The organism is Fusobacterium sp. JB019 (assembly GCA_030673965.1).
Classification (GTDB): Bacteria; Fusobacteriota; Fusobacteriia; order Fusobacteriales; family Fusobacteriaceae; genus Fusobacterium_B.
The window spans coordinates 1-115343 of sequence record JAUTCN010000004.1 but is presented as its reverse complement, the minus strand read 5'-3'; the positions used below and the strand labels follow the sequence as shown (position 1 = coordinate 115343).

At 27.1% G+C, this 115343-nt stretch carries 111 protein-coding genes and 1 riboswitch (1 of these 112 running past the window's edge); of the genes, 70 read left to right on the top strand and 41 right to left on the bottom strand.

Annotation, left to right across the window (positions count from 1 at the left end):
- The 6 genes from Q7K47_04115 to Q7K47_04090 all read right to left on the bottom strand — a co-directional run.
- Nucleotides 1-542 carry the 5' portion of a thiazole synthase gene (locus Q7K47_04115; protein ID MDP0506397.1) on the bottom strand. 235 nt of this gene lie to the left of the window's left edge, so only the first 542 of its 777 coding nucleotides appear in the window; it begins with the start codon at nt 540-542; the stop codon falls past the left edge of the window.
- Between the two features lie 55 nt (nt 543-597).
- On the bottom strand, nt 598-810 hold the full coding sequence (thiS, locus tag Q7K47_04110; protein ID MDP0506396.1) for a sulfur carrier protein ThiS: 213 nt from the start codon (nt 808-810) through the stop codon (nt 598-600).
- 137 nt (nt 811-947) lie between these two features.
- Nucleotides 948-1050, bottom strand: a riboswitch (TPP riboswitch).
- Between the two features lie 88 nt (nt 1051-1138).
- On the bottom strand, nt 1139-2491 hold the full coding sequence (locus Q7K47_04105) for an outer membrane protein transport protein (GenBank protein MDP0506395.1): 1353 nt from the start codon (nt 2489-2491) through the stop codon (nt 1139-1141).
- A gap of 20 nt (nt 2492-2511) precedes the next feature.
- On the bottom strand, nt 2512-3102 hold the full coding sequence (locus Q7K47_04100) for a TetR/AcrR family transcriptional regulator (protein MDP0506394.1): 591 nt from the start codon (nt 3100-3102) through the stop codon (nt 2512-2514).
- A 166-nt stretch (nt 3103-3268) separates the two neighbouring features.
- Nucleotides 3269-4837, bottom strand: a complete 1569-nt coding sequence (locus Q7K47_04095) for a glycine betaine ABC transporter substrate-binding protein (GenBank protein ID MDP0506393.1) — start codon at nt 4835-4837, stop codon at nt 3269-3271.
- A 1-nt stretch (nt 4838) separates the two neighbouring features.
- Nucleotides 4839-5975, bottom strand: coding sequence for an ABC transporter ATP-binding protein (locus tag Q7K47_04090; protein ID MDP0506392.1), 1137 nt, complete (start codon nt 5973-5975; stop codon nt 4839-4841).
- Nucleotides 5976-6259: 284 nt separating this feature from the next.
- Here Q7K47_04090 and hrcA point away from each other — a divergent pair, with 284 nt between their 5' ends.
- The 21 genes from hrcA to Q7K47_03985 all read left to right on the top strand — a co-directional run bounded on the left by hrcA (nt 6260) and on the right by Q7K47_03985 (nt 26125).
- Entirely contained in the window at nt 6260-7309 is a 1050-nt protein-coding gene (gene hrcA, locus Q7K47_04085) for a heat-inducible transcriptional repressor HrcA (GenBank protein MDP0506391.1), read from the top strand.
- Nucleotides 7296-7892, top strand: coding sequence for a nucleotide exchange factor GrpE (gene grpE / locus Q7K47_04080; GenBank protein MDP0506390.1), 597 nt, complete (start codon nt 7296-7298; stop codon nt 7890-7892). Before hrcA ends, grpE begins: the two co-directional genes overlap by 14 nt.
- A gap of 49 nt (nt 7893-7941) precedes the next feature.
- Entirely contained in the window at nt 7942-9762 is a 1821-nt protein-coding gene (gene dnaK, locus Q7K47_04075; GenBank protein MDP0506389.1) for a molecular chaperone DnaK, read from the top strand.
- Between the two features lie 79 nt (nt 9763-9841).
- Nucleotides 9842-10711, top strand: coding sequence for an aldose 1-epimerase family protein (locus Q7K47_04070; GenBank protein MDP0506388.1), 870 nt, complete (start codon nt 9842-9844; stop codon nt 10709-10711).
- A 20-nt stretch (nt 10712-10731) separates the two neighbouring features.
- Complete coding sequence (gene dnaJ / locus Q7K47_04065) at nt 10732-11877, top strand: molecular chaperone DnaJ (protein MDP0506387.1); 1146 nt, start codon at nt 10732-10734, stop codon at nt 11875-11877.
- A 70-nt stretch (nt 11878-11947) separates the two neighbouring features.
- Nucleotides 11948-12217, top strand: coding sequence for a preprotein translocase subunit YajC (yajC, locus tag Q7K47_04060; GenBank protein ID MDP0506386.1), 270 nt, complete (start codon nt 11948-11950; stop codon nt 12215-12217).
- Nucleotides 12218-12301: 84 nt separating this feature from the next.
- Nucleotides 12302-13321: an N-acetylmuramoyl-L-alanine amidase gene (locus Q7K47_04055; protein MDP0506385.1), complete on the top strand. Its 1020-nt coding sequence runs from the start codon at nt 12302-12304 to the stop codon at nt 13319-13321.
- 9 nt (nt 13322-13330) lie between these two features.
- On the top strand, nt 13331-13918 hold the full coding sequence (locus tag Q7K47_04050) for a GerMN domain-containing protein (protein MDP0506384.1): 588 nt from the start codon (nt 13331-13333) through the stop codon (nt 13916-13918).
- A gap of 47 nt (nt 13919-13965) precedes the next feature.
- Nucleotides 13966-14523, top strand: a complete 558-nt coding sequence (gene yqeK, locus Q7K47_04045; GenBank protein MDP0506383.1) for a bis(5'-nucleosyl)-tetraphosphatase (symmetrical) YqeK — start codon at nt 13966-13968, stop codon at nt 14521-14523.
- Nucleotide 14524: 1 nt separating this feature from the next.
- On the top strand, nt 14525-16657 hold the full coding sequence (gene rnr / locus Q7K47_04040) for a ribonuclease R (GenBank protein MDP0506382.1): 2133 nt from the start codon (nt 14525-14527) through the stop codon (nt 16655-16657).
- Nucleotides 16641-17084 (top strand): SsrA-binding protein SmpB, encoded by a 444-nt coding sequence (smpB, locus tag Q7K47_04035; protein ID MDP0506381.1) that lies wholly within the window; start codon nt 16641-16643, stop codon nt 17082-17084. The genes rnr and smpB overlap by 17 nt, the downstream gene beginning before the upstream one ends.
- Nucleotides 17085-17086: 2 nt before the next feature.
- Nucleotides 17087-17791, top strand: a complete 705-nt coding sequence (locus Q7K47_04030) for a pseudouridine synthase (GenBank protein MDP0506380.1) — start codon at nt 17087-17089, stop codon at nt 17789-17791.
- 198 nt (nt 17792-17989) lie between these two features.
- On the top strand, nt 17990-18862 hold the full coding sequence (locus Q7K47_04025) for a MerR family transcriptional regulator (protein MDP0506379.1): 873 nt from the start codon (nt 17990-17992) through the stop codon (nt 18860-18862).
- Nucleotides 18863-18941: 79 nt separating this feature from the next.
- Nucleotides 18942-19802 carry a hypothetical protein gene (locus tag Q7K47_04020; GenBank protein ID MDP0506378.1) on the top strand — a complete coding sequence of 287 codons (861 nt, stop codon included), beginning with the start codon at nt 18942-18944 and terminating at the stop codon, nt 19800-19802.
- 151 nt (nt 19803-19953) lie between these two features.
- A complete protein-coding gene (gene bioD, locus Q7K47_04015) occupies nt 19954-20646 on the top strand; it encodes a dethiobiotin synthase (protein ID MDP0506377.1) in 693 nt (230 codons plus the stop codon).
- Nucleotides 20639-22003, top strand: coding sequence for an adenosylmethionine--8-amino-7-oxononanoate transaminase (bioA, locus tag Q7K47_04010; protein MDP0506376.1), 1365 nt, complete (start codon nt 20639-20641; stop codon nt 22001-22003). Before bioD ends, bioA begins: the two co-directional genes overlap by 8 nt.
- A 32-nt stretch (nt 22004-22035) precedes the next feature.
- The gene (locus tag Q7K47_04005; GenBank protein ID MDP0506375.1) at nt 22036-23160 is read left to right on the top strand and encodes an aminotransferase class I/II-fold pyridoxal phosphate-dependent enzyme; all 1125 of its coding nucleotides are present in this window, start codon (nt 22036-22038) and stop codon (nt 23158-23160) included.
- Nucleotides 23138-23725 (top strand): DUF452 family protein, encoded by a 588-nt coding sequence (locus Q7K47_04000; GenBank protein MDP0506374.1) that lies wholly within the window; start codon nt 23138-23140, stop codon nt 23723-23725. The genes Q7K47_04005 and Q7K47_04000 overlap by 23 nt, the downstream gene beginning before the upstream one ends.
- A 1-nt stretch (nt 23726) precedes the next feature.
- Nucleotides 23727-24395: a methyltransferase domain-containing protein gene (locus tag Q7K47_03995; GenBank protein ID MDP0506373.1), complete on the top strand. Its 669-nt coding sequence runs from the start codon at nt 23727-23729 to the stop codon at nt 24393-24395.
- A gap of 70 nt (nt 24396-24465) precedes the next feature.
- Complete coding sequence (locus Q7K47_03990) at nt 24466-25629, top strand: homoserine dehydrogenase (GenBank protein ID MDP0506372.1); 1164 nt, start codon at nt 24466-24468, stop codon at nt 25627-25629.
- Nucleotides 25630-25726: 97 nt separating this feature from the next.
- Nucleotides 25727-26125, top strand: a complete 399-nt coding sequence (locus tag Q7K47_03985) for a universal stress protein (GenBank protein ID MDP0506371.1) — start codon at nt 25727-25729, stop codon at nt 26123-26125.
- A 28-nt stretch (nt 26126-26153) separates the two neighbouring features.
- Here the strand turns inward: Q7K47_03985 and Q7K47_03980 are convergent, their stop codons facing one another.
- The 3 genes from Q7K47_03980 to Q7K47_03970 form a co-directional block, all read right to left on the bottom strand.
- Nucleotides 26154-26555, bottom strand: a complete 402-nt coding sequence (locus Q7K47_03980; protein ID MDP0506370.1) for a hypothetical protein — start codon at nt 26553-26555, stop codon at nt 26154-26156.
- A 31-nt stretch (nt 26556-26586) separates the two neighbouring features.
- The gene (locus Q7K47_03975) at nt 26587-27243 is read right to left on the bottom strand and encodes a hypothetical protein (GenBank protein ID MDP0506369.1); all 657 of its coding nucleotides are present in this window, start codon (nt 27241-27243) and stop codon (nt 26587-26589) included.
- 67 nt (nt 27244-27310) lie between these two features.
- Nucleotides 27311-27820 (bottom strand): chorismate mutase, encoded by a 510-nt coding sequence (locus Q7K47_03970; protein MDP0506368.1) that lies wholly within the window; start codon nt 27818-27820, stop codon nt 27311-27313.
- A gap of 130 nt (nt 27821-27950) precedes the next feature.
- Between Q7K47_03970 and accD the strand changes: the two genes are divergently transcribed.
- Genes accD through pfkA form a run of 3 tightly spaced genes read left to right on the top strand, consistent with a single transcriptional unit; the run spans nt 27951 to nt 30783 of the window.
- A complete protein-coding gene (gene accD, locus Q7K47_03965; GenBank protein ID MDP0506367.1) occupies nt 27951-28829 on the top strand; it encodes an acetyl-CoA carboxylase, carboxyltransferase subunit beta in 879 nt (292 codons plus the stop codon).
- A gap of 16 nt (nt 28830-28845) precedes the next feature.
- Entirely contained in the window at nt 28846-29790 is a 945-nt protein-coding gene (locus Q7K47_03960) for an acetyl-CoA carboxylase carboxyltransferase subunit alpha (protein ID MDP0506366.1), read from the top strand.
- 27 nt (nt 29791-29817) lie between these two features.
- Complete coding sequence (pfkA, locus tag Q7K47_03955; protein ID MDP0506365.1) at nt 29818-30783, top strand: 6-phosphofructokinase; 966 nt, start codon at nt 29818-29820, stop codon at nt 30781-30783.
- Between the two features lie 219 nt (nt 30784-31002).
- On the opposite strand, the gene gltS is transcribed toward pfkA, so the two are convergent.
- Nucleotides 31003-32202: a sodium/glutamate symporter gene (gene gltS, locus Q7K47_03950; protein MDP0506364.1), complete on the bottom strand. Its 1200-nt coding sequence runs from the start codon at nt 32200-32202 to the stop codon at nt 31003-31005.
- 417 nt (nt 32203-32619) lie between these two features.
- On the opposite strand from gltS, the gene Q7K47_03945 reads away from it, so the two are divergent.
- The 10 genes from Q7K47_03945 (at nt 32620) to Q7K47_03900 (ending at nt 42478) form a co-directional block, all read left to right on the top strand.
- Nucleotides 32620-33375, top strand: coding sequence for an IclR family transcriptional regulator (locus tag Q7K47_03945; GenBank protein ID MDP0506363.1), 756 nt, complete (start codon nt 32620-32622; stop codon nt 33373-33375).
- 207 nt (nt 33376-33582) lie between these two features.
- Nucleotides 33583-33864, top strand: coding sequence for an OadG family protein (locus Q7K47_03940; GenBank protein MDP0506362.1), 282 nt, complete (start codon nt 33583-33585; stop codon nt 33862-33864).
- 55 nt (nt 33865-33919) lie between these two features.
- Complete coding sequence (locus Q7K47_03935; GenBank protein MDP0506361.1) at nt 33920-34336, top strand: biotin/lipoyl-containing protein; 417 nt, start codon at nt 33920-33922, stop codon at nt 34334-34336.
- Between the two features lie 13 nt (nt 34337-34349).
- Entirely contained in the window at nt 34350-35489 is a 1140-nt protein-coding gene (locus Q7K47_03930; GenBank protein MDP0506360.1) for a sodium ion-translocating decarboxylase subunit beta, read from the top strand.
- A 120-nt stretch (nt 35490-35609) separates the two neighbouring features.
- Nucleotides 35610-36566: a glutaconate CoA-transferase subunit A gene (gene gctA, locus Q7K47_03925; protein ID MDP0506359.1), complete on the top strand. Its 957-nt coding sequence runs from the start codon at nt 35610-35612 to the stop codon at nt 36564-36566.
- 3 nt (nt 36567-36569) lie between these two features.
- Nucleotides 36570-37370 carry a glutaconate CoA-transferase subunit B gene (gene gctB / locus Q7K47_03920; GenBank protein ID MDP0506358.1) on the top strand — a complete coding sequence of 267 codons (801 nt, stop codon included), beginning with the start codon at nt 36570-36572 and terminating at the stop codon, nt 37368-37370.
- Nucleotides 37371-37413: 43 nt separating this feature from the next.
- On the top strand, nt 37414-39171 hold the full coding sequence (locus Q7K47_03915; protein ID MDP0506357.1) for a carboxyl transferase domain-containing protein: 1758 nt from the start codon (nt 37414-37416) through the stop codon (nt 39169-39171).
- 132 nt (nt 39172-39303) lie between these two features.
- Nucleotides 39304-40104: a (R)-2-hydroxyglutaryl-CoA dehydratase activase HgdC gene (gene hgdC / locus Q7K47_03910; protein ID MDP0506356.1), complete on the top strand. Its 801-nt coding sequence runs from the start codon at nt 39304-39306 to the stop codon at nt 40102-40104.
- Nucleotides 40101-41348 (top strand): 2-hydroxyacyl-CoA dehydratase, encoded by a 1248-nt coding sequence (locus Q7K47_03905; protein MDP0506355.1) that lies wholly within the window; start codon nt 40101-40103, stop codon nt 41346-41348. Before hgdC ends, Q7K47_03905 begins: the two co-directional genes overlap by 4 nt.
- On the top strand, nt 41348-42478 hold the full coding sequence (locus Q7K47_03900) for a 2-hydroxyacyl-CoA dehydratase (GenBank protein ID MDP0506354.1): 1131 nt from the start codon (nt 41348-41350) through the stop codon (nt 42476-42478). The genes Q7K47_03905 and Q7K47_03900 overlap by 1 nt, the downstream gene beginning before the upstream one ends.
- Before the next feature lie 51 nt (nt 42479-42529).
- Here Q7K47_03900 and Q7K47_03895 read toward each other — a convergent pair whose 3' ends face one another.
- On the bottom strand, nt 42530-43423 hold the full coding sequence (locus Q7K47_03895) for a fumarylacetoacetate hydrolase family protein (protein ID MDP0506353.1): 894 nt from the start codon (nt 43421-43423) through the stop codon (nt 42530-42532).
- 110 nt (nt 43424-43533) lie between these two features.
- Here Q7K47_03895 and Q7K47_03890 point away from each other — a divergent pair, with 110 nt between their 5' ends.
- Nucleotides 43534-44373: a WYL domain-containing protein gene (locus Q7K47_03890; GenBank protein ID MDP0506352.1), complete on the top strand. Its 840-nt coding sequence runs from the start codon at nt 43534-43536 to the stop codon at nt 44371-44373.
- A gap of 52 nt (nt 44374-44425) precedes the next feature.
- Here the strand turns inward: Q7K47_03890 and Q7K47_03885 are convergent, their stop codons facing one another.
- The 3 genes from Q7K47_03885 to Q7K47_03875 all read right to left on the bottom strand — a co-directional run bounded on the left by Q7K47_03885 (nt 44426) and on the right by Q7K47_03875 (nt 48590).
- A complete protein-coding gene (locus Q7K47_03885) occupies nt 44426-45349 on the bottom strand; it encodes a sirohydrochlorin cobaltochelatase (GenBank protein ID MDP0506351.1) in 924 nt (307 codons plus the stop codon).
- Between the two features lie 18 nt (nt 45350-45367).
- Nucleotides 45368-46354 carry a hypothetical protein gene (locus Q7K47_03880; GenBank protein ID MDP0506350.1) on the bottom strand — a complete coding sequence of 329 codons (987 nt, stop codon included), beginning with the start codon at nt 46352-46354 and terminating at the stop codon, nt 45368-45370.
- A gap of 82 nt (nt 46355-46436) precedes the next feature.
- The gene (locus Q7K47_03875; protein ID MDP0506349.1) at nt 46437-48590 is read right to left on the bottom strand and encodes a heavy metal translocating P-type ATPase; all 2154 of its coding nucleotides are present in this window, start codon (nt 48588-48590) and stop codon (nt 46437-46439) included.
- 141 nt (nt 48591-48731) lie between these two features.
- On the opposite strand from Q7K47_03875, the gene hydE reads away from it, so the two are divergent.
- The 4 genes from hydE (at nt 48732) to Q7K47_03855 (ending at nt 52646) form a co-directional block, all read left to right on the top strand.
- A complete protein-coding gene (gene hydE, locus Q7K47_03870) occupies nt 48732-49835 on the top strand; it encodes a [FeFe] hydrogenase H-cluster radical SAM maturase HydE (GenBank protein ID MDP0506348.1) in 1104 nt (367 codons plus the stop codon).
- 114 nt (nt 49836-49949) lie between these two features.
- Nucleotides 49950-51446 (top strand): alanine/glycine:cation symporter family protein, encoded by a 1497-nt coding sequence (locus tag Q7K47_03865; protein MDP0506347.1) that lies wholly within the window; start codon nt 49950-49952, stop codon nt 51444-51446.
- Nucleotides 51447-51546: 100 nt separating this feature from the next.
- On the top strand, nt 51547-52086 hold the full coding sequence (locus Q7K47_03860; protein MDP0506346.1) for a chromate transporter: 540 nt from the start codon (nt 51547-51549) through the stop codon (nt 52084-52086).
- Nucleotides 52083-52646, top strand: a complete 564-nt coding sequence (locus tag Q7K47_03855) for a chromate transporter (GenBank protein MDP0506345.1) — start codon at nt 52083-52085, stop codon at nt 52644-52646. Before Q7K47_03860 ends, Q7K47_03855 begins: the two co-directional genes overlap by 4 nt.
- 27 nt (nt 52647-52673) lie before the next feature.
- Here Q7K47_03855 and Q7K47_03850 read toward each other — a convergent pair whose 3' ends face one another.
- Entirely contained in the window at nt 52674-53078 is a 405-nt protein-coding gene (locus tag Q7K47_03850) for a C-GCAxxG-C-C family (seleno)protein (GenBank protein ID MDP0506344.1), read from the bottom strand.
- Nucleotides 53079-53217: 139 nt separating this feature from the next.
- Here Q7K47_03850 and Q7K47_03845 point away from each other — a divergent pair, with 139 nt between their 5' ends.
- Complete coding sequence (locus tag Q7K47_03845; GenBank protein MDP0506343.1) at nt 53218-53613, top strand: (deoxy)nucleoside triphosphate pyrophosphohydrolase; 396 nt, start codon at nt 53218-53220, stop codon at nt 53611-53613.
- Nucleotides 53614-53626: 13 nt separating this feature from the next.
- On the opposite strand, the gene Q7K47_03840 is transcribed toward Q7K47_03845, so the two are convergent.
- The 4 genes from Q7K47_03840 to Q7K47_03825 all read right to left on the bottom strand — a co-directional run bounded on the left by Q7K47_03840 (nt 53627) and on the right by Q7K47_03825 (nt 58535).
- Nucleotides 53627-54568: a hypothetical protein gene (locus Q7K47_03840; protein ID MDP0506342.1), complete on the bottom strand. Its 942-nt coding sequence runs from the start codon at nt 54566-54568 to the stop codon at nt 53627-53629.
- A 20-nt stretch (nt 54569-54588) separates the two neighbouring features.
- Nucleotides 54589-55161: a YdcF family protein gene (locus Q7K47_03835; protein MDP0506341.1), complete on the bottom strand. Its 573-nt coding sequence runs from the start codon at nt 55159-55161 to the stop codon at nt 54589-54591.
- 200 nt (nt 55162-55361) lie between these two features.
- Entirely contained in the window at nt 55362-55868 is a 507-nt protein-coding gene (locus Q7K47_03830; protein ID MDP0506340.1) for an HAD-IIIA family hydrolase, read from the bottom strand.
- Between the two features lie 312 nt (nt 55869-56180).
- Nucleotides 56181-58535 carry an aminotransferase class I/II-fold pyridoxal phosphate-dependent enzyme gene (locus Q7K47_03825; GenBank protein MDP0506339.1) on the bottom strand — a complete coding sequence of 785 codons (2355 nt, stop codon included), beginning with the start codon at nt 58533-58535 and terminating at the stop codon, nt 56181-56183.
- Between the two features lie 176 nt (nt 58536-58711).
- Between Q7K47_03825 and Q7K47_03820 the strand changes: the two genes are divergently transcribed.
- From Q7K47_03820 to era, 23 genes are all read left to right on the top strand, one after another.
- A complete protein-coding gene (locus tag Q7K47_03820; GenBank protein MDP0506338.1) occupies nt 58712-59317 on the top strand; it encodes a DJ-1/PfpI family protein in 606 nt (201 codons plus the stop codon).
- A gap of 66 nt (nt 59318-59383) precedes the next feature.
- Nucleotides 59384-59863 carry a peptidylprolyl isomerase gene (locus tag Q7K47_03815; GenBank protein ID MDP0506337.1) on the top strand — a complete coding sequence of 160 codons (480 nt, stop codon included), beginning with the start codon at nt 59384-59386 and terminating at the stop codon, nt 59861-59863.
- Nucleotides 59864-59899: 36 nt separating this feature from the next.
- Entirely contained in the window at nt 59900-60328 is a 429-nt protein-coding gene (gene rpiB, locus Q7K47_03810; GenBank protein MDP0506336.1) for a ribose 5-phosphate isomerase B, read from the top strand.
- Between the two features lie 25 nt (nt 60329-60353).
- Entirely contained in the window at nt 60354-60695 is a 342-nt protein-coding gene (locus Q7K47_03805) for a histidine triad nucleotide-binding protein (protein ID MDP0506335.1), read from the top strand.
- A gap of 316 nt (nt 60696-61011) precedes the next feature.
- Nucleotides 61012-62484 (top strand): Na+/H+ antiporter NhaC, encoded by a 1473-nt coding sequence (nhaC, locus tag Q7K47_03800; GenBank protein ID MDP0506334.1) that lies wholly within the window; start codon nt 61012-61014, stop codon nt 62482-62484.
- Nucleotides 62485-62607: 123 nt separating this feature from the next.
- Complete coding sequence (locus tag Q7K47_03795) at nt 62608-65334, top strand: DEAD/DEAH box helicase (GenBank protein MDP0506333.1); 2727 nt, start codon at nt 62608-62610, stop codon at nt 65332-65334.
- A gap of 15 nt (nt 65335-65349) precedes the next feature.
- A complete protein-coding gene (locus tag Q7K47_03790; GenBank protein ID MDP0506332.1) occupies nt 65350-67110 on the top strand; it encodes a hypothetical protein in 1761 nt (586 codons plus the stop codon).
- A 35-nt stretch (nt 67111-67145) separates the two neighbouring features.
- Nucleotides 67146-70559 (top strand): DNA polymerase III subunit alpha, encoded by a 3414-nt coding sequence (locus Q7K47_03785; protein MDP0506331.1) that lies wholly within the window; start codon nt 67146-67148, stop codon nt 70557-70559.
- A 70-nt stretch (nt 70560-70629) separates the two neighbouring features.
- Nucleotides 70630-71034, top strand: a complete 405-nt coding sequence (locus Q7K47_03780; GenBank protein ID MDP0506330.1) for a biotin/lipoyl-containing protein — start codon at nt 70630-70632, stop codon at nt 71032-71034.
- A gap of 37 nt (nt 71035-71071) precedes the next feature.
- The gene (gene accC, locus Q7K47_03775; protein ID MDP0506329.1) at nt 71072-72412 is read left to right on the top strand and encodes an acetyl-CoA carboxylase biotin carboxylase subunit; all 1341 of its coding nucleotides are present in this window, start codon (nt 71072-71074) and stop codon (nt 72410-72412) included.
- A gap of 40 nt (nt 72413-72452) precedes the next feature.
- Complete coding sequence (locus Q7K47_03770) at nt 72453-72818, top strand: Asp23/Gls24 family envelope stress response protein (GenBank protein ID MDP0506328.1); 366 nt, start codon at nt 72453-72455, stop codon at nt 72816-72818.
- Nucleotides 72819-72836: 18 nt separating this feature from the next.
- Nucleotides 72837-73343, top strand: a complete 507-nt coding sequence (gene amaP / locus Q7K47_03765; protein MDP0506327.1) for an alkaline shock response membrane anchor protein AmaP — start codon at nt 72837-72839, stop codon at nt 73341-73343.
- A gap of 17 nt (nt 73344-73360) precedes the next feature.
- The gene (locus Q7K47_03760; GenBank protein ID MDP0506326.1) at nt 73361-73570 is read left to right on the top strand and encodes a DUF2273 domain-containing protein; all 210 of its coding nucleotides are present in this window, start codon (nt 73361-73363) and stop codon (nt 73568-73570) included.
- An 11-nt stretch (nt 73571-73581) separates the two neighbouring features.
- Nucleotides 73582-73977 carry a transcription antitermination factor NusB gene (gene nusB, locus Q7K47_03755; GenBank protein ID MDP0506325.1) on the top strand — a complete coding sequence of 132 codons (396 nt, stop codon included), beginning with the start codon at nt 73582-73584 and terminating at the stop codon, nt 73975-73977.
- A gap of 136 nt (nt 73978-74113) precedes the next feature.
- Nucleotides 74114-74728 carry a hypothetical protein gene (locus tag Q7K47_03750; protein MDP0506324.1) on the top strand — a complete coding sequence of 205 codons (615 nt, stop codon included), beginning with the start codon at nt 74114-74116 and terminating at the stop codon, nt 74726-74728.
- A gap of 32 nt (nt 74729-74760) precedes the next feature.
- Nucleotides 74761-75576 (top strand): transketolase, encoded by an 816-nt coding sequence (locus tag Q7K47_03745; protein MDP0506323.1) that lies wholly within the window; start codon nt 74761-74763, stop codon nt 75574-75576.
- A gap of 11 nt (nt 75577-75587) precedes the next feature.
- A complete protein-coding gene (locus Q7K47_03740) occupies nt 75588-76514 on the top strand; it encodes a transketolase family protein (GenBank protein ID MDP0506322.1) in 927 nt (308 codons plus the stop codon).
- 71 nt (nt 76515-76585) lie between these two features.
- Nucleotides 76586-77410, top strand: coding sequence for a permease-like cell division protein FtsX (locus tag Q7K47_03735; GenBank protein MDP0506321.1), 825 nt, complete (start codon nt 76586-76588; stop codon nt 77408-77410).
- On the top strand, nt 77407-78504 hold the full coding sequence (locus Q7K47_03730; protein MDP0506320.1) for a peptidoglycan DD-metalloendopeptidase family protein: 1098 nt from the start codon (nt 77407-77409) through the stop codon (nt 78502-78504). Before Q7K47_03735 ends, Q7K47_03730 begins: the two co-directional genes overlap by 4 nt.
- Nucleotides 78505-78513: 9 nt before the next feature.
- Nucleotides 78514-79320 carry an NAD(+)/NADH kinase gene (locus tag Q7K47_03725; protein ID MDP0506319.1) on the top strand — a complete coding sequence of 269 codons (807 nt, stop codon included), beginning with the start codon at nt 78514-78516 and terminating at the stop codon, nt 79318-79320.
- Nucleotides 79314-80972: a DNA repair protein RecN gene (gene recN / locus Q7K47_03720; GenBank protein MDP0506318.1), complete on the top strand. Its 1659-nt coding sequence runs from the start codon at nt 79314-79316 to the stop codon at nt 80970-80972. The genes Q7K47_03725 and recN overlap by 7 nt, the downstream gene beginning before the upstream one ends.
- A gap of 8 nt (nt 80973-80980) precedes the next feature.
- On the top strand, nt 80981-81784 hold the full coding sequence (locus Q7K47_03715) for a tyrosine-type recombinase/integrase (GenBank protein ID MDP0506317.1): 804 nt from the start codon (nt 80981-80983) through the stop codon (nt 81782-81784).
- On the top strand, nt 81784-82677 hold the full coding sequence (gene era, locus Q7K47_03710; protein MDP0506316.1) for a GTPase Era: 894 nt from the start codon (nt 81784-81786) through the stop codon (nt 82675-82677). Before Q7K47_03715 ends, era begins: the two co-directional genes overlap by 1 nt.
- Nucleotides 82678-82883: 206 nt before the next feature.
- Here era and Q7K47_03705 read toward each other — a convergent pair whose 3' ends face one another.
- The 9 genes from Q7K47_03705 to hpt form a co-directional block, all read right to left on the bottom strand.
- A complete protein-coding gene (locus Q7K47_03705) occupies nt 82884-83798 on the bottom strand; it encodes a DMT family transporter (GenBank protein ID MDP0506315.1) in 915 nt (304 codons plus the stop codon).
- 11 nt (nt 83799-83809) lie between these two features.
- Nucleotides 83810-88147 (bottom strand): PolC-type DNA polymerase III, encoded by a 4338-nt coding sequence (locus Q7K47_03700; protein ID MDP0506314.1) that lies wholly within the window; start codon nt 88145-88147, stop codon nt 83810-83812.
- Between the two features lie 20 nt (nt 88148-88167).
- Nucleotides 88168-88731: an RNA methyltransferase gene (locus Q7K47_03695; GenBank protein MDP0506313.1), complete on the bottom strand. Its 564-nt coding sequence runs from the start codon at nt 88729-88731 to the stop codon at nt 88168-88170.
- A gap of 18 nt (nt 88732-88749) precedes the next feature.
- Nucleotides 88750-89475: a tRNA (guanosine(37)-N1)-methyltransferase TrmD gene (gene trmD / locus Q7K47_03690; protein MDP0506312.1), complete on the bottom strand. Its 726-nt coding sequence runs from the start codon at nt 89473-89475 to the stop codon at nt 88750-88752.
- 22 nt (nt 89476-89497) lie between these two features.
- Entirely contained in the window at nt 89498-90016 is a 519-nt protein-coding gene (gene rimM, locus Q7K47_03685; GenBank protein MDP0506311.1) for a ribosome maturation factor RimM, read from the bottom strand.
- A gap of 8 nt (nt 90017-90024) precedes the next feature.
- Nucleotides 90025-90264: a KH domain-containing protein gene (locus tag Q7K47_03680; protein ID MDP0506310.1), complete on the bottom strand. Its 240-nt coding sequence runs from the start codon at nt 90262-90264 to the stop codon at nt 90025-90027.
- A gap of 20 nt (nt 90265-90284) precedes the next feature.
- The gene (locus Q7K47_03675) at nt 90285-90524 is read right to left on the bottom strand and encodes a DUF4911 domain-containing protein (GenBank protein MDP0506309.1); all 240 of its coding nucleotides are present in this window, start codon (nt 90522-90524) and stop codon (nt 90285-90287) included.
- Between the two features lie 79 nt (nt 90525-90603).
- Entirely contained in the window at nt 90604-91398 is a 795-nt protein-coding gene (gene rsmA, locus Q7K47_03670) for a 16S rRNA (adenine(1518)-N(6)/adenine(1519)-N(6))-dimethyltransferase RsmA (protein MDP0506308.1), read from the bottom strand.
- Nucleotides 91399-91406: 8 nt separating this feature from the next.
- Entirely contained in the window at nt 91407-91934 is a 528-nt protein-coding gene (gene hpt, locus Q7K47_03665) for a hypoxanthine phosphoribosyltransferase (protein MDP0506307.1), read from the bottom strand.
- A gap of 169 nt (nt 91935-92103) precedes the next feature.
- Here hpt and Q7K47_03660 point away from each other — a divergent pair, with 169 nt between their 5' ends.
- From Q7K47_03660 to Q7K47_03640, 5 genes are read left to right on the top strand one after another with little or no spacing between them, the layout of a single operon-like run.
- On the top strand, nt 92104-92808 hold the full coding sequence (locus Q7K47_03660; GenBank protein ID MDP0506306.1) for a PASTA domain-containing protein: 705 nt from the start codon (nt 92104-92106) through the stop codon (nt 92806-92808).
- Between the two features lie 4 nt (nt 92809-92812).
- Complete coding sequence (gene rsgA / locus Q7K47_03655; GenBank protein MDP0506305.1) at nt 92813-93715, top strand: ribosome small subunit-dependent GTPase A; 903 nt, start codon at nt 92813-92815, stop codon at nt 93713-93715.
- Entirely contained in the window at nt 93699-94343 is a 645-nt protein-coding gene (rpe, locus tag Q7K47_03650; GenBank protein ID MDP0506304.1) for a ribulose-phosphate 3-epimerase, read from the top strand. Before rsgA ends, rpe begins: the two co-directional genes overlap by 17 nt.
- A gap of 1 nt (nt 94344) precedes the next feature.
- Nucleotides 94345-95019: a MarR family winged helix-turn-helix transcriptional regulator gene (locus Q7K47_03645; protein ID MDP0506303.1), complete on the top strand. Its 675-nt coding sequence runs from the start codon at nt 94345-94347 to the stop codon at nt 95017-95019.
- The gene (locus Q7K47_03640) at nt 95019-96638 is read left to right on the top strand and encodes an NFACT family protein (protein ID MDP0506302.1); all 1620 of its coding nucleotides are present in this window, start codon (nt 95019-95021) and stop codon (nt 96636-96638) included. Before Q7K47_03645 ends, Q7K47_03640 begins: the two co-directional genes overlap by 1 nt.
- A gap of 31 nt (nt 96639-96669) precedes the next feature.
- Here Q7K47_03640 and Q7K47_03635 read toward each other — a convergent pair whose 3' ends face one another.
- Nucleotides 96670-97860 (bottom strand): MFS transporter, encoded by a 1191-nt coding sequence (locus Q7K47_03635; protein MDP0506301.1) that lies wholly within the window; start codon nt 97858-97860, stop codon nt 96670-96672.
- Between the two features lie 142 nt (nt 97861-98002).
- On the opposite strand from Q7K47_03635, the gene fabG reads away from it, so the two are divergent.
- Complete coding sequence (gene fabG / locus Q7K47_03630) at nt 98003-98728, top strand: 3-oxoacyl-[acyl-carrier-protein] reductase (protein ID MDP0506300.1); 726 nt, start codon at nt 98003-98005, stop codon at nt 98726-98728.
- 39 nt (nt 98729-98767) lie between these two features.
- Here the strand turns inward: fabG and Q7K47_03625 are convergent, their stop codons facing one another.
- From Q7K47_03625 to hflX, 8 genes are all read right to left on the bottom strand, one after another.
- On the bottom strand, nt 98768-99670 hold the full coding sequence (locus Q7K47_03625) for a LysR family transcriptional regulator (protein ID MDP0506299.1): 903 nt from the start codon (nt 99668-99670) through the stop codon (nt 98768-98770).
- Nucleotides 99671-99876: 206 nt separating this feature from the next.
- Nucleotides 99877-100500: an orotate phosphoribosyltransferase gene (pyrE, locus tag Q7K47_03620; protein MDP0506298.1), complete on the bottom strand. Its 624-nt coding sequence runs from the start codon at nt 100498-100500 to the stop codon at nt 99877-99879.
- A 1-nt stretch (nt 100501) separates the two neighbouring features.
- Nucleotides 100502-101707: a dihydroorotase family protein gene (locus Q7K47_03615; protein MDP0506297.1), complete on the bottom strand. Its 1206-nt coding sequence runs from the start codon at nt 101705-101707 to the stop codon at nt 100502-100504.
- Nucleotides 101708-101724: 17 nt separating this feature from the next.
- Complete coding sequence (gene pyrF, locus Q7K47_03610) at nt 101725-102447, bottom strand: orotidine-5'-phosphate decarboxylase (GenBank protein MDP0506296.1); 723 nt, start codon at nt 102445-102447, stop codon at nt 101725-101727.
- Nucleotides 102448-102474: 27 nt separating this feature from the next.
- Complete coding sequence (locus tag Q7K47_03605; GenBank protein ID MDP0506295.1) at nt 102475-103395, bottom strand: dihydroorotate dehydrogenase; 921 nt, start codon at nt 103393-103395, stop codon at nt 102475-102477.
- Nucleotides 103396-103410: 15 nt separating this feature from the next.
- Nucleotides 103411-104178, bottom strand: coding sequence for a dihydroorotate dehydrogenase electron transfer subunit (locus Q7K47_03600; GenBank protein MDP0506294.1), 768 nt, complete (start codon nt 104176-104178; stop codon nt 103411-103413).
- Nucleotides 104179-104195: 17 nt separating this feature from the next.
- Complete coding sequence (pyrB, locus tag Q7K47_03595) at nt 104196-105263, bottom strand: aspartate carbamoyltransferase (protein ID MDP0506293.1); 1068 nt, start codon at nt 105261-105263, stop codon at nt 104196-104198.
- Between the two features lie 224 nt (nt 105264-105487).
- On the bottom strand, nt 105488-107281 hold the full coding sequence (hflX, locus tag Q7K47_03590) for a GTPase HflX (GenBank protein ID MDP0506292.1): 1794 nt from the start codon (nt 107279-107281) through the stop codon (nt 105488-105490).
- 158 nt (nt 107282-107439) lie between these two features.
- On the opposite strand from hflX, the gene Q7K47_03585 reads away from it, so the two are divergent.
- Entirely contained in the window at nt 107440-108615 is a 1176-nt protein-coding gene (locus Q7K47_03585) for a dicarboxylate/amino acid:cation symporter (GenBank protein MDP0506291.1), read from the top strand.
- 116 nt (nt 108616-108731) lie between these two features.
- Here Q7K47_03585 and Q7K47_03580 read toward each other — a convergent pair whose 3' ends face one another.
- From Q7K47_03580 to Q7K47_03565, 4 genes are all read right to left on the bottom strand, one after another.
- Nucleotides 108732-110360 carry a Na/Pi cotransporter family protein gene (locus Q7K47_03580; protein ID MDP0506290.1) on the bottom strand — a complete coding sequence of 543 codons (1629 nt, stop codon included), beginning with the start codon at nt 110358-110360 and terminating at the stop codon, nt 108732-108734.
- A gap of 150 nt (nt 110361-110510) precedes the next feature.
- Nucleotides 110511-111212 (bottom strand): Bax inhibitor-1/YccA family protein, encoded by a 702-nt coding sequence (locus Q7K47_03575; GenBank protein ID MDP0506289.1) that lies wholly within the window; start codon nt 111210-111212, stop codon nt 110511-110513.
- Between the two features lie 139 nt (nt 111213-111351).
- Nucleotides 111352-114558: a carbamoyl-phosphate synthase (glutamine-hydrolyzing) large subunit gene (gene carB, locus Q7K47_03570; protein MDP0506288.1), complete on the bottom strand. Its 3207-nt coding sequence runs from the start codon at nt 114556-114558 to the stop codon at nt 111352-111354.
- A gap of 59 nt (nt 114559-114617) precedes the next feature.
- The coding region (locus Q7K47_03565) for a carbamoyl phosphate synthase small subunit (protein ID MDP0506287.1) at nt 114618-115343 on the bottom strand (726 nt) is incomplete at its 5' end.

The window sequence follows — 115343 nt, the reverse complement described above, 5'->3', positions numbered from 1 at the left end:
ACAATAACAGGAAGTTTTTTATTGTCATTAATCATTTCTATTAAAGGTTTAGTTAAAAGTCCTTTGTTAGAACCAATTGGAGAACCAAGAGGCATAATAGCTGCAGCCCCAGCTTCTTCTAATTTTTTAGCAGTAATTAAATCTGGAACAATGTAAGGAAGAACAATAAATCCTTCTTCAGCTAATACTTTTGTAGCTTTAACAGTTTCTTCATTGTCAGGCATTAGATATTTCATATCGTTTATAATTTCAATTTTAATAAAATCTCCACATCCAGCTTCTCTAGCTATTCTAGCTATTTTTATAGCCTCTTCAGCATTTCTAGCTCCAGAAGTATTTGGAAGTAAAGTAACTTCTTTTGGAATATAGTTTAATATATTTTCCTTGGGATTAGAAAAGTTAACTCTTCTTAAAGCCATAGTAATAATATTAGATTTACTTGCTTTTAACATTGGAGCAATAAGATTTTTATCAGCAAATTTTCCTGTTCCAGTTAGAAGCCTATTTTCAAATTCATGTCCTTTTAAAATTAATTTATCCATTTATCTCTCCTTAAGTGTATAGTTTTATTTTTAAATTTATTAAAGCAAATGGTTATTACCCACCAGAAACAAAGGCAAGAACTTCGATGTCATCATTTTCTTTTATTATAGTTTTATGCCAATTATCTTTTTTTACAAGATCAGTATTAATTAAGATTACAGCACCAGATAAATTTATTTTTTTTTCTTCTGAAAGATTTTCTATAAAATTTTGTACAGAAATTTCTTTATCAAGTACTTCATTAGCCCCATTAAGTATAATATTCATAGTTTCCTCCTTAAAAAAGTTAATAAAAAAAGCTCTAACTTAATAGTTAGAGCTTAGCTTCTTATTTCTCGTAAAAAATTAACCATATGTATAACTTAATAGTCATATTTAAAATTTAAATATGCTCCTAAATAGGAGGGCTAATTCATTTACTTCCCTTCGCCAGCATTATCTGGTTCAAGTAATAAGAGTCGAGACCGAATCTCCTCTCAGCCGGTTAAGGCTCCCCTAGTAAGTTATTTTTATATTTAGTTGTTTTTTACATTGTGATTATACATCTATATTTTTTTTCTGTCAAGTGTAAGAGTTAAAAAATATTTGTATTAAATTAGAATTTAAATTCAGCAGATACCCCAATAGCTTGTACAGTTTTACTAAAAATTGTTCCAGTTCCTTTGTTTAAATAATCTGTATTTGCTTGAGCAGTTTTATAATCAACATATGAATATGTTAGAGTATAGGCTCTGTCTTCTCTAGGAGAATATTTGATTCCAACTCCATATAAATTAGCATCAAGAGCAAAGTCAGTATCCTTATAAGTATCTTCATTAGCTCCAGTATCTGTATATTGGTATCCAGCCATTAAAGTAACTTTCTCATTTAATTTATAATCGATTCCAGCAGAAACTTCATAACCATTATCATAATTATCATAAGCTCCATCTCTATTAGCTTCTTTTATAAAATAATAATTACCGCTTGCAAGTAAAGTAACTTTTTCATTTAAATCATAGGCTAGTCCAAGTGCCATAACAGCTGGTAAATTTCTTCTTTCCTTATCAGTCCATTCACTAATTACTTTTTCGTTTAATAAACTTTCTTTGATTCCTGAGGTGATAGGATCAGGATATATATCTGATTTTACAGTTAATCCATCTCTTCCTTTTTTTGATTTGAAATATAATTCAATTTCAGACTCATACTTAAATCCAATATTCAATTTATCAGTTGGTTTATAGTCAAATCCAATAACTCCTCCAACTCCATAAGCCTTTCTTTCTGCATCAAGTTGAACTTGAACATTTTGATTATTTTCAGAAGAACCATCTAATGATAAATCATAATTAGCAGTACAATCTAAATCTCTAGTAGCATATATTAATCTTATAGCTCCACCTATACTAAATTTAGGATTTATTTTTTGAGCCATACCAAAATTAGTATTAACATAGTAAGAAGATCCTATAGTTTGAGGGCTATCTAGGTATGTGACAGTAGAATTTGGGAAATTACCAAATGCTCCTTTTTTAGCAGCAAATTCAATAGCTTCTCCAATAACCTCAAAGGCAGTAAGTCCGCCATCGTATTTTAGAGCTCCTCCACCAGCTGCAACTCCTGCATGTATGAAATAAGATCTATCCCCATTTTTAGCAACGAATTGAATTGCAGGAACTAAAGCAGATGGATGATCACTTTCGTGAACTCCACAATTTTTAATAGTTGGATAACTAGTTTCCATTTTATATTTTTTAAACACTGTTTGTGAATTAATTTTAAAATAATTTCCATCTTCCATGAAAGCAGTACCAGCTGGATTATAAAAAGCAGCTGAAGTTCCTATCTTTCCTATCATAGAAGGATGTGCAAAGTATTCAGAATCTTGTTCGGCAAGATAGTCGATACTTCCAGCATAAGCACTTACAGATGCTAATACTGATAAAAGTAGTAATGATTTTTTCATAATAAATTTCTCCCCATATATTATTTAGTTTTTTTTATTGATTTATTAAAGCAAAGTGCTTCTTTTAAGATAACATTTCCATTTTCTTTAAGTTCATGTTCAATCATTTCATAGCTAGGATTATAAAATCCAGAGCAAATAAGACAAGCGAAACCGTGAACATACCACCAACCTTTTTTTAACATCCATTCAATTGTTTCATCTTCAAGAAAATTATAACTAGTACCTTCTTTAAAACCTTTAAATACAAGCTTTTTAAGATCTTCAACTAATTCATCTAAAAAATTTTTAGATAGATTTTCTCTCATGAAAATTGCTCTGAAAAGCGCTTTTTCTTCCTTTGCAAATAAACAAATTCCAATGCCAATATTTAAAAGACTTAAGTCGGTATAATTTGTAGCAACTTTATCAAAAAGTTTACTTCTTGCAACTTCTGATAGTTGATTTTTTAATACTGTCATAGATCCAAAATTAGAATAAATTGATATAGTGGAAGAATTTAGTTCTTTTGCAATATTTCTAGCAGTAACACTTTTCATTCCTTCAGTTATTAAAATGTTGTAGGCAACATTTAAAATTTTATCTTTTGAAAATTTTAAAGTTCGAGCCATAAAAACCTCCGTAATCATTTCATAACATCATTATGAAATAAAATTATATAATTTTTAGCAAACATATAAAAATTATACTTCATAAGGTCTTAAAAATCAATAAATAAATAATAAAAATATATAGGAATAAGATAACATCCTTTGAAAATAAAATAACAAAATTATTTTAATCTTTGAAATAATTATTTTCAATTAAGAAGTTTTTAGAGACTTCTTCAGGACTTTTATGTAATTCATTAACTTGATAATTTAAATCTGTCATGACTTTATCCGTTAAAGCTTGAGATAAATTTTTAAGAGCGTCTTTAATTTCAGGATATTTTTCATAAACATCAGCTCTTACTATTGGCATAGGATAATAAGGTGGGAAGAAATGTTTATCATCCTCTAAAGTAACTAAATTATATTTTTTAATTAAAGCATCAGTAGAAAAAGCATCAGTTACATCAATTTTATTATTTGCAATAGCAATATATTTAGGAGAATCTTCAAGAGCTCTTGTTTCTTTAACTTTAAAATCATATTTTTTCATAAGCCCAGGTAAACCATCTTCTCTACTTAAAAATTCAAAAGAAGTTCCAAAAATTAATTTATGAGCAACTTTAGAAAGGTCAGTAACTGTTTTTAAATTATATTTTTTAGCAGTTTCTTGAGTTACAGCCATAACGTAAGTATTATTGAAATTTATTTGAGGCAAAATTTCTATATTGTATTTTTCTTTATATTCTTTTTTACAAGTATTATATACTTTTTCAACATCACTGATAGGTTTATGATTTAAAACTTCAACAAAGGCAGTTCCACTGTATTCAACATACATGTCTATTTCTTTTGCATTTAAAGCAGAGAAACAAACTTGAGTTCCTCCAAGGCTAGTTCTTTTTATAACTGAAATATCGGTATTTTCTTCTATCATATCTCCAACTAAGTTACCTAAAAGAACTTGTTCAGTATAATCTTTTGAACCAATAATGATAGTTTTATCGTTAGTTTTATTTTTAGATAAATTTGTATAACCGAAAGAAAAAATAATTAATAAAAGTGAGAAAAATAAAATACCCTTTGCAATTAACCTATTTTTAGGTTTTTTATAAGTATTTGATTTTTGTAAGCTAATAGGAGTAACTAATTTTTCAACTAGTCCAGCAAGATAGTCCATAGTTAAAGCAAGTAAACAAGCAGGAATAGCCCCAGATAAGATTTGAAGATTATTAACAGTTCTAATTCCAGAAAAAACTAAAAATCCAAGTCCACCAGCACCAATAAATGCAGCAATAGTCATAAGCCCAACAGCAGTAACAGAAGAAATTCTAACTCCACCCATAATAACAGGAAGAGCTAATGGAATTTGAATTCTTGTTAAAATTTGAAATTTGGTAAGTCCAATTCCTTTAGCTGCTTCAATTGTTTGCGGGTTAATATTATCTATCCCAATATAAGTGTTTTTTATAATTGGAAGTAAAGAGTATAGAATAACAGCTACAATTGCAGGTAAACTACCAATTCCAAGAAAAGGAATCATAAAACCAAGTAGAGCCATACTCGGAATTGCTTGCATTACATTAGACGCTCCAAGTATAGGTTTACTTAGTTTTTTAACATAGGATACAAGAATTCCAAGAGGAACTCCTATTAATATAGCAAGTCCAACGGAAAGTAAAGTGAGTTCTAAATGTTCTATTAATAAAGATAAGATTTGCGAGTGATTTTCTATCATGTATGTTATTAAATTCATATTATTCTACCTCCATGTCTAAGTATTGTTGACTTAATGTAGTAACTAGGCTACTTTTTGTTAGCAATCCTTTTAATATAAAGTTTTCATTAACAACTGGAATAGTAGAAATACGGTTTTCATCTACGATTTTTAGAGTGTTGATTATATTTTCTTCAGGTGATAAAGTAATAAAATTAGTTTCCATAAGTCCTGGAATTTCAGAAATACGTTTTGTTTTATTTTCTTCTTTTCTAAGTTTATTAGCTGTAACTATTCCTTTTAATTTTCTAGTAGGTAAATCAATAATAAGGATTCTATCAATTTTACGAGATCTCATAACTTCTAAACAACCAATAATTTTAGAATCAATAGAGGCGATAACAGGTTGTTCTATCATAATATCTTTAACTTTAATAAATTCAGGAGAAGTCCAGATTCTATTTTTTCCAACAAAATTTTCAACATATGAATCTGCTGGATTTTTAAGAATATTCTCTGGTGTGTCATATTGTAAAATTTTTCCGCTTTTCATAATACAAATTCTATCAGATATTTTTATAGCTTCATCCATATCATGGGTTACGAAAACAATAGTCTTTTTTAATTTAGATTGTAATTCGATTAATTCGTCTTGTAGGTCTGATCTAGTAAGAGGGTCTAAGGCTGAAAAAGGTTCATCCATTAATATTATTTCAGGATCTGTGGCAAAAGCTCTAGCAACACCTATTCTTTGTTGCTGCCCACCACTTAATTCAGTAGGGTATCTGTTTAAAAATTTTGTAGGTTCAAGTCCAATCATGGACATTAAGTTAAGTGTGTTTTTTTCTAGTGTTTCAGGATTTACATTTTCGATTTTAGGAATGAGTTCGATATTTTCTTTAACAGTCATATGAGGGAAGAGCCCGGTTTGCTGGATAACATATCCAATATTTCTACGAAGTTGAATAACATTTTGTTTTTTAATGTTATTATCTTTAATGAATATGGTACCGCTTGAAGGTTCAATAAGCCGGTTTACCATTTTTAGGAGGGTGGTTTTACCACAACCACTTTCACCAATTATAGATACTAATTCTCCTTTATTTATTTTTAAATCAAGATTTTTAAGAACAGTGACGTTCTTAAAACGTTTGGATATACTTCTAAATTCAATCATACATATTCCTCCTTGTAAATAAAAAGTAGTGTATCATATATAAAATATATAATACATTATAACATTCTTTAGTAAAAAAATCAAAAAAAAAAATCTAGAGACTTTATTTTTCAAGGAAATATAAAGAAAAATGTATTGAAAAAATGAAAAAAAGTAAACATAAAAAAAATGAATCTGTTTTTATTAAAATAAGGAATAAATTGTTGACAAAAATATATAAATCTGATACTATTTTTATATGGTTAGCACTCCTTTGAGATGAGTGCTAATAGGAGGATGATGAAATGCTTAATGATAGAGAAAAGCTAGTATTAAATGCTATTATAGATTTTTATTTAAGATTTGGAGAGACAATAGGATCAAGAACTTTGGTAAAAAAATATAATATTGGATTATCTTCTGCTACTATTAGAAATGTTATGTCTGATTTAGAGGATAATGGATTTATAGTTAAGAAGCATTCCTCATCAGGAAGAATACCTACAGATTTAGGATATAAATATTATTTAGATGAACTTTTGAAAATAGAAAAGTTATCTAGAGAAGAAAAAGTAAAGATAAATAATGAGTATGAAAGAAAAGTAAATGCGGTGGATGTTATATTACAACAGACTTCATCTCTACTTTCTAAATTAACTAATTGTGCATCTGTGGTAATCGAACCAGTTCATAGAAAAGAAAATATAAAAAAAATCGAACTTGTGCATATAAATGATTTTCTAGTACTAGCAATAACAGTTACTGAAGATATGAATGTAAGTACTAAAAAAATTCAATTAGAACATCCTATATCAAAGGAAAAATTGGATATTATGTCTGAAAGACTTAATGAGCAAATAAAAAGAAGAATTATTAAAAGTTATGAAGTAGAAGAAGTTATTATAAAAAACTTTGAAGAATATGATAACTTAAAAGATGAGGTGTATAGAGATATAGAAGGAAAATTGTACTTAAACAATTCTCCTATTATATTTAAAGATAAAAATGTAAATGAAGTTATGGATGTTTTAGAAATGTTTAGTGAAGAAAAGGATGTTAAAAACTTTTTTGAAAATGTTCTAGCTACGAGGGATGAAACAGAAGGAAAAGTAAATGTAATTCTTGGGGATGAACTTCCTATAAAAGGATTAGAAGATTTTAGTTTTGTATATTCAACCTATAAAAAAGGTGGTTCCAAAGGGATTATAGGTGTCCTTGGTCCAAAAAGAATGCCTTATTCAAAAACTATGGGGATAATAGAATATATAAGCAATGAAGTTGAAAAAGTAATTAATAATGAAAAAAAATTATTAGATTTACATAAAAAAAAGGAGCTGACTAATGGCAAAAAATAAGAAGCAAGAAGAAGTAAAAGAAGAAATCCTTAATGAAGAAGAAACTTTAAAAAAAGAAGAAAATAAAGAAGAAAATAAAGAAGAAAATAAAAAAGAAAACAAGACATCAGTTGATACTGAAAGCTCTTTTGAAGAAGAAATAGGAAAATTAAAAGCAGAAGTAGAGGATTGGAAAGGATCTTATATGAGAAAGCAAGCAGATTTCCAAAACTTTACTAAAAGAAAAGAAAAAGAAATGGATGAACTTAGAAAATTTGCATCTGAAAAAATAATTGTTAAATTATTAGATGGAATAGATAATTTATCTAGAGCGGTAGAAACTTCAAAACAAACTTCAGATTTTGAAAGCCTTTCAAAAGGAGTAGAAATGACATTAAATCAGTTTAAAGAAGTTTTAAAAGCTGAAGGAGTAGAAGCTATAGAAACAGAGAATCAAGAATTTGATCCTCAAAAACATATGGCAGTTATGGTTGAAGAAAATGAAGAAGTAGAAAATAATCACATAATTATGGAACTTCAAAAAGGCTATGTTTTAAAAGGAAAGGTAGTAAGACCTTCAATGGTAAAAGTTTGTAAAAAATAAAAATTTAATTAATATTATTCATATGTAATATAAAACAAGGAGGAAACAAATGTCAAAAATAATTGGAATTGATTTAGGAACAACAAACTCTTGTGTAGCAATAATGGAGGGTGGTTCTGCAAGTATTATAACAAACGCTGAAGGAGTTAGAACAACACCGTCAGTAGTAAATATAAAGGAAAATGGAGAAATAGTGGTAGGAGAAATTGCTAAAAGACAAGCAATAACAAATCCTACTTCAACAATCGCTTCTATAAAAACTCATATGGGAGAAGATTATAAAGTAAATGTAAATTCAAAAGATTATACTCCTCAAGAAATTTCAGCAATGACTTTAAGAAAGTTAAAAAAAGATGCAGAAGCTTATTTAGGTGAAGAAGTAAAAGAAGCAGTTATAACAGTACCAGCTTATTTTACAGATTCTCAAAGACAAGCAACTAAAGATGCAGGATCAATTGCAGGTTTAGATGTTAAAAGAATTATAAATGAACCAACAGCAGCAGCACTTGCTTATGGATTAGATAAAAAAGGTGAAGAAAAAGTTCTAGTATTTGATTTAGGTGGAGGAACTTTCGATGTATCAGTACTTGAAATATCTGATGGAGTTATAGAAGTTTTATCTACTGCAGGAAACAATCATTTAGGTGGAGATAATTTTGATGAAAGAATAATGAACTGGTTAGCAGAAGAATTTAAAAAAGAGCAAGGAATTGACTTGTTAAATGATAAAATGGCATATCAAAGATTAAAAGATGCTGCAGAAAAAGCAAAAAAAGAATTATCTTCAATGATGGAAGCTCAAATTTCTTTACCATTTATCACAATGGACGCAACAGGACCTAAACATTTAGAAATGAAATTAACAAGAGCTAAATTTAATGATTTAACAAAAGATTTAGTAGAAGCTACTCAAGGACCAACTAGAACAGCTTTATCAGATGCTGGTCTTTCTCCTTCTGACATAAAAGAAGTATTATTAGTTGGAGGATCAACTAGAATGATCGCAGTTCAAGAATGGGTAGAATCATATTTTGGTAAAAAACCTAACAAAGGAATTAATCCAGATGAAGTTGTAGCAGCAGGAGCAGCTATTCAAGGTGGAGTATTAATGGGAGATGTTAAAGATGTATTACTTCTTGATGTAACTCCATTATCATTAGGAATTGAAACTTTAGGAGGAGTATGTACAAGAATTATTGAGAAAAATACAACTATTCCAGTTAAAAAATCTCAAGTTTTCTCAACAGCTGTAGACAATCAACCAGCAGTTACAATAAATGTACTACAAGGAGAAAGAGCAAAAGCAGCAGATAACCATAAATTAGGAGAATTTAATTTGGAAGGAATTCCAGCAGCACCAAGAGGAGTACCTCAAATTGAAGTAACATTTGATATAGATGCTAACGGAATTGTTCATGTATCTGCAAAGGATTTAGGAACTGGTAAAGAAAATACTATTACAATTTCAGGATCAACAAACTTATCATCAGAAGAAATAGATAGAATGAAAAAAGAGGCTGAATCTAATGAAGCAGAAGATAAGAAATTTAGAGAATTAATTGAAACTAGAAATAAAGCTGATATGTTAATTACTTCTACTGAAACAACTTTAAAAGAACATCCAGATAAAGCAACAGAAGAAGAGAAGAAAGCAATAGAAGAAGCGATGGAAGAACTTAAAAAAGTAAAAGATTCAGAAGATAAAAAGGCAATAGAAGAAGCAATGGATAAATTAGCAAAAGTATCACAAAAAATAGCTGAAGAAATCTATAAAGAAGCTCAAGCAAAACAACAAGCAGGAGCTCAACCAGGACAACAAGAAGCTAAAAAAGCAGATGATGATGTAGAGGATGCTGAAATAGTTGACTAATTGATATTGAAAAATATTTGTTGGGGATAGAGTTTTAGCTCTATTCCCAATTTATTGTATAAGTTTTTTGGAGAATGCTATGGAATATATTTTAGAAAATAAAGAACTAAGTATTAAAATAGAATCGTTTGGAGCAGAATTAGTAGGAATTAAAGATAGAACTAGTGAAAATGAATATATTTGGCAAAAAAATCCTAAATATTGGGGGAAATCATCTCCTGTATTATTTCCTTTTGTAGGATCTATTCGTGATGGGAAATATATACATGAGAATAAAGAGTATGAAATGAAAACTCGTCATGGATTTGCAAGGGATAATGAATTTGAAGTTTCTGATAAAGGAAAGGATTTTATAGAACTTGTTTTTAAATATTCAGAAAATACTTTAGAAATATATCCTTTTAAGTTTAAACTTTTTATAAAATACACTTTAAAAAATAGAAGTCTAGAAATTAATTATAGAATAAAGAATTTAGATGAAAAGGAAATGTATTTTTCCTTTGGAGCTCATCCAGCATTTAACATTAATTTAGATTCAAAAAATAAGTATGAAGATTATTATGTTGAGTTTGATAAGGATGAAATAGGAAATTCTAAAGTTTTAAAAGAGGGGTTTATAGTTCCAAATAAAGAAAAAGAAATATTTAAAGAAAAAAAACTAAACTTAAAGAAAGATATTTTTATAAATGATGCTTTAATTTTTAAGAATATTAAATCTAAATTGATTTATTTGAAAAATAAAAAAAATAAAGAAATTCTAAAATTTCAATTTAAAGATTTTGAATATTTAGCTTTTTGGGGAGTTCAAGGTGGTAATTTTATATGTTTTGAGCCCTGGGATGGAATAACTGATTATATAAATTCTTCAGGAAAATTAAAAGAAAAAATAGGAATAAGAAAAATAGAATCAAATAGAGAAAAGAAATATGATATAATGATAACAGTCTAAAATTTAATGGAGGAAAAAAAATGGAAAAAAAAGATTATTATGATCTTTTAGGAGTAGAAAAAACAGCTTCTGATTCAGAAATAAAAAAAGCATATAGAAAGCTTGCTATGAAATATCATCCAGATAAATTTAGTAATGCAAGTGAGAAAGAGAAAAAAGAAGCTGAAAATAAATTTAAAGAAATTAATGAAGCATATCAAGTTTTATCTGATTCAGATAAAAGATCAAAATATGATAGATTTGGTCATGCAGCCTTTGAAAATGGTGGAGGAGGAGCTGGCGGATTCGGTGGATTTGGCGGATTTGGTGGCGCAGAAGATATATTCTCTTCATTTTTTGGAGGAGGTTTTGGAGGTAGTTCAAGATCTAGAGGTCCAGAACCAGGAGATGATTTAAGAGTAGATGTCACAGTGACTCTAGAAGAAGTAGCTAAAGGTGGAGAAAAAGAAATAAAATATACAAGAATGGGAAATTGTTCTAAATGTAATGGAAGTGGAGCAGAACCAGGGACAAAAACTAAGACATGTCCAAAATGTCATGGTGCAGGTAGAATAGAACAAATTCAAAGAACAATGTTAGGAAACTTTAAGAATGTTGTTGAGTGTGATGAATGTCATGGAAAAGGGAAAATACCTGAGACTAAATGTTCTAAATGTAGAGGAACAGGAGTTGAAAGAGAGCAAATTAAGAAAAAAATAAAAATTCCTGTGGGAATTCATGATGGTCAAAGATTAAGAATGTCAGGAATGGGAGATGCTAGTTCAGAAGGTGGAGAAAATGGAGATTTATATATATTCTTCCATGTTAAAGAACATAAATTCTTTATAAGAGATGAAGAAGATATTATTTGCCAGGTTCCAATTACGTTTACAAAGGCAACATTAGGTGGAGAAATAGCAATTCCTACATTAGATGGAAAGAAAACTATAAAAATAGCAAAAGGAACTCAAAATGGAAAAGTGTTAAGATTAAGGGGTCAAGGAATTAATAATCCTAGAGCTTATTCTCCTGGAGATCTTTTAGTTAAAATAATAATAGAGGTTCCAACTAATTTAAATGCAGAACAAGAAAAATTACTAAAAGAATTTGATGATAGTTTAAAAGATAAAAATTATAAAATGAATAAGGGATTTTTAAATAAATTGAAAGATTTATTCATGAACTAAAGAATAATTGAAAAAAGGATATCTGTGTGCTATACTTAGAGTGTGAGACTAAAATTAGGAGGGACTATTAATGAATCAAATTTTTGCAAAATACGGAACTGTAATAATGATTGCAATATGGATAGCAATTATATATTTCTTTATGGTTATGCCAAATAAGAAGAAACAAAAGAAACAAAAAGCTATGATGGATGCGTTAAAAGACGGAGATGAAATTGTAACTATTGGAGGAATAAAAGGGACTATCACAAGAGTAGATGAATCTTTTGTTGTTGTAAAAATAGATAAAGGTACACATATGACTATTAGAAAGTCAGCTGTTGCAGTTGTACTAGACTAATTGATTATAATGCGAAACGGCAATTAGTAATAATTGTCGTTTTTTTTTACAGATTATTTTATAAATAAAAGGATAAGATAAAATATGAAAAAAAAATTTCTAAGCCTTATAATATTTTTTATAACTTTTACATTTAGTTTTTCAACAAGCATAAAAAATATAAGATTTAATAAATATCCTTCTCAAATTGTCTTTGATATGGATAAAGATTCACCTAATTATCATAGTGATTATGATGAATATAATCGACTATTATTTTTAGAAATAAAGAATAATAATTACAATAATTTTAGTTTAAACAATCCGTTATCTAAGTATATAGAAAGCATAAAACAAGTTAATTATAATAATTCTACAGGATTTTTTGTAAATTTAAAAAAAAATATATTCTATCGGGTGAGTACTAGAAAAAATCCTTACAGAGTAGTAGTAGATTTATCTAAAAGTAAAAGGAATAAGCAATATACAGTTGTTATAGATCCAGGACACGGAGGAAAAGATCCTGGGGCTGTAGGTAATGGATTAAGAGAAAAGGATTTAGTTCTTTCAATAGGAAAATATTTAAGAAAAGAGTTAAATAAGGATTTTAATGTTGTGATGACAAGAGATACAGATGAATTTATAACTTTACAAAATAGAAGTAAAATAGCTAATGGTCTTCAAGCTAATTTGTTTATAAGTTTACATATTAATTCATCAACTTCTACGAAGATGAATGGTATGGAAATATTTTATTTTTCAAAAAAATCATCTTCATATGCAAGAAAAATAGCTAAATTTGAAAATAGTTTTGCAGAAAAATATGGAGAAGATACAAAAAAAATAGTACAAATAGTGACAGATATTTCTTATAATAATAATAAAGCAGAATCTATGAAATTAGCTGAAAAATTAAATAATGATTTATCTAAAAGAATGAAAATGAAAAATAGAAAAATTCATGGAGCTAACTTCGCAGTACTTAGAGGAGTTAATTGTCCGGGAATATTAATAGAAACAGGATTCATAAGAAATAAGTCAGATAGCAGAAAATTAAAAAATAGGACAAATAGGAAAATAATAGCTAAAGAAATAGCAAAACATGTTAGAAAATATTTTTATTAGGAGAAAATAGTGGAAAAAAAATCACAGAATATAAATGAAGAAAAAGAAATAAAAACAGAAAAATTATTAAAAATGGATAACCTAAATAAATTTTTAGGAGTTATTTTTTTTATAACGTTAATCACAGGATATTTTTATTTTAATAGAGATTATACTCCTAAGAAGATACTAATAAGAAATAATGAAATAGAAAAAGAAAGAGAAAATAAGCTTTATATCTATTTTCCTGAAAATAATAACTTGTTAAATGAAGAAATAATTATTAAAGGACAATTAGATTCAAGTGAAATTATGGGAGAAACGATAAAGGAAATTGTTTTAAAGCTTAAATTATTAGAGAAAATACCACAGGTTAATTTACAAAAAGAAATTGGATATTTTTTAATAGAAAATAAATTATATTTAGATATTCCGGAAAAATTATTTGATGAAGTTAATTCTCCAAGGGAAGAATTGTTAATAATATATTCATTTGTTAATTCATTAACAAATATAGAAGGAATAGAAAAAGTTAGGTTTTTAATAGATAATGTAGATCAAGAGAAAGTTAAATATTCAAATTTAATGAAAGATTATACTTTTAAAAGAAATATTTAGTGTATAATAGGGGTGTATATACACCCTTATTTATTTAAGGAGAAAAAATGGAGATAGAGGACATCAGAAAAAGAGTAAAAAAGAAACTATCTGATAGAAGATACAGACACACTTTAGGTGTTGAAAAAATGGCAGTAATTTTGGCTCATAAAAATAATTATGATGAAAAAAAAGTTAGGATAGCAGCTCTTTTACATGATTATATGAAAGAAGAAAAAATAGAAAACTTGCAAAATATTTGTAAAGGAATAAAAGAAGTTGAAGGATATGAAGAATTAACAGAGATATTACATGGGTTTGCAGCAGGAGAAATTATAGGAGAAGAATTTAATATAGAAGACAAAGAAATAAAAGAAGCTATTAAATATCATACTATAGGAAGAGAAAAAATGTCGTTACTTGATAAAATAATTTATATTTCAGACGCTATAGAAGAGGGGAGAGATTACCCTGGAGTAGATAAAATTAGAGAAGAAGCAATGGAAAATATAGATAAAGGAATAATAGAGGAAGTTAAGAGAAAAATAGAGTTTTTGAAGGGAAAAGATGGCAAGATTCATCAAAACACCTTAAAGATGTTAAGGTTTTTAGAAAAAGGGAGATAATATGGACGTAGCAGTGGCTTTGAAGAAAATAAGAGAATATTTAGAAAATAATAAGAAATCAGTTGGAATTGATGAAATTTATAAAATTCTAAATTGGTCTTCTAAAATGAAAAAAAAGAATAGAGATATCCTAGATTCTTGGGTAGAATTAGGAGAATTAACAAGAAATAAAAGAGGTAAATATAACATTCCTGAAAATATAGGAATGATAAAAGGAGAATTATCTATTGTAAAAAATAGATTTGGGTTTGTAGATACAAAGACAGAAGGGATATTTATTCCAGGATCAAAATTTAATGGAGCATTAGATGGTGATACTGTTCTTGTGATGATAGCTGAATCTAAAAGAGAAAAAGGTAAAAAAGAGGGAGAGATATATAAAGTTTTAAAAAGAGCTAATGATACAGTTATTGGGATTTTAACTAAACAGAAAACTTTTGGTTTTGTTACTCCAACTCATTCTTTTGGAAAGGATATTTATATTCCAAAAAGATTTTTAAAAAAAGCAAAGGATGGGCAATTAGTACTTGTTAAGGTGGATTTCTTTGGAGATGCTAAAAGAAAACCAGAAGGAAAAATAATTGAAGAATTAGGAGATCCTTTAGACAGCAACGCAATGATTGAAGGACTTTTAAAAAGAGAAGGATTAGAAGAGAAATTTCCAAGAGAAGTTTTAAACGAGGCTAGAAAAGTAGCTGACAAGATTTCAAAAAAAGATTTAGAGGGTAGAGTTGATATTAGAGATTTATCTTTAATTACAATAGATGGGTCAGATGCTAAGGATTTAGATGATGCAGTTTATGTTGAAAAATATGATAATGGTGATTATAGATTGATTGTTAGTATAGCAGATGTAAGCTATTATGTAAAAGAAAATTCTGCTATGGATAAGGAAGCTTTTAAAAGAGGAAATTCAGTATATTTAGTGGATAGAGTTTTACCTATGCTGCCTAGGGAACTTTCAAATGGAATATGTTCTTTAAATCCTAATGAAGATAAATTAGTTTTTACATGTGATATGAGAATAGATTCTAGTGGAAAAGTTAAGGATGTTAAAACATATAAAGCAGTGATGGATTCTTCTTATAGAATGACTTATTCAGGTGTTAATAAAATATTTGCAGGGGAAATAGAAGAAACAGAAAAGTATAAAGATATAAAGGATATGCTTTTTAATATGTTGGAATTATCTAGAATAATCAGAGGGACAAAGCATAAGAGAGGAAGTATCGATTTTGATTTACCAGAAATCAAGGTTGTGTTAGATAATAAAGGAAAAGTTGATTATTTAGAAAGAAAAGATAGAGGAGAAGCTGAAAGAGTTATAGAAGATTTTATGATTACAGCTAATGAATCTGTTGCTGAAAAATTATTTTGGCTAGAAGTACCTAGTATTTATAGAATTCATGAAAAACCTGATTCAGAAAGAATTGAAAATTTAAATGAAGTTTTAGGAAAATTTGGTTATAAAATTTGGCTAAATTCAGAAGGGATACATCCTAAAAAATTTCAGTCTATTATAGAAGATTCTCAAGAAAAAGGAATAAGTATGATTGTTCATAAGATGATTTTAAGATCTTTAAAACAAGCTAGATATACAGAGGATAATATAGGGCATTTTGGATTAGCCTCAAGTTATTACACTCATTTTACATCTCCAATAAGAAGATATGCGGACTTAATGATTCATAGAATATTAGAAAAAAGTTTAGAGGGTTATCCAAGTAAAAAATATATAGATAAGATGGAGGGTGAACTTCCTAATATTTGTACATCTATTTCTAAATCAGAGAGAAGTGCCATGAAAGCTGAAGAAGAAAGCACAAAAATCAAAATTGTAGAATTTATGCTTGATAAAATAGGGGATGTTTTTAAAGGTACTATAGTAGGATTTAGCAATAGAAAAGTATTTATAGAAACGGAAGAATTAGTAGAATGTTTGTGGGATGTAACAAATTCATCTCATTATTATGAATTTAATGAAAAAGATTATCATATGTTAGATAGGGATAATGGAAATATGTATAATTTAGGAGATAAAATAGAGGTAATAGTAGCAAGAGTAGATATGGTAAATTTAGAAATAGAGGTATCTCCATATGTCGAAGGAGGAAAGTATGATATTAGCAAATAATAAGAAGGCTTTTTTTGATTATTTCATAGAAGATAGATTAGAAGTGGGCATAGAGCTTATTGGAAGCGAAGTGAAATCTATAAAGGCTGGAAAATTAAGTATAAAAGAATCTTTTGTTAGAATTATAAACGGAGAAATGTTTATTATGGGAATGTCTGTTGTTCCTTGGGAATTTGGAAGTATTTATAATCCTGAAGAAAGAAGGGTAAGAAAATTATTGCTTCATAAAAAAGAAATAAGAAAATTTAATGAAAAAGTAACTCAAAAGGGTTATACTATAGTTGCTTTGAATGTTCATTTATCTAAAGGATTGGTCAAGCTAGATATAGCTCTTGCAAGGGGTAAGAAAAATTATGATAAGAGAGAAAGTTTAGCTAAAAAAGATCAAAAAAGAGCATTGGAAAGAGCAATAAAGGAAAGGTATTAAATTTGAAAGAAATAAAAGATACTAAAAGATTAGAAAAATATTTAGTGGAGTGCGGCATAGGAACAAGAAGAGAAATTAAAGATTATGTGCATAATGGAAAGATAAAAGTAAATAATGAATTAATCTTAGATGAAAGAATACATATAAAAGAAGAAATTGATATAGTTACTTTTAATGATGAAAAATTAAATAAAAAAAAGTTAAAATATTATATGTTAAATAAAGTTTCTGGATATATTACGGCCATGAAAGACAGTAATGGTAAAAAAACAGTGAAAGATTTATTGCCTAAAAACTTAGATACTAAAGGATTATTTCCTATAGGACGTCTTGATAAAGATACTGAAGGGTTATTAATATTTACCAATGATGGAGATTTAACAAGATTAGTATTATCTCCAGAAAGTGACTGTGAAAAAATATATTATGTGGAGTTAGATAGAGAAATTAGGCAAGAAGATATAAAAAAACTAGAAAATAATATAAGAATTGATGATCATATTTGTAAATCTGCCAAAGTAGAAAAAATAACTTCAAAATCTATAAACCTAACTATTACAGAGGGTAGATTTCATCAAGTTAAAAAAATGATTAAAGCTATTGATAATAAAGTTAATTATTTAAAAAGAATAAAAATGAGTAAATTAACTTTAGAAAATTTAAAATTAGGAGAAATAAAAGAAATAAATCGAGAAGATATAATATAAATTTTAAGTTAATCATCTTTTAAAATAAGATATTTGTTTTAAAAGATGATTTTTATTTGAAAAAAGTTGACCTATGGGTCACTCAGGAGTTTATACTAAAGATAATAAAAGTGTTAGTTCATATTATATATTAAAAATCTCTAAGGAATTCTCAACCTTCAGAGATTTTTAAATTTTATAAAAAAGAAGAGGGAAATTATGATAAAAAAAATAAAAGAGACTTTCACTGTAAGTGAAATAGCTAATATTTTAAAGATAAATAAGAATACAGTCTTATATTATGATAAAGAGGGTATAGTTAAAGCTAGGAGGAAAGAAAATAATTATAGGTATTATACTTTTGAACATATAAGAAGCTTTAAAAGAGCATTGTTTTTAAGAGAAATGAATTTTTCTATAAAAGAAATTTTAGATATGAAAAATAGAATTGAGAAAAGAAAAGATAATTTTAAAATAAAAGAAAGTGATTTAGATACTATAGATGAAAAAATAAAAGAAATAAAAACTGAAATAAGAAGTTTATTAGATAAAATAAAATGTTTAAGAAATAAAAAAAAGCGTTTAAAATTTGTTTTAGAATCTAAAAATAAGTTAGGGATTCCTCATATAATAAAGGAAGAAGAAAAAAGAGGAATATCTATTGATATAGATATTAGTTTAAAGGAAGAGCTGGAAGCTAGAAATTTAAAGCAAGTAGAGCTTATGAAAAAAATAGAAAAAATTTTAAATGAACCATTTACACTTGGTAAATATGTTATGGGTTATTCTATTGATAAGGATGATTATTTAGATTTAAACTATAGATCTCAAAAGTTTTTAGTTTTGAAAAATAAAAAATCTCTTAAAAGTAAAGTGGTTTTAGAAAAAGGAGAATATTTAGTATATTATTTAGAGTCAGATTCAGTGGAAAAGAATCTTTTAAGTAAATTATTGTTATGGATAAAAAATCATGGCTATGAAATAAAAGGTAATATTTTTGTAGAGTGTGTTAATGAAGTTGTTAGAGTTTCAGAAGATAGTGTACAAATAAGAATAATAAAAATTCCTATAAAAAAGTTGACTTCTGAGTAAGTCGGAGGTTTAAAATAAACTTAATATAAAGAATGTATATTTTATTTCTTTGTAAATAATGAGTCAAGGGGGAAAAATTATGAAAAAGTTAGTTGTATTTTTAGGAGCACTATCAATAGTATCTTCAGCTTATGCTAAGGAAGTTATGCCAGTAGCAGAAGTTGCAGCAGCACCAATGCTTAAAGTGGATTCAATAGGACAATACATAGAAGTTGATAATGATTCAGGATCTTCAAATGGAGATATAGGACATATGATGTTTGCTCAAAAAGTAGGTTTATCTTATGGAGATGACTGGACATTTGGATTAATGGCAAGAAAAGGATGGGATACAGATACCAGTGACGGTTTTGGAGATACTTCTAGCAGAATAGATTTAGATGTATGGAGAAATTATGACAATTATTCATTAGGTTTTAGATGGAGACAGGAAACTAATTCAGAGGATTCTGATTCAGATAGATATTATTTAAGAGGAAAATATCATTATGGAGATTTTTCAGGTTGGGCAGATTTTGCATATCAAGCAGATGAAGAATCAGCAGATAATTTCTATTTAGAAGCTATTCCTGTAAAATACTCATATAATAATTTTGCAATAGGATATTATTTAGAAGGAAGAGATACAGTAGGATCTACTTCTTTAGGCGAAGAAGAATCTTGGTCAAAACATCAAGTGAGATTATATGCTCCAGTATATTCTAATGATAAATTAGCTTTAAATTTAGAATATAGATATCAATTCTATGAAGATAAAGATTTAGATAATAAAGATTGGGATGATGAAAATAATGCGCATATTGTAGTTCTATCAGCAGACTATCAAGTAAATGATAATTTATCTTTAACATCTTATTATGAATATGATTTTAATAAGTATGAAGAATCAGATGATGATTATTATGGAGAGTTCTTAATTGGTTGGAACTATCAATTCTAGAAAAAATATAAATAAAAATTTAAAGACCCTTTTTAAAAGGGTCTTTTTTTATACTTTTAAATGTTAACCTTTAAGATATTTTTCATTGTAATATTAACCAATTTAAATATATAATGATTGTGTTTGATAAAAGTTTAAAGGAAGTGATTTTTTGGAAAAAGGATTAAAATCAGGATATTTTGTTACAGGAATAGGAACAGATGTAGGTAAAACTTATGTAAGTGCTTTACTTTATAAAGCATTAAGAGAAAAATATAATACAGGTTATTATAAACCTATTCAAAGTGGTTGCTTTTATAAAGCTGATAGAATTATAGCACCAGATGTTAAATTTGTATGTGATTTTAGTGGAATAAAGTATGATAAAGAAATGTGTACGTGTACCTTAATGCCAGAAGTATCACCACATCTTGCAGCTGAAATGGAAAATAAAGAGATAAATATAGAAGAAGTCTATGAAAAAATAAATATGAAAAAGAAAAAATATTCAACTCTTTTAGTTGAAGGAGCAGGGGGGGCCTATGTTCCTGTAATAAGAAATAAACTTTATATGTTTGATATAATGGAAGAGCTTAAATTTCCAGTGATTTTAGTTTCCAATACTAAGGTTGGTGGAATAAATCATACTATGTTAACAGTAGAATTTTTAAAATTAAAAGGAATAGATATTCAAGGAATAGTTTTTAATGGATATACTGGAGAAAAGTATGAGGATGATAACATTAAAGTAGTATTAGAAGATAGTGGAATAAAGAATTATGTTATAGTGAAAGAAAATCAACAAAATTTAGATGAAAAAGATTTAATGAAATTATTTAGGGAGGAAAAAAATGGAAATAAATAAAAATTTAACTGTATTACAAAAAAGGGATTTAAAACATATATTTCATCCGTGTTCACAAATGAAGGATTATGAAGATTTTCCTCCTATTGTTATAGAAAAAGCAAAAGGAATGTATGTGTATGACGAAGATGGGAAAAAATATATGGATTGTATTGCTAGCTGGTGGTTAAATCCTTTAGGACATTGTAATGATAGAATAAATAAAGTTTTAATAGATCAAGCTAATACTTTAGAGCATGTTATTTTTTCTAATTTTTCTCATAGACCAGCAATAGAACTTTCAGAAAAATTAGTTGAAATTTTACCAGAAGGATTGTCAAAATTATTCTTTGCAGATAATGGATCATCTGGAGTTGAGATAGCTTTAAAATTAGCTTACCAATCTCAAAAACAAAGAGGATATGAAAAGAAAAGAAAATTTGTAACTATTAGAAACTCATATCATGGAGAAACAATTGGAGCTTTAGCTGTTGGGGATATAGATTTCTTTACTAGAACTTATAGACCTTTAATAAAAGAAGCTATAAAAGTAGAAGGACCAGAATGTTTTAATTGTAAATATAATAAAAAATATAAAACTTGTGAGGCGGAATGTTTTTGTCATATGGAAAAAGTTTTAAGAGAAAATCACGAAGAAATAGCAGGAGTAATAGTAGAGCCAATTGTCCAAGGGGCAGGAGGAATGAAAATATATTCTCCTAAATATCTTAAAGAATTAAGAGAAATAACAAAAGAATTAAATATAGTAATGATAGTTGATGAAATAGCTATGGGATTTGGAAGAACAGGTAAAATGTTCGCTAGTGAATGGGCAGGAATATCTCCAGATATTATGACAGTAGGAAAGGCACTAACAGCAGGATATTATCCTATGTCAATAGTTTGTATGAAGGAAGAGATATATGATTCTTTTTATGCTGATTATTCAGAAGGAAAATCATTTTTACATTCTCATAGTTTCTCAGGAAATCCATTGGGTTGTAGAATAGCCTTAGAAGTTTTAAAAATATATGAAGAAGACAACATGTTAGCTAAGATAAATGAAAAGGGAGATTATTTAGAAGCTCAAATGAAAAAAGCTTTTGAGGGAAATGAAAATATCGGTGAAATAAGAAGAATAGGTCTTATTGGAGTTTTAGAAATAGTAAAAGATAAAAATACTAAAGAAAGATTTTCATCAAAAGAAAGAGTTGGATATGGAATATATAAAACAGCTTTAAAGCATGGAGCTATTTTAAGACCGTTAGGGGATACAATTTATTTCTTACCTCCATTTATAATAACAAAAGAAGAAATAGATGATATGGTTAATATATGTAAAGTTTCAATTGATGAATTTTTATCAAATAAAAAATAAATTTAATTAAAAAATAAGGAAGAGTACAGCTTATGAAGAAAGATAAAATAATATCACAATTAAATAGAAAAAAAGAAGAAAATAATTTTAGAACTTTGAAAAAATTCAATGAAAAAGATTTAAATTTATCTTCAAATGATTATTTAGGATTAGCTCACGATGAAAAGCTAAAGGAAAAATTTTATAAAGAGTTTAAAAATGAGGTATATTTATCTTCTAGCTCTTCTAGATTGATTACAGGAAATTATAAGGGAGTGGTATCTCTTGAAAATAAGTTAGAAAAAATTTATGGAAAACCTGGTCTTGTTATGAATAGCGGTTTTTCAGCAAATAAAACAATAATAGACACTTTCTATAATAAGGAATCTTTGATAATAACGGATAAATTAAATCATGCAAGTATATACGATGGTATAATTTCTAGTAAATGTAAAATTTTGAGATATAGACATTTGGATACAAAACATTTGGAAGATATATTGATAAAATATAGGGATAAATACGAAGATGTATTAATTATATCTGAAACTACCTATAGCATGGAAGGAGATACAGCTAATTTAAAAAAATTAGTTGAACTTAAGAAAAAATATAATTGTGATTTAATGATAGATGAAGCTCACTCTTATGGTGTTAATGGATATGGGGTAGCTTATAATTTAAACTTAGTAAAAGATATAGAATTTTTAGTTATTCCCTTAGGAAAAGGTGGAGGATCGATAGGTTCTTATATAATTTGTGAAAATTATTATAAAGATTATTTGATAAATTTTGGTAGGGAGTTTATTTATACTACAAGTTTACCTCCAGTTAATAATTTATGGAATTTATTTATTTTAGAAAATATGAATAATTTTCAAGAAAAAAGAGAAAAATTAAAGGAATTAATAGATTTTACTTTTTTAAAAATAAAAGAGCTAGAAATAGAGGTTGTTTCAGATTCTCATATTTTAGGGTTAATTATAGGTGACAATAAAAAAGTAGATATAATTTCAAAAAGATTAAGAGACAAAGGGTATATAGTTTATTCAATAAAAAGTCCGACAGTTGGTAAAGGAACGGAAAGAATAAGGATAGGGCTTAATCCTGATATAACAAAAGAGGAAATAGAAAAATTTTTAAAGGAATTTAAACATGAATATAATAGTATTTTTTAATGGCTGGGGAATGAATGAAGAAGTTTTAAAAGAGTTAAAGAATAAAAGTGAATATGAAATTTTAAACATTTCTTTTCCTTATAAATTAGATAGAAACAAATTAAAAGGATATAACAATATAATATTTATAGGTTGGTCTTTTGGAGTATATTATATGTGTAAGTTTTTAAATGATAATTTAGATTTTGATTATCAAGAGGTTATATCTATTAATGGAACTCCTGAAATAATAGGTAAATATGGAATTATGGAGAAAGTTTATAATTTGACATTAAAAGGAATGGACGAAGAAAATCTAGAAAAATTTTATATAAATATGGATTGTAAATTAAGACCAAAAGATAAAGAAATAAAAGATTTAATTTATGAACTTGAATATTTAAAAGAAAATTATATTCCTCAAGAAAACAAAGTTTCAAAAGCAATAATAGGCTTAAATGATAAAATTATAAAGAGCAAAAATCAGATTAAATATTATAAATCAAAAAGCGTAGAGATAAAACAGATAGACGGGGGACATTATATTTTTCCTCAATTAAAAAGCTGGGAGGATATAATAAAATAATATGAAAGAATTTAATAAAAACTTTTCAACATACAATGATAATGCGATAGTACAAAAACAAGTAGCTGAGAAACTTGTTAATTTAATGAAAAATTACTTTAGAAAAAATAATTATTCTAAAGTGATTGAATTAGGATGTGGAACAGGAATATTTACCAGATGTGTTTTAAAAGATATGAAAATTGAAAAATTAATTTTGAACGATTATTTTAATACTGAAAAATATTTAGCGGAATTAAATTATGAGAAATTTATAAAAGGAGATATGTCTAAAAGTTTAAATGAAAACTATGATTTAGTTATTTCTAGTTCTAGTTTTCAATGGATTGAAGATTTAGAAAGTTTGATAAAAAGTATTTCTCAAAGAACTGATAGATTAGCTTTTTCAATATATATAAAAGGAAATTTAAAAGAAATTCAAAAACATTTTAATGTTAGTTTAAATTATAAAACAAGAGAAGAAATTGTATTATTATTAGAAAAATATTTTTATAAAATAGAAAGTTATGAAGAAGAAAAAATTATTAAGTTTGATCAACCTTTGGATGCTTTGAGGCATCTAAAAAGGACGGGAGTTGGAGTTGGATCAAAAGCTTCTGTCCGAAAAATTAGAACATTTTCAGAAAAATGTCTTTCTTACAGTGTCGGATATTTTTTATGCTCCAAATAATCGAAAAAATATGGTATAATACTCAGCAATACAATGAAATAAATATTACAAAGATTAAATGGAGGTAATTATGAAAGTAGGATTATTTGGTTTTGGAGTAGTTGGAAGAGGTATTTTTGATATTATAGAAACTAAAAAGACGTCGGGTTTAAAAAGAATAGAAATAAAAAAAGCCTTAGTAAGCTCGATAAAAGGTAGAAATTTAGATATCCTAACCATAAATCCTCAAGATATAATACAGGATAAAGAAATAGATACTGTAGTAGAAGTCATGGGTGGGATTAATCCGGCTTATGATTATATTATATCTTCATTAAAAGCAGGTAAGAATGTAGTAACAGCAAATAAAGCTGTTGTGGCTAAACATTTTAAAGAGTTTGTAGAATTGGCGAAAGAGTATGAGGTTAAATTTTATTATGAACCTAGTGTATGTGGGGGAGTGCCAATAATAGAAGGGTTAAAAAAAGTGAAAAAAATTGATGAAGTTTCTGAAATCGGTGGGATTTTTAATGGTACTACAAATTTTATTTTAGATAAAATGACTAAATTTTCTGCTGAATTTAAAGAAACATTAGAAGAAGCTCAAGAGAAAGGATATGCTGAGGCAGATCCTTCTGCAGATATAGATGGGATAGATATCCTAAGGAAAATAATGATTTCCACTTCTATTGCATTTGATTTTTTAGTTCCTGAAAAAGAAGTAAATGTTTTTGGTATTAGAAATATATTGAAAATAGATATTGATTATTTTAAAGAAAAGGATAAAGTTGTTAAATTGATGGCTGTAGGAAAGAAAAAAGAAGATAAATATATTTGTTGTGTTGAGCCTGTAGCTTATAATTTTGATGAAATGGAAGCAACAGTTCCAACTAATTTTAATATTGCTTTTTTAAAGGGAGATTCGATTGGAGAATTGAAATTTTTTGGACAGGGAGCAGGAAAATATCCTACAGGAAATGCAGGAGTTCAAGATTTGATAGATATTCTTGAGAAGAAAGAATATGATTATCCTGAGTTTAAAAATAAACTAGTTAAAGATCCTTCTTTAGTTGAGGGTAAATATTATATTAGAACAAGAAAAAAAATAAACGAAACAAGAATGAAGTTTATAGATAAACAAGAAACAGTAAAAGATTATAATGTATATACAACTAAAAATATTACTAATGAAAAGATGTGTAATATATTAAAAGAAATACATGATGAAAATGCTTTTTTTGTTAGAATTAATTAAAAAAAATAAAGGAAAATTTTAAGGAACGCAGAATATTATATAAGAGGAAATGTTTATTTATTTTTTACTTTATCAATCTGTATAAGGAGGGTTTGTTATGAAAAAATTATTAATACCTTTAGACGGAACAGAAAGAAGTATGCATTCTATTGACTTAGTTAAAAATCTTTATAAACCTGAAGAGGTTTCTATTACATTGTTATATGTAAAAGAAGATGCCAAACTATTTATTGAAGAAATGGATTACTCAGAAGCAGAGCAAGAAATGCAGGAAAAAGTAGCAGAAGCAGTTGAAAACTTAGAGGGCTATGACGTTACATGCAGAGTTGGCTTTGTTGAACCAGGTAGAGAAATATTAAGAATTGCAAAAACAGAAAATACGGATATTATAGTAATGACTAAATCTACAAAAAAAGGATTAACTCGTATGATAGGGTCTGTAACAACTTATGTTGTTAAACACTCTCACTGTATAGTTATGATAGTTCCTGAATAAGAAAAAGACAGATTAATCTGTCTTTTTTTTATTTCATGATATTATATTCTTCTGGATTAAAATAACCTTTACTTTTAAAATCTATTTTAAAATTTAAACTTTGATCTTCTTTGAAATAAGACCATATACCATTTCTTAATCCATTTTTATAAAATCCTTTTTCTTTTAAATTTCCATTTTCATAAAAAGATTCAAAAAGGCCTTCTTTTTTTCCAACTATATAACTAATTTTAGATTTCACATTAGAATTTTTATAAAATTCAATATATTCTCCATCTAAAAATCCATTTTTATAGTTTTCTATTCTTTTACAATTTCCATTTTCATAAAATACTTTAGAAGTTCCATTTTTAGGATAATTAACCTTCTTTAAGTTACTACATCCAATTAAGGAAAATAAAATAAAGAATAATAAAAGTAATTTTTTCATAATTTTTTGTAATGCCCCTTTCTTTTATAATTTAAAGAAATAAAGGATCATCTTCAAGTGATGTAAAATCATCTGAAGATAAATCATTATTTATTTTTTTGTTTGAAATTTCAGGCTCTGAAATTGTATCTTTAAATACTTTTTTTATAGGAATATCTTCGCTATTTTGGAAAGAATTTGTGTTTATACGAGAATATATTTTTTCTAATCGTTTTTTTATATTAGAAGTATATTCTAAAAATGTAAATTTACTTTTGTCAAAGATATCTTTTTTTTCTACTGTGGATAATACGTAGATTTTACCGTTAATTGTAAATGATTCTTTTTGTGAAGCGTTAAGTAAAATATCATCAGTAGCATAATTAGTTAATTCTTTTTTAGAATTTATAAACATAGACTTAGAATAAGGATCTACATTTTTTAAGAAGTCATCAAAATAAGCATTAACTTCTTTATTTATATTTTTTCTAAGATTATTTAAAGATTCTTTTTTAGCTTTTCCTTCAGCAACAAAATCTCCTGTGGAAGATATTCTGTCAGATCCAATACCATACGTTTCATTTTTTGAATCTGTATGTTCAGAAATTTTCTTTAAAACTGGTGGTGAAGGTTTAGTGGATGATAGAGATGGTAAATTACTACATCCAATAAATAGAGTCAATATTGTAAATATAATTAGTTTTTTCATAATGAAACCTCCAAGTAATAAGTTGAATATACTAAAATTATACAATCTATTTCTTTGTTTAGCAAAGTTATTTTTTTATTTTCTCTAAAAGGTGAAATTCAATGTTTTCTAAAATTATTTTTTTTAGTAATAAAAAATTTGAATTAATTTCAACTAAATCGCAAGAATTGACATCTAAAGGTATAAGGAGATAGTCAATATTTTTTAAATCGATTTCATTAATGTTGTTGAAAACAAAGGTATTACAAAAAGATCCAAATGTATTTTGAATAGCTATTTTAGATAAAAAATGTTTTGTTATGCCGACGTTAAATATTTTTTCATAGCTTCTACAAGAAGAAATGATTTCTGTGAAAATAGCTTTTATTATTTTGGGATTCAATTGGGGATATAGTTTAGATATTCTGGAAAAAATTTCTTCTTCTCTTTTTGGGACATAGAAATTATTTTTTTCTTGTTTTTTTATATTTCCAACTTGTTTAACTATTTCGATTCTTTGTAAAATTAGCTCTGCTATTTTATTATCGATATTATCTAATTCAAGACGTAAATTTGTTAAATTTTTATTAATGATCATCACCTCGTAATAATTATTGATTTTTATATTTATTCTATATTATAATGTAATAGAATGCAAATAAATGTTGAAATATTTGTAAAAATCATATAAAATAATGGTTACGAAATCAAAAATAAGGAGGAAGAGAATGAGATTTTTTTCTCTAAGAAAGAAAAAGTATGCTACTTTAACAGTTAAAGATTCAGATCAAACTAGTACAATAATAGAAAAAGAAAAAAATGGGATCACAGAAGAGGTATCGGAGTTATGGGAAAAATGCCCAGAATGTGGAGAAATTACAATAAAAAAAGATATAAGAAGAAATTTAAAAAAATGTCCTCAATGTGGTTATTATTATAAGATGACTGCAAAGGAAAGACTAGATTTATTAATTGATGAGGGAACTTTTGAAGAAAAGGATGTAAATTTAGAAGCTAAAGATTTTTTAGAATTCCAAGGATATGAACAAAAAATAAAAAAATCTAAAGAAAAAACAAACATGAAAGAAGGAGTTTTATCAGGAGTAGGTAGAATTTCAGGAATAGAAGTTAGTGTTGCTATAATGGATTTTAATTTTTTAGGTGGAAGTATGGGGTCTGTAGTTGGAGAAAAAATAACTAGGGCTTTAGAAAGAGGACTTGAACAAAAAATACCAGTAATTGTAGTGGCTAGTTCAGGTGGAGCGAGAATGTATGAGGGAATTGTTTCTTTAATGCAGATGGCTAAGACATCAGCAGCAGTTGAAAAATTGAAGCAAGCAGGTATTCCTTTCATTTCGGTACCAGTAAATCCTACAACAGGTGGTGTAACAGCATCTTTTGCAATGCTAGGAGATGTGATAGTAACTGAACCTAATGCTCTTATTGGATTTGCAGGTCAAAGAGTTATTGAAGAAACAATTAAGCAAAAATTACCTAAAGGATTCCAAAGAAGTGAATTTTTATTAGATCATGGAATGGTGGATGTTATAGTTAAAAGAGAAGAAATGAAAGATACAATTACAAAAATTTTAAGTAATATTTTATAGTTGTTAGGGGGTTATGGTGGAATTTGAAAAAGAACTTTTAGAAATAGAAAATAAAATAGAAGAGTTAAAACAATTTTCTACAGATAAAAATATTAATTTAGATGATGAGATAAATAAATTAGAAAAAGAATATAAGAAAAGAGCGAAAGAGGTTTATTCTAATCTTAGTGATTGGGAAAAAGTTTATATTGCTAGAAATCCAGAAAGACCAAATACAGTTGAATACATAAATGGAATTACAGAAGATTTTGTTGAGTTACATGGAGATAGATTATTTGGAGATGATGGAGCTATAGTAGGAGGCCTTTGTAAAATATCAGGTCATAAATTTATGATTATTGGAATTCAAAAAGGAAGAGGTATGGATGAAAAAATCCATAGAAATTTTGGAATGGCTAGCCCAGAAGGTTACAGAAAAGCTTTGAGATTAATGAAACTGGCAGAAAGATTTAAAATTCCGGTTTTGACCTTGATAGATACAGCAGGAGCTTATCCGGGATTAGAAGCAGAGGAAAGAGGTCAAGGAGAGGCTATTGCCAGAAATTTAATGGAAATGTCAGGAATTAAAACTCCAATAATAGCAATCATAATTGGAGAAGGGGGAAGTGGAGGAGCTTTGGCTCTTGCAGTGGCCGATAAGGTAATGATGCTTGAACATTCTGTTTATTCAGTGATTTCACCTGAAGGATGTGCAGCAATATTATTTAAAGATGGTAGCTTATCAGAAAAAGCGGCTTCCAGTTTAAAAATTTCAGCTCAAAATTTAAAAAAGTTGCAGATAATAGATGAGATAATACCAGAACCATTGGGAGGAGCTCATAAAGATAAATTATGTGCAGAAATTAACCTTAAAAAAGCAGTATTGTTATCAATTCAAGAGTTGAAAAAAATAGAGATAGATACTTTATTGGAAAATAGATATAATAAGTATAGAAAAATGGGTATATTTTTAGAAGAGTAAAACATATGCAAAACTTGGAGGGGTAATATGAAAAAAATAGCTATTTTAACAAGTGGAGGAGATGCTCCTGGAATGAATGCAGCCATAAGAGCAGCAGCAAAAATGGCTCAATATAAGGGAATGGAAGTTTATGGTGTTAGAAGAGGATACCATGGAATGTTAATGGATGAAATCTTTTTAATAGAAGGATCATTTTTATCTGGGATTATAGAAAGAGGAGGAACGGCTCTTTTAACTGCTAGATGTCCAGAATTCAAAGATCCTAAATATAGAGCAATAGCAGCTGAAAACTTAAAAAGAAGAGGAATAGAAGGTCTTATAGTTATAGGTGGGGATGGATCTTATCATGGAGCAGATCTTTTAGCAAAGGAACATGGGATAAAAGTTGTAGGATTGCCAGGTACTATTGATAATGATATAATTGGAACTGATTTTACAATAGGTTTCGATACTTGTTTGAATACAATATTAGATGCTATTTCTAAATTAAGAGATACTGCTACTTCTCACGAAAGGACAATTTTGATAGAAGTTATGGGAAGAAGCGCTGGAGATTTAGCGGTTCATGCTTGTCTTGCTGGTGGTGGAGATGGGTTGCTTATACCAGAAGTTGAGAATTCTATTGAAATGTTAGCTTTTCAAATTAAACAAAGAAGAAATACTGGAAGACTTCATGATATTATATTAGTTGCAGAAGGTGCTGGAGATATATTAGAGATAGAAAAAAAATTAAAAGAGAAAGTTTCTACAGAAGTTAGATCAGTTATTTTAGGACATGTCCAAAGAGGAGGAGCTCCTTCAGGAAGAGATAGGATTATAGCTACAAGAATGGCTTTAAAAGCAGTGGAAGTCCTAGAAGAAGAAAAAGGTGGAGTTATGGTAGGTATAGAAAATGGAACTATAGTAACGCATCCTATTTCTTATGCTTGGGAAGGTGAAAAGAAACAAGATGTTATAGATTTGTATCGTGTTGCAGATGTGTTCTCAAGATAGATGAAAACTCTCTAGCTTTAAGCTGGAGAGTTTTTTTATTGTGTTAATAAAAGTTGAGCTTCTATATTGCTTTATTAAGTTAATAGAGAGTTTCTACAATTAAACTATAGAAGAATAATAGAGTAACTTAAAAAGAAGGCTAAAAGACGTTTTAGGAACACATATGAAAAGCCCTCTAGGATTTATCCTAGAGGGCTTTTCTATTTTAATGATTTGTTTTTATTTGAAAATATTCATAAAAGTAGTTATAACGAAAGCGTTAAAGAAATCTATGAATAGAGATCCAACTAAAGGTATAACAAAGAATGCCTTGATAGATGGTCCGTTTGCTTTAGTGAAAGCTTCCATGTTAGCCATTGCATTAGGAGTAGCTCCCATTCCAAATCCACAATGTCCACATGCTATAGTAGCTGCGTCATAGTCTCTTCCCATTACATTAAATGTAATGAAGTAAGCGAATACACCCATCATAAAAGTTTGAACCAATAAGATAACAATTAATGGTAAAGCTAGGTCAGCAAGCTGCCATAATTTCATAGACATTAATGCCATAGCAAGGAATAAAGCAAGTGCGATATTTCCAATAACAGAAATTTCTTTTAAAGGAAGTTTCTTTTTAGAAGCATCCATGATATTTCTGATAAGAGCTGCAATGATCATTGGTCCTAAGTAAATAGGTAAAGCTAAACCGTGAGCTTTAGAAAAAGCTGGAATCCAAACACCACAACCAACTGCTAAACCAATAGCAACAATTGCATGAGTTATAGATTGTTCAGTCATTCTATGTTCAACAACAGCAGTTTCAGAATCAGTACCATCTTCATTAAGTACAGTTTCTTCTTTAGGTCCTTGAAGTTTGAATTTTTCAATTAATTTCTTAGCGATAGGTCCACCGATTAAACAACCAGCAACAAGTCCAAAAGTAGCAGAAGCCATAGCAACAGACATTGCTCCAGTAGCTCCAGCTTGTTCCATGATAGGACCGAATGCTCCAGAAGTTCCGTGTCCACCTGTTAAAGGAACAGATCCGGCTGCAAGACCAATGTATGGATGTAATCCAAACATTTTAGCTAAAGAAACACCAACTATATCTTGAAGAGTAACTAGTATAATAGCACATACTAGGAACAAAGCAACTCCAACTCCACCTTTTTTTAGAAGTTCGAAACTTGCAAGGAATCCTACTGTTGCGTAGAAAGCAACCATTAAGAAAGTCTTTAAAGTTCCATCAAAAGTGAAATTGAACATATTAGTGTTATGTCCTATAAGTAAAATTATAGAAAATAGTACCCCACCAATAACTGGTTCAGGAATAAAAAATCTTTCAAGTACAGAAATTCTTTTTTTCAAGAAATCTCCAACTAGAAGTATAACAATTGCAATAGCAAGAGTTTCATACATGTTAAAATTAAACGTCATAAAATATTACCCCCTATTTGTATTATATATATCATTAATAGCACTAAAAAGTAAGTACTACTGAATGAAAAACTAAGTTTGTTCAGATTCGATAAAAAAGATAAGGAAAATGTACTTATTTATCACTTCATAAACGATAATACCATATAATTCAAATATCTAAAAATTTATATTTTTAATGTTAGCATATACGATGTATATATGAAGTATATAGTGTCGGTATAAACTCTTTGTTTCTAAGAGAAAAGATAATTCATAAAAAAACATTATCAAAAAAATTTGCTATTTTGAAAAAAAATAGTATACTAAAAAATAGAGTATTTAAATTTGTATTATAAAAAATTTATAATATATTAATGAAAGAAAGGAGGGAAAAGTTATAGAAATTTAAAAGATTTTTATAAACAACAAAATATTATGATTCAAAGCTTATTAAAGTCTATTGAAGTATTAGGAGTTTTAAAAGCGAAAGAAAGCTGCACAATAGCTCAGATAGTAGAAGAACTAAATTTACCACCAAGTACAGTTCACCGTATTTTGAAAACATTATGTTCTGAAAAATATGTGGTAAAAGATGGAAATTCTCATTATTATATGTTAGGTCCAGCTTTAATATCTTTAGGTACTGCAGCTTCTAAAAATATTCATTTACAAAAGATTGCATATCCTATTCTAAAAAAATTAGTTACCTTAACAGGAGAAGACACATTTTTGGTTATTCCTGTGGGAAATAAAGGAATTGTATTGGAAAGAATAGATGGTCCAAGAACTTTAAAAATAGTAGAAGAATTTGGGGATGAACTATATTTACATTATGGGGCAATCAGAAGAGCAATATTAGCTTATCAAGGTGAAGATTTTATAGATGCATATATAAAGAAGATTATTGTTAATAAAAAATGCAAATTAAAAATGACGGGGGAACAACTTTTAAAAAAGTTGGAAAAAATAAGAGAAGATGGAATATCAACTTCTACAGGAGATTATGTTAAAGGAACAATGGGGATAGCTTCTCCTATATTTAACAGCAATGGAAAAGTTATATCTTCTATAGGAATTGTAGTTTTAAGAAACAAAAGTTTAACTGATGAAAGAATAGAGTTTTTAAAGGAAGTAGTAAAAGATATGGGAGAAGAATTATCTCAATGTATGGGATATTCTAAAAGAATATAAAAATTATATAACGGCATCTTAAACTGTACTGTTGCAGGATGCAATGAATTAAATAAGAGAAAATATTATGTAATACGACTATAGTTAAAAAAAACTATTGACTTCTAAGAAGTGTTGTATTATAATCTTTTTATAAAATTAGTGGAATGCGTTCCACAATATGGAATAAAAGAAATAAAATAATAACACAAGGAGGTGTATTATTAAATGTTCGAAGGTAATGTAATGACTTTTATGGAATCACTAGTCATATCAGGTTTGGGTGTTTCAATAGTGTTTTCAGCTTTGGTAACATTAGCCTTGTCAATAGTAGTATTTTCTAAAATTTTTGGAAAATTTTCAGGACAAGAAGAAAGCAAAAAGCCAGTAGTTCAACCTAAAAAAGAGAACAACGATGATGTATATGCAGTTATTATGGCTGCTGTATCTGAAGAAGTTCGTTCTTTAAAAGGGGAATATAAAATTAAAGAAATCAAAGAAGTAAAATAGTAAGAAAAACAAAAAAAACAAAAAAATAAAAATTGAAAGGTAGGGTTATATTAATATGAAATACATAGCTACATTAAATGGGAAAAAATATGAGGTAGAATTAGAAAGAGTTGAGGATTATAGAGCATTAACACGTGAAGAAATAGCTAATCCAAATGCAGTTATTGCACCTGCACCAGTTCAAGCAGCACCTGCACCAGCAGCACCAGTTCAAGCGGCACCAGCAGCACCTGCACCAGCAGCAACTCCAGCAGCAGGAGAATCATCAGTAGTAAGTCCTTTACCAGGAACAGTTTTAGATGTTAAAGTTAAAGCAGGAGATGCAGTTAAATTTGGACAAGTAGTAGTAGTTTTAGAAGCTATGAAGATGGAAACTGAAGTAGTTGCTTCAGCTGATGGAACAGTTGATTCTGTTCTTGTTAAAGCTGGGGATGCAGTAGATACAGACGCAACTTTAGTTGTTCTTAAATAAGGAGGAACATTAAATGAACTTTTTTACAGTATTAAAAGAATTACTGATGCAATCAGGATTTTTAGCAATAAGTTGGCAACAAGCTGTTATGATGTTAGTAGCTTTTGTACTATTATATCTAGCTATTGTTAAAAAGTTTGAGCCGTTATTACTTTTACCGATAGCTTTCGGAATGTTTTTAGCGAATTTACCATTAGCAGATTTAATGAAACATGCAGATCCTTGGTATTCATCAGGAATTTTAAGAATTATATATAATGGGGTAAAAAGTAGTTTATTCCCATGTTTAATATTCATGTGTGTTGGAGCAATGACTGATTTTGGTCCGTTAATTGCAAACCCAATAAGTTTGGTATTAGGAGCAGCAGCACAATTTGGTATATATGTAGCATTTATGTTAGCAAATGCAACTGGATTATTTTCAGTTGGAGAAGCAGCAGCTATAGGGATTATAGGTGGAGCAGATGGACCTACAGCAATTTATATTGCAAATAATCTGGCACCTCAATTAGTTGCACCAATAGCCGTTGCAGCGTATTCATATATGGCGTTGATTCCAATGATTCAACCTCCTATTATGAGAGCTTTAACTACAGAAGAAGAAAGAAAAATTAAAATGGGACAATTAAGAAAAGTTTCTAAAACTGAAAAAGTTGTTTTCCCAGTATTCGTAACATTATTCTGTTCTTTATTACTTCCTTCAGTAGCTCCATTAATTGGTATGTTAATGTATGGAAATTTAATGAGAGAGTCTGGAGTAGTAGGACGTTTATCAGATACTTGTCAAAATGCGCTATGTAATATAGTAACTATTATGTTAGGGTTAGCAGTTGGGGCAACATCAGACGGAGCAATATTCTTAAGAACTCAAACATTAGCAATCATAGGGATGGGACTTTTAGCTTTCTGTTTCTCTACTATGGGTGGTTTATTGTTAGGGAAATTATTATGTTTTCTAACAAAAGGAAAAATAAATCCATTAATTGGAGCAGCTGGAGTTTCGGCAGTACCAATGGCAGCAAGAGTTGCACAAGTTGAAGGAGCTAAAGCTAATCCAACTAACTTCTTATTAATGCATGCAATGGGACCAAATGTTGCAGGGGTTATAGGATCAGCTGTTGCAGCAGGATTCTTTATGATGATTTTTGGATAAAAGTAATTAAAAATATATAGTAATGTACTGTGTAATGCAATATGTTACTATATATTAAAGTAATAAAATAAAATTTATAAGTAAAAATAAAAAAACAAATATTTTAAGGAGGTTTTTGACGTGGAAAATAAAGTGTTAACTTTAAAAGAAGCAGTAGCAAAATATGTCAAAAATGAAGATCACATAGTAATTGGTGGTTTCACTACAAACAGAAAACCATATTCATTAGTTTATGAAATTTTAAGACAAGGATTTAAAGATTTTGTAGGAGAAGGTGGACCTGCAGGTGGAGATTGGGACATGCTTATAGGGTGTGACCGTGTTAAAGCATACATTAACTGTTATACAGCAAATTCAGGAGTAACAAATGTTTCTAGACGTTTCAGAAAATGGTTTGAAGCAGGGAAACTTCATATGGAAGATTATTCTCAAGATGTTATTATGTTAATGTTACATGCAGCTTCATTAGGATTACCTTATTTACCAGTTCGTTTAATGATGGGAACTGATTTAGTAAATAAATGGGGAATTTCAAAAGAAATAAGAAAAACTATACCAAAAATACCAGATGATAAATTTGTATATGTTGAAAATCCATTCAACCCAGGAGAAAAAGTGGTAGCTGTTCCAGTACCTGAAATAGATTTAGCTTTAATCCATGTACAAAAAGCATCTCCAGATGGAACTTGTTCTATTTTAGGTGACGAATTCCATGATGTAGATATCGCAATAGCAGCAAAACGTTGTATAGTAACTTGTGAAGAGTTAGTAAGTAACGAAGAAATTCGTAAAGATCCTACTAAAAATTCTATTCCATGTTTCTGCGTAGATGCAGTAGTTCATTTACCATATGGAGCTCATCCAACTCAATGTTATGGATATTATGATTATGACAATGATTTCTTAAAACTTTATGATAAAGTAAGTAAAACTCAAGAAGATTTTGATGCATTTATTCAAGAATGGGTTTATGATGTACCAAATCATGAAGCTTATATCAATAAATTAGGAGCTTCTCGTTTAGTAGATTTAAATATAGTTCCAGGTTTAGGATATGCTACAAAGGGGGTAAAGTAGGAAATGGCAGATTATACTAATTATACAAATAAAGAAATGCAAGCAGTTACAATAGGTAAACAAATAAAAGATGGACAAATCGTTATAGTAGGAACTGGACTTCCTTTAATAGGAGCATCTTTAGCTAAAAGAGTATTTGCCCCAAAATGTAATTTAATAGTGGAAAGTGGACTTATGGATTGTGCACCAATCGAAGTACCTAGAAGTGTTGGGGACAATAGATTAATGGCACATTGTGGAGTGCAATGGCCAAATGTAAGATTTATAGGATTTGAAGCAAATGAATGGTTACATGATTCTGATAGGTTAATAGCTTTTATAGGTGGAGCTCAAATAGATCCATATGGAAATGTTAACTCTACTTCAATAGGAGATTATAATCATCCTAAAACTAGATTCACTGGTTCAGGTGGAGCTAATGGAATTGCAACTTATTCAAATACAATAATAATGATGCAACATGAAAAAAGAAGATTTATGAAAAAAATAGATTATATAACATCACCAGGATGGATGGATGGACCTGGAGGTCGTGAAAAAGTAGGACTTCCTGGAAATAGAGGACCAGTAATGGTAGTAACAGACAGAGGAATACTTAAGTTTGATGAAGAAACTAAACGTATGTACTTAGCAGGATACTATCCAACTTCATCTCCAGAAGATGTAATTGAAAATACAGGATTTGATATAGATGTATCAAAAGCTGTTGAATTAGAAGCTCCAACTCCAGAAGTTATCCGTATGATAAGAGAAGATATAGATCCAGGACAAGCTTTCATAAAAGTACCTGTAGAATCTAAATAATTAATTTTAAAATAAAGTAAAATAAATAATTCAGGAGGAAATAATGAAAAATTATTCAATGCCAAGATATTTTCAAAATATGCCTACAGTAGGAAAAGCTCTTTCTGCAGCAAATCAAGAAAATACAGAAGCTATAAAAAAAGTTGAAGAAGAAATCGCTGCAGCTGTAAAAGAAGCTCAAGATGCAGGACGTTCTACTGAATCTTTAAATCAAGCAGGACAAATGACAGCATTACAACGTATTAATGCTTTAGTAGATAAAGGAACTTGGTGTCCATTAAATAGTTTATTTAATCCAGAAGGAAATAAACATGGAACAGTAGGAATTGTAAAAGGACTAGGAAAAGTTGATGGAAGATGGGCTGTAATAGTTGCATCTGACAACAAAAAACTTGCTGGAGCTTGGATTAAAGGTCAAGCAGAAAGTTTATTAAGAGGTTCTGATACTGCTAAATTATTAAATATTCCTTTAATCTATATCTTAAACTGTAGTGGTGTTAAGTTTGATGAGCAAGATAAAGTTTATCCAAATAGACGTGGTGGAGGAACTCCATTCTTTAGAAATGCTGAATTACAACAATTAGGAATTCCTGTAATTGTAGGAATCTATGGAACAAATCCAGCAGGTGGAGGATATCATAGTATCAGTCCTACTGTATTAATTGCTCATAGAAATGCTAACATGGCAGTTGGAGGAGCAGGAATATTAGGTGGAATGAATCCAAAAGGATATGTTGACATGGAATCTGCTGAACAAATGGCAGATATGGTAAACAATTCTAAAAAACAATTACCACCAGGATCAGTTTCAGTTCATTTTAATGAAACTGGATTCATGAGAGAAGTATATCAAGAGGAATTAGGAGTAATCGAAGGAATTAAAAAATATTTAGGAATGTTACCTGCATATAATTTAGATTTCTTTAGAGTTGATGACCCTAAAATGCCTCAATTTGATTCTGAAGACTTATATACTATAGTTCCTATGAATCAAAAGAAAACTTACGATATTTATCAAGTAATCGGTCGTTTATTTGATAATAGTGAATTTTCTGAATATAAAAAAGGATATGGACCAGAAGTTGTTACTGGTATAGCTAAAGTAAACGGATTATTAGTAGGGGTTGTTGCTAATGCTCAAGGATTACTTATGAAATATCCTGAATACAAAGAAAACGCAATAGGAATTGGAGGTAAATTATACCGTCAAGGACTTGTAAAAATGAATGAATTTGTAACTTTATGTGGTAGAGATCGTCTTCCAATAGTTTGGTTACAAGATACAACAGGAATAGATGTTGGAGATGAAGCTGAAAAAGCTGAATTATTAGGATTAGGTCAATCTTTAATATATTCAATTGAAAATTCTAAAGTGCCTCAATTTGAAGTAACTATAAGAAAAGCATCTGCAGCAGCTCACTATGTTCTTGGAGGACCTCAAGGAAATAATACAAATGTATTTACTGTAGGAACTGCAGCATCTGAAGTATATGTAATGAACGGAGAAACTGCAGCATCTGCAATGTACTCAAGAAGATTAGGAAAAGACAAAAAAGCAGGTAAAGATTTACAACCTACAATAGATAAAATGAATAAATTAATAGAGAAATTTACAGCTGAATCAAGACCTCAATCTTGTACAGCAGCAGGAATGATAGATGAGATTATAGATATGAAATCTATTCGTGGATATGTTGAAGCTTTTGCTGAAGCAGCTTATCAAAATCCAAAATCAATATGTGCATTCCATCAAATGCTATTACCAAGAGCAATACGTGAATTTCAAACTTTTAAAAAATAGTTAGAAATTATAAATAATAATAGTTGAGATTATCTCTTTTCTCTTTTGAGGAAAGAGATAATCTTACATTAGTTTATATAACTATAAAGTTATGGAAAATAATAATGTTTAAAATTTGAATTGGAGGTAGTAATGAGCGCTATATATACAATGGGAATTGATATAGGCTCTACAGCATCAAAAAGTGTAATACTAAAAGATGGGAAAGAAATCGTTAGTAAAGCAGTTATTGATGTGGGGGCAGGAACTAGTGGTCCAAAAAGAGTTATAGAAGAAGTAACAAAAGAAGCTGGACTTTCTAGGGAGGAAATTAGTTTTATTTTAGCAACAGGGTATGGTCGTAATTCTTTATTAGAATGGGCAGATCATCAAATGAGTGAACTAAGTTGTCACGCAAAAGGTGCTAATTATTTATTTCCAAACGTAAGAACAGTGATAGATATTGGTGGTCAAGATGCTAAGGTATTAAAAGTTGGTCCAAATGGAGTTCTAAGTAATTTTGTAATGAATGACAAATGTGCAGCAGGGACAGGAAGATTTCTAGATGTAATGGCAAAAATCTTAGAAGTTAAAGTTAGTGAACTAGAAGGATTGTCAGCACAATCTACAGAAGATGTAAGCATAAGTTCAACTTGTACTGTTTTTGCAGAATCAGAAGTTATTTCTCAACTAGCAAAAGGGGTTCATAAGAATGATATAATTAAGGGTATTCATCGTTCAGTTGCAGGAAGAGTTGGAGGACTAGCTAAAAGAGTCGGAATAGAAGATGATTTAGTAATGACAGGTGGAGTAGCGTTAAATGGTGGAGTTGTAAAAGCTATGGAAGAAGCTTTAAATCATGAAATAAAAACATCTCCATTGACACAATACGCAGGAGCAATTGGAGCAGCATTATTTGCATATAAAAAATACGAAGGAGTGAATAAAAAATGAGTGAAGCAATAAATAAACCAGCTGAAGAAAAAAAGGCTGCAAAATATGTACTTAGAGAAGTAGTTGAAAGAGAAGTTTATCAAGCAGCATGGGATGCTAAAAAAAGAGGAGAACCAGTAGGATGGTCATCTTCTAAATTCCCTTCTGAAATAACAGAAGCATTAGGATTAAACTTAGTTTATCCTGAAAACCAAGCAGCAGCAATTGGAGCAAAACATGGTGGAGAAAGAATGTGTGAACATGCAGAAGCTATGGGATTTGACAATGATATCTGTGCTTATGCAAGAATAAACCTAGCTTACGCTGCAGGACATGAAGCAGAAGAAAAACCAATGCCACAACCAGATTTTGTATTATGTTGTAATAATATTTGTAACTGTATGACAAAATGGTATGAAAACTTAGCAAGAATGCATAATATTCCACTAATCATGATTGACGTTCCTTATGCAAATACAAAAGAACCAGATCAAAATAAAATAGATTACATCCGTGGACAATTTGACGATGCTATCAAACAACTAGAAAAAATAGCTGGTCGTAAAATGGATATGGAAAAATTTGAAGAAGCTTGTTCTAATGCGAATAGAGCAGCAAAAGCATGGTTAAAAGTATGTAGTTACTTACAATATACTCCAGCACCATTTGCAGGATTCGACTTATTCAATCACATGGCAGATATAGTTACAGCTCGTGCTAAAAAAGCAACAGCATTAGCTTTTGAACAATTAGCAGATGAATTAGAAGAAAATGTAAAAACAGGAAAATCAACATGGAAATATGATGAAAATCATAGAATCATGTTTGAAGGAATTCCTTGTTGGCCACAATTAGGAAAATTATTCAAGCCATTAAAAGAAAGAGGAATAAACACAACAGCAGTAGTTTATGCTCCAGCATTTGGATTTGAATATAATAATATGGACGAATTAATGGCAGCATATTGTAAAGCTCCAAACTCAGTTTGTATAGAAAAAGGTGTAGAGTGGAGAGAAACAATTTGTAAAGAAAACAATGTTGATGGTATCTTAGTACACTATAACAGAAGTTGTAAACCATGGAGTGGTTATATGCCAGAAATGGAAAGAAGATTCCGTAAAGATTTAGGTGTAGCAGTTGCAGGATTTGATGGAGACCAAGCGGATCCAAGAAACTTCTCAGAAGAGCAATATAATACTCGTGTAGAAGGATTATTTGAAGTAATGCAAGCAAACAAAGCTGCAAAAGAGGGAGGAAACAAGTAATGACTAGAGTAGAAGAGTTAATAAAAGAATTAAAAGAAATTGCATATAATCCAAAAAAACAATTAGCTAAATATACAGAGCAAGGTAAAAAAGTAATAGGATGTTTCCCATATTATGTTCCAGAAGAAATAGTTTATGCAGCAGATATGGTACCAATGGGAGTATGGGGAAAACATGGAACACCAAATAAAGCAAAAGAATATTTCCCATCATTCTATTGTACAATAGCACAAATGGGATTAGAAATGGGATTAGATGGAACTTTAGATGGATTATCAGGAGTAATTTTAAGTTCAATGTGTGATACATTACGTCCATTTACTCAAAATTTCCGTGTAGCAGTACCTCAATTACCATTCATGTTTTTAGCGCATCCACAAAGCAGAAAACCAGAATACGGAATAAAATATACAATGACTGAATATAATAGAATAAAAGGTCAATTAGAAGAAATAGCAGGAAAAGAAATAACAGATGAAAAAATGTATAATGCATTTAAAGTATACAATGAAAGTAGAGCAGCAAGAAGAGAATTCATAGAACTAGCAGGAAAGCATTCAGATGTAATTTCAGCAGTTTCAAGATCAGCTGTATTAAAAAGTGCGTTCTTCATGTTAAAAGATGAGCATACAGTATTAGTAAAAGAATTAAATGAAGAATTAAAGAAAATGGAAGAAGTATCACCTAAAGGAGCAAAAGTATTTACTTCAGGAATAATAATGGATAATCCAAAATTATTACAATTATTTGATGAATATGGATTAGTAATAGTTGGTGACGATGTAGCTCAAGAAACAAGAGCAATAAGAGTAGATGTATCAATGGACGAAAAAGATCCAGTAAGAGCATTAGCAGAGCAATTTGCAAACCAAGATAATGATACAATCTTATATGACCCAACAATATTTACAAGACCATTATACATAGCAGAGCAAGCTAAAAAAGCAGGAGCTGACGGTGTAATAATAGGAATGATGCAATTCTGCGATCCAGAAGAAATAGAATATCCATCATTAAGAAAAGCTTTAGATGAAGCAGAAATGCCACATGTAAAATTCGGTTATGATCAACAAATGGTAGACTTTGGTCAAGCAAGAACTTCTTTACAAGCATTTGCAGAAAACTTCTAAAAAATAAAACAATAATTAAAAATAAAAATGGAACTGTAAAGTTCCATTTTTTTATTTAACAAAATTTGTGAGATTACCAATTTTTTCAATAATGCATTCAATTTTATCACCAGAGTGCATATATTTTGGAGGAGTAAATCCTACTCCAACCCCAGAGCATGTTCCTGTTGCTATAATATCTCCAGGTTCAAGAGTGATTCCTTGAGAAAGTTCTACAATCATTTTATTTATAGGTGTGATCATATTTTTAGTATTTGATTTTTGCCGAAGTTCTCCGTTTAAATAACTAGAAATATTAATTTCAAAAGGCAGAGGTAAAGAAGATTTATGAATAATAAATGGCCCTAAACTAGTAAATGAATCTAAGCTTTTACCAAGATACCATTGTCTGTATTTTCCTTGAAGATTTCTAGAAGAAATATCATTTAAAATAGTGTACCCAAAAATATAATTTTCTACTTCATTTTCTTTGATTTGATATCCTTTTTTTCCAATAATTACAGCTAGTTCTACTTCATAGTCTAATGAGTCATTAATATCAGAATGAGATATAATTTTATCATTAGGACCAAGTATATAAGTAGCTCTTTTAGAAAAATATATTGTATTTTTTTTGTTATGAGATATGTCTTTTTTTATTTCTTTTAAGTGATCCATATAATTAAAGCCAGCACAAATAATATCATGTTTTGTTTGTTTGAATGGAGATAGAAGATTTACATTTTTAATTGAAAAGATATTATAATTTTCTAAATTATTTAAAATATTAATATTATTTAAAAGAGATATATTATCTTCAGTAATATTTTCAATTAATTCTAAAGTTGAATTAAAATTAAAACAGGAATTAATAGATTTCAATTCAATAATAAATTTTTCACATTTAGATAAAATACCTAAAGTTTCTTTTTGTGAATTTTTAGGAATAAATTTTACAAATTTCATAACTAGCTCCTTTTTTAAAAGTGATTATAATAAATATATTATACACTAAAAAATATAAATTATGTTATAATAAAGGAAATAATATATTATTTTTTTAAAAGGTGGTCAAAATGAAAAAGATAAGAGTTACAGTTCCAGAAGATATTTGGCGTATGATGAAAAATGATATTGAAGAATTTGGAATAAATAATAATAAGTTATGTAATTATATTTTAGATAAATTAAAATATAAAAAAGAAATAGATATAGAAAAAGAGTTAGAAACTCAAGGGAGACCTTTAAAAAAGATTGTTCAATTCGATTTAAATGTTTCAAATAAAAGAATTTATTATGATATTTTGAAAGAAAATAACGTTGAAATAGAAGCTGAATTTTTTAGAGAATTATTTGAAAGATATTGTTCTAAATTCAAATATATTAGGGAACTTTTTGTTTTTGAAGATAAAGTTAAAATAATATTAGAAGCAATAAGAAATAAGAAAAAAATAAAAATAAAATATAATAATAAAATAGAAACAGTGGAGCCTTATTTTTTGAAAAGAGAAGAACAAGGAGATGAAAATTTTCTATTTTGTTTTGTAGATGATGATAAAACCTATCATAATTATAAATTGAAAGATTTAGAAGTTATTTCAATTTTAGAAGAAAAAATAAAGGGAAAAAATAAAAAATATATAGAAAGTGTTAGAAAAAAGTTTGATCCTTTTTTAGGAAATGGAAATTTTGTAAAAGTTAGGCTTTCTAATGAAGGAAAAAAATTATTAAAAGGGTTAACAAATTATAGGCCAAGATTAGTAAGTAAAAAAAATGATGTATATTTATTTGAGTCTTCTAATGAAAATGCAAAGTTATATTTTAGACAATTTCTAAAAGAAGCTATTATATTAGAACCTTTGGATTTAAGAGAGGAAATGAAACAAGATTTTTTAGAAGCTTTGAAAAATTATTAAAAAAAGATTGTATTTTTTTAATACAATCTTTTTTAGTTTTAAAATAAATAAATTAATTATCTTTTTGTTTACTGTAGAAAAGTTTTTTGGAAATCATATCTTCTTCTTTATGTGTTGTCATAAATTTAGCATTTTCAATCATTAAATTTCTAATTTCTTTAACTTCTCCTAGTCCTTTAATTCTATTTTCTACAATAAAACCATTTCTTTCAAGAGTTTCTTTCCAATCCACAGCAATATCATTATTAGCATGATCTCCTGCAACAAACATAAATGGAGTAAGAATAACTTTTTTTACATGATCTTTCTTTAAATTTTTGATAACATTTTCAATAGTAGGGTAACCTTCAATAGTTCCTACATAGAAAGGAAGTTCAAGATCTTTTGCAACATAATCTACACAAGCATAAGTAGAGTTAGCAGAATCATGTGTTCCGTGTCCAACTAAAACAACTGCTTCATTTTTATCTAATTCTCCAATATCATTTCTTAATATTGTTAAAACTTTTTTATAATTTTCTGATTTTGAAAGAAGAGGATGCCCAATTCTAATTTCTTTAAATTTATCTTTATACATTTCAACTTGTTTTTCAAGAGTTTTAAATTCAATTCCAGGAATAATATTACTAGATTGAACAATTAAATGAGTGTATCCTTCACTGATAAGTTTATCAAGAGCTTCTGCAGGATTATCTTTTTTAATTCCTCTAGTTTTGAGTCTTCTCATAATGATTCTAGATGTATAAGCTTCCTCCACTTTAAAATCTTTAAAATTATTTTTTATATCACTGTTAAGAGCATCAATAGTTTTAGCTCTAGTATCATCAAAAGTTGTACCGAAATGAACAACAAGTACTGAAGCTTTATCATTTTTAGTCATATTTTCTTTTAAATCAGATTTTACAAATCCTCCTTCACCATTAGCTAAACATGTTAAAGATGCTGTTAAGAATAAACTGATTAACATTTTTTTCATAAATTACCGTCCTTTTATTTAGTTATTAAAATTTATTATAAATAATTCAATAGAAGAGAAGCCTTCTGTTAAGCCAGATTTAAAATTAAATTCAGCTTCTAAACATTCATTTAATTTTTTTTCTAAAAAATTAAATTCAAAAAGTTTTAAATATTGAAATTTAAGAAATAAAGGATAAGGATGCATATAACGATTTTTATTTTTAAATATTTCTTTTATTGTAGGATAAATTTTATTTTTAAATAAATTAAAATTTATATTAGAGCTAATAATTCCTCGTTCTTCTAAATTTTTTAATTTCATTAAGATTGTTATTTCTTCTGAAATTATATTCAAAAAAAGCATATAATTTTTTGTGCTTTTTAAATTTAAAATTAAATTTTTATGTTTCTTTTTATATATTAATTCTTGGCATAATAGATTTAAATTAAATTCTTTATTTATTGATAAAATAGGAATAGCTTTTTCTAAATTAAAAGGATTTCTATTGAAAAAATTATTGACTTTATTGATTTCATTTTTTAATTTAATAAAGTCTTCTCCAATCATTTCTAAAAATTTTTCAGCATCATAATCAGAACAATTAAGTTTTTCTTTGATATAGAATAAGAGTGATTTTTTTTCATCAGCTTTTCTAGCAGAAACTAATTTACAAATTTTTTCAGCAGACTTTAAAATTGTTTTAGAGACCTCATTTTGAACTGTGCCAAAATCATTAAAAAATTCATTATACATTAAAATTACAATCTTTTTAGAATAATTAAATTCTTTTAATCCTTTAAAAAATTTAGATAGATTTTTAATTTTATCTAAATTTTTAATAACAATAAGTTCCAGAGGTATAAACATATTATTAGATGATAACGCTTGGAAAATAAATTCCATATCATCTTGAGATGCATCAAAAATTTTCTCTGGGAAATTATGATGTTCTTTCCGTAATTTATTAATTAAAACTTCATATTTAAGTTGTAAGGGAATATCTCCATATAAAAAATAAATCAAAATTATAACCTCCTAAAAAAAATTCCTGCATTAGGCAGGAATTTATATATATTCTGAACTAATATATGTATTATATCATAAATTATAACTTTTTTATCTTTAATATTCTAGAAGCATTTAAAACTGCAATTAGTGAAACTCCAACATCAGCAAATATTGCCATCCATATGTTGGCTAACCCCATAATCCCAAGAAGCATTACAATAAATTTGACTCCTAAAGAAAATGTAATATTTTGAATAACGATTTTTTTATTTATTTTAACTATCTTTAATAACTCAATAATTTTAGAAGGCTCATCGTTAATTAATACAATATCAGCAGATTCTACAGCAATATCACTTCCAATTCCTCCCATAGCAATACCAATATCAGCTAAATTTAAAGAAGGAGCATCATTTATACCATCACCAACAAAAATAGTACCCTTACTTTTATCTTTTATTTTTGTTAAAATAGAAACTTTATTTTCAGGTAAAAGATTGGTAAAAATATTTTCTTTCTTAAAGCCTATTTTAGAACCAACTTTTTCTCCAATATTTTTATTATCTCCAGTTAAAAGATATGAAGAAATATCGATATCTTTTAAAAAATTAATTGTTTTTGTAGCATCTTCTTTTATTTCATCTGAAAATTTAATTATTCCAATTAAATTATTATTTTTAGCAATAAAAACATTAGAGTTATTTTCCAATAAATTTATATGATTATAATTTATATTAAAAGTATCCATTAATTTTTTATTTCCAACTAGAATAGAATCGTTTTTATAGGTGCAAGAGATTCCTTTTCCAGAAATTTCTTTGTAATTATTTATATTGTTTTCATTTATTTTAAAAGTATTATAATTAAGTATTGATTTAGCTAGAGGATGATTAGAGTAAATTTCTCCAGCTTTAGCAATTTCTAAAACTTCATTTTTAGAAGAATTTATATGGATAATCTCATCTATTTTAAAAGTTCCTTTAGTAAGAGTTCCAGTTTTATCAAAAATAATAGAATCAATTTTGTTTAATCTTTCTAAATAATTAGCACCTTTTACTAAAATCCCTCTTTTAGAACATAGACCAATACTACTAAAAAAAGTTAAAGGGACAGATAACACAAGTGCACAAGGGCAAGATATAACTAGAAAAATCAAAGCTTTTTTAAACCAAAGTTGAAAATCTCCTAGAAATAATGGGATTATTAAAGCAATAAAAACTGCTGAAGAAACTACAATAGGTGTATAATATTTAGCAAATTTAGTTATAAATTTATCAATTTCAGATTTTTTAGAATTAGATTCTTCAACCATTTTAATAATTTTACTAATTGCAGAATTTTTATATTCTCTTAAAACCTTAATTTCTAGAATTTCTTCAAGATTAATATTTCCGCTTAAAACTTCTGTTCCTATCTGGACAGAAATAGGTAAGGATTCTCCAGTTAATGCAGCACTATTAAGACTAGAACTACCTTTAATAATTATTCCATCTACAGGAATACTTTCTCCAACTTTAACAATTATAATATCATCTTTTTTTAGTGCTTCAGGTCTAACTTTTTTAGTTTCTCCTGATATGTCTTTTAAATTTGCAGTGATATTTTTTAGTTTTAAAAGAGATTCTATAGATTTCTTAGAATTTCCTACTGCTTTTTCTTGAAAATATTCTCCAATCTTATAAAAAATCATAACACCAATAGCTTCAGTATACTCTCCTATAGAAATAGCTCCAATAGTAGCTAGAGACATTAAGAAATTTTCGTCTAAAAAATTTTTATTTTTTAAATTTAGAATAGATTTCCATAGTATGTCATATCCAACTAAAAAGTATATAATAATTAAAATTAATTTTTTATATACACTAAAAGGGAAAAATAAAGATAAAACTAAACTTATTGTAGCTATTACTAAGATTAAATTATTAATTTTATGCTTGTCATAAGAATAATTTTTAAAATTAGAGCCTTTATTATGCGTGTCAGAGCACTTACATTCTTCAGGATAATTACAATTAGTTTCTTCAGAATTATTAGAGGTAAAACTAACACCATATTCTATTTTATTTGCTATCAAATTAATTTCTTTCAGTAAATCTTTTATGTTTACATTTTTATCAACTGTTAATGTTATTTTTTTTATATAGAAATTTAAATAACATTTTTCAACATCAGGTAACTTTGCGATAGCAGTTTCAATTTTATGACCGCAATGAGCGCAATTTAAATTGTTTATATTTAATTCTAAATTCATAAATCAACCTCCATTTTTGTTAGGGTATACCCCTATATGTATAGAGTTTAACATATAGATATTTTTTTTTCAAATAAATTTATAAAAAGATTAAAAAATGTTATGATGTAACTATTATAGTTTTAGTTTAAGGAGGGAAAAATGATAGAAGATATATTAAATAAGAATCAATTAGAAAAAGAAGATTTATTAAAATTGATGTTGATAGATAATAGGGAAGATTTAGATAAACTTTTTAAGAAAGCTTACGAAATAAAGTTAAAGCATAGAGGGAATAAAGTTTTCTATCGAGGTCTAATTGAATGCAGTAATATTTGTATAAAAAATTGTAAGTATTGTGGAATAAGAAAAGATAATAAAAAAGTTGAAAGATTTTCCTTAACTAAGGAAGATATTATTGAATCGGCTAAATTAATTTATAAAAATGGTTATGCTTCTATGGCCATTCAAGCTGGAGAAAGAATAGATAAAGAGCATATTAATTTTATAGAAGATATAATTAAAAGAATTCAGAATCTTTCTGAACTAGATATGGGGATAACTCTTTCTTTAGGGGAGCAAAATTATGAAACTTATAAAAAATGGTTTAATGCAGGAGCAAGTAGATATCTTTTAAGAATAGAAACAACAAATAAAGAATTATTTAAAAAGATACATTATGATGACAACTTACATTCTTATGAAAAAAGATTAAAAGCTTTAAAGGATTTAAAAAAAGCAGGATATCAAGTAGGAAGTGGTGTTATGATTGGAATTCCAGGTCAAACTCCAGAAGATTTAGTAAATGATATTTTATTTTTTAAAGAAATAGATTTAGATATGATAGGAATGGGACCATATATATTACATGAGGATACCCCTATGGGTAAAGAGTTTAAAAATGATATTATTTCTGAAGAAAGAAGATTGGAGTTATCTTTAAAAATGATAGCAATTTGTAGAATTTTTCTTAAGGATATAAACATTGCTGCAACAACAGCGTTACAAGTTTTAGATGAAAAAGGGAGAGAAAAAGGTATAAAAGCAGGGGCCAATGTAATAATGCCAAATACAACAAAAATAGAAGCTAGAAAGAATTATAATTTATATGACGGAAAGCCAGGAGTTAAAGACAATTCAAAAGAAGTTAAATATTCACTTGAAAAAAATTTAAAAGAAATGGGAGAAGAGGTGGGTTATTTTCAAAAAGGAGATTCACCTCACTACTTTGAAAGATTACAAAAAAAATTAAACAAAAAAAGTTAAACATCTTCCTTGACTTTGTGAGGGGCTCTAGTGTATACTTTCTTTATATATAAAAAAAACATTAAAAATTAAAAATTAAAAATGTTTAAAAAAAATTGAAAAGGTGGAAGCTTAATGGGAGAAAATATAGTAGCAAAGGTGTTTATTAATATAATAGATGCTTTGAATAAATTTTTATGGGGAGATATGGTAGTTTTAACTCTAGGAGATGTAAAAATAGGGTTGAGTGTAATAGTTTTATTGTTATTACCATCTGGAATATATTTTACTTTAAAAACTAGATTTTTACCATTTAGATTATTTCCTCAAATGTTAAAAGTTGTAACAGAACCTAAAAAGACAAAAGATTCTAAAAGTATTTCAGGTCTTCAAGCTTTAATCGTTGCTACAGCCACAAGAGTAGGAATGGGAAATTTAGCAGGAGTTGCAGCAGCAATAACTTTTGGTGGAGCAGGAGCAGTATTTTGGATGTGGATAGTAGCTTTACTTGGTTCAGCAACAGCTTTTATAGAGTCAACATTAGCACAAATATATAAAGAAAAAGACCCATTATATGGTGGCTTTAGAGGAGGACCAGCTTACTATATAAAGAGAATGACATTAACTACAAAGTTAGAAAAAAATGACATCAATAAAACAGAAATAAATGAAGAAAATAAATTATTTACAAATAGTGGAGAAATATTTAGAAAGGCTTCAGGTTTTAAAATAATAGCAGTTTTGTTTGCAGTATCAGCTTTAATTTGTTGGGGAGGGATAAGCCAAATAGTTGCAAATTCAGTTTCTCAATCATTTGATAATGCATTTGGGATTTCTCCTTTGTACACAACTATGTTATTAGTTATGTTATCTACAATTGTTATATTTAAAAAAGAAGCTGTAGTTAATATTTTAGATAAAATAGTTCCTATTATGGCAGGATTATATTTATTAATAACAATTTTTATTTTATTGAAGAATATAGCATTCATTCCAAATATGTTCAAAGAGATAGTTAGCCAAGCTTTGGGATTTAAGCAAGTAGTTGCAGGAGGATTTGGAGCAGTTTTAATGAACGGAGTTAAAAGAGGATTATTTTCTAATGAAGCAGGATCAGGATCAGCTCCTTGTGCAGCAGCAGCAGCTGACATTGATCATCCAGCTAAACAAGGTTTAATACAATCGTTAGGAGTTTTTATAGACACTTTGTTTATTTGTAGTTGTTCAGCATTCATAATTTTATTAGTTCCTAGTGAAAAAATGCAAGGGCTTATGGGTATGGATTTATTGCAAGAAGCCATGAGATATCATATAGGAGAAATAGGAGTTGTATTTATAGCTATAATTTTATTTTTATTTAGTTTTAGTACATTTTTAGGATTAACATTTTATGCTAGAGGAAATATAGCTTTTTTGTTTGGAGATAACTGGAAATCACAAAATATTTATAGAGTATTTATGATTGTAATGTTATTTTTCGGGGGAATAGCTCAGTATACTTGGGTTTGGAATTTAGGAGATTTAGGAGTTGCCTTAATGACAGTATTTAATATTATGGCTATTTTACCTTTATCTTCTCAAGCAATAGATAGTTTAAAAGATTATGAAGGTAAATTTTTAAAAAAAAATTAATATAAAAAGAAAGTTATAGATTATAACTTTCTTTTTTATTTTGTAAATATATCTAATTAAGGTATAATAGTTATTATATAACAATTATAGGAGAATATTAATGACTAAAAATAAACATTTATACTTTAAATTGTTTTTATCAACTTTTTATTTAAGCGCTTTTACATTTGGAGGAGGTTATGTAATAGTTCCTTTAATGAAAAAAAAGTTTGTAGATGATTTAGGATGGGTAGAAGAAAAGGAAATGCTAGATTTAATTGCTATTGGACAATCTTCACCAGGGGCAATAGCAGTAAATACTTCAATTTTAATAGGATATAGAGTAGCAGGGTTAAGAGGAGCATTTGTTACTATTTCAGGAACTGTATTACCACCACTAATAATAATAACAATAGTTTCTATGTTTTATTCTGCTTTTAGAGATAATAAAGTAGTTAATGCAATTTTAAAAGGAATGCAAGCAGGGGTTGCTGTAGTAATTTTTGATGTGGTATCTACTATGACTCTAACTATTTTAAAAAGCAAAAAAATATTTATGATAATTTTAATGATAATTGCATTTTTAGCAGCTTATTATTTTAGAGTAAATGTAGCATTGATAATAATAATTGCAATGATAATTGGGGTGATAAGGAAATGATGTATATTAAAATATTTTTAAGTTTTGTTCAAATAGGTTTATTTAGTATAGGTGGAGGTTACGCAGCTTTACCCTTAATAGAACAGATTTTAGTAAATCAAAATCATTGGATTACCATGAATCAATTTACAGATTTAATAACTATAGCTTCTATGACTCCAGGTCCAATTGCAATTAATGCATCGACATTTGTAGGAACAAAATTAGGAGGAATTCCAGGAGCAGTAGTTGCTACAGCAGGATGTGTAACTCCTTCTTGTATTATAGTAATAACATTGGCTCACTTTTATTATAAATATAAAAATTTAGAGAGTGTAAAGAAGATTTTAGAAACTTTAAGACCAGTAGTTGTTGCTTTGATAGGAACAGCAGGAGCGGCTATAATAACAGTTGCATTCTGGGGAACCAAGAGAATAGGAGCTTTAAAAGATATAAATATTATAGCTATTTGGATATTTTTATTCTGTTATATAATACTTAAAAAATTTAAAAAAAGCCCAATAACAGTAATAATTCTTTCAGGAATAATAGGAATTTTTGTGTACGGTGGGATAATATAAAAGCCTTCTTTAAAAGAAGGCTTTTTTTTATCTAATACTAAGAAAATTTTTATTTTTTGAAACAAAGTTTTCAAAAACATCTGCTGCAAGTTCAACAGTTTTTAAACAATGGAATTTTTCTGTTCTATATTTTTCTTTTAATTCTAAACAAATACTGGTATTTAAATGAATTTCAAAATCATTTATAAGTTCAGCAGACAAAGTATGCATAGTTTCTTTATCAACTTTAAAAAGCTTTCCTAGTGCAGCTATTCCTCCAGTTAAAGCTCCACAGATTCTTTCACATCCAAGACCTCCTCCAAAAGCAGTTAAAAATTCATAATCATCTTTTTTAAGATTTAGATGATAATATTCATTGACAGCAAGTAAAATAGATTCAGCACAGTTATAATTTTGTTCGTGATAATATTTTTTAGCAATATTTTTTAGCATAAAAAGTCCTCCTAGTTTTTAATCAATATAATATTATACTATAAAATAATTTTTTTTATCAAATAAAATATATTTTATTTGATAAAGGAAATAAAGTGTTATAAAATAAAAATAAAAAAATATTAATGGAGAGATGATTATGGAAAAAATAATAAAAGTAGTTGGAGCTATAATAGAAAATGAAGAAGGTCAAATTTTATGTACTCTAAGGCCTACCAAAAAGATACTAGGAAACTACTGGGAATTTCCTGGAGGGAAGGTAGAAGAAGGAGAAACAGCTTATGAAGCAATTAAAAGAGAAATAAAAGAAGAGTTAGAGGCAGAAATAGAACCTTATGAAATAGTTGGCAATGTATTTCATAAATATGAAAGAGGAGTTATTAACTTAATTGGAATAAGATGTAAATTAATTTCTAAACATTTTAAGTTATTAGAACATGATTCTCATATTTGGTTAAATAAGAAAAATTTGAATTCTTTAGTTTGGGCTCCTGCAGATATAGAATTAATAAATAAATTAAAAAAAGAAGATTAATTAATCTTCTTTTTTATATTTTGAAATAAAAAGCAGTTAATATGAATAAGACTATACTTAAAAGAGTATATAAAATAGTTGCATTGCTAATTAATTCCTCTTCTTTGTCATTTCCAGCTACTCCTAGAAAAACAGTTAAAGAATACACTGGAGGTAAAATGAATAAGGTAGTATAAGAAACATTTAATAACCAAGTTGGTTCAAAAAAATTATCAATTACAAAAATTTTAAAAATAATTCCAGAAATAATAATACAAGTAAAACGAGAAAGAATTAATCTTAAAGTTTCTTTAGAATTTTTTAAAGAAATTTTAGAAGAATATCCGATACTAATTAAAATAAGAGGTGTTGCTAAAGAGCCTATATAGTTTATAGCTGAAAAGATGCCATTTATAAAATAATTAGTTTCTATTAATTTGTTAAATCCTAATTGGTTAAAGAAAAGTCCAAGTCCAATAGAAATTATTAGAGGAGATTTAAAAAACCCTTTACAATAAGAAATAGAAAATTTATGCTTATATAATTTCATATTAACTAAAGAATAGTATATAAACCAAATAAAGAATTCGTGTCCTAAACCAATAATAGAAAAAAGCCCTAAATTTTCTTCTCCGTACATGATAGAAAATAATGGAATCCCAATAAGACCAAATGCAAAACCACTGCTGAAGAAAGGGGACATTTCAGAAGAGGTAAATTTTAATTTATAGATTAAAACTCCTAGACTGTACATAAAAACTAATAAACATATTATTATTAAAGATAGTTTTAAAAATTTTAAATCAAATTTCATTGTAAAAAAAGCTTTGAAAAGAACAGCGGGTAAAGAAATATTAACAACTAATTTCTTTAAATCGGTCATTCCTGTAATAGTTAAATAATTTTTTTTCCGAATTAAAATTCCAATAGTAAACAAAGTTATTATTGGAAATATTTTGCTAATTATTTGTAGCATATGAACTCCTTATTATGATATTAATATCTGATATAGTAATAAATTCTTCCAATATATTCATGTGAAATAATATTTAAATAAGATAAATTTTTAAAATCAGGAATATAATTAAGTATTTTTTGATTAGATAAACTTCCTAAGTATCCAGCATTAGCAGGATAAAAAATAAGAGATTTATCTTTGAAAATAGCCATTGATCTAGGCATATGATAAGCTGAAGTTATTAAAGTACCAGATTTTATATTTTTAGAATGCATAATTTCTTTTATATATTTAGAATTTTCAGCAGTAGTTTTACTTTTTTCTTCTATGAAAATATTTTCTTTATCAATACCAGAATTAATAAGAATATCTTTATAAATAGAACTTTCACTTTTTTTATTATTTAAAGAAATTCCTCCAAAAATATAAATTGGTTTAGGATTTTCATTATAAAGTTCTATAGTTTTAAGAATTCGAGGATAAGCATATGTTGTGGGAGTAGATCCTATTTCAGTATTGGTAAAAATACCTCCCCCAAGTAAAATATAAATTTCAGAATCTTTAATATTTTTTTCAGATAGTTTTGAGAAATTATTTTCTAAACTATGCATAATAGGGCTAATAAAGAAATTACAAGAGCAGCAATATATACCTAAACTTAATAAAATTAACAGAAATCCACTTTTATTTTTTTTGTTATAGATATTAAAAATACCAATAAGTAATAATATTAAAAGGATAGGTAAAGGTGAAAAAATAAATAAATAAATAAATATTTTTTATAAATTCAAACATTAATTGAGCCTCCTTATTATTGTTCTGTTGAAGAAAAATTATTAATTATATCATTCCAAAGATTTTGTTTTTTTAATAAAAACTCTAAAAATTCTCTTACGGCTCCATTGCCTCCATTTTTTTTAGAAATAAAGTTAGATATTTCGATTATTTCTTTTACAGCATCTTTAGGACAGGCTGAAAGTTCACAGAGTTTCATAACTTTTAAATCAATTAAATCATCTCCCATGTATGCAGTTTCTTTAAAAGAAAAATTATATTTTTTTAAAATTTCATTTAAATCTTTTACTTTATCTCTACTTCCTTGAATAATATCAGTTATACCTAATTCTTTAGAGCGTTTTTCTACAATATTAGATGTTTTTCCAGTTATGATAGCTACTTTTAATCCTTGTTTTATAGCTTGAGAAATGGCTAATCCATCTTTTACATCAAAACTCTTCATTTCATTTCCTAAGTTATCAATATACAATTTTCCATCGGTAAGTGTTCCGTCTACATCTAAAACAATTAATTTAATCATAAATCCTCCTATTATTTTTAATTATCATTATAATCTTATCATAAATAAAATTTATATTCTAATAAAAATAGTTAAAAATAAAAAAAAATGGGAAGGGGCAACTTTCCATTTTTTTTTATTTATAACTATAAGGTTAAGGAAACTAGATGGGAAATTAGGAATTTTCTTCCATCTAATATATTTGAATTCTATCAGAAAAGAAAATAAAAGTAAAATAGTAAAAAATAATAGAGCTATAAGAAAAACTTATAGCTCTAGATAACTATTTTTTATAGTGATTTACGTTCTGTTTTTAAACTAGTTGTATTTGTTTTAATATATAGGGTTTAGAATATAATCTGTAAAATCTTTAACAAGGTGTGCTGTTTTGTTATTCTTATCATATGTTGGATTATACTCAACAATGTCTACAGAAGTTATAAAATAATTTTTAAATAAAAACTTAAAAGTTTTGTAAACATCATCTTCATCTAAACCATTTTTAACAGGAGTACTTACTCCAGGAGCACAATTAGGATTGATAGAATCGATATCTAAACTTATATGGATATCTTCAATATCTAAATAATCATTGATTTCTTCTAAGACATTGTCCATTCCTTTTCTTATAATATCATCATAATGAATAACTTTAACTCCAAGTTCTTTTATAACGTCATATTCTCTAACATCAATATCTCTAGCTCCAATTATAACAACATTTTTAGGATTAATTTTTCTTCCTTTGAAGAAGCAATCAACCATATCTGGATCTCCAGCTCCTTGAAGTAAAGCTAAAGGCATTCCATGAATATTACCAGTTAGTGTAGTTTCATCAGTGTTCATATCTGCATGGGCATCAATCCAAACTACTCCTAAATTTTTATTAGTTTTAGCAACTCCAGAGATACTTCCTAAAGAAATGGAATGGTCTCCTCCTATGATAATAGGTCTATAACCATCTACAATAGCTTCATCTACTGCTTTTGCAAGCTTTTCACATGTATGTAAAATTGTATTTTTATATTTTAAATTAGGAGTGTTGAAGTTTTCCCTTTGTTTATTCACTTCTATTATTTCAATTTCATCAAAAGTATCAGGATAAGTTTCAACTAATACATCAATACCAAATTCTATACCAGATTTGTCAGCTCCTAAATTTAAAGGAACTCCAAACAACTTATTTTTCATTTTTTCAGTATAAATATACATAGCATCTTCTTCTTCGATAATTTTAATAGTATTTAAATCGGAATCGTCCATTCCTTGAAGTTGAGTTTTAGTTTCTTTTAGCTCATAAACATAATCTATAATTTCTTTACTAATTCTTTCTCCAGGTGTAATAATTGGAATTCCAGGTGGATAAGCCATTATCATCTCTGCACAAATTTTATCTTCACTTTCATCAAAAGGAATAACATTTGTATCACTATAGAAAGCTTCTCTTGGTATTAAGACTTGTTCTGGTACTGAAGGAATTCTAACTGATTTAATAGGTTTAACATCTTTAGTATCAAAGAATCGAGCACTAATATCTTTAAGTGCATCTATTAATTTTGTAACACTTTCTTTAGAATCTCCTAGAGTTATAAGACCAAGAACATTATAGAAATCAGAAAGTTCCATTTGAATATTATATTCTTCAATTAGGATTCTTTCTAATTCAAATCCAGTTATTCCCATTTCTTTTACTGAAATACTTAATTTTGTTGGATCAAAAGCAAAAACTCCTTCTCTTCCAACAATTTCTTCTCCAAAAGAATAAACTCCAGGGATTTTATTAAGCTCAGATCTAGTGAAGTTAGCAAGCTCAATGGCTTTAGATATAAGTTCTCTTCCCTTTGTGGCAATTTGTCTTCTAGCACAATCAAGTGATGCCATAAGAGGATAAGAAGGAGAAGTTGTATGTAATAAACTCAATATTTGTTGAATTCTATTAGGGTTAACTCTTGTAGAGTTTACATGTAATAGGGACATTTGAGTCATAGCTCCAATTATTTTATGAGTGCTTTGGCAGCAAATATCTGCTCCAGCATCAACAGCCGAGATAGGTAAATCTTCATGAAAATGAAGATGAGGTCCGTGAGCTTCATCCACAATTAAAGGAAGATCGAAGCTGTGAACAATATCAGCAATTTTTTTAATATCAGTAGCAACTCCATAATAAGTAGGATTTATGATTAAAACTGCTTTTACATCAGGATGTTGTTCTAACATTTTTTCAACTGTATGAGGTTTTACTCCATGAGCAATCCCTAAATTATTGTCAATTTCAGGGTTCATATAAATAGGAATAGCTCCAGATAGGATAATTCCAGCTGAAACTGATTTATGAACATTTCTAGGAACTAATATTTTTTCTCCTGATTTTACAACAGAAAGAATCATAGCCTGAATGGCTCCAGAAGTACCATTAACAGCAAAAAAACTTTGGTTTACTCCATAAGCATCTGCAGCTAATTCTTGAGCTTTTTTTATGTGACTTGTAGGATGATGAAGTCCATCAACCATTTTAAAAATAGTAACATCTATTTTTAAAGGATTTCTCCCTATAAATTCAAGAAATTCTTCATCCATTCCATTTCCTTGTTTGTGTCCAGGAACATGAAAGGGAGTTACATTTTTTTTTGCATAAACATCTTTTAAAACTGTGAATAATGGTGTTAAATTTTGGTCTAATTTAGCCATTCAAACCTCCTTAATATTTTCTTTATATTATACAACAAATTAAAAAAATTGTCGTTTAATTTTAAATATATGATATAATCAAACAAGATATTGTATTTGACTTTTTGAATTAAGTCAATAATTTTTTTATTTTTTTCATTAAAATGAAAATAGTGTCTCAAAAGGGGAATAATAATATGAAAAAGATATTGCTATTAATTTCAAATGGAAGTGAAATTTTAGAAATCGCTCCTTTCATAGATGTTTTTGGTTGGAGTAATATAATTTCTAAAAAATATGAAAAGATAGAAGTTGTTACAGCCTCTTTTAGTGAGAAAAATTTAACAAGAATATCTTTTAATAAATTAAGATTGGTTTCAGATATAAATTTAAATATAGAAAAAATAAATGTGGAAGATTATTGTGCAATTATAATACCTGGTGGATTTGGAAAGTTTAGATATTTTGATGATTTTTTAAAAGAAAGCATAAAAAAACTTATCTACGATTTTTTTCAGTCAGAAAAAATAATAGTAGGGGTATGTACAGGAGCTATTGCTTTAGGAAAAATAGGAATACTAAGAGAGAAAAAGGCGACAACCTATTTAAGAGAAAATAAAAGATATTTTAATCAATTAGAAACTTATGGAGCAAAAGGAATTTACAAGGAGATAGTTGAAGATGGAAATATAATAACTTCTTCAAATCCTAAAACTGCTATAGAATTAGCTTTTTTATTGTTAGAAAAATTAACCTCAATAGATAATAGAAAACTTATAGAAATAGAGATGGGGATAAAATAAAGGATGAAATTTAAATAAATATATGGTACTCTTAAACTATAGAATATTAATTAGTGAGGTGATATTGTGAAAATAGAAGAAGGAAGAGTAGTAACTTTAGAATTTAAAGTTTATGATAACAAGAGTAATGAATTATTAGAAGATACTAAGGAAGTGGGACCTTATTTTTTCATTCAAGGTTTTGGAAACTTTGTTTTAAAAGTAGAAGAGGCTTTAGAAGGTCAAGAAGCGGGATTTAAAGACAAAATAATATTAACACCAGAAGAAGGATATGGGCAAAGAGATGAAGAAATGGTAGTTGAAATGGATAGAGATCAATTTATAGAATTTGAAGATCTTTATGTAGGACTTGATTTTATAGCTGATTTAGAAGATGGTGGAGAACAATCATTTATAATTAAAGAAATTTTAGAAGATAAAATTATAGCTGATGGAAATCATCCTTTTGCAGGAAAAGAAGTTAGATTTGAAGTAGAAGTAAAAGGTGTTAGAGAAGCTACAGAAAAAGAAGTAGAGGCTGGGGAGCCATTATTTGAAGGTTTTTAATAAAAATTAAAAAATATAAATACTGAGGAGAGAAAAATGAAAATAGCATTAGGTTGTGACCATGGTGGTTACCAATTAAAAGAACAAGTGAAAGAACATTTAGAAAAAAAAGGATATGAAGTTTTAGATTTAGGATGTAATTCTACTGATTCAGTTGATTATCCTGTTTATGGTAAGGCTGTAGGAGAAGCAGTTGTTGACCAAAAAGCAAAATTTGGAATAGTTATTTGCGGAACAGGGATAGGAATTTCAATAGCAGCAAACAAAGTAAAAGGTGTTAGAGCTGGACTTTGTATGAATACTACAATGGCTAGACTTACAAGAGAACATAATAATGCTAATGTTTTAGCTTTTGGAGCTAGAATGGTTGGAGATGTTCTTGCTTTAGAAATAGTTGATACTTTTTTAAATACAGAATTTCAAGGTGGAAGACATTTAAGAAGAGTTTCAATGATAGAAGATTAATTAACAATTGATGGAGGATTTTAAAATGGCAACTATATTTACAAAAATAATAAATAGAGAAATACCAGCAACAATAGTTTTTGAAAATGATAAAGTATTAGCTTTTAAGGATATTAATCCTCAAGCTCCAGTACATATTTTAGTTGTGCCTAAAAAAGAAATACCAACAATAAATGATATAAAAGAAGAGGATAAGGAATTAATTGGAGAAATGTATATGGTGATAGCTAAAATAGCTAAAGATTTAGGTATAGCTGAAGAAGGATACAGAGTTATAACTAATTGCAATGAATACGGTGGCCAAGAGGTATTTCATATTCATTTTCATCTTTTAGGTGGAAAAAAATTAAATACAAAAATAGTTTAAAAAACTATTGACATATTTTCAATTTATTATATAATAAATTGAAAATAAAAATAGCAAATAATTCGCTTAGTTTTATTTATAATTGTTTTAAAATTATATTTAAGAAGAAAGCGGGGGACCCATTCTAATCGGATCTAGGATCCGTAGCTAACCTCGTCTAAATATTGACAGGGAGATTTGGGATCCAATGGGAAAGTGGTTAACATCATTGGTTTTAGAATCAATGATGTTTTTTTATTGTTAAAATTTAAAAAAAATAGGGGTGATAATTAAAATTTTAATCTTTATGATTAGGATTTAATAGCTAGGAGGAAAAATGAAAAAAAATGATTGTGACGTGAGAAATACTGGAAAAATTAAAGAAACAAAATTTGTACATGCAATGATACCGCTTATATTTTTAGTAGGATCTCTTGCTTATACCTTAAAATTTACAGGAGCAGATCCACATATTCCGATAATGTTATCTGGAATGTTAGCAGCTTGTATAGCAATGTTTTCACTTAAGTATGATTGGGATGAAATATTAGAGGGTATATTGGAAACTATAAAGTCTTCAATGGAAGCAGCTATTATTTTATTAATAATTGGTATGGTTGTAGGAAGTTGGATTATTTCTGGTGTTGTTCCCACAATGATTTTTTATGGACTTAAAATAATGTCTCCTAGTATATTTTTACCAGCAACATTATTACTTTCATTTGTAGTGGCAATAGCAACTGGAAGTTCATGGAGTACAGCTGCAACAATAGGAATAGCCTTAATGGGAGTTGGAGCTGGGTTAGGAATTCCTCCTCAAATAACTGCAGGAGCAATAATTTCAGGAGCATATATGGGGGATAAATTGTCTCCTCTTTCAGATACAACTAACTTAGCACCAGCCATGGCAGGTTCGAAATTATTTGAACATATAAAATATATGCTTTATACTACAATTCCTAGTTTTATAATAACTATTATATTATTTACAATAATAGGGAATAAATATTCAAATTCTCAAATTAATATAGAGGTTTTAAATTCTATATTAAATACTTTGAATACTGAGTTTGTGATTACTCCAATATTGTTTATAGTTCCAGTGATAACAATAGGATTAGTAATAAAAAAGATACCAGCAATTCCAGGATTAGTTTGTGGAAGTTTGATAGGTGGAATAGCAGCAATTTTTATCCAAGGAGTTAAAGTTAAAGATTTTGTAACTTCTCTTCAAATTGGTTATATTTCTAATTCAGGAAATAAAATTGTAGATTCTCTGCTTACTCGTGGAGGTATGAATAGTATGATGTGGACAGTATCTTTAATTATTTGTGCTCTTTTTTTTGGAGGAGTCATGGAAAAAACAGGGATGCTTTCAGCAATAGCCAATAAAATATTAGAACTAGCAAACTCAACAGGAAGCTTAATTCTTTCTACATTACTTACAGCATTAGCAGCTAATGCATTAGCTTCAGAACAATATTTATCAATTGTAATAACAGGAAGAATTTTTAAAGATGCATATAAAAAAAGAAATTTACATCCTGTAACTTTATCTAGAGTTCTAGAAGATTCAGGGACAATGACTTCTCCTCTTATTCCATGGAACAGTTGTGGAGCTTATATGATTGCAACACTAGGAATAGCTCCTTGGGTATATGTACCTTATTGTTTTTTAAATTTAATAAATCCAATAATTTCAGCTATTTATGGTTATACAGGATTAACAATAAAATATATAGATGAATCAAAAGTAAAAAAAGGAAGAATAAAAAATATAGTAACAACAATTTTAAGTTTTTCTAAATAAAAAAAAAGACCTGAGAAGGTCTTTTTTTTTATGATAAAGACTTGATAAACTTGATGGATAGAAGAAATTATGATATAATTAATCTTAGCAAAAAATAAAAAAGGGAGATAAAATAGGGGAAATATGAAATTAAAAACGGAAAAAGAAATTTATTTTATGCTTATTATAGATAATGATGGAGATTATATTGTTCCAGTTTCTAAAGAAAAAGACGAAATAACAGATTTTAGCAATTTTCAAATTGAAAATGAAAATATAGAAAAATTAGTCTCGTTATTAAAAGAAACTAAAGAAGATGATTTTTTTGTTGGATGGGGAGAAATTAGAAAAGAACTATATTTCGAACAAGTTTCAGAGATAGCTGAATATTTAAAAGAAATTGATAATTTTGTGGATGAGAATTTCAATAAAATTTTATGGAGTTTAGAAGAAAATAGTTTAAGTTTAATCTTAGAAGAATCAGAAGAAGAGGGAAAATTAGATTCAAAATTAGTTTTAAATAATAAATATTTTGATTTTAAGATTTTAAATGAACATTTAATTTTTAGGAAAGGTATAATATATAATTTCAAAGAATTATTTTTAGATACAAGTTTATTAGAAGATTTAAATATAAGTATTGATAAAAATGATATAGAGGTTTTTCTATCTTTAGCTAATAATTATGTCAATGATATAGAAATAAATTATTTAGATTATAAGGTTGAAAAAAAATTAGAATTAAAAGGAATTCCCCAATTAGTAATTGATAAAATTTCCCAGGATAACAGTCTTTATTTAAAGATAAATATATTATATTCCTCTATTTCTGATGAATTTATACGGAAGAATAATTTAGAGGAAATTATAATTATTAATAATTTGGAAAAGAAAATATCTAAGAGTAGAGTTGATTTGGAAAAAACAAATGAATTTATTGATGAAATAATAAAAATTATAACAAAGCATCAGAAAAATTTAGGAATAAGATATGGTTATTTTTTAGATGAAGATAATTTACTTATAATACAAGAAAAATTAGCGAAAGAATTTGTAAAAAAAGATTTGTTGCAATTAGCAGGTAAGTATAAGGTAATTGGAACAGATAAACTTAAAAAATATAGCATTAAAGTTGCGAAACCTAAGTTAGTTGGAAAGTTAAAACATTCTATAGATTTTTTAGAAGGAGAATTAGAATTAGAGATAGGAGAAGAAAAGTTTAGTATAGCTGACATATTATCCACTTTAAAAAAGGACTCTTATATTGTTTTAGGAGATGGAACTAACGCTATAATTAATAAAAAATATATAGAGAAATTGGAAAAAGTTTTTAAAATAGATCAAGATAAAAAAGTGAAAATATCATTTTTTGATTTACCTATAGTCGATGAGATGATTAATGATAAAATTTTAAAAACAGAAATAAACAAAAGAAAAGATTTTTTCTTAGGAATAAATAATTTAGAAAGTAAAAAAATAAGATTGCCTAAAATAAATGCAACGTTAAGAAAGTATCAAGAATATGGTTGTAAATGGTTAGCTTATTTAATAAGTAACAATTTAGGCGGTTGTTTAGCTGATGATATGGGACTTGGGAAAACCTTGCAAGCAATTGTGTTAATAAATAAAATACATACACGAGCTAATAAAAAAACTCTAGTTGTTATGCCTAAAAGTTTAGTATATAACTGGGAAAGTGAAATAAAAAAGTTTAGTCCTAATTTAAATACTGGAATTTATTATGGAAGTAATAGAAATTTAGAAGAAATAATGAATAGTGAAGTTATTTTAACGACTTATGGGACAGTAAGAAATGATATAGAGAAAGTAAAAAAATTGAAATTTGATTTAGTTATACTAGATGAATCTCAAAATATAAAAAATATAAATGCCCAGACAACAAAGGCTGTTATGCTTTTAAATTCTAAGAATAGAATAGCTTTATCTGGAACTCCTGTTGAGAATAATTTGGGAGAATTGTATTCTTTATTTAGGTTTCTAAATCCTTCAATGTTTGGAACAGCTGAAGAGTTTAATAGGTTTTATGCAGTTCCTATACATAGGGATAATGATCAAGAGGCTATTAATGAATTAAGAAAAAAAATATATCCATTTATTTTAAGAAGAATAAAAAAAGAAGTATTGAAAGATTTACCAGATAAAATAGAAAAAGTAGTATACATTGAAATGAATCCAAATCAAAAAAAATATTACGAAGAAAGAAGAATGTATTATTATAATATGGTTCATGAGAATATAAAAGTAAAAGGATTTAATAAATCGCAATTTTATATTCTTCAAGCATTAAATGAATTAAGACAAATTACAAGTTGTCCAGAAATTAAAAATTCATCTATTGTTTCAAGTAAAAAGACAGTTGTTATAGAAAATATAATAGAAGCGGTAAAAAATAATCATAAGGTTTTAGTTTTTGCTAATTATATTAATTCTATAGATGGGATTTGTAAAGAATTAGAAAAAAATGAAATAAAATATTTATCAATGACAGGAGCTACTAAAGATAGGCATATATTAGTTGACAAATTTCAAACAGATTCTAAATATAAAGTATTTGTAATGACCTTAAAAACAGGAGGAGTTGGTCTTAATTTAACTGCAGCAGATACAATATTTATTTATGATCCATGGTGGAATAAAACTGTTGAAAATCAGGCAGTGGATAGAGCATATAGATTAGGACAAGATAGAACAGTCTTTTCATATAAAATGATTCTTAAAGATACAATAGAGGAAAAAATCTTAAAATTACAAGAAACAAAAACTCAATTGGTTGAAAGTTTGATATCAGATGAAGGGGCAGCAGTTAAAAATTTAAATGAAGAAGATATAGAGTTTATATTAGGTAGTTAAAGGATAGGAGATTTTATGGGAATAAGCAGGACACAGTTTAGAGAAGCGATAGATAAATTTTATACAAAAAGTGATTTATATAAATTATTTAAGGTTTATTTCATAGACCTAATAGCAGAAGGATATATTGGATTAAATATGGGAATTTTTGAAGTTTCTTTAATAACAGAGGACAGTAAAAAATCTAAATTTTTAGAATTAATGGATCAGATTTTCTTAAAAAAAGAAAGTTTTTTAAATGTTTTTTCAACTTTACCTAAAGATGTTCAAGAAATATTTATAAGAATAGCTTGGGATGGGAAATACATCATAAAAGAAAGAGATTTATGTTTTAAAAAAGGTAGAGAGTTTTCAAACGATATACAGTTAAAAGATGAGTATAGATTTTTTAAATATGGGTATGGAGTAAAAAAAGAAGAATATTTATATTTAGATAACGACATTGTAAGATGGTATAGAGAATTCTTGCCTAGGACAAAGGAATGTTATATTTATCCTTCTGAAAGATATGGAAAACTATCTAGCGATAGTAATGAAAATATTATTTTAGAAGACATTGTAAATTATTTTAAATTTTTTGCAGATGGAAAAATAGAATTATCTTCAAGTGGGAAGGTATTAAAATCTTCTAAAAATAATATGTGTAAATATTGTAATATAAAAGAGTATTATGAAGATGAGAAGGATTTGAGTTTTTTAAAAACTGAAACAATAGCGTTGTTTTTCTTTTTATTGAAGGAAGAATATCTAAATATTTCCTATTTAAGGGCTAGCAATATTAAAAATATAGTGAATGATTTTCTAGAGGGTAAAAGTATAAAGGATAAGAATTCAGTTTATATAAGACTATATTTAAATTATTTAAAAGGTGTAAATAAAATTTTTAAAAATAATAGTGAAGTAAAAAGAGGAATACAAACTATTAAAGAAGCTTTAATGGAAATGCCAGATAATAAAATGGTTAATGTAGATAATATAATAAACTATATTATATATAATGATAAATTTATAGAAGTTTTAGATATAAATTCAGTGTATAATAATATTTATATAAATGAAGCTAACTATGAGAGAACTAAAATAACTTCTTATTTTAATTACAGAAATTATATAATAGAACCATTTATAAAATCTGTTTTATTTATACTTAGTGCATTAGGAGTAATTGAAATTTTCTATACATTACCTTCAAATAAAAATGCATTATATTTAAAGCATGGTTATTTATCTAAGTTTGATGGAATTAAAGCCATTAAGTTTACAGAATTAGGGAGATATATCTTTGGTAGAAGTGATAAATATGATTTCAAAGAAGAGGAAGAAGGAAACGCTATATTAGAAGATGATAGATTAATAATAACATTAATTGGAGAATCTCCAATTAAAATATTATTTTTAGAAACTATAGGTACAAAAATTTCATCTAATAAGTATAAGCTTTCTAAGGATAGTTTTTTTAGAAAAATAAAAAACAAAAAAGATTTCTATGAAAAAATTAATGAATTTAAAGAAAAAATATCTTCTGATTTTTCAAATATTTGGACAGATTTTTTTAACGAAATGGAAAAAAGAATTAACTCAATTAAAATAATTAATGATTATAAAGTTTTAAAATTAGGAGAAGATAAAGAATTAGTAAACTTTATTATAAAGAACAAAGAAATTGGAAAGTTAATATTAAAGGCTGAAGAATTTCATATTTTAATAAAAGAAGAAAATATAGAAAAATTTTCTGAAATTTTAAAAGAAAATGGATATTATTTTGAAAATGTGTAATATAATATAAGTAAAGATCGAAAGGAGATACTATTATGGAAAATAGATTTACTCATTTACATTTACATACAGAGTATAGTCTTCTTGATGGTGTCGGAAAGATTTCAGAATATATAAGTAAAGCCAAAGAATTAAAAATGAGAAGTATTGGTATAACTGATCATGGGAATATGTTCGGGGCAATAGAAATGTATAAAAAAGCCATTGAAAATGGCATTAAGCCTATAATAGGTATAGAAGCTTATGTCGCTGAGAATGGAATGAAAAATAAAGAAGGTAGAATTTTTCATGTTGTTTTATTGGCTAAAAATAATGAAGGATATAAAAATTTAATAAAAATAAGTTCCCAAGCCTATATTGAAGGATTTTATTATAAACCTAGAACAGATAAAGAATTTTTAAAGAAGCATAGGGAAGGTGTTATTTGTCTATCAGCTTGTATGCAAGGAGAAATTTCTAGAAGAATTCTAGATGAAGAATCTTCAGAAAAAATAAATGCAGCGATAGAAGATTATATAGAAATTTTTGGAAAAGAAGATTTTTATATAGAATTACAAAATAATGGGTTTTTAATTCAAGAAGAATTAAATAAAAAATTATTTCAGTTAGCTAATAAATTTCAAGTGAAAACAGTAGCAACAAATGATACTCATTATGTTAATAAAGGGGATCATGTATTACAAGATATAATGCTTTGTATCCAAACAGGTTCTAGAATAAATGATGAAAAAAGAATGAAAATAGAAACAGAAGAATTATATTTAAAAACTAGAGAAGAAATGATAGAAGCTTTAGGTCAAGAATATATAGAGGCTATTGATAATACTAATGAAATTAGTGATAAATGTAATGTTCAAATTGAATTTGGAAAATTTAAGTTTCCTTACTATGTAATTCCAAAAGATCAAAGTAATATAGAAAATTATTTGAAAACTTTAGTTTATGAAGGATTAAAAAAAAGATATCCCTTAGGTCTTAATGAGAGTATAATAGAGCGTATAGAATATGAAATATCCATTATAAATAAGATGGGATATGCTGGGTATTTTGTTGTTGTATGGGATTTTATAAGTTTTGCCAAAAAAAGAGGAATACCTATTGGTCCAGGAAGAGGATCAGCAGCAGGAAGTTTAGTTGCTTATGCTTTAGGAATAACAGAATTAGATCCTTTGAAGTATAATTTGATTTTTGAAAGATTTTTAAATCCAGAAAGAATATCTATGCCAGATATAGATATAGATATTTGTCAGGAAAGAAGACAAGAATTAATAGAATATGTAGTTAAAAAATATGGTAGTGATAAAGTAGCTCAAATTATAACTTTCGGAACTTTAAAGGCTAGAGCAGCAATAAGAGATGTAGGAAGAGTTTTAAATATACAACTTTCAAAAATTGATAAAGTGGCTAAATTAATTCCTTTTAATTATTCTATTAAAGAGGCATTAAAAAATGTAAAAGAATTAAATGAAATTTATAAAACTGATAATGAAATAAAAATGGTATTAGATTTTTCTGGTAGATTAGAAAATAAAGTTAGACATACTTCTATTCATGCTGCAGGAATAGTTATTACAAAAGATCCTCTAAATGAAACTGTACCTCTTTATTCAGACAAAGATTCATCGATCTCAACTCAATATCAAATGAAAGAATTGGAAGAATTAGGACTTTTGAAAATGGATTTTTTAGGTTTGAAAAATCTAACAAATATCCAAAGGACGATAGATTATGTAAAAGAAGATTTGAAAAAAGAAATAAAGTTAGAAGAAATTCCTTTAAATAGTGAAGAGGTTTATAAATTACTTTCTAATGGAGATACATTAGGAGTTTTTCAGTGCGAATCTAAAGGAATAAGAAAAATACTTAGAAAATTAAAGCCAGATAGATTTGAAGATATAATAGCATTGTTAGCTTTATATAGACCGGGACCATTAGGATCTGGGATGGTTGATAATTTTATTAATTGTAAAAATGGGAGAGAAGAAATTAAATATCCTCATAATTCTTTAAAAGAAATATTAGAAGAAACTTATGGGGTAATACTTTATCAAGAACAAGTTATGAAAATAGCTAATATCATGGCTAATTATTCTTTAGGAGAAGCAGATTTATTAAGAAGAGCCATGGGAAAAAAGAATATTTATATAATGGAAGAAAACAAAGAAAAATTTATAGAACGTTCTATAAAAAATGGTTATACAGAAGAGAAAGCAAATGAAATATTTCATCTAATAGATAAATTTGCAGGCTATGGATTCAATAAATCGCATTCAGCTGCCTATGCTCTGATTGCATATTGGACAGCATATTTAAAAGCTTTATATCCTAAGTATTATTTTGCAGCAATCATGAGTTCAGGAATGAAGGATATAGAAAATATTGCAGGGTATATTGAAGATGCAAGAAGACATCAAGTTAAGGTTAAATTTCCAAATGTAAATAAAGCAGCTTCTAGATTCTTAGTTGATAGGGAAGGTATAGTATTTGCTCTTTCAGCAATAAAAAATTTAGGAATAAAAGTTTCTGAAGGAATAAAGCAAGAAGTTGAGGAAAACGGAGAGTATAAAACTTTTGATGAATTTATTTTTAGAACTAAAAAATATGGTATCAATAAAAAAGGTTTAGAAGCTCTTGTTTATTCAGGAGCATTAGATTGTCTAGAAGGAAATAGGAAAGCTAAAATAGAGTCTATTTCTAAAGGAATTGATTATGCAAATAAAAGATTAAAAGAAGATGAAATTCAGCAAATGAATTTATTTGGAGAAGCAAAATCTACAATAACTAGTTTTTCCATGTCTCAAGTGGAAGAGTTTAAATTAGAAGAAAAATTGAAAAAAGAAAAAGAATTTTTAGGATTTTATTTAAGTGCAAATCCATTAGATGTTTATAAAAATATAATCTCTACTTATCGTGTAGATAATATAGAAAGTATAAAAGATGGGGAAGAAAATAAGATTGTGGATATAGTCGGAATTATTTATAATATAAAAAAGGTTGTGACTAAAAGAACTGGAGAAGTAATGGGGATATTTGATATTGAGGATTATACAGACTTAATTCAAGGAATAATATTTCCAAGAGATTTTAATAAATATTCTTCAGATTTCATAGAAGGAAAAGCAGCATTTCTTTCAGGAAGTATTAAAGCAGATTATTTTAATGGAAATGAAACAAAAAAGTTTATAGTTAAAAGTTTAATAGATGTGAATAAATTAGGTTTTTTAAATAATAAAAAAGTTTATATATTGCTTAAGGAAAATGAGAAACATAAATTTTTAAAATTAAAAGATATATTAAAAAGGTATAGAGGGAAATCAACTCTTTTCTTTGCAATGAAAAAAGATAATAAAAAAGTGGTGAAGGATTCAAAAGTTAAAGTATTTCCTTCGTTAAATTTTATAAACGAAGTTGTGGATTTATTGGGAAAAGATAGCTTGGTGATTAAATAACTGATGTAATTTTATCTTGCTACATTTTTCTGTTTGTGATAAAATTAAAAAAAAAGTATAGGAGGAACAAGTGGAAAAAGAAGAAATAATGATAGATGAATTAGTTAGGATATTAGCTGATAAGAACCTATCTGAAATAAATTATGAAGCGGAAGAACTAAAAATAAAAATAAAAAAAGATTTAATAGAGGAAGTTGAAGAGGAAGTTATTTTAGAAGAAGAAATAGTAAAAGAAGAGGAAGTTTTTGAATATATAAAATCAACTAATATAGGGAAGTTTTATTTCTTTGATAAAAATGGAGTTCCATTAGTTAGCGTAGGACAACCAATAAAGATAGGACAAGTAATAGGTTACATATCAACAGTTGGAATTAAAACTCCTATGAAGTCTGATAAAGCTGGTGTTGTAGAAGAAATTTTATTGAAAAATGGAGATACAACTGATTATGGAAAAGCTTTAATAAAAATCAAATAATTTATAAGGAAATTATAAAAGAAATTGGAGGGTAAAATTGAAGAAAATACTTATTGCGAATAGAGGAGAAATAGCTATAAGGATAATAAGAGCAGCTAAAGAATTAGGAATAAAAACAGTTGCAGTTTATTCAGAGGCTGATAAGGATAGTTTACATGTTCAAATGGCAGATGAAGCCGTATGTATAGGAGCAGCTTCAGCTGTAGATTCTTATTTGAAAATTCCTAATATAATTGCAGCGGCAGAAATAACTGGAGCAGATGCTATTCATCCAGGATATGGATTTTTAGCTGAAAATGCAAGATTTGCTAAAATTTGTAGAATACATGAATTAATTTACATTGGACCTAATCATGAGTGCATAAAAAATATGGGAGATAAGGCTACCGCAAGAGAAAAAGCAATAGAAAATAATGTTCCTGTAACAAATGGAACAGGTATAATAACAAATGTTGAAGAAGCAAAAAAAGAAATAGAAGAAAGAATTGGATATCCAGTAATGATTAAAGCTACTGCTGGTGGCGGTGGAAAAGGAATGAGGATAGCTAGAAATGATGAGGAATTAGAAAGAAATATGGTTGCAGCTCAAAATGAAGCAGAGGCAGCATTTAATAATCCAGACGTATTTGTAGAGAAATATGTTGAAAATCCTAAACATGTTGAAATTCAGATTATAGGAGATAAACATGGGAATGTAATACATTTAGGAGAAAGAAATTGTTCTATCCAAAGAAAAAATCAAAAATTAATAGAGGAATCTCCATCATTTAAATTACCTGAAAAGGTAAGAAAAGAAATGGGAGATGCAGCAGTAAGACTTGCAAAAGCTATTAATTATGATTCAGCAGGAACTTTTGAATTTTTGCTAGATCAAGATAATAATTTTTATTTTATGGAGATGAACACTAGAATACAAGTGGAACATACAGTAACTGAAGCTGTAACTGGTTTAGATATAATAAAATTACAAATAGTATTAGCTGAGGGAGATATACTAAATATGACTCAAGAGGATATAGTTCCTTATGGTCATGCAATAGAGTGTAGAATAAATGCAGAGGATACAGAGCATGGATTTTTACCATGTCCTGGGAAAATAACTAAATATGTAACTCCAGGAGGAATAGGAATAAGAATAGATTCTCATACATATCAAGGATATGAAATATCACCTTATTATGATTCAATGATAGGTAAAATAATTGCTTTTGGTATAGATAGAGAAGAAGCTATTGCAAGAATGAAGAGAGCTTTAAATGAATTTATAATTGAAGGTGTAGAAACAACAATACCTTTTCATTTAAAAGTTCTAGAAAATGAAAATTATAAAAAAGGAAATGTAACAACTGCTTTCATTGAAAAGGAATTTGGGTTATAATAGATGTATATTAATTTAAATTTATAGAAGGGGGTTTATTATGGGTAACTTAGGAAATATAAAAATAGCAGATGATGTGGTTAGAACCATTGCCGCTAAAGCTACTGAAGATGTTGATGGTGTATATAAATTAGCAGGAGGAGTAGCTGGAGAAGTTAGCAAAATGCTAGGTAAAAAAAGAACAACAACAGGAATAAAAGTTGAAGTTGGAGAAAAAGAATGTAGTATAGACACTTATATAATAATAAAATATGGATATCATATTTCAGAAGTTGCTAAAAATGTTCAAGAGGCAGTATTAAAAGCTGTTTCTGAGTTAACTGCTTTAACAGTAGTTGAAGTTAATGTATTTATTCAAGATATAAAGATAGAGGAAACTGTAGAAATTTTAGAAGAAAATGCATAAACAAAGGGATGTGATTTTATGTTTAAAAAGTTTTTGTTTTTTATAGCTTGGTTAGGAATGCTTATATTAGCTTCTTTAGGGATAGTATATGTGTTTGTTCCTAAATATTTAATTACTTTTCAAGAAGATGTATTTTTTAGAAATGTGTTAATTTTAACAATTTCAATAATATATATATTTATAGTAATAATTAAGTTTATTTCTTTGTTTAAAAAAGAAGAAGGATATATTATAAAGGGTGAATTAGGAACTGTAAATATTTCATTAGATTCAATTAAAGGAGTTATAAAAGAAATATTATCACCAGATAGAGAAATAAGAAATATAAAGATAGTATGTGGTAAGAAAAGAAAAAAACATTACATATTAATTAATTTAGATATGCTAACTAATAGAAGTATAGCTGAAAAAAGTGAAGAGTTACAAAAAAAGATAAAATCAGAGTTACAAGATAAATTAGAATTAGATATAGAAGTGATAGAAATAAAAATAAAAAAAGTTTCCTTAAAAGTTAAAGAGAATTAATTAAGAGGTGAGGCTATATGTTAGACGAGTTTATTATCTTAATAATGGAAAATAAAAGGAAAGTTTTAGGAGCTATAGTTGGATTTATTATAGCAATTTTAGTTCTTATTTTTGGATTTTTTTCCACATTGTTTATTATATTACTAACAATAATAGGTTATATAGTAAGTGATAATGAAGAAGTTAGAAATTATTTTAATAATATATTAGAAAGATTTAGAAAATAAAAGGGGAAGAGATGAGCAGAAGAGCAGCAAGAGAAGATTTATTTAAGATTATATTTGAAGCAGAAATGAAAGAAGAATCAGCAAAAGATATTTACTCTGATTACCTTACAAGAGAAGAAGGGAAAAAAATAAACGAAAATGAAAGAGAATTTATAGAACAATATGTAAAAGGAATTGAAGATCATAGTGAAGAGATTTTAGATTCTATAAATTCTAAAATGGAAGGTTGGAGTTATGATAGAATAGGAATTGTAGAAAAAGCTCTTCTGAAATCTGCAGTTTATGAATTGATGTTTGAAAAAACTCCAAAAGAAGTTGTAATTAATGAAGTTGTAGAGTTAGCTAAAAAATATGGAGATACAAAGTCATATGAATTTTTAAATGGAGTTTTAGCTAAGGTTTTATAAAATTTAAAATCTCTAGTAAGTTATTACTGGAGATTTTTTTATTTTGTTATTAAATTAATTAAAACTATATTAAATAGTGATTTTTTTTGTAAAATATAGTAAAATATATTTACGCGATTAAACAGTGGAGAAATACATGGAAACTATACTAAAATTTTTAGAAAATATAGGAATTATAGGGATCATTATATCTTTTAGTGCTTTCTTAATAGGGATTAAATTTCCTGATTGGGATTTTAAATTAAAATTAAGGCATAGAAATATTTTAACCCATAGTCCTATAATTATATTTTTTCTTTTGAGTCTTTATAATAATGAAGAAAGTTATCTGTTTAGAATGTTTATCATGGGATTTTCATGTGCCATGGGAGTTCATTTAATTTTTGATTTTTTTCCAAAAGGTTGGGCAAGGGGAGCTTTGTTACATATACCAATAGTAGATAAAGAACTAAGGAAAAATATATCGAAAGCTTTAATTTTTATTTCGATAATAATATGTCTTTATATAGTTATTAAGTTGAGTTCATCTATAGAAGAGTATATATACATATTAATGTTATCTTTAGTATATATACTAAAGAGTACTAAAAAAGAAGAGAAGTTATTTAGGCCTCTTATTTTATTTTTAATATTATTTATACTTTTAGGAAATTTTAAATATGAAAAATTTAATAAAAAAGTATATAAAAAAATAAATTATGAATTAAAAAATTCTAGTTTTATTGACAAGTTAAGTTATAAAATAATATAATATTTTATAAATATAAATTGAAAGGAGAAACAATGAAGGATATTAATCTTTTATCAACAAAAGCAAAAGAAGTAAGAAAAGACATTATTAAAATGATCACCAAAGCAAATTCTGGTCATCCAGGAGGATCACTTTCAGCTACTGATATATTAACAACATTATATTTTCATGAAATGAACGTAGATCCTAAAAATCCAAAAATGGAGGGAAGAGATAGATTTGTATTATCTAAAGGACATGCAGCTCCAGCATTATACGCTGTACTAGCAGAAAAAGGATATTTTGACAAAGAAATCCTTATGACTTTAAGACAATATGGTTCTATATTACAAGGACATCCAGATATGAAAAAAGTACCAGGAGTTGAAATTTCAACAGGTTCTTTAGGACAAGGTCTTTCTGTTGCAAATGGAATGGCGTTAAATGCTAAAATTTTTAAAGAAGATTACAGAGTTTATGCTGTAATGGGAGATGGAGAACAACAAGAAGGTCAAATATGGGAGGCTGCGATGACAGCTGCACATTATGGACTTGATAATATATGTGCTTTTGTAGATACTAATAATCTTCAAATTGATGGAAACGTAGATAAAGTAATGGGTGTAGAACCTTTAACTGATAAATGGAAATCTTTTGGATGGCATGTAATTGAAATAAATGGTCATGATTTTGATGAAATAATATCTGCTTTAGATGAAGCTAAAACAGTTAAAAATAAACCAACTGTTGTAATTGCTAGAACTACTAAAGGTAAGGGAGTTTCTTTTATGGAAAATGTATGTGGATTCCATGGAAAAGCGCCTACACAAGAACAAGCAGTACAAGCTTTAGAAGAATTAAATAAATAAGGGGGATAACAATGATAAAAAAGGCGACAAGAGAAGCTTATGGAGAAGCTTTAGCCGAATTAGGAAGATTAAATAAAGATGTAGTAGTCTTAGATGCAGACTTATCTGGTTCAACAAAAACTAGTGTATTCAAAAAGGAATTTCCTGAAAGACATATAAATGTAGGAATTGCAGAAGCTGATTTAATAGGAACTGCAGCAGGATTAGCAACTTGTGGAAAAACTGTTTTTGCTTCAACATTTGCTGTTTTTGAAGCAGGTAGAGCTTATGAACAAATAAGAAATACAGTAGCTTATCCGAAATTAAATGTTAAAATAGCACCAACTCATGCAGGAATTTCTGTAGGAGAAGATGGAGGATCTCATCAATCAATAGAAGATATTGCTTTAATGAGAGTAGTTCCAGGAATGGTTGTTTTATCTCCAGCAGATGCAGTAGAAACAAAAAAAATGGTTCATGCAGCAGCGGAATATGATGGACCTGTTTATATAAGAATGGGAAGATTAGGAGTACCAGTTTTATTTGATGAAAATTATGATTTCCAAATAGGATTAGCAAATACAATTCAAGAAGGAAATGATGTAACTATAGCAGCAACAGGACTTATGGTAGCTGAAGCATTAAAAGCTGCAGAAGTATTAAAAGCTGAAGGAATTTCAGTAAGAGTTATAAATGTAGGGACAATAAAACCATTAGATGGAGAAACAATATTAAAGGCAGCAAAAGAAACTAAATTTATAGTTACAGCAGAAGAGCATTCTGTTATAGGTGGTTTAGGTTCAGCTGTTTCTGAATTTTTATCAGAAGTACATCCTGCTAAAGTTAAAAAAGTAGGTATTTATGATAAATTTGGACAAAGTGGAACAGGAGCAGAGTTATTAGAAAAATATGAACTAACTGCTGAAAAATTAATTTCTGTAATAAAAGAAAATTTATAAATATATACTTAAATATAGAGGCAAAATAGATTTTTGCCTCTATTTAATAATTTGAATGGAAGGAAAAGATTATGTTTAAAAAAGTACAAAAAAAATCAAAAATTTACGTAGATATAAAAAAGAGTTTTTTTAGTATTATTTTAATTTCTATTCTTTTTAATTTTTTTGTTTCTGGAATACTAAATTTTAACTCTCAGTTAAATAAATTAGATAATATAAATTTTGTATCTGCTGAATTACAAAATAATATTTCTACAAAGGAAAAAGGAAAAATAGAAGAATATTTGCTTAATATTCCAGAAATAAAAAAAGTTATTTATGTAGATAGCTATATAGCTTTTAGAAATCTACAAAGTGATTTGGGAATTGTTATTCCTAGAGGAGAGAATCCTCTTCCAGATTCAATGAGAATATATTTTGATAGTAAATCTTCTTTGGAAAAGATTCAAGATATTTTAGATAAAGATAAAAGAATAAAAGAATATTTTATAGATGGAAGTTATTCAGAAGAAATAGGGATGAAATCTAAAATATATAGAGGGATAAAAAATATATTATTATTTGGAAGTATAAGTTCTTTAGCAATATTATATTTTATTATTTCTCTTCAAATTCAAAGTGATTATTTAGCGTTAATATTAAATGGAAAAAGCAACGCAAGAACTAAGCTAAAAGCTAAAAATATAAATGTTTTACAGTTTACAGTTGCAATTTTAAGTGGGACAGTTATTTATTATAATATATATTTTATATTGAGACAATGGCTATTAACCCTAGATATAAAAGTTGATATATTAAGTTTATTTCAAATAATCTATTTTCAAAGTTTGATAATATTTCTTCTAATAATAATTGTTTGGAAATTTCCAGTAAATGAGAAGAGTGAAATATTATGAAACTAATATTAATATATTTTTTATCTTCAATATTTATATTTGGAAGTTCAAATGTTAATCAGATGAAAGAAAAAATTAAAAAATTAGATACTGAAATAAAAGTTAAACATGAAAGAATAGAAGTTATAGATAATACTAAAAAAACGATTGAAGAACAAATTGAAGAAATAAGAAAAGAAATTAATGAAATATTAAAGGATAGAAATAAGATAGAGTTAGAAATAAAGTCAATTATGAAAAACATTGATTACGGAGAAAGAAATTTAAAGTTTAGTTCAAAAGAACTTCAAAGAACAAAATCAGAATTTGATGCTAAAATTATTGCTTGGAATAGACGTGATAAGTCTAAACTTTCTTTTGAAGAAGAAGGGATATTGAAGAGACAATTTTCTAAGATATTATATAATGATTTAAATAGGATGACAAAGATAAAAGATGTTACACATGATATAAAAGAAGTTAAAGCTAATATAGAGAAAGAAAAAACTAAATTAGCAAGATTAAGATATTCTTTAAATTTGAAAAAAAATCAAATTGCAAAAAAGCAATATCAAAAAAATAAATTAATTAAGAAATTAGAAAAAGAAAAAAAATCACATATAAGTAAAATATCTTCTCTAGAGAAACAGAAAAAAAGAATAGAAAAAGAAATAGAAAATATAATTAATTCAAGAATAAAAAGTGTTGGGAAAGTAAAATATTCAACAGCCATATCTAAGTTAGGAAGGGCTGCTTATCCTCTTACAAATGGAAGAATCGTTTTAAATTTTAATGATTTTAAAGCAAAATCTGTTTCTAGTAATGGAATAGAAATGAGAGGAAAATTAGGAGATATTGTAAGATCATCTTTTAAAGGAGAGATTATTTATTCTGGAAAAATTCAAGGACTAGGAAAAGTTGTCATGATTGATTATGGTTATAATACAATAGGGGTTTATGGAAACTTAATTTCTTCAAAAGTAAAACAAAATCAAAGAGTTATACAAGGTCAAAAAATAGGAATTTTAGGATATTCAATAGATAAAAAGCCTAATTTATATTATGAAATTAGAATGAACTTAAAACCAATAGATCCTAGAAAATTTTTAAAATAAGGAGTTAATATGGAAAAAAAATGTGTGATATTCTATAATAAAGAAAAGATTAAAGCTATAGAAATGTACCATAAAATAATAGATTTTTTTCAAAAAAATAAAGTTTTAATTTTATCTCCTGATGATATTCTAGAAGCAGATTTTGCAATAGTAATAGGTGGAGATGGGACTTTACTTAGAGCTTCTAAACAAATAATTTTAAAGAAAAATTTGATAACAATTGCAATAAATGCTGGAAATTTAGGGTTTTTAACTGAAACAAAATTAGATGAAGGTTTGGATGCTTGCAAAAATTTTTTAGAAGGAAAATATAAGATAGAAAAAAGAGGGATTTTAGAAATAACTATAAATTCAGAAAAGTTTTATGCTTTAAATGAAGTTGTTTTTTCAAATGGAGGAATGGGGAAAAGATTAACATCATTGGATTTGTTTTGTGATATAGATAGAATTAATAGATATAAGGGAGATGGAGTTATAATAGCTACTCCTACAGGATCAACAGCTTATTCTCTTTCTGCAGGAGGTCCAATATTATCTCATTATTTACAAGCAATCTTAATAACTCCTATAGCTCCACATAATCTTACAAGTAGACCTATAGTTATAGATTCTAAAAGACAGGTAAGAGTGGAACATGTAAAAGGATATGATAGATGTTTTATAATTGTAGATGGAGAGATGGTTCGTCAAATAGAAGAAGATGATAAAATAGAAATTAAATATTCAGAAAAAACATTAAATTTATTTAGTTATGAAAATAGAAATTATTATTCTGTTTTAAAGGAAAAATTAAGGTGGGGAGATAATTTATGTTAAAGGAGCTTTTAATAGAAAATTTAGCAATAATAGAAAAGTTAGATATAGAAATTGGTGGAGGGCTAATTACTTTAACAGGAGAAACTGGAGCAGGAAAGTCTATTATACTAAGTGGAATAAATTTGTTATTAGGAGAAAAAGCTAAAATAGATATGTTAGGGGCTGAAGATAAGTCTTTGGTTGCTCAAGGTATATTTAATGTAAATAATAATCAAAAAAGAGAACTTTTAGATTTAGGAATAGAAGTTGAAGAGCAAGAAATAATTATAAGAAGAGTTTTAGAAAAGACAGGAAGAACAAAAGTTTTTGTAAATGGAATAAGAACTCCTTTAGGAACGTTAAAAGAAATTATGAGAACATTAGTTGATATAGTAGGACAACATTCTCATCAAATGTTATTAAATAAAGAAAATCATATAAAATTAATAGATAGATTTTCAGAAGAAGAAGCAAAAGATATTAGAGAAAATCTTGAGAATAGTTTTAGTTTATATAATGAATTCAATAAAAAAGTAAAATATATTGAAGAAAGTAAAAGAGATTTAGCTGAAAGAAAAGAATTTTATGAATTTCAATTACAAGAAATAGAAAGTGCTAATTTAAATTTAGGAGAAGATGAAGAATTAGAAATAGAATATAGAAGACTTTTTAATGCAGGTAAAATTAAAGAGAAATTAATGATGTCAGAACTAGGATTAAAAAATGAAGAAATAAATGCTTTAAGTATAATATATACTTGTAAAAAAAGTTTAGAAACAATAGTAAGTTATGGAAAAGAGTTTGAAGATATTTATGAACAATTAGAAAAAGTTTACTATGAGTTAGACGATTGTGTGAGCTCTATAGAAAATTTAAATAGTGAAATAGATATTGATGAAAATAGACTTTCAGAAGTAATTGAAAGATTAGATTTAATAAAAAGATTAAAGGATAAGTATGGAGAAACTATTGAAGAAATTTTAAATTTTAAAACAGAACTTGAAGAGAAATTAAATAAATTAGATGAAAATGAATTTAAAATATCAAATTTAAATAAAAAAAGAGAAGAATATAAAGAAAAATATTGGAAATATGCAATAGAACTTAGAAAAATTAGAAAAAAATATATTCAATTAATAGAAAAAGAACTGATAAAAGAATTAGATTTTTTAAATATGAAAAATGTAAATATAAAAATAAAATTAGATGAAAAAGAAATGATGTCTAAAAATGGATCAGATGAAATTGAAATATTTATTTCAACTAATATAGGGCAAGAATTAAAACCTCTTCAAAAGATAGCTTCTGGTGGTGAAGTTAGTAGAATAATGTTAGCATTAAAAGTTATTTTTTCTAGAGTTGATAATATTCCAATTTTAATCTTTGATGAAATAGATACAGGAGTAGGGGGAGAAACTGTTAGGAAAATTGCAGAGAAATTAAAGGAAATTGGTGAAAATGTACAAGTTTTATGTATTACTCACTCTCCAGTAATAGCTTCAAAAGCAAATGAACAATTTTTTATAGAAAAGAAAACACAAGATAATAAAACTATTACATTGGTAAGAAAATTAAAAGAAGAAGAGAGAGTTTTAGAAATTTCAAGAATGTTAGCAGGAGATAATGTAACTGATGCAGTATTGAAACACGCAAACGAATTACTTTATGAATAGGAGTTAGAATGAAGTTGATTAATGAGTTTTTTTTTCAGTTAGAAAAGGAAGAAGTTGTAGCAAAGGTAAGTATAGATTTTTATAAAAAAGATATATTAGATTTTGAAGAATATTTAAAAGGCAAGAGTCTTTTAGATGTTACAGAAGAGGATATTATGGTATATTTAGAATTTTTAAAATCTAAATATGCAGAGAATTCAATAATAAGAAAAATAACCTCTTTAAAAGCTATGTACAAATATTTTATAAAAAAAGAGTATATAAATAATTCTCCAGTTGAAAAAATAAGCACAACAAGAAAAAATATAAAAATTGGTAAAAAGATAAAAGGATATGAAATTAAAGCAATTTTAGATGTGTGCGGAGATAGTAGAAAAGAAAAAAGAGATAGTCTAATAATAAAACTTTTATCAGAAACAGGCTTAAAAATATCAGAAATTTTAAATTTAGAAGCGGAAGATTTAAAAAAAAATAATTATAAAAGTTTTACAGTAAATAGAGGAAATGAATATATTATAATACAAATTTCATTAGATTTATCTTTAGAATTAAGAGAATATATAGAAAAATTAGAAATAGAATTAGATATTGAAATAAATAAAATTTTTTATGATATAACAAATCAAAATTTTAAAGATAGATTTATAAGATATGGAAGAAAGGCAAAATTAGAAAGAGAAGTTTTACCTAGCATGATAAGAAATAAATGTATTGATGAAAGAAAAAAAGAGACATCAGGTTTTAAAAAAGAAAATAGATTAGAAGAAATAAGGAAAGAATATTTTAAAATAGGAATAGGAGATGAGAATTAATGAAAGCAGGATTTATTGCTGTAGTAGGGAGACCTAATGTAGGGAAATCAACCCTTATAAATAAATTAGTTGATGAAAAAGTAGCAATAGTTTCAAATAAAGCAGGAACAACAAGAGAAAATATAAAAGGGATATTAAATGTAAAAGGAAATCAGTATATATTTATAGATACTCCAGGTATACATAAACCAAAACATTTATTAGGTGAATATATGACAAATAGTGCTATTAGAATATTAAAAGATGTAGACGCTATTCTAATGCTTTTAGATGGAACTCAAGAAATTAGTACAGGAGATCAGTTTGTTATGGAAAGAGTTTTGTCAGCTAGAAGAACTCCAAGAATTTTGGTTATAAACAAAATTGATAGATTAACTGATGAAGAGTTGAAAAATAAAAGATTAGAAGTAGAAGAAAAATTAGGGAAATTTGATGGAATTGTTGAAATAGCAGGGGAATATGGAATAGGGATTCCTAAATTATTAGATAGGTTAGAAATGTTTTTAGAGGAAGATATTCAATATTATCCAGATGATATGTATACAGATATGCCTATATATAGAATAATGACAGAAATTGTTAGAGAAAAAATATTACTAAAAACTAGAGATGAAATTCCTCATTCAGTTGCAATAGAAATAATTAATGTTGAAAAAAGAGATGAAGGTAAGGATAAGTTTAATATTAATATTTATGTTGAAAGAGATTCTCAAAAAGGTATTATAATAGGAAAAGGCGGTAAAATGCTAAAAGAGATCGGAACTGAAGCTAGAAAAGAAATTGAAAAATTATTAGATAGAAAAATATATTTAGAACTTTGGGTAAAAGTAAAGAATGACTGGAGAAAGAAAAAACCATTCTTAAAAGAATTAGGATATTTTGATGAAAAATAAAAAATAAAAAAAAGAAAGAACCTCTCACTTTTGTGGGGGTTCTTTCTTTTTTGATTAAAGTTTAGGGTAGGAAAACTTTAAAACTCTCACCAAAGCTTTAAAGTTTGAAATTAATCTCAAATAGATAGTACCACAGAATAGTTTGTTTGTCAAATATTTATTAAAATAAAATAAGAAGAAGTGATATATAATATCACTTCTTCTGTTTAAGATTGATTTTTGCTTATTTTTATAATTGAAAATAATAATAGAATAGCTCCGAAAGATTGGATAAGAGTAAGTATATTATCATTAAAAATATAGTCAAAAAAGACTGAAGAAATAGGGAAGGCCAATTCACATATGGTAGCTACACTGGCATCAATATACTGAAGTCCTTTGTAATAAATCATAATTGCCATACTACCAGAAGTAAGAGCAATAGTAATAAAAATAAACCACTGGAAAGCAGTAACTTCAGAAATTAATCCTAATTGTCCTTTGCTAAGAACAATAAAGAAAGTAATTATAGAAGTAAAGCAAAACCTTGTATAAAGAGCTGTTATAAATGAGGAGTTAGCTAGAATTTTTTTACCAAAAACAGTAGAACTCCCAAATGAAAAGGCTGCAAATAAAGCATACACACTAGCCATTAAAATATGACTTTCATTAGAAGACTTTGGAAAAGAAAATTCAAAAGTCATTATATAACCGCCAATTAATGCTAAAATAGCAAATAAAATAAAATTATTTTTTAATTTTTCTTTAAGAAGAAATCTAGCTAAAATAATAGCAAATATAGGCTGAGATTTTTGTAGTAAAGTAACAATAGTTAAATGTTGAAAATTAACTAAAAAGAGAGCTTTAACTATTGCTAAAGTTCCAAGAGTTCCTCCAAATAAAGCTACTAAAAAATAATAAAATAAATCTTTCCTAGGAAGAGATATAATATTTTTAATTTCTCTTTTTCCAATAACTAAAGTCATTGCTGTAAAAGGAATGAAATGTAGCATAAAAACAACAAAAGGAACTCTTAATTGAAATAATCTAGGAGTTAGAACAATAGAGTCTAATCCCCATAAAGATGCTGCAAAACAAACTAAGATTGCTCCTAGATATTTTTTTTCTAAATATTTAAACACGTTATTGCCTCCTAAAAAAGACTAATTTGATTAGTATCACTTAAATTTTCCACAGCGTTAATTGATTTTAATTTATCTAAAGTAGTTGAAGAAATTTTAGTACGACGCTTTAAATCTTCATAAGAAAGGAATTTATCTTGGTTTCTTTCTTTTATTAAATTTTCAATAACACTAGCTCCAAGACCATTAATCCCAAGAAGGGGAACTCTTATTTTATTATCCTCAATAGTAAATTTAAATCCTTCAGATTTATATAAATCTATTTTTAAGAACTCAAATCCTCGAGCGTACATTTCAATAACAATTTCGCAAATAGCAAATTGAGTTTTCTTTTTTACATCTAGCTTAGATTCTTGTTTAAGTTCTTCTAATTTTTCTTTAGCTAAATTACTATTTCCCATAATTTCAAAATCGAAATCATCAATTTTTCTAGTTAAATAAGCTGCATAGAAGGCTAAAGGATAGTGAACTTTAAAATATGCAATTCTCATAGCCATCATAACATAAGCTACAGCATGTCCTTTAGGGAACATATATTTTATTCTTTTACAAGATTCAATATACCAGTCTTTAACATTTTTTTCTTTAAGAATATCTGAATATTTTTGCCATTGTTCAGGATCCTTAGAAGGTTTTCCTTTTCTAACAAATTCCATTATTTTAAAAGCTGTTAATTTTTCTACACCATTATCAATAAGATAGTTCATAATATCGTCTCTAACAGTTATAACATCAGAAAGAGTAGCTTTTCCTGCTCTGATAAATTCTTGGGCATTATTAAGCCATACATCAGTACCATGAGAAAGACCTGATATTCTAACAAGTTCAGCAAATGTCTTAGGTCTAGTGTCAACAAGCATTTGTCTAACAAATTGAGTACCAAATTCAGGAACTCCAAAAGTTCCAACAGTAGATCCAATATCTTTAGGTGTAACTCCCAATATTTCTGTTCCAGAAAATAGTTGTAGAGTATCTTTATCAGCTATAGGAATATCATAAATATTAACTCCAGTGTATTCTTGTAGTACTTTAATAGTTGTAGGATCATCATGTCCTAGTATATCCAATTTTACAAGTTGTTCATCCATAACATGATAATCAAAATGAGTTGTAATAGAATCATTGTTAATATCATTAGCAGGATGTTGTATAGGACAAAAATCATAAACTTCCATGTTTTTTGGAACAATTACCATTCCTCCAGGATGTTGTCCTGTTGTTTTTTTAGCTCCCTCAACTTTAGAAGCTCTTCTGAAAATTTCAGCATTATTACTATCTATTTCATGATCTTCAAAGAATTTTCTAACATATCCAATAGCATTTTTTTCAGCTAGAGTAGAAATAGTTCCAGCTTTAAATACATTAGATTTTCCAAACATTTCTTCGCAGTATCTATGAATTTCAGATTGATATTCTCCTGAAAAGTTAAGGTCAATATCAGGGACTTTATCTCCATCAAATCCCATGAAAACTTCAAAAGGGATAGCATGTCCATCTCTTTTTAAAGGTTTTCCACATTTTGGACAAACTTTTTCAGGAAGGTCAACTCCGGCTCCTTCTTTATCAGTAAATTCAGAATATTTACATTCAGGGTCTTCACAAATATAATGAGGATACAATGCATTAACTTCTGTAATTCCCATCATAAAAGCAACAAGAGAGGATCCAACAGAACCTCTAGAACCAACTAGATAACCATTATCTAATGATTTTTTAACAAGTTTTTGAGCTGAAAGATATAGAACTGAAAATCCATGGTTAATAATAGAATTAAGTTCTCTTTCTAGTCTTTTTTTAACTATTTCAGGGAGAGGGTCCCCATAAATTCTATGAGCTTTTTCATAAGTCATATCTCTAACAATATTTTCAGCATTATCCAATTCAGGAGGATAAAATCCATCTGGAATAGGTTGAACTTTATCAATACTATCAGCTATAGCATTAGTATTTTTAATTACAATTTTTCGAGCTTCTTCTGCTCCTAAATATGAAAATTCTTCAAGCATTTCATCAGTAGTTCTAAAATAAAAACCATTATCTATTAAGTACTGTCTTTTATTAAATACAGTACCACTACCGTAAAGAAGAATACTTCTTATATTAGCTTCATCTTTTTCTAAATAGTGTACATTAGAACTTGCAGTAACTATTTTATTATGTTTTTTACATGTTTCATAAATGAATTCATTCATTTTTTCAACAGCTTTGTAATTAGAGATTCTATTAGTTCCATCTTCTTCTATAAATTCATTAAAGTTTTCTCTAGATAAAAGTTCCACATAATCATAAAATTCAATAGATTTTTCCATCTCTTTAAAATTATAATCTAAATAATTTAAAGAGATATCATTGGTATTTCTAAAGTGAACTGTTGTACTTCCTCCAATTAGAAGGCCGTCTCTTAGTTTTTTTACTTCACTTTTAAGAACTCTAGCTTTTTTACTACCAAAATGATCTTTATGAGCATAAGAAACTAATTTATATAAATTCTTTAAACCTTCTTGATTTTTAACAAGAGCAATTATATTAATTGTATCTTGTTTTTGAATATTAAGAGAAAAACCATTGTTTATATCTTTTAAATTTAGAATACCTTTATCAAAGTATTTATTTAAAAATATAACAAACATTCCTGCAGTTGCTTGACAATCATCAACAGCTCTATGGTGACTTTCAAGGGCCACACCTAATTTTTTAGTAAGTGGTCCTAAACCAAAACTTCTAAGATGTGGCATAACATCTCTAGCCATTTGAAGAGTATCAATAACACTAGGATCAAAGTCTATATTTAATATTTTTTTACAGTCTCTTCTAATAAAACTCATATCAAATTTAGCATTGTGGGCTACCATAGTTGCATCTTTTGAAAATTCAATAAATTTAGGTAAAACTTTTTCAATACCTAGGGCATCAGCAACCATACTATTTGAAATACTAGTTAATCTTTGAATTTTTTCAGGAATTTTTCCTTTAGGTTTAACAAATTCAGAAAATTTATCAATTATTCTAGTGCCCTTTAATTTAATTGCTCCAATTTCAATTATTTCATTATCGTGAGAATTAAGTCCTGTAGTTTCTAAGTCAAAAACTACAAAAGTTTCTTCTTCAATTGGTAAATCTTTTGGGTGAGTAATCATAGGTTTTTCATCATCTACCATATACATTTCACAACCTAAAATAGCTTTGAAATTTTTATCTTTTTTAGTTTTGTTAAAAGCAATAGGAAAAGTATGAACAACAGAATAGTCTGTAATAGCTATACTTTTATGTCCAAAAGATTTAGCTGTTTTAATTAAATCTGTTATTTCAGTAACTCCCACCATTTCACTCATTTTACTATGAGTGTGTAATTCAACCATTTTTTCTTCACTAGTATCTTTTTTTATTTCTTTAACGATGTCTAATTTATTTATTGATGTGGCAATTAGCACTTCTTCATTATCAGAAAATTTATCTAGCTGTTTTCTTCCACTAACTTTAATCCATTCCCCTGTATTAATTTCTTCAACTGAATTATTTCTGTCAAATTTTTTAATAGTTAAAGAATTCGAATTATCTGTAATTCTAAATGTTTTTAAAGTAGTTCCATTTTTAAGTTCACGAAAATCAATACTGAAAACTTCTCCTTGGATAATACAGTTCTCTCCTTCATAAATATCATTAAATTCCTTAAGAGGAATTGGAGTTCCTTTAATTTTTCTAGGTGTACTTTTAGAAGGATTATTTGTCCAAGAATTATTGTTGCTTGGAGTTGTTTTTGCTAGATTTGGATTAGCTTTGATTTCAGCTATTTCTTTATCTATTTTTTCACTTAAACTAAACATTATATTTTCTTTTTCTTGTTCTAATTTATTAATTTCTTTAGAAAAATCTCCAGGAATAAAAGAAACATTAAAGTTGTTTATTCCAAATTCAGCTAGAATTTTTTCTAATTTAATATTTATTTTAGAATCATATAAATTATCAATTGCTATTTTATTTTTTAATTCAATAATAATTTTATTTTGTTCTATATTGATTCTATAAAGAAATAAAAAAGATTTAGAAGTAGCGTTATTTTCTTTAAGCTTACAAATAGCTTTATCTACTATATTTATAAGAGTTTCTTTAGAAATTTTATTATCTTTATACTGAATTTCAAATTCTATAGAAATTGAAGAACCAAATGTTTTTTTTAATTCTTTGGAGATTAAATCAGTTTCAGAAATAAAAGAAGGGTTCTTTATTGAACATTTTATTTTTAAAGTTTTAGTTTTATTAAAGAATAAAATTAATTTCACAAAGATATTTTTAGCTCCTAAATAATGGAAAAAATTTTCTTTAGGAGTTATTTTAATTTTTTTATTCATATCAATCTCCCACTAGTATTTTATTTTTCTCCGAGTACTCTATCTAAAATAATAGAAACAGCAGATCTAACAGAAAGATGATTATATTTAGTATTTCCTCTAATAGGTTCTAGAATATAATCAGACATATCCATAACTTCTTTTATAAGCCCCCAACCAGTTCCAAATAAGAATAGGTAAGGTTTGTCATCATTAAATATTTTTTCAGAAAGACCAGGGTAGCTAATAGAATTAGGATATATGTGAGCTGATGTAGTTATAATTACAGGTTTTTGTCCTTCAGCTTTTTCTATATCTGCAATAGTTTCTTCTAAAGAGTTTTTAACTTTAGTATGTTTAAATGCAGACTCTCTATCTTTATTATATTCTCCCCCTGTTCCTCCTTGCCAGTATCCAATAATTCTTTGAGTAAGTTGTTTTTGAGCTTCAACAGGAACAACTATATCATATTCTTTAACATCATAAGTTCTACAAGTTCTAGATATATCGTGAATATCAAAGTTTGTAACAGAAGTACATACAGTTTCCTTTCTTTTATTATAGACAGGGTAATGTACAAGTGCTAAGTATATTTTATTTCTCATAACTAGTTTCCACCTTTTTTATTTTAATTTTTTTAATTCTAAAATTACTTCTTCTAGTAATTTTTTTTCTAAATCATTAAGTTTTTTATTTTCTAGTAAGTCAGGTCTTCTAAGGTAAGTTCTTTTTAAGCTTTCCTTGATTCTCCATTCTTTAATTTTTTTGTGATTTCCTGAAATTAGCACATCAGGAACCTTAAGTCCTTGATATTCTGCAGGTCTAGTATATTGAGGGTAATCTAGTAAGCCGTTAAAAAAAGAATCATTTTCATAAGAAGATTTTTTTATAACTCCAGGGATAAGTCTAGAAATAGTATCAACAATAACCATTGCAGGAATTTCCCCTCCAGTTAAGACATAATCTCCTATAGAAATTTCCATATCAACTTTTTCATTGACAACTCTTTCATCAATTCCTTCATAATGACCAGCAATGATAGTAAGTTCTCCTTCTTCTTTTAAATTTAGAGCTAACTTTTGATTAAAAGTCACTCCTTGAGGAGAAGTATAAATAACCTTACCTTGGCATTGTTCTAAAGCACGAAAAAGAGGCTCAGGTTTCATAACCATTCCTCCTTCTCCCCCAAAGGGAATGTCATCAGCTTGTTTATGTTTATCAAAACAAAAATCTCTGATATTTATTACATTAATCTCGATTAAATTATTTTTAACAGCTCTTCCAATAATACTTTGATTTTTAAAAGTGCTAAAAAATTCAGGAAATAAAGTTAAAATATTTATTTTCAATTTATACCTCTTTATGTTTAAATTATTTTTTTATTTTTAATTCTCTCATACCTTCCCAAAGATCAACAATTATTTCATTGTTAGAAAAGTCAATGTTTTTAATAAAAGGATCTAATTTTGGAATCATTGCTTCATATTCATCATCAGAAACAACTATGATATCATGAGCAGCAGTATCAAAAACCTCGGTAACACTTCCTATACAAGTTTTATCTTCTAAAAAAACTTTCATTCCAAGAAGATCTTGTAATAAATATTCCCCTTCAGCTAGTCCTAAAAATTTTCTATTAATTTTAACTATGCTATTGTGAAGAACATTAGCTTCTGTTTTATTTTTAATTTCTTCAAATTCAATAGTATATTTTTCTCCAACAAGTCTAGAAATTTTCTTTACAGTTAAAATTACTTTTTCTCCTGTAGGTTTTATAATTAAAACTTTTTCATTAACTAAAATGTTAGGATCATTTATATTAAGATTTGATTTTACGGCACCTTTTAAATGGTGAGTGCCAGATATTTTACCAATAGTAACTAAATTCATTTTTTCTCCTAATCTAAAAATTCTACATTAACATTTAATTTATCCTTAACTCCTGCAGCTTGCATAACTCCTCTAATAGCATTAGCAGTAAGCCCATTTTTACCAATAACTCTACCCATTTCTCCTTTGGCAACATTAACTTTAAAGATAACAGTATCATCTATAAGTTCATAAGAAATTCTAATTAAGTCCTCATGTTCTACAAGACCACTTAAAATATATTTTAGTAAATTTTCTAATCTTTCCATATTAATACCTCCATTTTTTATTATAAATTACCATTCCATAATCCTTCTCTAAGGATTTCAAGTTGTACATAATTTTTTCCTAAATCAATAATTATTTCTTTTGCTGTTTCTTTAAAATCTGTAGTAGTAATTATTGTAATTAATCCTTTTTTAGGATCATTAGTTCTTACAACTCCAATACCTTCATAAGCTTCCATGATTTTATTAATAAAATCAATGTCTTCTTTTCTAGTTTGAATAAAAAATTCATAACTTTTCATAACTAAACACTCCTAATTAAAAAATTATATTTATAAAATAAGGCTGAATATTAAAAATTATCCAGCCCGATTTATTGATTTATTTGTTTTCAAATAACTTAGCTAATTCAATGAATTTATCAATTGTTATATTTTCAGCTCTTTCATTTGGAGCAATTCCCAAAATTTCTAATTTTTCTTTTATTAAATCTTTAGAGATTTTTAAAGTTGATAAATTGTTTACAATATTTTTTCTTTTGTTTGAAAAAGCAGCCTTAACATATTTGAAAAATACTTTTTCTGAAATTTGTTTTTCATATCTTTTATCTTGATGTAGTTTTATAGAAATAAATCCTGAATCAATTTTAGGTGGTGGTGTAAAAAATTCTTTTGGAATGGTGAATAAATATTCTCCTTTTCCAAAGAACTCAACGGCTAATGTAAGAACACTTCTTTCTTTCCCAGAAGTAGCACACACCCTTTCTCCAACTTCTTTTTGAACCATTAAATAAATTTCATCTATTTTATCTCTATGAGATATTAATTTATTAATTATAGGAGAAGTTATATAATAAGGAATATTTGCAATAACTTTAGTATTAGGCATTAAAAACTCATTTAAATTAACTTCTAATACATCACCCATAACTAGATTAAAATTTTCTTTATCTTTAAATTTTTTTCTAAGAATTTTTTCCAAATCAGTGTCAATTTCAACACAATTTACTTTTTTAGATTTTTTTAATAAAAGTTCAGTTAATGCTCCTTCTCCAGGGCCGATTTCTAAGATTTCTTCATTTCCCCCAGGATTAGAAACTTCTATTATTTTATCTAATACATTATTTTGGTCAGTTAAAAAATTTTGGCCATATTTTTTTTTATGTTTAAATGACATTACATCTCCTATTTTTTCTGAATAAATTTCCCGACAAAAGGTAAGTTTCTATATTTTTCATCTAAGTCTAATCCATACCCAACAACAAATTCATCAGGAATTTCAAAACCAATATATTCTCCTTTAACATCTACTTTTCTTCTACTAGGTTTGTCTAAAAGAGAACAAACTTTTATAGAATTAGGCATTTTTTTAGCTAAAAAATCCTTAACATTAGCTATTGTAAGACCTGTATCTATAATATCTTCTATAATAAGAACGTCTTTTCCAGTTAAATCTTCATCAACGTCTTTTAATATTTTAACAACTCCTGTAGAGTCCATTCCTCCACCATAACTAGAGACTTTCATGAAATCCATTGCTAAATCGATTTCCATACTTTTTGTTAACTCAGCCATGAACATAACTGAACCTTTTAAAAGTCCTACGCAGACTAAATCTTTATCCTTGTAATCTTCAGCAATTATTTTTCCTAATTCTTTGATACGTGATTCAACTTTTTCTCTAGGGATTAAAACCTCTATACTACCTTCCATAATTTCCTCCTGAATATATTTAAATTTTATAATAATAACCATAAAATTATACATTTCATTTTATCATTTAAGGTATGTTTTAGCAAGTTAAATATTGATATTTTAAGTTTTATGTGATAACATTTTACTAGGTGTAATTAAATAAATTTTACACTAATCAGGAGGACGAATGAAAAAAAATTTACAAATAGGAATTTCTTTTATATTAATAGTATTTACATTGTTTTTTACTGTTAATATATTTTTGGACAAATATTTTAATAAAAATTTTTATATTAACCCAAATTTAAAAGGAATGACAGTAGAAGAAGTTAAAGAAAAAATTCCAAATAAAATAATAAAGGTACAAGTAGTAGGAAAAGATTTTTCAAAACTTCCAGTAGGTCAGATATTTATGCAAAAACCTGAAGCAAAACATATTTTAAAAAAAGGAAGGACAGTTAAAGTATGGGTTAGTATGGGAGAAAATTATTATGAAGTTCCAGATTTTTCAGGTCAACAGTTATTTCAAGTAAAAAGAATGCTAGAAGAAAGAGGAATAAAAATTAAAAATATAGCTAGAACAGATTATCCATTAGCATACAATTCAGTGATAACAACAAATCCTGGGCCAGGAGAATATGTGAATTCAAAAGATGGAATATTTATATTAGTAAGCAATAGAACATCAAATAAAATGGTAGAAGTTCCAGATGTAATAGGTTTTTCTTTAGAAGAAGCAAAAGAAATTTTGCAAAAAAAATCTATATTTATAGATAAAGTAGAAACAATAGAAGTTGAGGGGCTAGAATCTGGAATTGTTGTAGATACAAATTTGGAGATAAAAAGTAAAATTTCTTCAGGTTCTAATATAAATTTAATAGTATCAAAATAAGGAGTTGATATATATAAAAGGAAGAATAATTAATAAAATTCAAGGATTTTATTATGTTAAATCAGGAGAAGAAACTTATGAATGTAAGCTTAGGGGAATTCTTAAAAGAAAAGATAAGAAGGATAACTGTGTTGTTGGAGATTTTGTAGATATATCAGAGGATGGATATATAACAAAAGTATATGAAAGAAAAAATATTATAAATAGACCTTTAGTTTCTAATATAGATTTTTTAGTAATACAGTTTGCAGCAAAGGATCCTGTTTTAGAAATAGATAGATTAAATTTCTTATTGTTAAATAGCTCTTATTATAAAGTATCTCCTATTGTTGTAGTAAATAAAATAGATTTATTAACAAATGAAGAAAAAGAAGAATTAAATGAAAAATTACAATATTTGAAAGATATTAATATTCCTGTATTTTTAATTTCAACTTATGAGAATATAGGAATAAAAGAATTGGAAGATAAGATAAAAAATAAAACAGTTGCTTTTGGAGGACCTAGTGGAGTAGGGAAATCTAGTATACTTAATTTTTTACAAGAATCAAAAGAATTAATAGTTGGAGAAACTAGTAAAAGATTAAAGGCAGGGAAACATACGACAAGAGATTCTAAGTTGCTACCTTCTATTTGCGGTGGATATGTAATTGATACTCCAGGATTTTCTTCTATAGAAATTCCTCCAATAAAAGATTTTAATGAATTAATTTCATTATTTTCAGAATTTCAATTAGAAGACGGAGAATATTGTAAGTTTTTAGATTGTAGGCATATAAATGAACCTAAATGTTTAATAAAAGAAATGGTTGAAAAAGGAAAAATATCTGAAATAAGATATAATTTTTATAAAAAAGTATATGAAAAATTAAAAAATGAAAGGTGGAAAAATTATGAAAAGTATTAAGGTTGCTCCTTCAATATTATCAGCAGATTTTAGTAAATTAGGGGAGGAAATCATTGCTATAGATAAAGCAGGAGCTGACTGGGTTCATATAGATGTTATGGATGGAATTTTTGTTCCAAATATTACTTTTGGAGCTCCGGTTATAAAATGTATTAGAGAGAAAACAAAACTTCCTTTTGATGTACATTTAATGATAACTAGTCCAGAAAGATATATAGAAGATTTTGTAAAGGCAGGGGCAGATATAATAGTAGTTCATGCAGAATCTACAGTTCATTTACATAGAGTTATTCAACAAATAAAATCTTATGGAGTAAAAGTAGGAGTTTCTTTAAATCCCGCTACTTCTCCAGAAGTTTTAAAATATGTAATAGATGAATTAGATTTAGTATTAGTAATGAGTGTTAATCCTGGATTTGGAGGACAAAGCTTTATAGAAAGTTCGGTAGAAAAAATTAGGGAAATTAGAAAAATGAATAAGGACGTTGAAATAGAAGTAGACGGAGGAATAACAGATAAAACTATAACAAAATGTAAAGAAGCAGGAGCCAATGTTTTTGTTGCAGGTTCTTATGTCTTTAAAGGAGAATACCAAGAAAGAATTTCTAATCTTAAAAAGGAGGGATAGTATGTCTTATATAAAGGAAGTAAATGAGATATTTGAAAATTTCTATAAATTATTCTATGAATCAGAAGATTTAGCTTTAAAAAATGGAATAAAATGTTTAACTCATACAGAGTTACATATAATAGAAGCTATTGGAGAAGATTCAATAACAATGAATACATTGTCAGAAAGATTAGCAATAACAATGGGAACAGCAACAGTTGCAATAACAAAATTAGAAGAAAAAGGTTTTGCAATGAGAGCAAGATCAAATGTAGATAGAAGAAAAGTTTATGTTTCTTTAACTCCAAAAGGTTCGAAGGCTTTAGAATACCATAACAATTATCATAAAACAATAATGGCAACTATTACAGAAAATATAAATAAAGAAGATTTAGATGTGTTTTTAAAAACATTTGAAAAAATATTGGCAAATTTAAAGGATAAATCAAAATTTTTAAAGCCTAGTTCAATAACAGATTTTCCAATAGGTTCTAAAGTATCAGTAATAGAAATAAAAGGGACACCAATTGTTCAAGATTATTTCATGGGGAATGGGATACATTCGTATACAGAATTAATGATAAAAGATATAAAAGAAAATGAAAAAATAGTTCTAATAAAACAAGACGGAGAAATTTTAGAATTAAATGCATTAGATGCTAAAAATATAATTGTAGTGAGAAAAGAGGGATAGTGTTATATTTAGATGGGATTTCTCTTTCTAAAATTATACCTGAATTAGAAAACAATATATTAAATAAAAAGATAGGGAAAATTTTTCAAAATTCTTCCCTATCTTTGAGTTTAAATTTTGGAAAAAAGAAATTAATTTTTTCTTGTAGTCCGTCTTTTCCAATATGTTATATAACAGAAAAAAAAGAAGAAAGAGTTATAGAAGAGAATTCAAATTTTTTAATGATTTTGAGGAAATATATAGTTAACTCTGCTTTAAAAAAAATAGAACAAGTAGGTTATGATAGAATAATAAAGTTTACTTTTTCAAAATTAAATGCTTTAGGAGAAATAGAAAAAAATTATTTATATTTTGAAATAATGGGGAAACATTCTAATATAATTTTAACAGATGATAAAGAAGAAATTATAGGATTATTAAAGAAATTTTCAATAGAAGAAAATTCTTTAAGATTTTTATTTAAAGGGGCTAAATATGTTCAACCTGTAATATTAAAAAAAGAAAATCCTAACTTTGTTAGTGAAGAAAATTTTAATAAATATTTAAATGAACAAACTCTTTTGAAAAATATAGATGGAATAGGTAAAAAAACAACTGAAATTTTAAAATCATATGAAGATTTAAAAAAATCATTAAGAGAACCTATAAAGCCAGTTATATATTTAAAAGATAATATTCCTATATTAGCAACAGTTTTAGAAATAAAGCCTAAAGATTATGATGATATAAAAGAATATGAAACTTTTAATGAAATGATTGTGGAATATATAGATTCAAAATTATTAGCTTCTTCTTTTGTTGTTTTAAAAAATAAGTTAGTATCTAAGGTTGAAAAAGAAATAAAAAAAGCTAAAAAAATAATTAAGAATATAGAAAAAGATATAATAATTATGTCTAATTATAAAGAATATAAAGAAAGAGGGGATATATTTGCTTCTATAATGTATTCAGTTAAAAGGGGAGACAAGATAGTAAAAACTTATGATTTTTATAATAATAAAGATATTGAAATTGAAATTGATCCTTTTTTAAGTCCTCAAAATAATTTAAATAAGATTTATAAGAAATATTCAAAATTAAAAAAAGGATTAAAAATTTCCAATGAAAGAATTTTGGAGTTTAAAAATAGAAAATTTTATCTAGAAAGTGTTTTATTTTTTATTAATTCTAGTGAAAAAATAAATGAATTAAAAAATTTAGAGATTGAATTAATTGAAGAAAAAATAATAAAGGAAAGAGTAAAAACTAAAAAGAAAAAGAAAGCTAAAGATCCAAGTTATGGAACTTTTGAAATAGGAGATAAAGTACTTTATTATGGAAGAAATAATAAAGAAAATGATTATTTAACTTTCAAGTTTGCTAATAAAAATGATGTTTGGTTTCATATAAAAGATATACCAGGTTCTCATATAATTGTAAGAAAAGAAGATTTTGAAGAATCTGATGATTTTATAAAAAAAATAGGAGAGTTAGCTGCTTATCATTCAAAAGCCTCAATTGGTGAAAAAGTAGTGGTAGATTATACAGAAAAGAAAAATTTGAATAAGCCAAAAGGAGCTCCCCTAGGTTTTGTAACATATAATATTTTTAAATCAATAATAATAAAAAAATCTATTTAAAACAAATAAAAATCACCTATGCAGGTGATTTTTATTTGTTAATATTTATACTAAATTGTTTACAATTTATTGTATATAAAATACCTGCTATTAAAAAAGAAAAACTAACTAAAGCAAAAGGTAACATAGTAAAATAATTGTAAGCAAATCCAGAAATAAGTCCTCCTAAAATCATTCCTATAGATTTAGAAGCATTAAAATATCCAGAAAGTAATCCATAATTTTTATTGTAACCTTCTGTATATAATGATTGTTGAATAGGAATATATAGAGCATTAAGCATATAAAATAGAATACTTATACTAAAGAATAAGTTGAGACTATTGTTAAATATTATTAGTAATAATCCAATTATTCCATTTGTAACTAAAATAAGAGGTAAAGTTTTTCTTAAATTAAACTTTTTTATAATGTAAGGATTAATAGTTAAATTAATAATCAGACTTAAAATTCCGATAATTCCCATAGTAGTTCCATTATAAGAGGGGGGTAAATTTAAACCTGCTTTTAAATGGAAATTAAAACTGTTATTAAAACCAACTCTTGAAAATTCACTAAGCATCACTCCTATAAAAAAGATAATGAGAGGGAAAGTTAATATTTTTTTTCCTTTTTTTAAATCAAATATTTTTAAACTTTGGAAAAAATTAATTTTTTCTTTACTTTTATTTTGATCAGTTAAACTTTCAGGTAAATATTTACCCAAAAAAATAGTTTCACAAGATAGGAGTATTATTTGCAAAATGAAGGCATAATAAATATTTAAAGTACCAACCATTCCTCCTATAAAAAATCCAAAGGAACGAGCTATAGTTGAGATAGCAGCATAAAAGGATAAAGCTTTTGCTTTATTTTCTTTATAAGTTATATCAGCTATATAAGCAAGAGCAATAACTTGAAATCCTCCAGAAAAAAGGCCACTTAAAAATCTGCAAAGAAGTATAATCTGTGGTATACTAAACGTAGCAAAACCTAATTGGCCAATGGCATATCCACCAATACAAATTCTAATAATAGGGATTCGTCCAATACGATCACTAATATTTCCCCAAAATGGTGAAAGCATTAAATGACCAAGAGCCATTGAAGAAAACAGTAAACCGAACATATAATTAGGCATGTTCATTAATTTTATATATGCAGGTGTAACAGGGTGAATTAGATTATTAATAGTATTTAATAAAAAATAAGCTATATAAAATCTAAAAAGATTAGCTTTCATAGGGGATCATCTCCTTTATAGTTAAATCTTTTAATATTTTAGTCTAATAAGTTAATCAAGTCAATTAGTTTATATACATATTGACAAAAAATATAAAAAAATATATAATTACATGTGTAATTGAAAAAAATAGGAGGTATTTATGAATAGAATAGAAGGAAAAGTTGCTTTAGTAACAGGTGGAGCAATGGGGATAGGTAGAGCCATAGTTGAAAAATTTGCATCAGAAGGGGCAAAAGTTGTTATAGCATGTGATATCAATCCTTGTGAATATGAGCAAGAAAATGTAGTTGGAAAAATATTAAATGTAACAGATAGAGAAGGAATAAAAGAATTAGTTAAAGAAATAGCAGAGGAATATGGTACTATTGATATTTTAGTAAATAATGCTGGAATAACTCAAGATGGACCTTTTGTAAGAATGAAAGAATCTCAATGGGATTCTGTAATTGAAATCAACTTAAAAGGAGTTTTTAATGTAACTCAAGCAGTTGCTCCAATTATGACAAAACATAAAAAGGGATCAATAGTAACTTTATCATCAGTAGTAGGAATATATGGGAATATAGGTCAAACAAATTATGCTGCAACTAAAGCAGGAGTAATTGGTATGACACAAACTTGGAAAAAAGAGTTGGCAAGAAAGGGAGCTCAAATTAGAGTTAACTGTGTTGCTCCAGGATTTATTCAAAGTCCAATGACAGATAAATTATCAGAAAAAGCTGTAGATAATATTTTAAGTGGAGTTCCTTTAAAAAGAATGGGAACAAAAGAAGATGTAGCAAATACAGTTTTATTCTTAGCAAGTGATGAATCTTCTTATATTACAGGAGTAACAATTCCTATTTCAGGTGGGTTATCATTCTAAAATAAAAAGGTGAGAATTTAAATTCTCACCTTTTTTTATTTAATAGTTAATCATTGCATTTTCTGCAAGTTTAATAAATTCTGCAATAATATAAGGTCTATGAACAATATTTTTCTTATAAACAATATAGAAATTTCTATTACTATCAACATTTTTTATTTTATAGTAATTGGAATTTCGATCTTTATTTATAGAACTTGGGACAAAACCAACTCCCATATTTTGAGCAACTAAAGAATTTATTGTATCAAAATCTTTTGATTCTAGAATACAGTTAGGTGTAAAATTTAAACTTTTACAAATATTATCAATGATTTTTCTAGATTTAAATTCTTTGATTAACAATATAAAGTTTTCATCTTTAAAATTAGTTAAGTCAATTTCTTTAATGTTTTCATCTTCGTCAAAATCTCTGTTTAGATGATTATTTTTAGCTATAGCTAAAAGAATATTTTCTTCAAAAAATTTCTTGTACGAAAGTTTAGAATTTTTTTCTTGGAAAGTGGAAATAATAACATCTAACTTATCTTCTAATAATAATTTTTCTAAATTAGCTGAATAATCTTCAATCATTTTTATCTGCACATTAGGTAATAATTTTTTGTAGAAAGGAATTAACTTAGGTAAAAAATACTTACCATAAGATTGATGGATCCCAAGTCTAATAATTCTTTTTTTACAAGAAGCTAAAGTATTTAATTCATTACTGAATCTACTAGTAAGATTTAATATTTCTTCACCTTTTTTAAAAAACATTTCTCCAGCAAAAGTCAAAGAAACATTTTTGTTGTTACGTCTAAAAAGTTGCAATCCTAATTCTTTTTCAAGTTTTGTAATAGCTTGACTTAGAGCAGATTGACTTACAAAAAGTACATCAGCGGCTTTTGAAAAACTTTCATATTTAGCAATTGTAATAACATATTCCATTTCTTTAAGTGTCATTGATTTTCTCCTTATAAGTTTTGCTTATAGTACCATTATATAATAATATTTTACAAAACACAATATTATTGATAAAATTCATTTATAGAAGGCGGAATTGAATTCCTAATAACCCGTCTGATTTCCTTAATCTTATACTTATAAATAAAAAAGAAAATGAAAATTGCCCCTTTTCATTTTCTTTTTTTGTTTGCTTTTAGGATAAATTATTTCTTCCAAGTATTTGGAGATTTATTCCATTTTAAAGCAATTTCTTTTTCTTCTAAATTAAGATATTCTTTTTCAGTAGCAAGTTCTATAAGAGTTGTAAAATTAGAGATATTTTCAAGCTTGACATTAGCATTTTTAAAATTTTCTATTGCTTTAGGGAACTCATAAGAGAATATAGCAACTACTTCAACTTCTTTAGCTCCTGCTTCTCTAGCAGCTTGAACAGCTTTAATAGAGCTTCCACCAGTTGAAATTAAATCTTCTATAACAATAACTCTTTTTCCTTCAAAGCTAGCTCCCTCTATTTGTTGTCCAGCTCCATGATCTTTTTTAGCAGAACGGATATAAGCCATAGGAACATTTAATCTTTCAGCTATAAATCCAGCCCAAGGAATTCCTGCTGTAGCAGTTCCTGCCACTATATCAAAATCTTTATCTTTTAATATATCAATAAATCCATCTATAACAATTTTTCTTTCTTCAGGATATCCAATCATTTTTCTGTTATCACAGTAAATAGGGCTTTTTATTCCAGATACAAAAGTAAAAGGTTCTTTTACATTTAATTTTACAGCTCCTACTGATAACAAAGAATTAGCAACACCTTTCGCTCTATTCATATTAAACCACTTCCTTTCCTATTTTCAAATTATTAAATTTATTATTATTAAATACAATATTTCCTCTTACAATAGTCATGATAACTTTTCCACCTTTTTTAAATCCTTTGTAAGGTGTCCAGTTACATTTTGATATGATATTTTTATCAGATATTTTTTCATCAATGTTTAAATCAACTAATATAATATCAGCATCATATCCAACTTTTAAATTTCCTTTTGATTTTAATCCAAATATTTTGCTAGGATTTTCACTCATTAATTTCATTAATTGAGTAATATTTATTTTCTTTTCTTTTACAGCTTGTAACATTAATTCTAATGAATTTTCTACTCCAGGGATACCATAAATAAGATTATTTGATTTTTCCTCAAATGTATGAGGAGCATGATCAGTTCCGATAGTATCAATGATTCCTTCATTTATAGCAGCTAAAAGAGCGAGATTATCTTCTTTTGTTTTTAGTTCTGGTTTCATAACCAAAAGAGGGTTATCTTTTAAATTATCTTTATTTAAAAATAAATGATGGGGAGTAACTTCTCCATAAACTTTAAGATTATTTTTTTTAGCCTCTTTTAAGTATTCTATTTCTTCTTTAGTTGAAAGATGACATAAATAAACAGGTGTATCAGTTTTTTTAGAAATTTCAATAGCTTTTTTCACCATTTTTCCTTCTGCATGTACAGCTACTAACTTTGAATTTTTAAAAATATTTATTAATATTTCTTCATCTTCTACAAGCATATTACCTGTAGAAACATTCATAAAAATTTTAGTTGCCACTGAAATATCTTTAACTTTTTTAACTTCGTTACTGTTATCTAGCTTACTTCCACCAAAATAAAAGGCATAATCGACAAAACTTCTATTTTTGGAATGTTCTTTTTTATTTAAAAGTTCTTCTTTTGTAGTAGTGTTTGGGATAGTGTTAGGCATATCTAAAAAAGTTGTTATTCCTCCCTTAGCGCATGCCATACTTCCAGTTGAGAAGTCTTCTTTATAAGTAAGACCAGGATCTCTCATATGAGTATGAGGATCGATTATTCCAGGAAGTATATATTTTCCTTCAGCATCTATGATTTCATCATTTGCATGAGAGGAGATAGATATGTTTTCCTGAATTTTTATAATTTTTTCATTTTCAATTAAAATATCTTTAGATACAGCTTTATTATTTATAAAAATTAAAGCATTTTTAATTAACATTTTATCACCTCTTTTGATTAATTATTTTTTTCAACTATTCCTTCTTCAATTTCTTTAAGAATTAATTGTACAGCTTTTATAGGATCTTCATTTTTAGTAATAGGTCTTCCAACAACTAAGAAATCACATCCATTTAAAATAGCTTTTTTAGGAGTCATAATTCTTTTTTGATCGTTAGTAGCAGCCCAAAGAGGTCTTACTCCAGGACAAACAGTTTTAAATTCTTCTCCAAGTGATTTTTTGATGGAATTAGCTTCCCAAGGAGAACAAACTATTCCGTTCATTCCAGATTCTTTAGTTAAGTTAGCTAAATTCATAGCTAATTCTTGAATGTTAGCCTTTGTTTGGAAAGTTTCTTGTATTTCTTCTTCTGAAAAACTAGTAAGGATTGTAACTGCTATAAGTAGAGAAGAATTATTTATTTTTCTAACTTCTTCTACAACTTTAGTCATCATTTTTTTTCCACCAGTTGCGTGAACATTAAACATAAAAACATCTTTTTTAGCAGCAAAGACAGATGCCATGGCTGTTGTATTTGGAATATCATGGAATTTTAAATCTAAAAATATTTTCTTATTTTTATTATTTAAATATTCAATCATTTCTCCTTTGGAATTTAGGAATAATTCTAATCCAACCTTATAAAAAGTAGCTTCATCTCCTAATTTTTCAACTAATTCTACAGCTTTTTCCATTGTAGGGAAATCTAAAGCTATTATTAATTTATTTTTTGCATTCATAATTAATCCTCCATTTATATAAAAATATTATTTTTTAAAAGCTATTCCTTTTATATCTTGTAAATTTTTTAAATTATTCTTAATACAGTAATTATTTAATCCTTCTTTTACTTCTAGGGGTAAAAGAGGATTTGGAAAAATTCCTGTTCCTATTGAAACCATAGTAGCTCCAGCCATAATAAATTCAACAGCATCTTCCCAAGAATTAATTCCCCCCATTCCAACTATAGGGATGTTAACATTTTGAGCAACTTGGTAAACCATTCTTACTGCAACTGGTCTAACAGCAGGTCCTGATAATCCACCAAAAGTATTTCCTAAGATAGGAGTACCTTTGTTAATATCAATTCTCATACCTAATAAAGTATTTATCATTGAAATAGCATCTGCTCCATTTTCTTCTACAATTTTAGCAATTTCAACAATATTTGTAACATTTGGAGAAAGTTTAACAATTAATGGTTTATTTAAAACTTTTCTTACTTCTCTTGTAGTTTTTCCCGCAACTTCAGGATTAGCTCCAAAAGCCATTCCACCATCTTTAACATTAGGACAAGATATATTTAATTCTACCATATCAATTTCTTTTATTTCATTAACTCTTTTAGCAATTTCGACATATTGTTCAACAGTACTTCCATTTATATTCACAATTATTTTTGTGTTAATTCCTTGTTTTTTTAAGTTTGGAATGATTTCTTTTTCTAATACATCAATTCCAGGATTTTCAAGTCCTACACAATTTAGGATTCCACTAGGAGTTTCGGCTATTCTAGTTCCAATATTTCCTGTTCGAGGTTCTAAAGTTAAGCCTTTAAGAACAATTCCTCCTAATTCATTAGGATTAAAATAATCTTTATATTCTAGTCCAAATCCAAAACAACCAGAAGAAGTTAAGATAGGGTTGTCAAAATTAATTCCTAAAAAATTTACATTTAATTTATTCAATTTAAGCCTCCTCAATTAATCGTTAATTATAATTTTACTATCAAATACAGGACCATCTTTACATACTTTTTTCATACCTTCTTTTGTAAGAATAGAGCATCCAACACAAGCTCCAACTCCACATCCCATTCTTTCTTCAAGGGAAACTTCGCATAAGATATTATTTTTTTTAGCTATATTCATAATGTGTTTCATCATTATTTGAGGGCCACAAGTGTATATTTTATAAATGTTTTTATTTTTTAAAGTTTCTAAAAGAGGGATAGTTACATTTCCTTTTATACCAAGGGAACCATCATCAGTAGTTATAATTGTCTTGATATTTTCAAGATTAAAATTATCTAAAATATTCATACTCTCTTTATTTCTACCTCCACAAATAAAAGTTACATTATTTTTAGGAGAAAGAGCTTCTGTTAAAAATTTCATAGGAGCCATTCCCATTCCTCCACCAATAATAACAATATTTTTGTTTTCAATATCAGTATTAAAACCAGTTCCTAAAGGTCCTTGTAAATTTATATTTTCTCCAGGTTTTATATTTTTAAATTCATTAGTTCCTTTTCCTTTAACTTCATAATAAAATTCAATGATTTGTTTCTCTTTATTTATATAATGAAGGCTAATTGGTCTTCTTAATAAAGTTGATTCATTTTTACATTGAAGCATGTAAAACTGTCCAGGTTTAGCTGAGGAGATAGATTTCTCCCCTTTTAACTTTAATAAATAATACGAATCTGAAATTTTATTATTTTCTAAAACTACGCAATCTTCTAAAAACATATATTCCTCCTAATATATTAATTAATTTTTTTTCCACAATAATAACAGAATTTTTCATTATTTTTTATGACTATATTATTTTCTGTTTGTTCAAATTTAGTTATACAATTTTTATTTGGACAAATATTTTGATTACTTTTTTTAACAATAGATGTTTCTTTTTTTATTGAAGCAATATTAATTTTATCTAAGGCAATTCCAATCATAGCTTCTCTTACAGGTACTCCATTTTTAGCTTGTTCAAAATATAAAGCGTGTTTAGTATCATCTAAATCAATATTGATTTCATTTACCCTAGGTAAAGGATGTAATATAATCATATTTTCTTTACATTTTCCTAAAATAGTTTCTTTAGAAATTTCAAATGTATTTTTTACTTTTTCATATAATTCAGGATTTTCAAATCTTTCTTTTTGAATTCTAGTCATATAAAGAACATCAACTTCTTTTAATATTTCTTTATAATCAGAAAGTAGTTTATAATTGATTCCTTTTAAATCTAATTCTTTTTGAATTTCTTTAGGAATCTGTATTTCTTCAGGAGCTATAAAGTAAAAAGTTTGCCCTTGAAACTTAGATAGAGCTTCAGTTAAAGAATGCACAGTTCTTCCATATTTGAGATCACCGATAAAAGCAGTAGTTAAATTATCAATAGATTTAAGATTATCTTTAATTGTATATAAATCTAGAAGAGTTTGACTAGGATGTTCGTTTGCCCCATCGCCAGCATTAATTATAGGAACATTGGCAACTTCACTAGCAAATTTAGCAGCTCCATCCCTTAAATGCCTCATAATAATTATATCGGCATAACCTTCAGTAACTTTAATTGTATCTCTTAAACTTTCTCCTTTTTTTAAAGAGGTAGCATCAGGACTATCAAATCCAAGAACTTTACCTCCTATTTTAAAGCTTGCTGAAGTGAATGAAAGTCTAGTTCTTGTTGATGGTTCAAAGAAGAGAGTAGCAACAATTTTATTTTCAATAAGATTTGTTTTAGGAAATTCTTTTAAGCTTTTAGCTTCTTTTAAAATTTCTAAAATTTCATCTTTGGTAAAATTTTTAATAGAGATAATGTCTTTCATAAATATCCTCCTTAAAAAAAAAAGAATAAAAATTACAAAATTAGTAATTTTTATTCTCTATAATATTAAAATAATAATTGAAATTTTTATAAAAATCAAAATAATTAAAAAAAGTAAAAATGAAATTTAAAAGAAATAATTTTAAATTTTTTAATAAATACCTAATCATTTTTACCTCCGTTTTTTTTACATTTTTACGATTTTATCATATTTTAGCATTAAAATCAAGATAAAATCATAAATTTTTTATATTTATTAAAAGTTTTTTCATCAACTAGAGCTTTTATTCTTATTCCATTAGCTAAAAACTCTTCTTCTAAAATAGCTGAATTATTATGTAAATATGAAGAAATAGAGGTATCACTATATGGTATTAAGTACTCGATTTCTTTGTTTGTATTGGGAAGCAAATCACTAGCAGTATCAAGTAAAGTATCTATATTAATGTTATTTTTAGCACTAATTTCAATAAGATTATATTTATTAAGTTTTTCTTTAATTTCTTTAAGTTTATCTTCTGTAACTAAATCAGTTTTATTTAAAGCTAGTATAGTTGGCTTATCATCAGATTGTAATTCTTTTAATACTTTTTCAACAACTTCTATTTCTTGATGTAAATTTTCACTAGAAACATCAACAACATGAATTAAAACATCTGAATAAATAACTTCTTCTAAAGTTGATTTAAAAGCTTCTATTAAATCATGAGGTAATTTTCTAATAAATCCAACAGTATCAATAAATGCAACTTCTTTGTTAGAATTTAATTTTATAACTCTAATAGTTGTATCTAAAGTAGCAAATAGCATATTTTTAGCAAGAACACTTTCTGTTTTAGCTGTATTTTCATCACAATATTCTTTAACAATTAGATTTCTAAGAGTTGATTTACCTACATTTGTATAACCTACAAGAGAAATTTTACCGATTCCAGAGTTTTCTCTTTTTTCTCTTTGAACTGTTCTGATATTTTTAATTTTTGTAAGTTCTTTTTTTAGAGAAGAAATTTTATCTTTAATATTTCTTCTATCTAATTCTAATTTAGTTTCTCCAAGCCCCCTATTTCCAATTCCTCCTCCTATTCTAGATAAGGTAGTTCCAAGACCGATCAAACGAGCACTTTCATATTTTAGCTTGGCTAATTTAATTTGAATTTTAGCTTCTTTAGATTTAGCTCTTCTTGCAAAAATTTCTAAAATTAAAAAAGTTCTATCTATAACTTTACAATTTGTAGCTTCTTCAAGATTTCTTATTTGAATTCCTGAAAGTTCTTCATCAAAAATAATTAAATTAGCAGATCTAATTTGTTTTAATTGGGATAATTCAGCTACTTTCCCTTTTCCAATATAGAATTTTTTATCTATATTGGTTCCTTTTTGTAACATAATATCAACAGTTTCTATATCACAAGCTTTTCCTAATTCCTTCAGTTCAAGAAGACTATCTTTACTTTCTCTACCAACTAAAATAGCATATTCTTGGTCATCTTCAGTATTTTCTTTGTTTTTTAATTCTTTTTCAATTTCTTGAATTTTCGCTAAATAATTAAATTCTTCGACAGCTTCAATATTTTTAACTGTAAATTCTTCGTGATAAAAATTATTATTTTTAATTTTACAGAAAGCAAAGTTAATACCTGTAATCTTTCCATCAGGATCTATTCCTATAGCAATCATTGAATCTAATTTTAGCTCTATAAGAGCTGAAATATCAACATCAGAAAGTTTAGAGTTTCCATTAGGATGTGTATGGATAATTCTATAACCACTAAGTTTTTTTTCTTTAAAAGAAATATTAGGAATAGAAGCACTGCTATTATCTCCAATATTAATGTCTATAATTTTACCATTTCTATTAATAGTAATACTAATTTCTTTGTTAATTTTTGAACTAATTTCAGAAATTCTAAAAATAAGTTCTTTTTTTATGAAAAATTGTTTTTCAATTTTTTCGTTTAAAAGTTCATCTAGTTCTTTTAAGATATGGCTTTTTATTCCATGAGTGTTTCCTTTTATCATTATTACCTCCAAAATTTTATTAAAATAACTTGCATTTTCTTCTAATATGGTGTATATATTAGTGTATAGAAAATTGTATAGAAAGGTTCCTTTCTGTACATTTTTTTTAAGAATCGGAATTAACTATTAATTAATATGGTTTATAGGGAGGAGATTTTATGAAAAAACTAGGTCTATTACCTAAATTGATAATCGGTATAATAATCGGTATAATTATAGGTAAAATGAGAGTATTATTTATTGTTGAATTATTAGCTACATTTAATGGTATTTTTGGAAACTTCTTAGGATTCGTAATTCCATTAATTATAATAGGGTTTGTTGCTCCAGGGATTGGAGATTTAGGTTCCAATGCTGGTAAATTATTAGGAGTAGCTACACTTGTTGCTTATTGCTCTACTGTTATATCAGGATCAATAGCATTTTTTGTAGACAGTGCAATATTCCCTTCTTTCTTGAAAGTAGGTTCATTACATTTAGATGCATCTAATCCAGAACATGCTTTAGTAAGCGGATTCTTTAAAGTTGATATGCCACCAATTATGGGAGTTATGACAGCTTTACTAATGGCATTTGTAATTGGGATTGGAGTTGCTGCTTCAAAAAGTGATGCTATAAAAAATGTTATGAATGAATTCCAAGGAATAGTAGAGGGAATTATTAAAGTTATAATTATTCCATTTTTACCTCTTCATATTTGTGGAATTTTCGCTAACATGACTTATGCAGGTCAAGTTGAAACAATAATGAGCGTATTTGCAAGAGTGTTTGGAATAGTAATAATATTACATTGGTCTATTATTCTATTACAATATTTTGTAGCTGGAACATTGGGAGGAAAAAATCCAATTTCTTTAATAAGAAAAATGATTCCTGCATATTTCACTGCAATAGGAACACAATCATCAGCTGCAACAATTCCAGTAACTTTACAGTCTACTAAAAATAATGGTGTAAATGAAGGAGTTGCAGAATTTGCAGTACCATTATTTGCAACAATTCATTTATCAGGATCAACTATAACTTTAACAAGTTGTTCATTAGCTGTAATGATGTTAAATGGAATGAATTATTCATTTACAATGTTCTTTGGATTTATACTAATGCTAGGAGTTACAATGGTAGCTGCTCCAGGAGTTCCAGGAGGAGCTGTAATGGCAGCATTAGGATTACTAGATACAATGCTAGGATTCCCACCTGAATTATTATCTTTAATGATAGCTCTTTATTTAGCACAAGATAGTTTTGGAACTGCTTGTAATGTAACAGGTGACGGTGCTTTAGCAATAATAGTAAATAGATTTGCAGGGCATACATTAAAGGAAAATAATTAAAAAATAATATTAATAGTTAATTTTAAAGAGCGGCTAATGTCGCTCTTTTTATATTATCATTTATTATTTAAATAAGCAATAAAATAAAAAAGAGAGAAGTAAATTCTCTCTTTTGTTTATAATCTTGTAAATACTTCAATAATATTAAATAAATGATCTCTTATTCTTCTATAGTAATTTAGTATATCCATATAACCAGTACTTAACATAACAGGAACTCCAGCTTGAGAAGCATTTTTCAAATGATATTCTCTTGCTTTTTTAAAGTCAGATGTTATTTTATTAGCTTTTGTAATCGCTTTAAGGAATCTTTCTTTATCTTTAGCTTCAAAAGAAATATTTACTTCTCTGAATAATAGTTCAATACTTTCATTTAATTTAAATAAAATTTTTCTTTCTACTTCAGTAAGTTGAATTTCGTTATCTTGAATTTTTTTTAAAGCTTTAGCAATACGAAGACAATAGTCACTGATAGTTTCATATTCGTCACAAACATCTAAGTTTTTTCTAGTTTCTTCAATAAGATTGTCACTTAAATCTTTATTTAAAATCATAAAGTTAACATCTGTAATTTCTTTTTGGTATAAATCTAAACTGTCTTCTACATGTTGTAATCTTTCTATTTTATTTTCTGAAATTTCTTTTTGTTTAGCAAAAATTTCTTCTAAAGAAAATAGCATTTCTTTTATATATTGTCCCATAGTTAAAATTTCTATTTTGGTTTGTTCTACAACAACCCCTGGAGTAGCAACCATAAGAGAATCTAGTTTAGTAACTTTATTGTCTTGCTTTCCATCGTCTTTCACCAAAAATTTCAGTAGTTTAGATAAAGGTCCTACAAAAGGGGTGAATAATAAAACGTTTAAAATATTAAACATAGTATGAGCGGTTGCTATACCAACAGTAATATTTTGAGTAGAATCAACAACTAAATTTAGAATTTTTAGATAATAAGGAAATATAGAAATAACCCAGCAAACCCCAACGATATTAATAATACTATGAGCATAGGCAGCTCTTTTAGCATTGGTATTAGCAGTTAAAGTTGCTAAAAAAGCAGTTATTGTAGTTCCTACATTTTCTCCTAGAACAAGTGCAACAGCAGTAGGATAGTCAATTAATCCTTGTAATGCAAGTGTTATAGTAATTCCTAGAGTAGCTGAAGATGATTGTACAACAGCGGTTATACATGCTCCAACAAGAGCAGCTTTAAAAGCTCCAAAGTATGAATCAGCTACAAATAGTTTAAATAGATTTAAAAATTCAGGCATAGAACGAATTGGTTTTAAACCATTACTCATTAATTCTAATCCTAAAAAAATAAGTCCAAATCCCATAATAGTAAGTGCTTTTGTTTTTGAACGATCTTTTTTCACAAAAACAAAGGCAATAGCAGCAATTCCGGCTATAGGAAGTCCATACTTACCTAAATGCAAAACTAGTAACCAACCAGTTACTGTGGTACCAATATTAGCACCAAGAATAACTCCTAAGGCTTGTTTTAATGTAAGCAAAGATGCATTAACAAAACCAATCGTCATAACTGTACTAACAGAAGATGATTGAACAAGCATTGTAACAAAAAATCCCATAAAAATAGCAATAAATCTGTTTGTGGTCAGAGCAGCAAGTATTTTTTTTAATTTTTTACCTGCAAGCTTTTGCATTCCACCAGACATATTGTCCATACCGTAAAGGAAAATCCCCAATCCCCCTACGACTTTAAAGATAATGTCTAAATACATTTTACCTCCTAAATATTCAATTTTTACCCATTAATAATATAGTAATATACTATATCCCTAAGTATAAAGATACCATATTGTAAAAAAAAAGTAAATAATTAAAATTTCTTTAATAAAAAAAGAGCAAAAATTTTTGCTCTTTTAAAATTATTATTTTTTTCTAGAGAAAATTCTTAGAAGATATAAGAATAAATTGATAAAATCTAAATAAAGTGTTAAAGCAGCAATTATTCCCATTTTTCCAACAGCTTCTTCATTTCCAGATGAAATTTGATAGGTCATTCTTTTAATTCTGTTAACATCAAAACAAATTAAAGCAGAAAAAAGAACAACACCTAAAATAGTAACCATCCAATATAAACTAGGAACTTTGAAAAATAAGTTTATTAAACTCATAAGAATTAAAGAAATAAGACCTGTTTTTAAAAAGCCACCATATTTACTTAAATCTTCATTTGTAGTGTATCCATAAATAGCAAGGACAGCAAACATAACAATAGTTGTTAAAAGAGCATAAAATATTACATCTAAATTATAAGCTGCTCCAATTAATGAAAAAAGAAGTCCATTTAAAAAGGAATAAAGAAAAAACATAAAAGCTGCAGTGGATTTAGAAATTTTATTTATTCCAGCAGAAAGAGTAATAACTAACACAAATTCTCCAATAATAATAGGAAGATAAAATTTAAAAATAGTTCCTAAAAAATATTGATTGAAAAATAATATATAAGCTGGAACTGAAAAAGTAACTAAAAGTCCAAGCACCATATATGAAAAAGCGGACCTTAAAAGCTTATTGTTTGTAGATACATCTTGGTTAAGCGAATAACCATCATTATTAAAATTATACATGTAAAACCTCCTAAAAAATAAAAATTTGTTATCTAATAATTTAGACTGAAAATAATTATTTAAAGTTATAAAGAAGTTGTTTCATTTAGAGAAACAACTTCTTTGTTTTTATTATACCTATTTTGTTTAAATAATCAAGCTAAATTTTAGAGATATCGAAAATATCTAATTCTTTATCTTTAAAATGTTTCTTTTCTGTTTTAATTATAGCGTTAAGAGTATCAAAACAAGTAAGAACTTCCACTCCATATTCAATAGCGGTTCTTCTCATTTTAAATCCATCTCTTTGAGCATCGTTTGCTTTTGTTGGGGTGTTTATAATTAAATCAATATCTTTATTTTGTATAGCTGTAAGAATATTTGGAGAATTTTCTCCTATTCTATTTATTTTTGAAGCTTCAACATTATTTTCTTGAAGGAATTTAGCTGTTCCAGCTGTTGCAAATAGTTTACAGTTTAAATCAATTAATTCTTTAGCAATAGGTAAGAACTCTTCTTTATCCTTATCTCTTATTGTAAGAAGAATATTTTTATCAGAAACTTTATTAACTCTTTTACCAGCTAGTAATCCTTTATAAATAGCTTCATCTATTGTATTTCCAACCCCTAGGACTTCTCCAGTAGATCTCATTTCTGGTCCTAAAGAAACTTCAACATCTCCAAGTTTTTCAGTTGAGAAAACTGGAACTTTTACAGCTACTAAATTAGGCTTTTTATAAATTCCAGGTTTATATCCAGTTTCTTCTAAAGTTTGACCTAAAATTACTTTTGTAGCTATTTCTATTACTGGCATACCTGATATTTTAGATATGTATGGAACTGTTCTTGAAGATCTTGGGTTAACTTCTATAACATATAGTTCATTTTCGTAAGCTATAAATTGGATATTCATCATTCCTTTTATTTCTAGAGCTTTAGAAATTTGTTTAGAAATTTTTAAAACTTCTTCTTCAGTTCCTTCATATAGGTTTTGTTGAGGATAAACAGTTATTGAATCTCCTGAATGTACTCCTGCTCTTTCTAAATGTTCCATAATCCCAGGAATAATTACATTTTCTCCATCGCAGATAGCATCTACTTCAAGTTCAATACCATTTAGATATTTGTCAATTAGTACAGGATTTTCAGGATCTCTATCGAAAGAAGATTCTAGATATTTAACTAAATTATATTCATCATGGCAAATTTCCATTCCTTGTCCACCTAGAACATATGATGGTCTTACAAGAACAGGATATTTAATTTCATTTGCGATTTCAATACCATGATTTACATCCCATACAGCTCTTCCTTTAGGTCTTTTAATATCTAATTCTTCCATCATTTCTTCAAATTTTTCTCTGTCTTCAGCTTCGTCAATTTTTTCAGCGGAAGTTCCTAGTATTTTAATATTACGTCTAGCTAATTCTTTAGCAAGTTTAATTGCAGTTTGACCTCCAAATTGAAGGATAACTCCTTCAGGATTTTCTTTTTCTATTATATTCATAACATCTTCAGTAACTAATGGTTCAAAATATAATTTATCTGCTGTTGAAAAATCAGTAGATACTGTTTCAGGATTATTGTTGATTATAATACTTTCAATACCTAGTTTTTTAAGTGTTTTAACAGTGTGAACAGTACAATAATCAAATTCAATTCCTTGTCCTATTCTTATTGGTCCAGAACCGATAACTATTATTTTTCTTTTATCAGATACTGTTACTTCATCATACTCGTCGTAAGTTGAATAGTAATAAGATGAATCTGCTGCGAATTCTCCAGCGCAAGTATCAACCATTTTATAAACTGGATAAATATTATTTTCTTTTCTTTTTCTTTCGATATCTTTTTCTGAAACATTCATGAATTCAGAAATTCCTTTATCAGAAAAGCCTTTCTTTTTTAATTTTCTTAGATATTCTGGTTTAAAATCTTTATATTTAGTTTTCTTTAAAATTTCTTCTTGTTTAACAATCCATTCTAGTTTTTCCATAAAGAATTTATCGATACCTGTTATTCTTTGTAATTTTTCTTTAATATAACCTCTTCTTAACATTTCTGCTACAATGAATATTCTGATGTCGTCTGGTTTTACAACAGCTGCTTTAAGTTCTTCCATTGACATTTTGCTAACAGAAGGATGGTTGAAGTTAAATCTTCCAATTTCTAAAGAACGTAACCCTTTAAGTAAGGCAGCTTCAAAATTATTTCCAATGGCCATGATTTCACCTGTTGCCATCATTTTTGTTCCTAATTTTTTATTAGCTTTTTTAAACTTATCGAAAGGCCATTTAGGAATTTTAACTACTATATAGTCTAGTGTTGGCTCAAAACAAGCATAAGTTTTTTCAGTAACTTCATTTTTTACTTCATCAAGAGTATAACCTAAAGAAAGTCTAGTAGCAACTCTTGCGATTGGATATCCTGTAGCTTTAGAAGCTAGAGCAGAAGATCTAGAAACTCTAGGATTTATTTCTATAATAGCATATTCAAAAGATTTTGGATTTAGAGCAAATTGAACATTACATCCTCCTACAACTCCGATTTCATCTACAATTTTTAAAGCAGATGTTCTAAGCATTTGATATTCTCTATCAGATAATGTTTGAGAAGGAGCTACAACAATTGAGTCTCCAGTATGAATACCTACAGGATCAATATTTTCCATATTACATACTGTTATACAGTTACCATTTTTATCTCTAACAACTTCATATTCCACTTCTTTCCAACCTAGAATAGATTTTTCTATTAAAACTTGTCCTACTCTAGAAAGGCTTAATCCTTTAGATAAAATGTCTTCTAGTTCTTTTGGATTATGAGCAAAACCTCCACCAGTTCCTCCTAAAGTATAAGCAGGTCTTACTACAACTGGATAACCAATTGATCTTGCTACATCGAATCCTTCTTCTAAACTTTCTACAATTTTACTTTCGATAATAGGTTCGCTTATTTTCTCCATAGCTTCTCTGAAAAGTTCTCTGTCTTCTCCTCTCTTTATCGATTCGATAGAAGTTCCTATAATTCTAACATTATATTTATCTAAGATACCTTTTTCTTTAAGTTCAACAGCCATATTTAAAGCTGTTTGTCCTCCCATACCAGCAAGTATTGAATCAGGTTTTTCTTTTTCAATTACTTTTTCAACAAATTCAACGGTAATTGGTTCTATATAAATTCTATCTGCAACAGCTTTATCTGTCATTATTGTTGCAGGATTAGAGTTTATTAATACAACTTCAATACCTTCTTTTTTCAAAGTTTCACATGCTTGAGTTCCAGAGTAATCAAACTCAGCAGCCTGTCCTATTATTATTGGTCCAGAACCTATAACTAATGTTTTCTTTATATTTTTATCTATCATTAAAACCCTCCAATTTAAATATTAATAATTAAAATCAATAAATATCCTACAATTTATAGTTATTTTTTAAATTTATATTCGAATAATTCTAAGAAGTCATCAAATAAATAGTTGTTATCTTCTGGTCCAGGCCAAGCCTCAGGATGGTATTGAACACTCATAATATGTAAATCATCACTTCTTAGACCTTCAATAGAATTATCATTTAGATTAATATGAGTAACTCTCATAGAATCAGGAACTTTGTCAACTACATATCCATGGTTTTGAGAAGTAATATAGATTCTATTTCTATCTAAATCTTTAACTGGATGATTACAACCTCTATGACCATATTTTAATTTTGTTGTAGAACCTCCTAAAGCCCAAGCTAATAATTGTTGTCCTAAGCAAATTCCAGCTATTGGTAGTTTTCCAACTATTTTTTTAATTTCAGAAATAACATCTTCTAAATCAGCAGGATCTCCAGGTCCATTAGATAAGAACAAACCATCTAAGTCATATTTTAAAATTTCTTCTGCTGTAGTATTCCATGGGAAAACAACAAGATCACAGTTTCTGTTTTCAAAATTTCTAAGGATATTTCTTTTTATTCCAAAATCCATAACACCAACTTTTTTACCAGAACCAGGAATTTTATAAATTTCTTTTGTACTAACTTCACTGACAGCTTTTGAATTATCAAAACTGTTAAATTTTTCAGCTAGTTCTTTTTCTGTTAAATCTTCAGAAGTGATAATAGCTTTCATAGCTCCTTCTTCTCTAATTATTTTAACAAGTTGTCT

Excerpts from the sequence above, each read along its gene's own strand:
- thiS (MDP0506396.1), bottom strand. The coding sequence starts at position 810 with ATGAATATTATACTTAATGGGGCTAATGAAGTACTTGATAAAGAAATT.
- Q7K47_04105 (MDP0506395.1), bottom strand. The coding sequence starts at position 2,491 with ATGAAAAAATCATTACTACTTTTATCAGTATTAGCATCTGTAAGTGCT.
- Q7K47_04100 (MDP0506394.1), bottom strand. The coding sequence starts at position 3,102 with ATGGCTCGAACTTTAAAATTTTCAAAAGATAAAATTTTAAATGTTGCC.
- Q7K47_04095 (MDP0506393.1), bottom strand. The coding sequence starts at position 4,837 with ATGAATTTAATAACATACATGATAGAAAATCACTCGCAAATCTTATCT.
- Q7K47_04090 (MDP0506392.1), bottom strand. The coding sequence starts at position 5,975 with ATGATTGAATTTAGAAGTATATCCAAACGTTTTAAGAACGTCACTGTT.
- hrcA (MDP0506391.1), top strand. The coding sequence starts at position 6,260 with ATGCTTAATGATAGAGAAAAGCTAGTATTAAATGCTATTATAGATTTT.
- grpE (MDP0506390.1), top strand. The coding sequence starts at position 7,296 with ATGGCAAAAAATAAGAAGCAAGAAGAAGTAAAAGAAGAAATCCTTAAT.
- dnaK (MDP0506389.1), top strand. The coding sequence starts at position 7,942 with ATGTCAAAAATAATTGGAATTGATTTAGGAACAACAAACTCTTGTGTA.
- Q7K47_04070 (MDP0506388.1), top strand. The coding sequence starts at position 9,842 with ATGGAATATATTTTAGAAAATAAAGAACTAAGTATTAAAATAGAATCG.
- dnaJ (MDP0506387.1), top strand. The coding sequence starts at position 10,732 with ATGGAAAAAAAAGATTATTATGATCTTTTAGGAGTAGAAAAAACAGCT.
- yajC (MDP0506386.1), top strand. The coding sequence starts at position 11,948 with ATGAATCAAATTTTTGCAAAATACGGAACTGTAATAATGATTGCAATA.
- Q7K47_04055 (MDP0506385.1), top strand. The coding sequence starts at position 12,302 with ATGAAAAAAAAATTTCTAAGCCTTATAATATTTTTTATAACTTTTACA.
- yqeK (MDP0506383.1), top strand. The coding sequence starts at position 13,966 with ATGGAGATAGAGGACATCAGAAAAAGAGTAAAAAAGAAACTATCTGAT.
- rnr (MDP0506382.1), top strand. The coding sequence starts at position 14,525 with ATGGACGTAGCAGTGGCTTTGAAGAAAATAAGAGAATATTTAGAAAAT.
- smpB (MDP0506381.1), top strand. The coding sequence starts at position 16,641 with ATGATATTAGCAAATAATAAGAAGGCTTTTTTTGATTATTTCATAGAA.
- Q7K47_04025 (MDP0506379.1), top strand. The coding sequence starts at position 17,990 with ATGATAAAAAAAATAAAAGAGACTTTCACTGTAAGTGAAATAGCTAAT.
- Q7K47_04020 (MDP0506378.1), top strand. The coding sequence starts at position 18,942 with ATGAAAAAGTTAGTTGTATTTTTAGGAGCACTATCAATAGTATCTTCA.
- Q7K47_04005 (MDP0506375.1), top strand. The coding sequence starts at position 22,036 with ATGAAGAAAGATAAAATAATATCACAATTAAATAGAAAAAAAGAAGAA.
- Q7K47_04000 (MDP0506374.1), top strand. The coding sequence starts at position 23,138 with ATGAATATAATAGTATTTTTTAATGGCTGGGGAATGAATGAAGAAGTT.
- Q7K47_03995 (MDP0506373.1), top strand. The coding sequence starts at position 23,727 with ATGAAAGAATTTAATAAAAACTTTTCAACATACAATGATAATGCGATA.
- Q7K47_03990 (MDP0506372.1), top strand. The coding sequence starts at position 24,466 with ATGAAAGTAGGATTATTTGGTTTTGGAGTAGTTGGAAGAGGTATTTTT.
- Q7K47_03985 (MDP0506371.1), top strand. The coding sequence starts at position 25,727 with ATGAAAAAATTATTAATACCTTTAGACGGAACAGAAAGAAGTATGCAT.
- Q7K47_03980 (MDP0506370.1), bottom strand. The coding sequence starts at position 26,555 with ATGAAAAAATTACTTTTATTATTCTTTATTTTATTTTCCTTAATTGGA.
- Q7K47_03975 (MDP0506369.1), bottom strand. The coding sequence starts at position 27,243 with ATGAAAAAACTAATTATATTTACAATATTGACTCTATTTATTGGATGT.
- Q7K47_03970 (MDP0506368.1), bottom strand. The coding sequence starts at position 27,820 with ATGATCATTAATAAAAATTTAACAAATTTACGTCTTGAATTAGATAAT.
- accD (MDP0506367.1), top strand. The coding sequence starts at position 27,951 with ATGAGATTTTTTTCTCTAAGAAAGAAAAAGTATGCTACTTTAACAGTT.
- pfkA (MDP0506365.1), top strand. The coding sequence starts at position 29,818 with ATGAAAAAAATAGCTATTTTAACAAGTGGAGGAGATGCTCCTGGAATG.
- gltS (MDP0506364.1), bottom strand. The coding sequence starts at position 32,202 with ATGACGTTTAATTTTAACATGTATGAAACTCTTGCTATTGCAATTGTT.
- Q7K47_03945 (MDP0506363.1), top strand. The coding sequence starts at position 32,620 with ATGATTCAAAGCTTATTAAAGTCTATTGAAGTATTAGGAGTTTTAAAA.
- Q7K47_03940 (MDP0506362.1), top strand. The coding sequence starts at position 33,583 with ATGTTCGAAGGTAATGTAATGACTTTTATGGAATCACTAGTCATATCA.
- Q7K47_03935 (MDP0506361.1), top strand. The coding sequence starts at position 33,920 with ATGAAATACATAGCTACATTAAATGGGAAAAAATATGAGGTAGAATTA.
- Q7K47_03930 (MDP0506360.1), top strand. The coding sequence starts at position 34,350 with ATGAACTTTTTTACAGTATTAAAAGAATTACTGATGCAATCAGGATTT.
- gctB (MDP0506358.1), top strand. The coding sequence starts at position 36,570 with ATGGCAGATTATACTAATTATACAAATAAAGAAATGCAAGCAGTTACA.
- Q7K47_03915 (MDP0506357.1), top strand. The coding sequence starts at position 37,414 with ATGAAAAATTATTCAATGCCAAGATATTTTCAAAATATGCCTACAGTA.
- hgdC (MDP0506356.1), top strand. The coding sequence starts at position 39,304 with ATGAGCGCTATATATACAATGGGAATTGATATAGGCTCTACAGCATCA.
- Q7K47_03905 (MDP0506355.1), top strand. The coding sequence starts at position 40,101 with ATGAGTGAAGCAATAAATAAACCAGCTGAAGAAAAAAAGGCTGCAAAA.
- Q7K47_03900 (MDP0506354.1), top strand. The coding sequence starts at position 41,348 with ATGACTAGAGTAGAAGAGTTAATAAAAGAATTAAAAGAAATTGCATAT.
- Q7K47_03895 (MDP0506353.1), bottom strand. The coding sequence starts at position 43,423 with ATGAAATTTGTAAAATTTATTCCTAAAAATTCACAAAAAGAAACTTTA.
- Q7K47_03890 (MDP0506352.1), top strand. The coding sequence starts at position 43,534 with ATGAAAAAGATAAGAGTTACAGTTCCAGAAGATATTTGGCGTATGATG.
- Q7K47_03885 (MDP0506351.1), bottom strand. The coding sequence starts at position 45,349 with ATGAAAAAAATGTTAATCAGTTTATTCTTAACAGCATCTTTAACATGT.
- Q7K47_03875 (MDP0506349.1), bottom strand. The coding sequence starts at position 48,590 with ATGAATTTAGAATTAAATATAAACAATTTAAATTGCGCTCATTGCGGT.
- hydE (MDP0506348.1), top strand. The coding sequence starts at position 48,732 with ATGATAGAAGATATATTAAATAAGAATCAATTAGAAAAAGAAGATTTA.
- Q7K47_03865 (MDP0506347.1), top strand. The coding sequence starts at position 49,950 with ATGGGAGAAAATATAGTAGCAAAGGTGTTTATTAATATAATAGATGCT.
- Q7K47_03860 (MDP0506346.1), top strand. The coding sequence starts at position 51,547 with ATGACTAAAAATAAACATTTATACTTTAAATTGTTTTTATCAACTTTT.
- Q7K47_03855 (MDP0506345.1), top strand. The coding sequence starts at position 52,083 with ATGATGTATATTAAAATATTTTTAAGTTTTGTTCAAATAGGTTTATTT.
- Q7K47_03850 (MDP0506344.1), bottom strand. The coding sequence starts at position 53,078 with ATGCTAAAAAATATTGCTAAAAAATATTATCACGAACAAAATTATAAC.
- Q7K47_03845 (MDP0506343.1), top strand. The coding sequence starts at position 53,218 with ATGGAAAAAATAATAAAAGTAGTTGGAGCTATAATAGAAAATGAAGAA.
- Q7K47_03840 (MDP0506342.1), bottom strand. The coding sequence starts at position 54,568 with ATGCTACAAATAATTAGCAAAATATTTCCAATAATAACTTTGTTTACT.
- Q7K47_03835 (MDP0506341.1), bottom strand. The coding sequence starts at position 55,161 with ATGCATAGTTTAGAAAATAATTTCTCAAAACTATCTGAAAAAAATATT.
- Q7K47_03830 (MDP0506340.1), bottom strand. The coding sequence starts at position 55,868 with ATGATTAAATTAATTGTTTTAGATGTAGACGGAACACTTACCGATGGA.
- Q7K47_03825 (MDP0506339.1), bottom strand. The coding sequence starts at position 58,535 with ATGGCTAAATTAGACCAAAATTTAACACCATTATTCACAGTTTTAAAA.
- Q7K47_03820 (MDP0506338.1), top strand. The coding sequence starts at position 58,712 with ATGAAAAAGATATTGCTATTAATTTCAAATGGAAGTGAAATTTTAGAA.
- rpiB (MDP0506336.1), top strand. The coding sequence starts at position 59,900 with ATGAAAATAGCATTAGGTTGTGACCATGGTGGTTACCAATTAAAAGAA.
- Q7K47_03805 (MDP0506335.1), top strand. The coding sequence starts at position 60,354 with ATGGCAACTATATTTACAAAAATAATAAATAGAGAAATACCAGCAACA.
- nhaC (MDP0506334.1), top strand. The coding sequence starts at position 61,012 with ATGAAAAAAAATGATTGTGACGTGAGAAATACTGGAAAAATTAAAGAA.
- Q7K47_03795 (MDP0506333.1), top strand. The coding sequence starts at position 62,608 with ATGAAATTAAAAACGGAAAAAGAAATTTATTTTATGCTTATTATAGAT.
- Q7K47_03790 (MDP0506332.1), top strand. The coding sequence starts at position 65,350 with ATGGGAATAAGCAGGACACAGTTTAGAGAAGCGATAGATAAATTTTAT.
- Q7K47_03785 (MDP0506331.1), top strand. The coding sequence starts at position 67,146 with ATGGAAAATAGATTTACTCATTTACATTTACATACAGAGTATAGTCTT.
- Q7K47_03770 (MDP0506328.1), top strand. The coding sequence starts at position 72,453 with ATGGGTAACTTAGGAAATATAAAAATAGCAGATGATGTGGTTAGAACC.
- amaP (MDP0506327.1), top strand. The coding sequence starts at position 72,837 with ATGTTTAAAAAGTTTTTGTTTTTTATAGCTTGGTTAGGAATGCTTATA.
- Q7K47_03760 (MDP0506326.1), top strand. The coding sequence starts at position 73,361 with ATGTTAGACGAGTTTATTATCTTAATAATGGAAAATAAAAGGAAAGTT.
- nusB (MDP0506325.1), top strand. The coding sequence starts at position 73,582 with ATGAGCAGAAGAGCAGCAAGAGAAGATTTATTTAAGATTATATTTGAA.
- Q7K47_03750 (MDP0506324.1), top strand. The coding sequence starts at position 74,114 with ATGGAAACTATACTAAAATTTTTAGAAAATATAGGAATTATAGGGATC.
- Q7K47_03745 (MDP0506323.1), top strand. The coding sequence starts at position 74,761 with ATGAAGGATATTAATCTTTTATCAACAAAAGCAAAAGAAGTAAGAAAA.
- Q7K47_03740 (MDP0506322.1), top strand. The coding sequence starts at position 75,588 with ATGATAAAAAAGGCGACAAGAGAAGCTTATGGAGAAGCTTTAGCCGAA.
- Q7K47_03735 (MDP0506321.1), top strand. The coding sequence starts at position 76,586 with ATGTTTAAAAAAGTACAAAAAAAATCAAAAATTTACGTAGATATAAAA.
- Q7K47_03730 (MDP0506320.1), top strand. The coding sequence starts at position 77,407 with ATGAAACTAATATTAATATATTTTTTATCTTCAATATTTATATTTGGA.
- Q7K47_03725 (MDP0506319.1), top strand. The coding sequence starts at position 78,514 with ATGGAAAAAAAATGTGTGATATTCTATAATAAAGAAAAGATTAAAGCT.
- recN (MDP0506318.1), top strand. The coding sequence starts at position 79,314 with ATGTTAAAGGAGCTTTTAATAGAAAATTTAGCAATAATAGAAAAGTTA.
- Q7K47_03715 (MDP0506317.1), top strand. The coding sequence starts at position 80,981 with ATGAAGTTGATTAATGAGTTTTTTTTTCAGTTAGAAAAGGAAGAAGTT.
- era (MDP0506316.1), top strand. The coding sequence starts at position 81,784 with ATGAAAGCAGGATTTATTGCTGTAGTAGGGAGACCTAATGTAGGGAAA.
- Q7K47_03700 (MDP0506314.1), bottom strand. The coding sequence starts at position 88,147 with ATGAATAAAAAAATTAAAATAACTCCTAAAGAAAATTTTTTCCATTAT.
- Q7K47_03695 (MDP0506313.1), bottom strand. The coding sequence starts at position 88,731 with ATGAGAAATAAAATATACTTAGCACTTGTACATTACCCTGTCTATAAT.
- rimM (MDP0506311.1), bottom strand. The coding sequence starts at position 90,016 with ATGAATTTAGTTACTATTGGTAAAATATCTGGCACTCACCATTTAAAA.
- Q7K47_03680 (MDP0506310.1), bottom strand. The coding sequence starts at position 90,264 with ATGGAAAGATTAGAAAATTTACTAAAATATATTTTAAGTGGTCTTGTA.
- Q7K47_03675 (MDP0506309.1), bottom strand. The coding sequence starts at position 90,524 with ATGAAAAGTTATGAATTTTTTATTCAAACTAGAAAAGAAGACATTGAT.
- rsmA (MDP0506308.1), bottom strand. The coding sequence starts at position 91,398 with ATGTCATTTAAACATAAAAAAAAATATGGCCAAAATTTTTTAACTGAC.
- hpt (MDP0506307.1), bottom strand. The coding sequence starts at position 91,934 with ATGGAAGGTAGTATAGAGGTTTTAATCCCTAGAGAAAAAGTTGAATCA.
- Q7K47_03660 (MDP0506306.1), top strand. The coding sequence starts at position 92,104 with ATGAAAAAAAATTTACAAATAGGAATTTCTTTTATATTAATAGTATTT.
- Q7K47_03645 (MDP0506303.1), top strand. The coding sequence starts at position 94,345 with ATGTCTTATATAAAGGAAGTAAATGAGATATTTGAAAATTTCTATAAA.
- Q7K47_03635 (MDP0506301.1), bottom strand. The coding sequence starts at position 97,860 with ATGAAAGCTAATCTTTTTAGATTTTATATAGCTTATTTTTTATTAAAT.
- fabG (MDP0506300.1), top strand. The coding sequence starts at position 98,003 with ATGAATAGAATAGAAGGAAAAGTTGCTTTAGTAACAGGTGGAGCAATG.
- Q7K47_03625 (MDP0506299.1), bottom strand. The coding sequence starts at position 99,670 with ATGACACTTAAAGAAATGGAATATGTTATTACAATTGCTAAATATGAA.
- pyrE (MDP0506298.1), bottom strand. The coding sequence starts at position 100,500 with ATGAATAGAGCGAAAGGTGTTGCTAATTCTTTGTTATCAGTAGGAGCT.
- Q7K47_03615 (MDP0506297.1), bottom strand. The coding sequence starts at position 101,707 with ATGTTAATTAAAAATGCTTTAATTTTTATAAATAATAAAGCTGTATCT.
- pyrF (MDP0506296.1), bottom strand. The coding sequence starts at position 102,447 with ATGAATGCAAAAAATAAATTAATAATAGCTTTAGATTTCCCTACAATG.
- Q7K47_03600 (MDP0506294.1), bottom strand. The coding sequence starts at position 104,178 with ATGTTTTTAGAAGATTGCGTAGTTTTAGAAAATAATAAAATTTCAGAT.
- pyrB (MDP0506293.1), bottom strand. The coding sequence starts at position 105,263 with ATGAAAGACATTATCTCTATTAAAAATTTTACCAAAGATGAAATTTTA.
- hflX (MDP0506292.1), bottom strand. The coding sequence starts at position 107,281 with ATGATAAAAGGAAACACTCATGGAATAAAAAGCCATATCTTAAAAGAA.
- Q7K47_03585 (MDP0506291.1), top strand. The coding sequence starts at position 107,440 with ATGAAAAAACTAGGTCTATTACCTAAATTGATAATCGGTATAATAATC.
- Q7K47_03580 (MDP0506290.1), bottom strand. The coding sequence starts at position 110,360 with ATGTATTTAGACATTATCTTTAAAGTCGTAGGGGGATTGGGGATTTTC.
- Q7K47_03575 (MDP0506289.1), bottom strand. The coding sequence starts at position 111,212 with ATGTATAATTTTAATAATGATGGTTATTCGCTTAACCAAGATGTATCT.
- carB (MDP0506288.1), bottom strand. The coding sequence starts at position 114,558 with ATGATAGATAAAAATATAAAGAAAACATTAGTTATAGGTTCTGGACCA.